This is a genomic window from Micromonospora parathelypteridis, assembly GCF_014201145.1.
Taxonomy (GTDB): Bacteria; Actinomycetota; Actinomycetes; order Mycobacteriales; family Micromonosporaceae; genus Micromonospora; species Micromonospora parathelypteridis.
Genome location: NZ_JACHDP010000001.1, coordinates 5,089,257 through 5,204,599, shown reverse-complemented (window position 1 = coordinate 5,204,599; position 115,343 = coordinate 5,089,257). Strand labels below are relative to the sequence as shown.

Below are 115,343 nucleotides of genomic sequence, written 5' to 3'. Positions count from 1 at the left end.
TCGATACGTCCAGCTCAACATCGACGGCCAGACGTCGTCGGGACACTGCGTCTCTGCGGTGTCGGTGCTCCCCGACGGCCGGCTCCGGCTGCACGAGACCTGGTCGTGGGAGTCCCGGTCGGGCAGCGGCAGCAGCGTGCTGGAGGAGCTCCCGGCTCCCTGACGGTTTGCCTGGCTACGCGGGCTCGGCGGTCCCGACCTGGCCCGCCACGCCCACGTTCAGCGGGTCGGCCAGGAGCTTGTCGAAGGCCAACTCGGCGGCGCCGATCAGCACGGCGTCGCGGCCGAGTGCCGCAGCGCGCAGCCGCAGGTGCTCACGGGAGGCTGGCAGTGGCATGGTGTCCAACCGCCTCCGGACGACGTCCGCTCCGGCGGTGAAGATGTCGCGAAGCGACCCACCGAACACCACGGCATCCGGGTTGACCACGTTGACCAGGTTGGCCACGCCGAAGCCGAGCCAGTCGGCGACCCGCTCGACCGCCGCCCGGGCGATCGGGTCGCCGTCCGCCGCCGCGCGCAGCACCTCGGCCACCGCAGGGCGGTCGCCGGGATCCCGGCCCGCGTGGCGCAGCAGCGCGGCTTCGCCGATCTCGGTCTCCCAGCAGCCACGCGAGCCGCAGCCGCAGGGCAGGCCATTCGGGTTGACGACCATGTGACCGACCTTGCCGCTGTGGCCCCGGTGGCCGATCATCAATCGGCCACCCACGATGATGCCGGCGCTGATGCCGAGATCGCCGTGCAGGTAGATGACGTCGTCGATGCCCACCGCCACGCCTCGGACGTGCTCGGCCAGGCCCGCGATGTCAGCCAGGTCACCGGCTACGAAGCCGGGGCCGGCGCTGAACTCCGCCTCGAGCGCGGTGCCGAGCGTCTCGTCGACGCTGGCGATCCGGATCCTGCCGTCCGGGTCACGGGTGGTGTCGGTGACCGCGACGGCGCCACCGACCAGCAGCGCGTCGGCGGCCACGGACCGTTCCAGTTCACGGACCAGGTCAGCGAGCGGCCCGACGGCGTCGCTCGCCGACATGCCAGTGGGGCGGGCGACCTCTCGCCGGTCGAGGATGCGCCCACCGAGGCCGACCCGGGCGGCACGAAGCCGGTCCGCGTCGATGCTCAGGGCCTGTGCGTAGACCCGGTCGGAGCGGGGACTGACAACCAGCGACGGGCGGCCGGCGCGGCGCGCGGTGGTCGGCGCCTCCTCGGTGACCAGGCCGCTGGCGACCAGTTCGGCCGCGAGAGCGCCGATGGTGCTGCGATTGAGGCCGAGTCGGCTGGTCAGCTCGGCCCTTGACGTCGGCCCGTTCAGATGGACGTAGCGCAGTACAGCGCCGAGGTTCTGCCGCCGGATCTCCTCCTGGCTGGCGCCGGGGACCGACGGCAACGGGGATTCGTTGTTGCGGCCGACGCCGGCTGGCCTGGACTGGACGGGTATCGCCACGGTCAGACCTCCTTCCGGGTCGCTGCCGGGTGGTGCGGGGTTGCCAGGACGACGATGGGTCCCGGTAGAGGAGACCCGGGACCCATCGGCGTTACTGCCTACCGTGCGGTGATTACTTGGTGAGCGGCGCGAGCTTCGGGTCGTTGGCGTATGCCTCCACCACGTTCGCCTTGGTAACGGCGACCGGCGGGAGCAGGAACGTGTCGACGACCTTGCTGCCGTTGTTGTAGGACTTGGTGTCGTTCACCTGCGGGGTGTTACCGGCCTGGAGAGCCTTGACCATGTTGATGGTCTCCTTCACCAGGTTGCGGGTGTCCTTGTTGATCGTCATGTACTGCTCGCCAGCGACGATCGACTTGACCGACTCAACCTCGGAGTCCTGACCGGTGACGACCGGGGTCGGCTTGCCAGCGCCCTTGACCGAGGTCAGGATCGCGCGGGCCAGCGTGTCGTTCGGGGAGAGGACGCCGTCCAGCTCCTTGCTGCCGTAGGTCGAGGTCAGCAGCTGGTCCATGCGGGCCTGCGCACCCTCGGCCTTCCAGCCCTGGATGGCGGTCTGCTTGACGTCCTTCTGACCCGAGGCGACGACCACGGTGCCCTTGTCGATCTCCGGCTTGAGCACGCTCATCGCGCCGTCGAAGAAGACACCGGCGTTGTTGTCGTCCGGCGAGCCGGAGAACAGCTCGATGTTGTACGGGCCGTTCGGCTTCTTGGCCTTCATGCCGTCCAGCAGGGCCTGGCCCTGGAGCTGGCCGACCTTGAAGTTGTCGAACGCGACGTAGTAGTCGAGGTCCGGGGTGTTGGTGATCAGCCGGTCGTAGGCGATGACCTTCACGCCGGCCGAGTGGGCAGCGGCGACCTGGGTCGACAGCTGCGCGGCGTCGGTCGCGCCGATGACGATGACCTTGGCACCCTTGGTGACCATGGCGGTGATCTGGGCCTGCTGGTCGGCGACCGTGGTCGACGCGCCGGCGTACTGCACGTCACCCTGGAAACCGGCCTCCTTGAGACCGTTGGTGAAGAGCTCACCGGCGAGGACCCAGTTTTCCGAAGTCTTGGCCGGCAGGGCGACACCGATCAGGGAGTTCGCCGCGAAGCCCTTGGCGGCCTCGCCGTTGGAGCCGGAGTCGCCGTCACGGCCGGAGCCGCAGCCGGCGAGGGCCAGCATGGCGGCGGCGCTGACGGCGACCACCGACGTGCCGAAGAATTTACGCATGGTGAGGACTTGCCTTTCTGGATGTGAGACGGGTGGAGGGGTCGGTGGCCGTCAGCCGGACACCGCTGCCTTGGCGGGCTCGCGCTCCGCGTCCGGCGGTGAGGCGGGTGCGGCGGAGTCGTCGCGCCGGAACGGCCGCATCAGACTTCCGATGATGGAGAACCGCCCCTGGCTCTTGTTGTAGACGTCGATCGCGACGGCCAGCAGCAGGACGAGGCCCTTGATGATCTGGACCTTGTCGGTGCCCACGCCCTGGAGCTGGAGGCCGTTGTTGAGCACGGCCATGACGAGACCACCGACGATCGAGCCGCTGATGGTGCCGATACCACCGGCGACGGCAGCGCCACCGATGAAGACCGCGGCGATGGCGTCCAGCTCCCAGCCGTTGCCGTCCTGCGGGCCGGAGGCCGCCGAACGGGCCACGAAGATCATGCCGGCCAGCGCGGCCAGGATGGACATGTTCATCATGACGAAGAAGTTGACCCGCTTGAGCTTCACGCCGGACAGCTCAGCCGCCCGGGAGTTGCCGCCCACCGCGTAGATGTGCCGACCACCGGCCGTGTTGCGGGTGTAGAACGAGTACGCGATGACCAGAACCAGCAGGATGATGCCGGAGATCGGGAAGCTGGTGCCGACGCGACCGCTGGCGAAGCGCAGCGAGGCGAAGGCGATGACCCCGACCATGATGCCCATCCGCAGGATCGAGACCCACATGGGCGCCGGGTCGGCGTCCATCGCCCGACGGGTGTTGCGGGCCCGGATCTCGCGCCACACCACCGCCACCGCAGCGGCCAGACCGAGCAGCAGCGTCGCGTTGTTGTAGCCGGTGTCCGGACCGAACTCGGGCAGGAAGCCGGAGCCGATCTCCCGGAAGCCCTCCGGCACCGGAACGCTCTGCGCGTTGCCGATGAACTGGTTGCCGCCGCGGAACAGCAGCATGCCGGCCAGGGTGACGATGAACGCCGGCACCCCGATATAGGCCACCCAGAAGCCCTGCCAGGCGCCGATGATGGCACCGATGGCGAGGCCGAACAGGATGGCGACGGGCCAGGGCAGATCCCACTCGGTCATCGACTTGGCGACCAGAATGCCCGCGAAGGCGGCGACCGAGCCGACCGAGAGGTCGATGTGCCCGGCGACGATCACCATGAGCATGCCGATGGCCAGGATCAGGATGTACGAGTTCTGCTGGAACAGCGCGATCAGGTTGTCCGATCGCAGGGTCAGCCCATCGGTCCAGATCTGGAAGATCAGGACGATCGCCACCAGGGTGAAGATCATCCCGAACTGGCGAGCGTTGGAGGTGGTGCCTCCGAACAGGTTCTTCTGAAGGTCCTTCAATCGGCTCATCGTGTCAGCATCTTCTTCGTCGAGGTCATCTGCTTCATGAGGTTTTCCGGGGTGGCGTCGGCCCGGGCGATCTCGCCCGTGATGGCGCCTTCGAACACGGTGTAGATGCGGTCGCAGAGCCCGATCAGCTCCGGCAACTCCGAGGAGATGACGACGACGCCCTTCCCCTGGTCAGCGAGCCGCTGGATGATGCCGTAGATCTCGTACTTAGCACCCACGTCGATGCCGCGCGTCGGCTCGTCGAGGATCAGCAGGTCCGGGTCGGTGAACATCCACTTCGCCAGGACGACCTTCTGCTGGTTGCCGCCGGAGAGCTTGGAGACGCTCTCGTCGACCGTCGGGGCCTTGGTCCGCAACTCCTTGCGGTACGCCTCAGCCGCCTGGTACTCCTCGACCTCGTTCAGGACGCCGTGGTGCGAGATCTTGGACAGCTTGGCGGCCACCGTCGACGTCTTGATGTCGTCGAGCAGGTTGAGTCCGATCGCCTTGCGGTCCTCGCTGACGTACGCGAGCCCGTTGTCGATCGCGTCGGCGACCGACTTCAGGACGATCTCCTTGCCGTCCTTGATGATCGTGCCCGACTCGAACACCCCGTAGGAGCGGCCGAAGACACTCATCGCCAACTCCGTGCGGCCCGCGCCCATCAGACCGGCGAAGCCGACGATCTCGCCGCGGCGAACCACGAAGCTCTCGTTCTTGCAGACCTGCCGGTCGGCGGAGATCGGGTGCCGCACGTTCCAGTTGCGAACCTCGAAGAAGACGTCACCGATCTTCGGGGTGTGGTCCGGGAACCGGCTGCTCAGCTCACGGCCGACCATGCCGCGCACGATCCGGTCCTCGTCGACCCCGTCCGCCTTGACGTCGAGGGTCTCCACGGTCCGGCCGTCACGCAGGATGGTGATCTGGTCGGCGATCGCCTCGATCTCGTTCAGCTTGTGCGAGATCATGATCGAGGTGATGCCGCGCGAACGGAAACCACGCAGCAGGTCCAGCAGGTGCCGGGAGTCGGCCTCGTTGAGCGCTGCGGTCGGCTCGTCCAGGATGAGCAGCTTCACGTCCTTGGCGAACGCCTTCGCGATCTCCACGAGCTGCTGCTTGCCGACGCCGATGTCCTTGATCAGGGTGTCCGGGTCCTCTTCCAGACCGACCCGGGCCATCAGGTCCAGCGCCATCCGGTTCGCGGCCTTCCAGTCGATCGCGCCCCGCTTGCGCGGTTCGTTGCCGAGGAAGATGTTCTCGGCGATCGACATGCCAGGAATGAGTGCGAGCTCCTGGTGGATGATCACGATTCCGGCGTTCTCGCTCGCCCGGATGTCGGAGAACTTGCTCTCCGACCCCTGGTAGACGATCTGGCCGTCGTAGGTGCCGTGTGGGTAGACCCCGCTGAGCACCTTCATCAGGGTGGACTTGCCCGCACCGTTCTCGCCACAGATGGCATGGATCTCGCCGGCGCGAACCACCAGGTTGACGTCGGAGAGGGCCTTGACTCCGGGAAACTCCTTGGTGATGGAGCGCATCTCAAGGAGGATGGGCACGTCGCTCATCGCTCGTACCACCTCGCCAACGTCATCGGTTGCCTCCGGAAGGTTGAACCTTCACTTGGTTTTGTTGTTGACGGCAACGTATTGCGGCCGGAGGCCCATCCGCAAGGCGAGGGACTGTTGAAAATGTAACAATCCGGCAATATAGACGTTGCACAGTGTTCGCCTGTCACAGCCGCCCCCGCAGTCGCTCCCGGCACCTTAGCCCGCACCTGACAACGTTGTCGACTGGCGGCAAGACGTCGATCAACTCCGGGTCACCGCCGACAGGCCCGCCACCAGGCCTGATCCGCGACGGGCCAGGCGAACGCTCGTGCGCCGCGGGCTCGTCACCATCGAAAGATCTTGATCGGAAACCGGCTCCCGCGCCGAGCCCAGGACGCCACCTCGGGCCTCGACGGGCGGTGTGACCCACGCCTCTGCCGGAGGGGCGGATCGACCATGGTCATCTCTTGGCAGGAGACGTCAGGAGACGGATCAGTGCCTCGGCGTCCCATAAGTGCAGATCATGGACTGAGCCTCGCGACGCGGACCCGCCGCCGACCGGTCAGCTCGGGTGCAGCACCGCCTTGATCAACCCGTTCTCCCGGCGGTCGAAGCTGCGGTACAGCTCCGGTGCGTCGGCGAGGGCGCCGTGGTGGGTCACGACAACGCTGGGACGGGCACGTCCGGCGACGACCAGGTCGCGCAGCAGCACGGTGTAGCGGCGGTCGTGGGTGCGGCCGAACCGAACCGCGACACCCTTGCTGAACAACGTCCCCCACGGTGCGACCAGATTTTCGTGACCGTCCGCGCCGGGGCCGGGGTGCGGGTCCCGGTCCGGGTAGACACCGGCGACCGCGATCGCGCCGGTGGGGTTGACCAGCCGGGCTGCGTCGGAGATGACCTGGTCCGGCCGCTCCTGGTCGGGGCGCTCCCGGTCCCGGGCCTGGAACCCGACCGCGTCGATGACCTTGTCGACTCCGCCCAGCTTCTCCTCGCCGAGCGGCAGCCCGGCCCGAGCCCGGTCGGCGCGGATCTGCTCGACCGGGTCGCCACGGCGGAAGTCGATCGGCACAGCGCCGATCTCGCCGGCCTTGTCGAGCCGGGCGTCGACGTCGTCCACGCAGTACACCACCCCGGCGCCTCGCAGCAGCGCCGAGTAGGCGCCGAGCAGGCCGATGGTGCCGGCGCCGAACACGGCCACCGTGTCACCGGGCTCGACTCCGGCAAGGGTGGCGGCGGCATGCCACCCCGTGACGAACGCGTCGGCGAGCAGCACGAAGTCGTCCTCGTACGCGTCGCCCGGCTCACCGGGCACGGGTACGCAGTTCGCGTCGGCCCACGGCACGCGCAGCAGGCCTGCCTGAGCACCCCGATAGGGACCCATCCCGGCATAGCCGTACGCCGCGCCCGGACCCTCGGCCCGAGCCCGGAGACAGGCCGCCGAGCGCCCTCGCGCGCACATCACACACGTCCCGCAGAACAGGTGCGTGGGGATCACCACCCGGGTGCCCGGACGGACGGTCTGCACGGCGCTGCCGACCTCCTGCACCACACCCAACGGCTCGTGGCCGAGCACGAGCCCGGGTTCGGCGCTGGTCCGTCCGTCGTACATGTGCAGGTCGGTGCCGCACAGAGCGGTGGAGGTGACCCGTACGAGGGCGTCGGTCTCCGCCTCCAGCGTCGCGTCGGGCACCTCGCGCACCTCGACGGTCCGGACGTCCGCGTAGACGACGGCTCGCATCCCGGTTCTCCTGTTCGGCGACGGAAGAGTCGGTCTTCCCCCGGCTGGGCCGTTCATGCCCCGGCAGACCCGGCCCGGGGGCGGTGCTATCTTAGGATCCCTAAGTTAATTCCTAGCGGAGCAAAGGTTGGGTATGCCTCGGCAGGGTCTGACAAGCGCGCGCGTCTCGGCCGCCGCAGCCGAGCTGGCCGACTCGGTCGGCCTGTCCCGGTTGACCGTTGCCGCCGTCGCACGGCACTTCGGGGTCTCGGACGCCGCCCTGTACGTGCACGTCCGCAGTCGCGACGCGCTGATCCAGCACGTCGCGGTCCGGGCGGCGGCCACGTTCGCCGACGACCTGGCGATCGCCGTGGCTGGTCGAGCGGGCCACCGGGCTCTCGTCGGGTTCGCCGACGCCTGGCGCGCGTTCGCCGTCGAGCACCCCGGGCAGTACGCCGCGATACAGCTCCCGCTACCGCCCGAGGTCGGCACGAACTCGGCGGGACACCTACGCATGATCGAGCTGAGCTACGCGATGCTGCGCGGGTACGGGCTCGACGAGCCGGCTCTGACCGACGCGATCCGATTCGTCCGCAGCACCTTTCACGGCTTCGCGAGCCTTGAGAACGCCGACGGCTTCGACCATCCCCGCGCTGTCGACGCGTCGTGGCACTCGATCATCGACGCGATGCACACCACGCTGAGCAACTGGCCAACCGGAACACGGGAGCAGAAGTGAGCAGCCACGATCAGTACGTCAAGTCCGCCGACGGGACCCGCCTGGTGGTGCGGCGCCTGGGTGCCGGCGACCCCGTCGTCCTCGTGCACGGCTCGGGTGGTGGGCTGCACTCCTGGGCCGCCGTCGCGGAGCTTCTCGCCAACGACCACGAGGTGTGGATGCCGGCCCGGCGCGGTTACGGCCCCAGCGATGTTCCGCCCGGCCACAAGTCCTTCAAGGACGAGACCGACGACCTCATCGCCGTCATCGAGGCGGCACGCCAGCCCTCGGGCAGGACGGTCCATCTCGTCGGCGCGTCCTACGGAGCGACCCTGGCGTTGCACACCACCGTGACCGATCCTCGCGACATACGCTCGCTGGCCGTCTTCGAGCCCCCGCTCTTCGCGGCCGGGGCGGAGATCGCACCCCTGCTCGACCGGTACCGTGCCGCCTTCGAGCGCGACGACGCCGCGACGATGGCAGCGGTCTTGAACGACGTGACACGGGTTCCGGCGGAGATCGTCGCCGCCTTCGCCGCCGCGGCGGGCGACCGGACGCCCGACCCGATCGAGGCGCGGCGTTCGGCGATCGGCTGGCTGCACGATCTCGAGGCTCTTGCCGAGGACAGCACGGACATCACCCGGTGGTCCTCGATCACCGTGCCGACCCTTCTGCTGGCCGGCGCCGACACCTGGGAGCCGATGCCCACGACGATGAACATCCTCGCGACGACGATTCGGGCCGCGCGCCACGTCGTCTGGCCGGGCCAGTCGCACTTCGTGACCATGACGGCGCCCACCCTGGTCGCCGACGCTCTGCGGCAGTTCTTCGCCGAGGTCTCGGGGTAGCCGCTGGCGGCCGGTGTTCCACCCGGCGCGGGAGGCGGTTGCCGCACTGCACAACCGATCCCGCACCAGGTGTCACCGGCCGCCGATCTGGGTCTACTCGGGCGCCGGAGCGCCCTGCTGCTGGCGGAACTGTTCGACCGGGAGGCCGCCGCGACCCCAGTTCTCGGTCTCGACCTCGTCGATCACCACGAAGGTCGACGTCAACGGCTTGTGGAGAACGTCGCGCAGCAACTCGCTCACGCCCTTGATGAGGGCGGCCTTCTCCTCGGAGGTCGCCGCGGACGCGCCAGGCGTGCTGCCCTCGCGGGTGATCTGGATGGTGACGATCGGCATCGTCTGCTCCTCTCTCGGGTGCGATCAGTGACCGGCGTTCTGGCCGCCGTCGACGTGCAGGATCTCGCCGGTGACGAACGGCGCGGACTCGAGGTAGACGACGGCGTCGACCACGTCGCTGGTCTCGCCCATCCGACCTACCGGGTGCAGGCCCGCGAGCGTCTGGTGCGTCTCGACCGGGTGCATCGGGGTCTTGATGATGCCGGGCGCGACGGCGTTGACCCGGACTCCGCGACCCGCGTACTCGATGGCCAGGGACTTGGTGGCGGAGCTGAGGCCGCCCTTGGTCAACGAGGCGAGCACCGACGGTACGTTCGAGTTGGGCTGGTCGACGAAGCTGGTCGTGATGGTGACGATGTGCCCCGCTCCGACGGCCAGCAGGTGCGGCAGAACGCGCCGGGTGAGCTGGAAGAACCCGGCGAGGTTGACGCCGGTGACCAGGTCGAACTCCTCGTCGGTGTAGTCGGTGAACGGCTTGGCCACGAAGACGCCCGCGTTGTTGACGAGGCTGTCGATACGCCCGAAGCGGTCCAGGGCGGCGCTCACCACCCGCTCGGCGGTGTCGGCGTCGGAGATGTCGCCCCGAACCGTGACGATCTCCGGATCGTCGGACGCGCCGATCGAGCGCGAGGTCGCCACCACGCCGTACCCGAGTTTGCGGTAGGCCTCCACGAGGCCGGCGCCGATGCCCTGGGACGCACCGGTGATCACAACGACCTTCTGTCCCTGACTGGTGCTCATGAAAACCACTCCCTGACTGGTGCGGCCGGAGCCTGGTGGCCCGGCCGGACGACTACTAGACGACTGGTCTACTAAAAGCTAGCCGACCGGTCGTGTATCGTCAAAGCATGGGACGGACCAGTGACGCGCGGAACAAAATCCTCGACGCGGCCGCCACGCTGATCGAGCAGCGCGGCTACTCGGCGCTGGGCGTGGCCGAGATCTGCGCGGTGGCGGGCGTGCCGAAGGGCAGCTTCTACTACTTCTTCGAGTCCAAGCAGGCACTCGCCCGCACCGTCATCGACGAGCACTGGGCCACCCAACGCCGCCAGTGGGAGCAACTGCTGGGCAGCCGGAGCGACCCGCTGCGGCGACTACGGGACCTGTTCGAGGCCACCGAGGAGATCCAGCGCGCCGGCCAACAGAAGGCCGGCGTGGTCGCCGGCTGCCTGTTCGGCAACCTCGCCCTCGAGCTCAGCAACCAGGCCGAGGAGATCCGCAACCGGCTTCAGGAGATCTTCGAGGAACAGATCAACCTCATCGAGCAGGTGGTCATCGAGGCGAAGGAGGGTGGCCTGGCTGGCCCGTCCGTCGACACCCGGGACGCCGCCCGGTCCATCGTCGCCCAGATCGAGGGGCGGGTCCTGCTCGCGAAGCTGCTCAACGACCCGACGCAGCTGGAGACGCTCTGGCGCAACTGCCTGGATCTCCTCCAGGTGCCGGCGGAGGCACGGACCACGACCGACTGAGGGCGCGGGACCGCCACGGTCCGCGCCGGCGCGTCCGTCAGGACCTGGAATGGGCCAGGATGTTGAGGACGTGGCCGCTCGGATCTCGGACGAAGAACCGTCGTACACCCCATGGCTCGTCGGTCAGGTCGTGGATGATCTCGGCCCCGGCGGCGCGCGCCGCTCGGTAGCTCGCGTCCACGTCGGTCACCTCGACGGAGACGACCGGGACGACGGGCGCGGTGGCGTCCTCCGTCATGAGGCTCAGTTGCACCTCGGGCCGCTCGGGGTCGGCCAGCGTGACGATCCAGCCGAGGTCCATGACGATTCGCAGGCCGAGGACGGTGGTGTAGAAGGCGGTCGCCTCTGCCATCGAGGCGCTGCGCAGATCGGCGACTATCCGCTGAACGGCCACAGCCACTCCTGCCGACTCCGCCGGCTAACTGACCTGGGCCACCGGCGCCGGGCGGTGCTTGATCTCCTCCATGAACGGGAATCGGGCGGTCAGCTCGGCGAACGTCAGGCCGGATCGCCAGGCCGAGGCCACCTGGGCGACCTGCAGCAGGTCCATGACGTCGCCCCGGGCGAGGACCTCTCCCGAGACCCGAATGTCAATCATGAAGTATCGGGCCTGCGATCCCAGCCCCACGCAGATCACGCCCTGGTCGGAGTGCAGCTCAGCGCAGGTGAACCGGGCCCGCCCCTGCTCGGGGGCGGTGACCTGACCGAGGTCGAGCCCGTGGCGGGCGCCGGTCTCGATGAGCGCGGGGGCCAGACCACCCCGCTCGACCAGATCCGGGTAGAGGCGCACACCCAGCGCCGTCGACGCGTCGCTCATGACTGACTCCCACTTCCTTGTGACAGAGACCAGCAGCGCGCAAGTTACGGGAAGGTTTCCTGCACGCCTCGTCATCCTGTCCCGCGTGGACGTCCCACGGCAATAGGAAGGGTCGATTCGACCGCGATCGAGTAAACCGCGGCCCGCGAGGGCGAAGGACCGGCCGCGTCCGACGGGTTGGCGCCGTCCATCTCGGAGGCATGGATCGCAGGCATGGACCGGCGTCATGCCGTGGTTGAGCCCCGACGGCCCGCCGCTCACCGACCAACATCAGGCGGTAACGGACGGTCGTCGCATTGGAAACACTCTTGACAGAAAGACATGATATCGACATGCTTCACTGTAGAGAGCGCTCTCTACGTCCGGTACGCAGCCTCCGCCACCCCCCTCGCTGAGGAGCCTCCCGTGTTCACAGCCCGCCCCAGCCTCCGCTTTCGCCCCCTCGTACTCATGGCGGTCGCCCTCGTCGCGACCACCGCGGCGCTCGTCGTCCCGGCGCAGTCCGACCCCGCCAAGGCCGCCATCGGCCCGACCACCTGGCAGGACGAGTTCAACTCGCCGGCCGGAACGCCCGTCGACCAGAACAAATGGCGGTTCGACATCGGCGGCAGTGGCTGGGGCAACAACGAGCGGCAGTACTACACGAACAGCACCAGCAACGCCGTCCACGACGGCCAGGGCAACCTCGTCATCACCGCCCGCCGGGACAACCCCGCCAACTACCAGTGCCACTACGGGCGCTGCGAGTACACGTCGGCGCGGCTGCTGACGGCAGCCACCTTCACCCAGACGTACGGCCGGTTCGAGGCCAACATCAAGATTCCGCGCGGTCAGGGCATCTGGCCGGCGTTCTGGATGCTCGGCACCGGCGGCGGATGGCCCGACGCCGGCGAGATCGACGTCATGGAGAACATCGGCCGGGAGCCCAACACCGTGTACGGCACCGTGCACGGGCCCGGCTACTCCGGTGGCGGCGGCATCACCGGCAGCCGCACTCTCGGCGGGCCACTGGCGGACGGCTTCCACACCTACCGGGTGGACTGGGAGCCGAACGCGATCACCTGGTACCTCGACGGGGTGCAGTACCACCGGGTCGATCCCGCGCGCCTCGGCGGCAACCGCTGGGTGTTCGACCACCCCTTCTTCATGATCCTCAACGTGGCGGTCGGCGGCAACTGGCCCGGCTACCCGGACGGCTCCACGCAGTTCCCCCAGCAGATGCTCGTCAACTACGTCCGGGTGTCCAGCTACACCTCCGGTGGCGGCGACCCGGCTCCCGGCACCAGCCGGATCAGGGGTACGCAGAGCGGTCGCTGCATCGACATCCCCAGCGCCAACCCGGTGGAGGGCGCCAAGCTGCAGATCTGGGACTGCAACACCACCGCCGCCCAGGCCTGGACGTTCGCCTCCGACGGCACGGTCCGCGCGATGGGCAAGTGCATGGACCCCGCCTGGGCCGGCACCGCGAACGGCACCGAGGTCAACCTGGTCAGCTGCAACGGCAACACGGCGCAGCGCTTCACCCTCAACGGCTCCGGCGATCTGGTCAACCTCAACGCCAACAAGTGCGTCGACGTGCGGGAGGCCAACCCCAACAACGGCGGCAAGCTGCACCTGTGGGACTGCGTGGGCGCCGCCAACCAGAAGTGGTCCCGCATCTGACGATGCCGGCACGAGCGAGTGGGCCGCCCGACGGCAGCATCGGGCGGCCCACCGCCATGTGCGGCCCGGTCGCGAGCCGGGATTCCGCCGATGGCGCGGGGAGCAGCCTCATGACCGCTATGTTCTGATTTATCCACGTCAGGCATCTCCGGGAGTGAGCTCATGTCGCACCACCTCGACACCCCCCTGGCCGCCCAGGGCGGCCAGCTCTACATCGACGATCTGTACGTCTTCAACGGCGACCGCGCCACGGTGTTCGTCATGGACGTCAACAGCTCGGTGACGAAGGCCGACATCAAGCGTGGCTTCCACGCCGAGGCGCGCTACGAGATCAAGATTCATTTCAACGGCGCGGAGATGGAGGGGTTGACCTACCGATTCGCCTTCGGCGAGCCGAACGGCGACGGCAAACAGGCCCTCCAGCTGTACGAGCTCACCGGAGCGGATGCCCGGGACGACGCCGCGATGGGCACTCCCATCGCCGAGGGGCGCACCGGCGAGGTGTCGACCGGCGGCAACGTCCGGGTCTGGGCCGGACGGATCACCGACCCGTTCTTCGTCGACCTCGACGAACTCGCCACCATCAACGGCGCGGTCAAGAACGGTTCGACGGTGGACCGCTCGGCGTGGCGGGTCGACCAGGCCAAGAACAGCTTCGCCGGCACGACCGTCGAGTCGATCGTCCTCGAGGTCTCCCACGACGAGCCGCTGCTGCGCGACGGCACCGAGATCGGCGTCTGGTGCCGCACGATGCTGGCCACCGACGCCGGCGGATGGCGCCAGATCAACCGCGCCGGGCACCCCATGATGTGGCCGATCTTCTGGCCCCACGACACCGACTTCTCCGACCCCGCCAACTTCCGGCACCCCAGCAAGGACCTCACCGAGGACGGCGAGGAGATCGCCACCGCCGTCGCAGGCGTCGTCGCCGCCAACGGCACCGCCCCCGACCCGCAGGCGTACGGCTGGAGCGTCGCTCGGCAGCTCTACCCCGACCTGCTGTCCTACCGGGTCGGCACGGCCGCGAACTACGGCTTCGCGATCCGCAACGGACGCACCATGGCCGACAACGCGCCCGAGGTGATGTTCTCCCTGGTCCTCAACACGGGCACCACCTCCGGCCTCACCTCGGATGTCACCAAGGCCGCCCGCTCCGCGAGCTTCCCGTACGTGGTGCCGGCCTGACGGGCGACCTACGCGGCGCGACGGAGCAGGCTCCAGTAGCCCACGCTCGGCAGCATGCCGAAGGCCCGGTTGGCCCGCAGGATCGGCTCGTTGCCGTCGTCGTTGTGGGTGGTCACGGCCGTCGCGCCTGAGCGGTACGCCTGTTCGAGGGCGGCGGCCTTCAGCGCCGTCGCCACGCCCCGGCCGCGCCGGTCCACGGCCACACCGGTGTAGACGGTGTACCAGTCGCCGCTGCCCGCCTGCGGGGTGACCACGGTCAACCCGCACGGCGGCAGGCCGGGGGCATCGAGCGACTCGGCCACCAGCACGGTCGCCTCGTCCGGAATGACCCGGCGGGCGTGAGCGAGGTCGACCTCCTGGTCCTCGGCGCCCGGCAGGGGAAGTCCGGGCAGCGTACGCCCGATGCATTCGACGATCGCGGCTTCCTCGGCCTGGAGGTCGGCGACGCGGATCCGCACGCCGGCGGCATTCGCGGTACGGGTCGCACGCTCGGCGAGTTCGTCGCTGCGCCCGAGGAGGTCGAACCGCCAGCCGACGCTGTGGCGTGTGACCACCAGGCCGTACCGCTGCGCGAAGCGCCGACCAGCGTCGAGGTCATCGCGGAGCGTGCTGGTCACCACGTGCTCCGGGCCGAGGTGACGCTCCGCCCAGCCGGCCAGCTCGGCGGCCAGGGCGGTGCCGATGCCCCGCCCACGCTCGTCCTCCGCGACGGCCACCAGCGCGGAGACCGTGCCCGGGAACGCTGGCTCGGCGGTGAGCTTGCCGGCACCGACGATCTTCCCTGACCGCTCGGCGACGAGGGCGTGGTGGATCTCGCCGGGCAGCACGGTGGCCAACTGGTCGAGCAGCCGGTGTCGTTTGTCCTCGCCTGCGGCGAGCACCAGCAGATCGGCGGCGGAGAGAATGTCGGCCGGACGCAGGGCACGGATCGTGGCGTCTACCGGGGCCGGGTGTGCGGTCACGTGGTCGGAAGGTACCCGGAGCAGGCACTTCACCAGGAATGACCTTCGCCACGGTCGAGCTCGCGACCTTCCTCGCAAGGCGGAAAACGCCCGGTTTATCCGGTATCGACCTTTAAGCCCGCATAGTCTCCGAATGCATCCCATGGGGGATTCCAGGATGAAGGAGACTTGATGCGTAGGAAACTTCTCGCCGCCGGCCTGGCCGGTATCGCCGCAGCCGTCGCCCTCGCCGGGCCAGCCGCTGCGGACACGACTGGCGACACGATCGTGACCCTCACCGTCAACGCCGCCGGTGGTCTCTCGATCACGGTGCCCGCGACGGCGAACATCGGAAACGGCGTGGAGGGCACGACCGTCTCCGGCCAACTGGGCCCGGTCACCGTGCTGGACCAGCGCGGATCGCTCACCCCGAACTGGACCACCACCGCCGTCTCCACCGACTTCGTCACCGGCGGCGGCAGCTCCGGAGAGACGATCCCGGCGAGCAACGTCCTGTACTGGTCGGGTCCCGCGACCGGGACGGCCGGCACCGGCACCTTCACGCCGGGGCAGCCGACAGCGGCTCAGGCGGTGGTCATCGATACCCCGAAGGTCGCCTTCAGCAAGACGGGTGGCACCGGCAACAACTTCGCGAGCTGGAACCCCACGCTGCTGGTGAACATTCCGGATGGAACCGTCGAGGGCGTCTACACCGGGACGGTGACACATTCGGTGGTCTGAGCCGCTCGGCCGGCTGGTGCTGCTGGCCTCGGTCGCTCTCGTAGCGTTCGGGGCGTCGGCGGCACCAGCCGTTGCCGCGCGGGAGCAGAGGTACGAGCCGGGGGACGATCCTGCCGCGATCAACCTCCAGCTGTTGGACATCCCCGCCAAACGGGCCGAGGATCCGCGCGCCCGGGTCTACATCATCGACCACCTCAAGCCGGGCGCGATGATCAGCCGGCGGGTGGAGGTGCGCAACGACTCCCCCGAGTCGCAGAAGATCGAGCTCTACGCCGGGGCCGCGTCGGTCGAGAACAGCGCCTTCACCATTCCCGAGGACCGCACCGGCAACGAGCTCAGCGGCTGGATCAAGCTGAAGACGCCCGCTGTCGAACTCGCCCCGGGCGAGCGGGAGCCGGTCGCGGTGGACATCACCGTTCCCAGGAACGCGTCCAAGGGCGAGCGGTACGCCGCCATCTGGGCGCAGGTGACCAGCGGGACGAAGCAGGGCGGCAATGTCGTGCAGGTGCACCGGGTGGGTATCCGCGTCTACCTCGACATCGGTCCAGGCGGCGAGCCGCCGACGGACTTCCGCATCGGCGACCTGGGCGCCGAGCGCGGAATCGGCGAGTTCCCGGTGGTCACCGCGGAGGTCACCAACACCGGCGAACGGGCGCTGGACATGACCGGACGTCTGACGTTGAGCAAGGGAGCGGTCGAGGCCGGTCCGTTCAAGGTCACCAACGGCGTGACGATCCTGCCGGGCCAGAGCGGCAAGGTCCGCATCGAGGTCAACCAGTCCCTGCCCGCGGGCGTCTGGGACGTACAGGTGCTCCTTGCCAGCGGACTGGTGGAACGGAAAGCGGAGGGGCGGATAACCCTGCCCGTTGCGGCGCCGATGACGGTCGAGAAGTCCCCGAGAGCGGTCTGGCTCGCCTACGCGACCGGCATCGTGGCACTGCTCGTGCTGGTCGTGCTAGTCGGCTGGCATCTCGCCCGTCGACAACGGACACGTCTCACGTCCGGTCGCCGTCTGGGCTGACGCGGACTGACCTCGTCGGCGCTGCCGAGGAGGTCAGTCCGCGGGAAGCTGTCAGCCCTCGATGTCGCGGGGGTCGCGGCTGCGCGGGTAGGTGTTCTTCTCCCCGATCGTGCCGTCCTGCTTCTTGACCACGTGTTCGACGCCACGGTCGGCCGCCATCTCGCGGCCCTGGGCCTGCGCGTCGGCCTTCACGTCATGCGTGCTGCTGGCCCGCTCGTTGCCCTCCGCCTTGTTCTTCCACTGCCCGTCCTCGTGGTACGTGTCGACGTCACCCTTGACCATGGCTGGCTCCTCCCTGCGTCTGAACTGTCTCCCAGATCAGTGCCCCGAGCCGCGCCGGGCAAACCGCGCTCCTCAGGAGACAGCCGGGCAGTTGTTGCTCACCCGCCGGAGAATCTGTTCGCGTTCGTCGGTGGTGATGCCCGACGCCGCACCGTCGAAGTGGGTCTCGACCTTGTCCCAACCTCTGCGCTGCTCGTAGTGCAGATGCGGCGCGCCGGAGTTGCCGGTGCTGCCGAGCCGCCCGATCTGGTCACCCTGGGCGACCTTCTGACCGACCGTGACCAGCGGCGGTTCGAGCATGTGCAGGTACTGCGTCTCCCACTTGCCGCCGTGATCGATCTTCACCCAGTAACCGCCGCCGCGCCCCCGGGCACCCTCCGGGTTCTCCGGGGTGCGGTCACCCAGCGATCCGTTGATCCCCGCCACGGTGACCGTGCCGGCGTACGACGCGAGCACCGGCCGCCCCCACGTCTCGCCCTCGGTCGGAAAAAAATCGACGTCGTAGTCGTCGTGACCCGGGTAGGTGCTGAGCTGCCACGTCTCGCCGCAGGCGACCGGCATCTGGAAGAGCGGGCGCGGCCCGGCCGGTCGCAGCATCGGCACCGCGACCACCGCGATGCCCAGCACGGCTGCCGCCGCGACGAGCGCGAGGAGGACCCGGATGGCGCGGCTTCGCGGGCGGCGGTGGGAACGGGCTCTGGTCGGGCGGCCGGTCGTCACCGGCCCGAGCATGGCAGATGCCGGCAACGCCTCGTCTCCGGGTAGCGCACCACCCAGGTGACATTGCAGTCGCATCGTAAAGGCGCTACGGTAGGATGCAATACAGGCGTATTGCAACCGGAGGCAGGCCCCGATGCACGTGATCGCGTTGTCCGAGGCGACCGCCGACATGGTCGACCTGGTCGGCGGCAAGGCCGCCGGGCTGGGCGAGTTGATCCGGCGAGGCGAACGGGTCCCCGAGGGCTTCTGCGTCACCACCGAGGCGCACCGACTCGGTGTCATCCCGACGGCCGAGGTCGTCGCCGCGTACGAGCGGCTCGGAGCGGGCCTGGTGGCGGTGCGTTCCAGCGCCACCGCGGAGGACCTGCCGGAGGCGAGCTTCGCCGGGCAGCAGGACACCATCCTCAACGTCACAGGCACCGAAGAGCTGATCGCCGCGATCGGCAAATGCTGGGCTTCGCTGCACACCGACCGTGCCACCGCCTACCGCGACGCCCACCAGATCGATCATCGCGTGGTGCGGATGGCCGTCGTCGTGCAGCGCATGATCACGCCCACGGTGGCGGGGGTGCTGTTCACCGCGAACCCGCTGACCGGCCGCCGCGACGAGATGGCGGTCGACGCCGCTGCCGGTCTCGGCGCGATCGTGGTGGACGGCGCGGCGACCGTGGACCACTACGTCCTCGACGACGTCACGCGGGACGACACGGGATGCCTGACATCCGCGCACCTGGCCGACCTGCGCGAGACGGGTGCGCGGTTGCAGGCCCACTTCGGCTGCCCACAGGACGTGGAGTGGGCGATCGACGCGGACGGCGTCCGGTGGCTCCTGCAGTCGCGGCCGATCACCAGCCTGTTCCCCCTCCCACCGGACACCGGGAAGCCCCTCCCCCGGGTCTACCTGGAGTTCGGTCACGTTCAGGGCATGCTGCAACCGGTCACCCCGATGGGCATGTCGACCCTGCGGACGCAGATCGCCGCGATGCTGGCCGCGCTCGGCGTCCGGGTCGAGATCGTCGACATCGGCGGTCGCCTCTACGGCGACCTGACCGACCTGGCGCGAGACCCCTCAGCCCGCAAGCGACTGGTCAAGCTCCTGGCGGTCGACTTCGGTCCGCGCGCCCAGGCGGTGATGCAGCACGTGCTGGCGGATCCCCGGTTCGCCCCGACCCGCGGCGGCACCGGGCGCGGCGGGGGGCACGGGGCCGCGTCGCTGCGGACCGCCGGCCGCGCGGTGGTGGGGGTCGTGCGGGCTCTGGCCCGTCCCGACACCGCACGGATCCGGATGTTCGAGGCGATCGAGCAGATGCGAGTACGGTCGGCCGCCCCCGCCGACCTGCGGTCCGCCGCCGATCGGCTGCGCTTCGTGCAGGCGCGGGACACCGACGACAGCGCCGACGCGATCATGTGGCCGATCGTCGCGGGGATGCTCGCCGCCGCACTGCCGACCTCGTTGCTCAAGGGGGTCGCCACCCCCGACGAGATCCATACCGTGCTGGGCGGGATGCCACACAACGTGACCATCGACATGGACCTGGCGCTCTGGCGACTCGCCCAGGGCGCGCAGGACCACCGCCAGCTCCTGCTCGACACTCCGCCGGCCGAGTTGGCCGCGCGCTATCTGCGCGGAACGCTGCCCGACATCGGCATGGCCGCCTTCCTGGACGTCTACGGTCATCGCGGCGCCGCCGAGGTCGACCTCGGCGTGCCGCGCTGGGAGGAAGATCCCGCACCGGTCTTCGCCGCGGTCGCCAACTACCTGCGGGTCACCGATCCGCAGCAGGGCCCCGACCAGCGCTTCCAGCGGGCCGCCACCGCTGCGGAGGCCGCGCTGGCGGAGCTGGTCGCGCGAGCCCGCCGTCGGCGGCCGGTGCGGGGCAGGGTCGCCGGGTTCCTGCTGCGCCGGGCGCGGTCGTTGGCCGGCCTGCGCGAGGCCGGCAAGTTCGCCGGGTTGTATCCGCTGCGCGAGACGCGCCGGCAACTGCTGCTCATCGGCGCCGACCTGCACGGCACGGGTCTGCTGGACCAGCCCGACGACATCATGTTCCTGACCCTCGACGAGGTGCACGCCGCCGTACACCAGGAGGTTGATCCTCGTGGGACGGTCGCCTCCCGGCGGGAGGTGCACCGGCGGGAGCTGCGCCGGCGCACGGTGCCGGTGGCGCTGCTCTCCGATGGCACGGATGTCGAAACGGTCCTGCCGGCGGTGTCCACGGGCGACGGGACGCTCACCGGTGTGGGTGCGTCGGCGGGCCGGGTGACCGGCCCCGCCCGGGTCGTTCACGACCCGGCCACCGCCCGCGTCGAGCCCGGTGACGTCCTGGTCACCGCGACCACCGACCCCGGTTGGACCCCGCTGTTCCTCACCGCCGCGGCGCTGGTGACCGAGACCGGCGCGATCATGGCGCACGGCCCGACGGTGGCCCGCGAGTACGGCATCCCCGCCGTCATCTGCGTGCCGGACGCCACCCGGACGATCTCCACGGGGCAGCTCATCACCGTGGACGGCGGCGCCGGCACCATCACCATCCACTGACTCTCCGCCCTCCTACCCGACGAGGACGACCATGACCGACACGAAGACATCGACCAGGGTGCAGGTGGGCCCGCTGTTGCGCCGCGCGGCCGAGGTCGAGGCCGCGATGTGGCGGAGCCTCTTCCTCTGGGCGCTGCGCAGACCGCTGCCGCTGGCTCCGGGCGACGAGCCGTTCGGCTACCTCGGTGTGGTCAAGCCGATCCTCGGCATCTTCATCGGCCTGTCGGTCGTGGAGATCCCGATCTTCGATGTCGTCGTCACCCACGTGGTGCCGTGGCGACCGGCCCGCTGGATCGTGCTCGGACTCGGCATCTGGGGTCTGCTCTGGATGATCGGGCTCTTCGCCAGCATGACGATCCATCCACACGTCGTGGGTGATCGCGGGCTGCGCGTACGCCTCAGCTCGGGCATCGACATCTGGATCCCGTGGACCGACGTCGAAGCGCTGCGCAAGCGTTACCGCTCGCTGCCGTCGAGCAAGTCGGTGCAGGTCGAGCAGGAGGGCGATCGTCGGGTGGTATCCGTCTCGGTCGGCAGCCAGACCAGCATCGACGTCCTGCTGCGCCGACCGCTGACGTTCGACCTCACCAACTGTCGAACCGAGCCGGTGAATGAGCTGCGACTGTACGCCGACGACCCGGACGGCCTCCTTAGCAGCGCTCGCGGCACCCCCGTGAGCAGCACCGTCAGCCGGTAGCCACCGCCGCTGGCGACGTGTCCGGGCCACCCACTGTGAAACGATCGAGGCCATGCCCAAGAAGGTCGATCACCAGGAGCGACGCACCCTCATCGCGGACGCGTTGATGCGGGTCGCCGCGGATCAGGGCCTGGAGGCCGTCAGCCTCCGTCACGTGGCCGCCGAGGCCGGGGTGTCCGCCGGGATGGTCCAGCACTACTTCCGCACCAAGGACGAGATGATGGCGTTCGCGTTGAGCGTGGTGCGTGAGCGCAGCCAGATCAGGGTCACCGAGGCGGTCGCACAACTGGGCGTGGACCCGTCGCCCCGGCTGCTGCTGCGTACGATGATCGGGGCGCTGCTGCCCCTCGATGAGGGGACCCGCGACGACGGGCGCGTGGCGCTCGCGTTCCTCGCCTACATGGCGGTACGTCCGGATGCCGCGCCCAGTCTCCGCGAGGGCACCCGACAGCTCACCGGGTTCATCGCCGGGATCCTGCCCGACGGCCACGGTGAGGCTGCCGCAGCCGGCCTGCTGGCGCTGATGGAAGGGCTCGGCGTCTACCTGCTGGGTGGGCAGTACACCACCGAGCAGGCCCTGGGCGCGCTGGACGCCCACCTCGACCTCCTCTTCGGCTCTGCGCATTGGCACCCGGACACGGTGGTGCACAGACCAGGATGAGCGGATGAGCCGCGTCCCCCGGTCCCGGCCGGTGCTGGTCGAGGAGGCGCACCGGGCCACGACCTTCGAGATCTTCTTCGATCTGGTCCTGGTCTTCGCGCTGACGCGGCTCATCGGTTTCATGGCCGAGTCGATGGAGCCGCTCACCCTGTATCAAGGGCTGCTGCTCCTGCTCTGGTTCTGGTACGCGTGGAGCTGCTACACCTGGCTGGGCAATCAGGTCCGCGCGGACGGCGGCGTCGTGCTGGCCGGGATGACCGTGGCGATGGCCGCCATCTTCGTGGCCGCGCTCGTGATCCCAGCGGCGTGGCAGCGCCACGGCGGCGCGCTGAGCCCGCCACTCACCCTGGCCATCGCCTACATCGTGGTTCGAGGGCTGCACCTCGCCCTGATGTTCTACTCCTCGGCCGGCAACACGCAGTACCGCCGGCAGACACTGCGCTTCGCGGTGTCCACGACCCTCGCCTGGGCTCCTCTGCTCGTGGGCGCCGTACTCGGCGGGACCGCCCAGACCGTGCTGTGGACCGTGGCGTTCCTCGTCGACTACGGCGGTGGCCGGGTCGCCACCGCCGCCAGCTTCGGGGAGGTCCGCAGTGGGGCGCACTTCGCCGAACGCCACGGTCTGGTGCTGATCATCGTGCTCGGCGAGTCCCTGCTGTCGGCCGGGGCCGGCACGGGTCCGGGCGTCATCGACTGGCCGACGCTGCTGGCCGCGGTGTTCGGCTTCGCCGCGACCGTGTGCCTGTGGTGGCTCTACTTCGTCGGCGTCGCGCCGGCCGCCGCGAAGGCGCTGAGCGACGCGTCACCGCGCTCCCGACGCCGCCAGCAGTTGGCGTCGGACGCGTACACGCTGGCGCACCTCCCGATGATCGCCGGGATCGTCTACTTCGCCCTGGGCATCCACCTGATCCTCGCGAACGTGACGGTCGAGGCACGACCCCACCAGGCCAGCGGGGAGCCGATGGGCTGGTCGGCGACACTCGTGCTGTACGGCGGGGTTGCGCTCTACCTCGTCGGTCGTCTGCTGTTCGCGCGGCTGACCGTACGCGGCTCGCCGGGTCAGCTCGTCGCGATCGCCGTCGTACTCCTGCTGGTGCCCGTCGCCCGGGTCCTGCCCGCGCTGGCCTCCCTCGGGCTGCTCGCGGCCTTCCTCACCGCCCTGGTCCTGCTCGAACGGCGGCGGATACGGGCCGCCTGACCACGTCGCACCGCCAGCGGATCGACGGGGATTGTGCGGCTCCAACTCGCCGTGGCAGTCTGCGGATCGTCGGTGCGCAGAAGAGGCGGTGGCACATGTTGAGTGTCCAGGGGGTGTCTGTCGGCTACGGCGATGCGCCGGCCGTCCTCAGGGAGATCTCGGTCATGGTCCGCCCGGGTCGGTTGCTGGCGTTGACCGGGTCGTCGGGCGCGGGCAAGACCACTCTTCTCAACGCGATGGCGGGGTTGTTGCGGCCGCTGGAGGGCACCGTGACCGTTGACGGGCAGCCGCTCCGCGATCGTGATCACGCGGTGGAGCAGCGGATCGTCCTCATCCCGCAGGACAATGGCCTGGCCCCGATCCTCACCGCCGCCGAGAACCTGCAGGTGGCACTCGTGGCCGACGGCGTGACACCACCGGAAGCCCGCCGGCAGACCGCCGTGACCCTGGACCTGCTGGGCCTCTCCGGCCAGGCCGACCAGCTCGTCGAGGAGCTGTCCGGCGGCCAACAGCAGCGTACGGCCGTCGCTCGCGGCCTGGCCCTGCGCGGGGGTGTGCTGCTGGCCGACGAGGTGACCAGCGAGTTGGACGCGGGTAATCGGCAGCGGGTGCTGGATCTGCTGCACGACGAGGCCCGGCGGGGCGCGGCGGTCGTGTTCGCCACCCACGACCCGGAGGTGGCGGCCGCCTGCGAAGCGGAGTTGCACCTGGTCGAGGGGCGGGCGGAGGTTGTGCGCGGCTGACCGTTAGGCCGTAACGGGCAGGTTTCAGTTCGCCCGCACGGGACGGTGGGCCACGTGCCGCATCGATAGCATCCGGTCAATGCTGGCCGTGATCTGGGGAGCACTTACCGCACGCCGGGCACAGGCCCTGGCGGTGCTCCTGCTCGCGGTCCTCGCCAGTGCCGCCGCCGCGGCCGCGCCGAGCTATGTCGCCGCCGCCGGGCAGGCCCTGGCCAGCTACGAACTGTCCCGGGCATCGCCGAACGAGCTTCGGGTGCGGCTCGCCGACCCCGTCGAATTTCCGGGGATGCCCGGAGACCCGACACGGACCCTGTTCGCCGGCAAGGTCAAGCGACTGACGCCGGCCGGGTTCGACGTCGTCCTGGGCGCCCAGAGCGGTGGCGTCGCCGCCGGTCGGGCCGGGACGGTCACCTCGAACCTGACCTTCCGAGCGGGGGTCTGCGAGCGGGTCACCGTGGCCGGTGCCTGCCCCCGGGCCACTTCGAAGGGTCAACTCCCCGAGGTCATGGTCAGCACGCACACCGCCGCGCGTCTCGGTGTCGTAGTCGGGGACCAGTTCACGTTCGGCGCCGTGCCGGTGCGGGTGGCCGGCGTCTACCGACCGCTGGACGTGACGGATCCGTTCTGGCTGGGTGGGGAGTACATTCGGCCACCCGCCGCGGGCTCGGCCACCACGTCGACCGCGGGCAGCGCCGAGGACGCGATCTTCACCGCCGAGACCGCGCCCCTCGCCGACGAGCAGGCCATCGTGTACCGATCGACGGCCGACCTCTACGTCACCGAGCGACTGTTGGACAGCCGATCCGTGCAGGAGCTGCGGGCCGCGGTCACCCTGTTGGAGCGCGACGGGGGCCGCGAGGGTCTCGGGGCCGGCACCACCCTGCCCGGCCTGCTTGACCGCGTCACCGTGCAACGAGGGCAACTGGCCGACGGCGTGACGCTGGGTGCCGGGCTGCTCGTGCTGCTCTGTTGGCTGGTGCTCTTCGTCGCGATCAGTTCGGCGGCCGATCAACGGCGACCGGAGCAGGGCCTGCTCCTGCTCCGCGGGGTGCAGCGCCGACGACTGTGGGCGCTGGCAATCGGCGAGCACGCCGTCCCCGCGCTGATCGCGATCCCCCTCGGCTGCCTGGGCGGCGTCGCCGCTGCCACACTGCTCGCCGCGCACACCCTCCCGGCCCCCGCCGACGTCACGGTGGACGCGACCGCGATCGGCTTCGCCGCCATCGGCGCCGCCGGCGCGCTCGCCGCCGTGCTGCTGGCCCAGGCTCGGATGTTGTCCGCACCGGTCGTCGACCTGCTACGTCGGGTGCCGGCACGGGTCAGGGGATGGCGGGCGACCATCGGCGACGTCGTCGCGGTGTCCGTCGCCGTGGCCGCCGTGGTGCAGCTGCGCTCCGGCGGATCGCCCAGCGGGCTGGCTCTCTTGGCACCGGTCGCCGGGGCGCTCGCCGCGGCGGTGCTGCTGGCGCGGATCGCGATGATCACCGGCGCGGCGGTGGGTGCGGCACTGCTGGCGCGCGGCCGGACAGCGGCCGGTCTCGCCCTGGTGCAGGTGGCCCGACAACCACGTTTCCGGCCCCTGATCGCGCTGCTCACCGTGGTTGTCGCGATGCTCGCCTTCACCGCCGCGACGAGCGAGGTCGCGTCGGCCGCCTACCGCGATCGGGCGACAGTCGAGGTCGGCGCGCCTCGCGTGGTCGAGGTCGATGCGACGTCACGTTCGCACCTGTTGTCCGCCGTGCGGGCGGCCGATCCCGACGGCCGGTTCGCGATGGCCGCGGTGGTGTCGGGTTCGGCCTTCGCGGCCGGCACACCGTTGCTGGCCGTGGACTCCGACCGGCTGGCGGCGGTGGCCGCGCCGCATTCGTCCTACGGAGTGTCCCTGGCGGACGTCACGCGAAAGATCCGCCCGGCCGCACCCGGGGAACCGGTGCACCTACGCGGGCGACTGCTCACCGTGGTCAGCTCCGCCGACTTCGACGCCGAGGTCTTCGGCGGCAATCGGGTCCGCCTCGCGCTCACGGTGTCCAGCGCCAACGGCACCCGGGTGGTCGTCGCCCGCGACGACATCAAGCCCGGTCGCAAGGATTACGTCCTACAGGTGCCCGAGTGCGCGCAGGGATGCCGGCTGGTCAAGATCGAGATTGTCGCTCCAGTGGTCTCCAGCCAGTTGGAGATCCACTTCGAGGAGTTGCGCACCGGCGATGAGGACGGCGGCCGCGAGACGGTGGTGCTGACCGGCGCACAGTTCGCCGATCCGAAACGGTGGCGGCTGTCCGACCCGAACGAGACGTTCCTCAGCGCCATGAACGGGCCGGACGCGGCGCTGGTGATGGAGGTGATGGAGAACCGGCGCGCGACGCCGGCCGGCATCAGTGTCAACGATGCGCCTTTCCCGCTACCCGGTTACCTGACCCGGTCGACGGGGACGCCGCTCGGCGCGGCTCATCCGTACGACGGCGTCGACGGGACGCCGACCACGGCATTGGTCGGTGGCGTGGCCGACCGGCTGCCGCGGCTCGGTGGAGCCGGCCTGGTCGTCGACCTGGAGTACGCGGACCGGCTCGCGGTCGCCAGCCAGAACGGCAACGAGGAGGTCTGGTTGGCGGGGGCGGCCCCCGTCGACGTCCTCGACCGGCTTCGTGCCCAGGGTCTGGTCGTGAAGAGCGACCGGACGATCACCCACGTACGACAGGACTTCGACCGACAGGGTGCGGCGTTGGCCTTGCGCTTCAACGTGTTCGCCGCGCTGGCCGGGGTGCTGATCGGGGCGGCCGGCCTGATCGCGATGGCGGCGGCCGAGCAGCGCACCCGGGTGGCCATGTTGGTGGCGCTTCGTCGGCAGGGACTGTCGCCACGCGCCGTCCGTGGCGGTTACGGGTGGCCGGTCGCCGTCGCCGCCGTGTCGGGCGGTCTCGTCACCCTGGTGATCTGGCTTCTCACGCGGAGCGGGCAGCGCGTGTTCAGCGACGGTCGCTCACCGGTCCCGTTGCCCGAGTGGCCGGACGTCGGCCGTCTGCTGTTGTTCACGGTGCCCACGGTCACGCTGTTCGCCCTCACCGCGGTCGTGCTCGGTCGGATCGTCGCCGCCGCGGTACGCCGCCGGAGCGGCCAATGACCGCCCCGCCGCCGGACGAGCCGATGACCGCCCCGCCGCCGGAGCGGCCGATGACCGCCCCGCCGCCGGACGAGCCGATGACCGCGCCGCCGGCTGCGGGTGTGGCCGTCGGCTGCCACCGACTGATCCACATCTACCCCACCAGCACCGGTGACGTGGTCGCTCTCTCCGGCGTGGACCTGCAGATCTCCCCCGGCGAGATGCTGGCGCTGGTCGGTCCGTCCGGCTCCGGCAAGTCCACGCTGGTGGCGATCCTCGGCGGGCTCATGCAGCCCTCCGCCGGCCGTGTGTACGTGGGCGACCACGAGCTGTCCCGGCTCTCCGCCAAAGGCCTGGCCGCCCTCCGCGGGGCCACGGTCGGCACGGTGTTGCAGGGCGCCGAGCGCAACCTGCTGCCGTACGTGTCGCTGTCGCGCAACGTCTGGTTGGCCCAGCGACCGGCGGCACGCCTCGCCGGGCGTCGGCTCGATCCGCCGGAGGCGATCCTGGACCTCGTCGGTCTCGCCGGTGCCGGTGCGCGGCGGGTGGGCGATCTGACCCCGGGGCAGCGTCAGCGGGCCGCGCTGGCGCAGGGGCTCGCCGCCGGGCCGGGGCTGCTCCTGGTCGACGAGCCGACCAGTCAGCTCGACGCGTCCGGTCGGGACGAGGTGCTCGCGGCGCTGGCCACCGTCAACGCGGAGCGGGGCACCACCGTGGTCGTGGTGACCCATGACAGTGAGGTGGGTGCCCGGCTCGGCCGCGCCGTCACCATCCGGGACGGCCGGGTCGGGGCCGAAGGGCGGAATGGCCGGGACTTCGCCGTGGTGGCCGGGGACGGCACGATCCAGTTGCCGCCCGAGACGTTGGCGACCTTCCCGGCCGGGACGATGTTCGAGGTCGACCACACCGACCAGTCGATCACCTTGCGCGCCGTGGCGAGCCCGTCGTCGGGCGAGGAGGCGGCGGCGAGGGAGAACGGCCGCGCCGGCTGAGCCCCCGGGTCCCGGGCCACGTCCCGTTGTCGGAACGCGGCCCGCGACCCGGGAGACGCGATCCGCTCAGCGCGCCGCCGTGTTGCCCCGCGCCTTCAGCCGGCGCAGTTCGTCAGCGGACATCAGCCAGGTGGAGTTCGTCGCCCCGAGGCCGAGAAGCACCTGGTCGAAGCCGTTCCCGTCGTTGTCGTCGGTGTAGCAGAGGCTCACCTCGCCCCAGGGAGAAGCGGCGATGGCCAGATGCTCCTGACGACCCGTCGTGGTCTGGCTCAGCGCCTGGGCCGCCAGGCGACCGGTCGACGTGCCGTCCGGGTTGAGGCCGCGCGCCCAGACGTCCGGGTTGGTGCCCGACACCGTCCAGCCCACCACGATGTTGTCCTGGTCGTCGATGCCGACGCCGGGGGCGATGGCCCCGGCGCCGGTGGAGACCTGGACCTCGTCGTGTCGGGCGACGCCGGCCGGGGTGAACGAACGCGCCCAGACGCCCCGGGTGCCGGTGTGGTCGGATTCCCACCCGACGGTGAAGTCCCCGGCGAAGTTCGCCGCGACCGAGGCCCGCTGCTGCTGCCCGCCGCTCTGCGCGTTGGCCGTCCGCCGCGACAGCACCACCGCGCCGTTGGACCGGGCCAGCCGGGTCAAGCCGATGTTGTACGAGCCGTTCGCGTCGGCGTCCTCGTCCCAGACCACCAGCGCCTCGCCGGCGGCGGCCACCGCCACGTCGGGGCGGTGGTGCGTCCCCGTCGTCTGCGAGGCCGTCACCTCGTACGCCTTGGTGGTCGGGGCGGTGAAGCCGGCGGCCTTGACGGTGGCGGGCGCGGTCCCCTGCACGTCCTCCCAGACCACGCTGAAGCCGACCGCGCCGGTGGTCGGCGCGCCGTCCGGGTCGACCGCCACCTTCGGCCAGATCTGCTGCCCGGCATCGCTGGCGTTGGCCTGCCCCGAGCCGAGCACCGTGCCGCTCGGCGAGACCACCCGGTACTGGATGTTGTAGACGCCGTTGCCGTCGCCGTCGGCGGCCCAGACCACCACGGCGTTGCCCCGGTCGTCGAGCCCCACATCGGGGCTGATGTGTCGCCAGGCGGCCCCGCTGGTGCCCCCGCCGGAGAGCTTGAGCTCGTACGCGGGCGTGCCGTCGCGGAACAGCCGCAGGTAGATCTCGCTGTGGGTGTCGGACTCGGGGGCGGTGCTGTCCCGGTCGTCCTCCCACACCACCGCGACCTGACCGTTGCGGTTCATGGCGATGGAGGGCAGGTCCTGGTCGCCGGTGGCGACGCTGTTCGCGGTGGTCCAGGTGATCGCCTCGGCGGTGACGGCGATCGGGGCCGGTACGACGTTCGGCACCAGGAGGGACGCGGCGAGCAGTGACGTGAGTGCGGTCATGGTGGTTCTCCTTCTACCCGGCCTGCAGGCCGGGCTGGCCGTCGAGGATGACGAACGAGCGCGCCGTGGACGCCGCGGCCCCGTGCTCGGTCACCGTGTTCACCGTGCGGAAGTCCGCGCGGACCTGGCTGCGACTGATCGTGGTACGGACGTAGCCGCGCCGGTCCGAGTAGAACTTCAGGTGCGGGTTGGTCGCCGCGTTCGGGATGGTGGTGCTGCCGCTGCCGTTACCGGTCGAGCTGATCGAGGTGCAGACGAGTTCGGTGCCGATGGTGGCGGAGGACGGGTTGGCGTAGTCGGCCTTGAGCTCGTTGGCCCAGGACCTGTGCACGTCGCCGGTGAGCACCAGGGGGTTACGCACCCCGCGCTGCTGCCAGCCGGTCTGGATGCGGCTGCGGGAGGCACGGTAGCCGTCCCAGGCGTCCATGCTCGCCGCCCCGCTCGCGTCGAACTGGCGGGCGAAGAAGACCTGCTGGCCGAGGATGTCCCAGGTGCCGTAGCGCTGGGCCAGTCCGTCGAGCAGCCACGCCTCCTGGGTCGCGCCGGTCAGGGACCGGGAGGCCAGGTCCGCGTCCGCGCAGACCTTCCAGCCGTCACCGCAGGCCTGGTCGTCGCGGAACTGCCGGGTGTCGAGCATGTGGAAGGTGGCGAGTTGTCCCCAGCGGACGCGGCGGTACAGCGGGATGCTGTTGCCGCTCGGGGCGGAGGCCGGCCGCAGCGGCATGTTCTCGTAGTAGGCCCGGTACGCGGCGGTCCGCCGGGCGGTCCACTGGGCGGCGGTCAGCGTCGGGCTGCTGTCGTTGCGGACCATGTTGGCGTAGTTGTTCTCCACCTCGTGGTCGTCCGGCACGACCAGCCAGGGTGCGGCCGCGTGTGCCGCCTGCAGGTCCGGGTCGGACTTGTAGAGCGCGTACCGGCGGCGGTAGTCGGCAAGCGACACGATCTCGGCGCCCACGTGCTGTCGCACCACGGAGCTGCCGACGCCACCCTCGTAGATGTAGTCCCCGAGGTGCAGGATCAGCCCGGGGTTCTCCTCGGCCATCCGGCGGTAGGCGGTGTAGTAGCCGGCCTCGTAGTGGGCGCAGGAGGCGAAGGCCATCACCAGGTCACGGCCGAAGGTGCCGGGCGCCGGGGCGGTCCGCGTCCGACCAACCGGCGAGATGTGACCCTGGGCCCGGAAGCGGTAGTAGTAGTCGGAGTCGGCGGCGAGCCCACCCGCGATCGCGTGCACCGAGTGCGCGTCGGTGTAGCGGGCGACCACCGAGCCCGAGGCGACCAGCGAGGTGAACCGGTCGGTGGTGGACACCTGCCACTCCACTGTCACGTCGGCGTTGGCCATGCCGCCCTGCCCGTCGGCGTTGAGCGGCGACGGTGCCAGCCGGGTCCAGAGGACGACGCTGTCAGGTGCCGGATCACCGGAGGCGATACCGAGCTTGAAGGGGAACGGTGCCGCGGCCTGGGCACTCTGTTGGGGTGTCATCGCAGCACCAGCGGCAGCGAGTCCACCGAGGACGAAGATGCGACGGCTCAGCCTTGTCATGCGCCATACCTTCGGGATCTTCGATGAACGGCGATGGGTGTGGCGCGGAATCGGACATGACGGATTGCTGTCCGCACCAAGGCAGTCAGGTGTCCTGACCGCCGGGATCGGTGCCGGCGGTCAGGTGAGCGGTGACGGTGACTCCGCGCCGGGGATCGTCAGCTTCGGCGTACCGGAGCCGTCGGCCGGGACCGTCCAGACGTCGGGCTGGCCGTCGTCCTGGCGCAGCGTGTAGGCGAGAGTCCCGCCGTCCAGCCAGGCGGCCTGGTCGTCCACGCTGCTGGTCTCGGCCGTCGCGGTGACCCGCATGGTCGCCAGGTCGAGCACCGACAGTCGCCAACCCTTCGCCGGGTCGGCGTCGATCGCCTCCTTGAAGGCGACCCGGGTGCCGTCCGGTGACAGCGACGGGCACTCGACGTTCTCCTTCAGCGTCTCGACCGAGCGGGCGGCGACGTCGCCCCGGACGAGGTATCTCTTGCCCCCGGTCGACATGGTCGCGTAGAAGCGGTTGTCGTCGGCGGTGAAGGTGACGCCCCAGAAGTTGACGTCGGGGCTGCGGTAGCTCCGACCGTCCCGGGTGATCGCGAACTCCTCGAGCGAACTCACCGTTACGCCGGTGGTGGTGTCGAGGATCCCGGTGCGGGTGGAGAAGCCACTGGAGGTGTAGGAGTCGCCGCCGACGAACGTCGTCCAGGAGACCATCCGGCCGGAGGCCGAGACCCGGGCCCGGTTCGGCAGGCCCGGCACGCTGACCGCCCGCTGCTGGCGCAGCGCGGAGTCGAGCACGACGACCTGGTACGACCAGGCGGTCTCTGGTTTCAGGCAGACACCGGTGCCGGCCGCCGCGTACACCCGCAGGCATTCCAGGCCGGAGACGGTACGGGGCCCGGCGGGGTCGGCCGTGGCGACCGTGGAGACGTGCCGGTCCGTGATCGCCAGCAGGCGAGCGCCGGGATCCAGGGTGACCGCCTGGTCCCCGCTGGTTGGTGGCGGCGTTCGGGCCGGTTCTGCGGCCGTGGCGGCGTAGCCGGCCGCCACGCTGCCCAGCAGGACCGCCGAGGCGGCAACCACACCGAGCTTGGCTCGGGTCGACAACGCGGTCATCGGGGCACCTTCCGGGTGACGAGACGGGAGGGGGTGGCCAGGAGGAGCAGGGTGACGACGAGGACGCCGGCGACGGCAACGGCCGCCACCCGGATGGCGTTCCCCGGCCCCCACGCCTGCCAGGCAAGACCGAACAGGACCGAGGAGACGAGGTACGCCAGTGCCTGCCCGGTCTGCACCAGCGCGATTCCGGTGGTTCGCAGCCGCGCGGGCAGCACCGGCCCGGCGAGCGCGATGAGCACGCCGTCGGTGGCCGCGTAGAACGCGCCGTACAGCGCCAGGGTCAGCGCGATCAGCGGCCAACCGTCGACCGGTCCGGCCAGCAGCAGGTAGGCCGCACCGAGGGCCGAGTAGCCGCCGATCACCACCGGCAGCCGGCCGATCCGGTCGGCGAGCACACCGAGCGGGGCGGCGAGCAGCAGGTAGGCCAGGCTGGTCCCCACCGCGAGCAGCGGGAACCAGTGCAGGTCGAGCTCCGCTCGGCGCTGCAGCAGCAGGTAGACGAAGCCGTCGCCGATGGTGGCCAGCCCGAGCAGGGCCGCGGCCAGCACGATCCGGCGGGTCGGCCGGCTGCGCAGCAGGCCGAACGCCTCGCGCACGGAGACCTTCGGGTCGTCCGGGCCGTCCGTCGGCGCACCGGCCGGGCGCTCGCGAACGAAGAGCACGAGCACGACGACGGCCAGGGCGGCGACGCAGAAGCTGGTGACGAAGACCGCGTCGTACGACTCTCCGACGACCAGCAGGACCGCGAACGCGGCGAGCGGCCCGAGGAACGCGCCGACGCTGTCCATCGCCCGGTGCACCCCGAACGCCCGGCCCAGGGCCTCAGGTGGTGTGGAGAGCGTGATCAGTGCATCCCGCGGCGCACTGCGTACGCCCTTGCCGAGCCGGTCGACGGCGATGACGGCGCCGATCGCCGGTACCGACCGGCCGGCGAGCAGCAGGCCGAGCTTCGCGACCGCCGAGAGCGTGTAACCGATGCCGGCGATCAGCTTGCGTCGCCGGAACCGGTCCGCGGCGTAACCGCCGACGACCCGCAGCAGCGCGGTCGCGCCAGTGTGGACTCCGTCGAGCACACCGAAGGCCACCGGGCTGAGCTGCAGGCCCAGCACCAGATAGAGCGGCAGTACGGCGGCCACCATCTCCGCGGAGATGTCGGTGATCAAGCTGACCGTGCCGAGTGCCACGACGTTGCCACTGACCATCGCCATCCGTCGGCGGCGTGGCCCGACCTCGGGCGGGTCGGTGACCGGTCGGGAGACGGTCGACAGGTACACGAGCATCTCCTCGGATCGACGGCTGCCGGTCAGCCATCGTCCGTACTTATCGGAGAGCGCACAACGGACCGTGCGTGGCAGCCAGGCATGGCACGGGTGAACTCACCTCGAACATCGAGATGTTTGCCGGCCCGGACGCACTGTTCATCCGTCCGTCGCCCGCCGTCCCATCGACCTTCCTACATTCCTTGCGCTCTACACCCACTGCAGAGGAGTCCTGGATGCACATTCGATTCCCGCGTCCATCGGTGACGATGGGGACGGTCGTGGTGCTCGTCGCCGCCACCGCCGCGGTCGTCGTCAGCGGCGCTGGCGCGGCGTCGGCGGCGAGCGTGACGTTCACGCCGGTCGCCGACACCTACGTCCAGAGCGACACCGCGTCCACCAACTACGGCACGTCCACCCAGGTCGTGGTCGACAACTCGCCCGTGCGGCGTTCGTTCCTGCGCTTCACGGTGAGCGGTGTCAGCGGCACGGTGACCAGTGCCAAGCTGAGACTGCGCACGATCAGCGGCAACAGCGGCAGCGACGCCGGCGGCACGTTCCGGCGGATGTCCAACACGACGTGGTCGGAGACCGGCACCACCTGGAACAACCAGCCGGCCATCGACGGGGCAACTCTCGGCACGATCGGCGCGGTCAGCGGCAACAGCTGGTACGAGGTCGACGTCACGGCGGCCGTCACCGGCAACGGCACGTACAGCTTCGGTGGGACCTCCGCCAGCGGCGACGGCGCCTACTACGACACGCGCGAGAGCGGTGCCGACGCCCCGCAGCTGGTGGTCTCCACCGGGACCACGACACCGCCGCCCTCCGGGGACCCGGTCTTCGTCGGCGCTGGCGACATCGCCGACTCGGGCGCCGGCGACAGCGCCACCGCCACGCTGCTCGACAGCATCCCGGGGACGGTCTTCACCACCGGCGACAACGTCTACGACAGCGGCACCGCGTCGCAGTTCAACAGCTACTACGAGCCCACCTGGGGTCGGCACAAGACGCGCACCCGCCCGTCGCCGGGCAACCACGACTACAACACGTCGGGTGCGACCGGCTACTACAACTACTTCGGTACGTCCGCCGGCCCGAGCGGTCGCGGCTACTACTCGTTCGACCTCGGCAACTGGCACATCGTTTCGCTGAACTCGAACATCAGCATGTCGGCCGGCTCGACGCAGGAGCAGTGGCTGCGTGCGGACCTGGCCGCCAGCAGCAAGCCGTGCACGCTGGCGTACTGGCACCACCCGCTGTTCACGTCCAGCTCCAACCACGCGCCGTCGACGTCGACACGTCCGCTGTACCAGGCGCTCTACGACTACAACGCCGACGTCGTCGTGTGGGGGCACAACCACGTGTACGAGCGGTTCGCTCCGATGAACCCGGCCGGTGGCGCCGACGCCAGCCGAGGCATGCGCAGCTTCGTCGCCGGGATGGGCGGTGCGGGTCACTACGGCTTCGGCACCATCCAGCCCAACAGCGAGGCGCGCAACAGCTCCGCGTGGGGTGTCCTGAAGTTCACCCTGCACTCCGGCAGCTACGACTGGCGGTTCGTGCCGGTGGCCGGGCAGACCTACAACGACAGCGGCACCGGCAACTGCCACTGACCGCGTGATCCCGCTGCGCCGTGCGCGGCGCAGCGGGATCGTCCGCGTCGCTCCCTGGCGCTGCCAGGGTGTGTCCGGTTCCCTGTAGAGCTGCCCCAGTTGTGGGGCGGCCCCGACCGGATCACCGCGAGCGCCGCAGGCACAGCAAGCACCGCAAACACCGCAAGCTCCGCAGGCACCGCAAGCACCGCAAGCCGCAGCCACCTCCGCAGGGCGCGGTCCATATCTGGGGCAGCTCTACAGGGGTGCCGTCAGGTGGGTCGACCCCGCGGGGCGGCTCAGGCATCGCCGTAGGGACTCCTCGGTCGGCGAAGTGCCGAAGGCCGACGCAGGGCGCGGAGACGGGCGCACTGCGGCCTACCGACGCGTGGCCCCGCCCGCAGAGGCGGGCAGGGGCCACGGTCGTGTTGTTACGACGTCAGCGGGCCGTGCCGGCGCGGCGCTTGTTGTAGACGTCGAAGGCGACCGCGACGAGCAGGACGAGGCCCTTCACCACCGACTGGGTCGACTGGTCGACACCCATCAGCTGCATGCCGTTGCTCATCACCGCCATGATCAGACCGCCGACCATCGCGCCCACCACGGTGCCCACGCCACCGGTGACCGCCGCGCCGCCGATGAAGGCAGCGGCGATCGCGTCCAGCTCGAACATGTTGCCGGCGGCAGGCTGGGCGCCGTTCGACCGCGAGGAGTAGATGACGCCGGCCACCGCCGCCAGGAAGCCCATGTTGACGAACATCCAGAAGTTGACGGTGCGGACCTTCACCCCGGACAGCGCCGCCGCCGACAGGTTGCCGCCGATCGCGTAGACCTGCCGACCGAACACCGTACGCCGGGTGAGCAGGCCGTAGACCAGCACGAGGACGGCAAGGATGATCAGCACGATCGGCAACCCACGGGCGTGCGCCAACTGCCACGCGAAGTACATGATGACCGCGCCGACCAGCACGACCCGGGCGACGAACAGCGGGAACGACTCGACCGGCTGCTGGTAGCGGATGCGCGCCACGCGGGTGCGGAAGCCACTCACCGCGTACCCGGCCACGGCGACGGCGCCGATCAGCAACGTGAAGGCGTCGTAGCCCTCCCCACCGAGCAGCCCGTTGAGGAAGCCCGCCGCGACCTGCTGGTATTCGGACGGGAACGGCGACAGCGAGATGTTGTCGAGCACCCGCAGGGTGAGGCCCCGGAACAGCAGCATTCCGGCCAGGGTCACGATGAAGGCCGGAATGCCGGCGTACGCCACCCAGAATCCGTGCCACGCGCCCACCACGATGCCGACGGCCAGCGCGGCCAGCACGCCAACCCACCAGGGATGGCCCTGCTGGATCACCAGGACGGCGGACACCGCTCCGGTCAACGCGACGACCGATCCGACCGACAGGTCGATGTGGCCGCCGATGATCAGGATGACCATCCCGATCGCGAGCACCAGGATGTACGAGTACTGGAGGACGATGTTGGTGATGTTGCCGGGGCTCAGCAACACCCCGTCGGTCATGATCGCGAAGAGCGCGACGATGACGACCAGGGCGACGTAGATCCCGCTCTGCCGCAGGTTGTTCAACACCAGCGCCCGCAGGTCGTTCGTCCCGCTGTGCAGGGCGGCGGCGGGTGTGCTGTCCGGGGGCGTCGGGCGCTCCGTCGAGGGGGTCTTGATGCTGGTCACGCGACGAGCTCCTTGTCCTTGGTCATCAGCTCCATGAGGCTCTCCTGAGTCGCCTCGGCCACCGGCATCTCACCGGTGATCCGGCCGGCGGCGAGGGTGTAGATGCGGTCGCACATGCCGAGCAGCTCCGGCAACTCGGAGGAGATGACAATCACCGCCTTGCCGGCGGCCACCAACCGATTGATGATCGTATAAATCTCGTACTTGGCACCGACGTCGATTCCCCGGGTGGGTTCGTCCAGGATCAGCACATCCGGGTCGGTGAACAGCCACTTCGACAGCACGACCTTCTGCTGGTTGCCGCCGGAGAGCTTGCCGACCACCGCCATGACGCTGGGCGTCCTGATGTTCATCTCCCGCCGGCTCGCCTCGGCGACCTTGATCTCCTCGTTGCCGTTCACCCAACCGAGGCGGGCGAGCCGGTCCAACGCGGCGGCGGAGACGTTGCGGCGGACGTCGTCGATGAGGTTGAGGCCGTACCTCTTGCGGTCCTCGGTGACGTAGGCGATGCCGTTGTCGATCGCCTCCGCGACGGAACGCGCCTGCACCTCCCGCCCGCGAACGAAGATCCGGCCCCGGATGTCGCGCCCGTAGGACCGACCAAACACGCTCATCGCCAGTTCGGTGCGACCCGCACCCATCAGACCCGCGATGCCGACGACCTCACCGGCGCGGACGGACACGGCGACGTCCTCGACGACCATCCGGTCCTGGACCGGGTGCCGCACCGTCCAGTTCTCGATCCGGAGGACCTCCTCGCCGGGGGACGACTCACGGTCGGGGTAGAAGCTGTCCAGGTCCCGCCCGACCATGCCGCGAATGATCCGCTGCTGGGTCACCTCGTCGGCTTTCATGTCGAGGGTCTCCACCGTGCGCCCGTCGCGGATGACGGTCGTCGAGTCGGCGATGGCGGTGATCTCGTTGAGCTTGTGCGAGATCATGATGCAGGTGATGCCCTGCTCCTTGAGCGCCCGCAACAGGTCCAGCAGGTGCGCCGAGTCGACGTCGTTGAGGGCGGCGGTCGGCTCGTCCAGGATGAGCAGACGCACCTTCTTCGACAGCGCCTTGGCGATCTCGACCAACTGCTGCTTGCCGACGCCGAGTTGGATGACCGGGGTGACCGGGTTCTCGTGCAACCCGACGGACGCCAGCAGCTTGGCCGCTTCGGCGTTGGCCAGGTTCCAGTCGATGAGCCCGAGGCGGCCGCGGCGCTCGGTCCCGAGGAAGATGTTCTCCGCGATCGACAGGTACGGCACCAGGGCCAACTCCTGGTGGATGATGACGATGCCGTTCGCCTCGCTGTCCCGGATGCCACGGAACTGCATCGGCTTTCCGTCGAAGAGGATCTCGCCGTCGTACGAGCCGGACGGGTGGACGCCGGACAGCACCTTCATCAGGGTGGACTTGCCGGCGCCGTTCTCCCCGCAGATGGCGTGGATCTCACCTCGGCGGACCGCGAGGGTGACGTCCTCCAGCGCGGTCACGCCGGGGAACGTCTTGGTGATGTGACGCATCTCGAGGATGGTGTCGTCCATGGTCTGTCCTCCGTCAGGTCTGGACGCGGTACGCCAACGCGTCGGGCCCGGCGGTGACCGCCGGGCCCGACGAATGACTTACTTCTTGGCCTGGCCGGCGGCGACCTCTTCCGCCGTCCAGTAGCCGGAGTCGATCAGCGTCGCCTTGATGTCGTCCTTGTAGACGGTCGCGAACGGCAGCAGGTACGCCGGGACGACCTTGACACCATTGTTGTACGTCTTCGTGTCGTTGGCCTGCGGCTGCTTCTTCTGCAGGAACGCCTCGGCGGCGTTCACGGCCTGGTCGGCCAGCAGGCGGGTGTCCTTGAAGATCGTGGAGCCCTGCACGCCGTCATTGATCAGCTTGATCGAGGCGATCTCCGCGTCCTGGCCGGTGACGACCGGGAGCTTCTTCGCGCCGCTGCCGTAGCCGGCGTTCTGCAGGGCGGTGATGATGCCCCGGGAGATGCCGTCGTACGGCGACAGCACCCCGTCGACCTTCGAGCCGTCGTTGTAGCTGGAGGTGAGCAGGTTCTCCATCCGCTTCTGCGCGGTCTCCTGCTGCCACCGCAGGATGGCTACCTGCTCGGGGGTGGTCTGCTTGGACTTGACGATCAGCGTGCCGTCGTCGATGAACGGCTTCAACGTGTCCATCGCGCCGCCGTAGAAGTACTGGGTGTTGTTGTCGTCCAGCGACCCGGCGAAGAGCTCGACGTTCAGCGGCCCCTTGGCCGTGCCCTTCGAGCCGTCCTTGTTCAGCAGGCCGAGACCGACGAGCAGCGCGGTGCCCTGGGCGACGCCAACCTTGTAGTTGTCGAAGCTGACGTAGAAGTCGACGTCCTTGCTACCGCGGATCAGCCGGTCGTAGGAGATCACCGGGATCTTCGCAGCCGCGGCGGCCTGCAGCTGGCTGTTGAGCGCCGTGCCGTCGATCGCCGCGATGACCAGGACATCCGCGCCCTGGGTGATCATCTGGTCGACCTGCTGCGACTGGGTGGGGATGTCGTCGCCGGCGTACTGGAGGTCGACCTTGTAGCCCTTCGCCTCCAGCTTCGACTTCACCGCGTTGCCGTCGGCGATCCACCGCTCCGAGGTCTGGGTCGGCATCGAGACGCCGATGGTCAGGTCCGAGGGCTTGTCGCCACTCTTGTCACCACCGCTGCCAGCACCCCCGCCACTGCACGCCGCCATACTCAGCGTCAGCATCGCGCCGCCGAGAGCAACCAGGAATTTCCTGCCCACGGGCTTCTCCTCTCCGGACTCCCCCGCCGACTGCCGGGGCCAACTGTCATCTTTCGGGTAGTGTTAGCGCTCACATAGGGCACGTCAACACTTGATCCGAAATACCGGTGTCACGGTCTCGTAACGGAGGCGTCCCGAGGGGTTCGACCGACGGCAAGACCGGACCCTACCTGGGATCGTGACGGCGGCCACCATGGGTGTAGGCGGCCGGCGCGACAGGTGCCCGCAGACGACGGGCGTCGTCCGCGGGCACCAACAACGCGGCTGGATCAGGTGGGCTGCCGCGACCCGGTCGCTCGACGGACCCGGTCGACTACCGCTGCGACCACCGCTGGTTCGCCGCGGCAGTGCAGGTCCAGAGGAGCACCGTGGTGCCGTTGGCCGTGCCGTTGTTGTTGACGTCCAGGCAGAGCCCGGACTGCACTCCGCTGATCGTGCCGTTGGAGTTGATCGTCCACCGCTGGTTGGTCCCACCGTTGCAGTCCCAGATCTGCACCCGGGAGCCGGCCGTGGCGTTGAGGGGCGCGTCCAGGCACTTGCCGAGCGACTGCAGGGTCTGACCACTGATGCTCCAGCGCTGGTTGGCGGCGCCGTTGCAGTCCCAGATCACCGGCTGGGTGCCGTTGGTGGTGTTGCTCGCCGGAACGTCGAGGCAGCGGCCGGAGGCGGCACTGGCGAACGCGCTCGACGTCGTCGGAGGCGGCGTCGTCGTGCCGCCACCGCTGACCCGGAACACCACCGTGCCGTGGGCCGGAACGCTGGCACTGATGGCCCCGCCGCTGGAGCTGGTAGCACCGGACCACGCGTCCACCAGCGTGAACGAGGTCCCGGACTTGCCCACGGCGGCGGCCGTGGTCGAGATCGTCGTCGTCGACCCGCCCTGGTTGAACAGGGCGACCGCCACGTCACCGTTGGCGAGCCGCTTGGCGAGCACCCGACGCGTACCGTCGAACGACACCTGCGTTCCCTGCAACCCGAGCGAATCCTGGTTGATCGCGATGAGGTTGCTGTTCTTCAGGATGGTCTGCGTGGCGGAGTCCATGCTCCGCACGTCGTTGCCGGCGATCAGCGGCGATGCCATGATCGCCCACATCGCGAAGTGACTGCGCATCTCCGTGTCGTTCATGCCGCCCCGGCCGATCTCCATCATGTCCGGGTCGTTGAAGCCGCCCGGCCTCGCGTACGAGGCCAGCGGAACGGTCACGTTGATGATGTTCTGGATGCCCATCGGGTAACCGTTGGTCTGGCCGGTGTTCCAGGCGTTGGTGATGTCCTCGGTGGTGCGCCACATGTTGGCCACGTCGCCCCAGTTGCGCTGGGGGCCGGTCTTGGCGTGGATGCTGTTCGAGTTGATGCTGTAGACGATCGGTCGACCGGTGGCGGCCAGCGCGTCACGCATCCGGGCGAAGGTGGCGACCTGTTCGTCGATGCTGCCCTCCGGCGAGCACCAGTCGTACTTGAGGAAGTCGACACCCCAGGCGGCGAACTGACGGGCGTCCTGCGCCTCGTGTCCTCGGCTGCCGGTCGCGCCCGGGTAGGCGCCGAAGTACTGTGCGCAGGTCTTGTCGACCGGCACCTGATAGAGGCCGAACTTCAGGCCTCGGGCGTGCAGGTAGTCGCCGAGCGCCTTCATCCCGCTCGGGAACCGACCCGGGTCTCCCTGGAGGTTGCCGGAGCCGTCCCGGTTCGGGTTGAACCAGCAGTCGTCGACCACGACGTACTGGTAACCGAGGTCCCTCATCCCGCTGCTGACGATCGCGTCCGCGGACTGCCGGATCAGCGCTTCGTTGATGTTGCAGCCGAACGAGTTCCACGAATTCCAACCCATGGGAGGAGTGCGCGCCACACCGTTCTCCAGTGCCTGCGCCGCCGGGGCGCGGAGGCCGACCAGAGCGCCGGCGAGCAGCAGTCCGGCCGCCAGCACGCTCCCCCAGCGACGACCTCGGGTCATGCGGTTCATCGAGCCTCCTTGTCGGTGGCGCCCGCCCGTGACTACGATCTGCTTGATGGGCTGATTTTTGGACGCCAATTCCTGTTAGCGTTAACAGAGACGTCCATCATGTTACGGCGACATTTCATGAGGTTCAATACCTTGTGGTCGCCGCATCGCAAACCATCGATCGACATCGGCTTCGATCGATTGAGAAGGTGTCTTATCGAACCCGCGAAGAAGCAGGGCGTTTCGGCAGCGTGCCGCCGTCAGTGACGCGGTGGGGCGACGCTCTCGCGGGCGACCAGAGCCGGGGCGATGGTCTGCCGCAACGCCCCACCGGTGCCCGACTCGATCTGGGCCAGCAGCATCTGCAGGCTCGCCCGCGCCACCGCGTCGAAGTCCGGACGAACGGTGGTCAGCGGCGGAATGAAGTAGGCCGCCTCCGGAACATCGTCGAAGCCGACCACGCTGATCTCGTCCGGCACTCGTCGGCCGAACTCGTGCAACGCCCGCAGCACGCCCAGCGCGAGATGGTCGTTGGCGGTGAAGACCGCGGTGACCTCCGGCATCCGCGCCAACATCTGCCCACTCCGGTAACCCGAGGCTGCGGACCAGTCCCCCGGCATCAGCGGCGGCGGTTCAACCCCGGCTGCCAGCAGTGCCTGCCGCCAACCGTCGATCCGGCCGACGCTGTCGAACCAGTCGGACGGCCCCGACACGTGCCAGACGGTGCGATGCCCGGCGTCAAGTAGATGCTGGGTCGCCGCCCGGGCGCCCGCCACCTGGTCGACCGTCACCAACGGCACCGGCCGGCTCGGGTCACCGTCGACCGTGACCAGCGGGACATCCTTGGGCAGGTGTTCCAGTGCCTCGCCCGCCGACTCCACCGGCGCGATGACCACGATGCCGGCGACCCGGTGCGACAGGTGCCGCTCCACGGCGGCCGAGATGGAACCGTGGTCCAGATTACGCACGCTGCCGACACTGACCGCGAAACCCTCTTCGGCGGCGGTCTGCTCCAAGGCGGCCAACAGCGACGCCGGACCGTAGAGCGTCGTGTTCTGCGCGACGACGCCGATGACCTGAGATCGGCCGGTCACCAGGGCGCGAGCCGCGCCGTTCGGGCGATAGCCGAGCTCGGCGATCGCCGCCCGGACCCGCAGCCGGGTCTGCTCACGGACGTTGGGGTGCCCGTTGAGCACCCGCGACACCGTCTGATGGGAGACACCGGCCAGACGAGCGACGTCCGTCATCGCGGGACCGTGGACGGCCATTGCACTCCCCCCGCTACACCGCCGGCCCGCGACCCGCCGACGTCGACTGGAGCGGCCCGGCCCGATCACCTCTCGCTCAGCCACCACGCCGGTGCTGAATCCCAGGTGACCAGCGCTGGATCGCCGTCAGTCTACGCCAGTTACCGCCCCGGTCTCGGCACGGCTGTGGGCGGACTGTGGAGGTGCCGCAGCCGTACAACGCAATCCTCGCACCGAGTACGCGGCCAACGACGTGTGGCGCTTGCCGCGGTGCGGCAAGCGCCACCGGTCAGACCGATCGCCGTGTGACTGGCGTCATGGTGTCGTCAGATCGAACCGACGCACGGTGACCGCACCGCCGAGCGCCTGGGTCGCGTGGTTGAAGACGGCGAACCGATAGCCCATGAAGAACTGCCAGTTGTTCTCCAGGGTCAGGGCGTTGCCGAACGAGGTGAAGTTGACCCCGTCCGTGCTGTACGAGAAGCGAGCCTGCCGGCCGGACCCGGGTCTGATGTCGGCGTTGGCGCGCAACCAGATCCGGCCGCCGGAGACGGCGGTGCTCGCCACCTCGCTGCCGGTGCTGGTGGTGTTCCAGTTGCCGTCCATCGTCAGGCCGTTCTGCATGACCAGACGTGTGGACCCGTTGTCCCGTCGGACCCCGATCCAGGCCGACGAGTTGCGCAGCACCGCCAGACCGGTGCGATCACCGTCGCGCATCGTGGAGTACTCCAACTCGATGGTGGCGGTCGAAGTGGGGCCCTGGATCCGGTGGGTCAACGTGTTACGCGCGGCGTACAGGTCGCCGGTGACGGTGGCGGTCTGCAGGCTCAGTGCGTTGTTGACCGACCACCTGCTGTTGTCGGGGTTGTGGTTCCACTCCCACTGCGGGCCGAGAGTGGTGCCGGCGAACGTGTCGGTGCCGGTGAGCGGCTTGACCGTTCGGGGCGGCGCGGGCAGGTTCGGCTTCGGGTACGAGTTGCCCCACGCGCCGTTGACCGTCTGCAGCACGGGCCAGCCGTCGCCGGTCCAGGTGATCGGGGCCATGGCCGGCATCCGACCACCGGGGTACGCGTCGACGAAGGCCAGGTAGTACCAGTCGCCGTTCTGGGTCTGCACCAGCCCACCCTGGTGCGGCACACCGCCGCCGGAGATCGGGCCGGGCAGGTTGAGCAGCACCTGACGCTGCTCGTACGGGCCGAACGGACCGTTTGTCGACTTCAGCACGTACTGGCCGTTGGCCGGGCGGGTGAGCCAGATGTAGTAGGCGCCGTTGCGCTTGTAGAAGCGCGCGCCCTCCAGCGTCCCGATGCTCGACGGCGTGGTGTAGACCTGCTGGGCGCGCACCTGGGACTTCCCGTCGGCGGACAGTTGCGCGACGCTGATGGTGCCGTTGCCGTACGCCACGTACATGGTGTCGTTGTCGTCGATCAGCATCCCGGCGTCGTAGTAACAGTTGGGAATGGTGGTGTGCTTGCTCCAGGCGCCGTCGACGGCGGACGCGGTGTAGATGTGGGTCTGCGCGAAGTCGATGCACCCGGCCCAGTAGTACGTCCGGTTGCTCGGCCGGTAGTTCAACGTGGAGGCCCAGATTCCGTCGACGTACGCGTGACCGCCGCTCAGGTCGTATTTCGACCCGAAGTCGAGCCGGGGCACGGAGTGACCGGCGAACTCCCAGTTCACCAGGTCGTACGAGCGCAGGACCGGCGCGCCCGGCGAGTAGTGCATGGTGGACGCCGACAGGTAGTAGGCGTTGTCCACCCGGATGATGTCGACGTCGGCGAAGTCCTGCCAGACCGTCGGGTTCGAGTACGACGTGCCGGGGTTGCCGGGGTTGCTGCCGCCGACGGCGACGAGTTGCCACTGCTGGTTGTTGCCACCCCAGTCGTCGTACTGCACGACGTTGCCACCGTCGGCGGTCGACGCGTTCTGGATCTCCACTGCCTTGTTGCTGTTCCGGTTGATCAGCCGGACGTAACCACCGGACGAGTCCGCCAAGCGGAACTGCTGGTTGGCCCCGTTGCCGTCCGCCCACTGCACGATCGACGCGCCGTTCACGGTCGAGAGGTTGTAGACGTCGAGCACCTTGCCCGAGTGTCGCGACTTCAACCGGTAGTAGCCACCACCGGAGTCCACGAACTGCCACTGCTGCCACGCACCGTCGTTACGCGCCCACTGGGTGATGCGCGCACCGTCGTTCGTCGCCTGGTTGTAGACGTCCAGCGCCTTGCCGCTGTTGCGGTTCACCAACACGTACCACGCATTGGTGTCCACCGTCGCGGCCGACGCCGGCGTCGGCGCGACCGCCGCCAGCGCGCCGCCCACCACCACCGCGACCGCGGCGGCGGCGACTCGCGACAGCCACCCACGTCTCCGCGCTGATGGCGCTGTCCCGGAAACCCGACCGATGGCAACCATGATCCTCCTCCGACGATGCGAACCGAACGGTCTGGGTCGTCATCTGCGGCACCGGGCGGTGTGCAGAGCTGGCCGAGTCGCCACATGTGATCGCTAACATCACTCACCGTGGTTCGTGGCGATGATCTGCCGCACACGGGGAGGAACGTGATCGCGGCCGGGCCAGCCACAGACATCGACTGTCTTAGCTATACACTGTGAGCGATAACACGTCCTGAGTCAAGACGTAACCCAGTCGGCTCGTGGTGGTGCCAGGCGCACACAAGACGGGTGGCCCACCCCTGCCTCGGAAACGCAGGCAGGGACGGACCACCCGTCATGGACGCGGCCGGGCCGCGCGGGTCAGAAGCCGCGGGCCAACCGGTAGTAGGCCTGGTTCCAGCGGATCTCGTCTGCGAAGCGGCGGGGCTCCGTGTCGGCGTCGATGACGACGAGTTCGGTGCGGCTCATCTCGGCGAGGTCGTGCAACTCCTCCACCCCCACCGCCTGCGACAGCACGGTGTGGTGCGGCGCTCCAGCGGTGATCCACGCCTCGGCCGACACCGGCAGGTCGGGTCGCGGACGCCAGACGGCTCGGGCGACCGGCAGCCGGCGCAGCGGCTGCGGCGGAGACACCACGTCGATCTCGTTGGCCACGAGACGGAAGCGCTCCCCCATGTCGGCCAGTCCGAGCACCACCGCCGGCCCGGGCGCCGCGTCGAACACGAGACGGACCGGGTCCTCCCGCCCGCCGATGCTCAGCGGGTGGATCTCCACGTTGGGCACGTCGGACGCGATGGTCGGACAGACCTCGAGCATGTGGGCGCCGAGCACCAACTCCTGACCCGGAGTGAGGTCGTAGGTGTAGTCCTCCATGAACGACGTGCCGCCGTCCACGCCCACCGACATCGCCTTGAGGGTGCGGACCAGGACGGAGGTCTTCCAGTCGCCCTCGCCACCGAAGCCGTAGCCGTCCGCCATCAGCCGCTGCACGGCGATGCCCGGCAGCTGGCGAAGACCTCCGAGGTCCTCGAAGTTCGTGGTGAACGCCCGGAAACCGCCAGCGTCCAGGAACGTGCGCATGCCGAGTTCCAGGCGTGCCGCGTACCGCAACGAGTCGTGCCGCTCACCGCCGGGCAGCAGTTCACCGCCGATGCGGTAGGTGTCCTCGTACTCCTTGACCAGGTCGTCCACCTGCGCGTCGGTGACCTCGCCGACCACCTTGACCAGGTCGTTGACGCCGTAGGTGTTGACCGAGACCCCGAACCGCAGCTCCGCCTCGACCTTGTCGCCCTCGGTCACCGCGACGTCGCGCATGTTGTCGCCGAAACGGGCCAGACGCAGCGACCGCATCGCCGACCAGCCGAGCGCCGCGCGCGCCCACGCCCCGACCCGCGTGGTCACTCGCGGGTCACTGACGTGCCCGGCCACCGTCTTGCGGGCCACACCGAGACGAGTCTGGATGTACCCGAACTCGCGGTCGCCGTGCGCCGCCTGGTTCAGGTTCATGAAGTCCATGTCGATGTCGTTCCACGGCAGCAGGACGTTGGCCTGCGTGTGCAGGTGCAGCAGCGGCGTCTGCAGCGCGTCCAGACCAGAGATCCACATCTTCGCCGGAGAGAAGGTGTGCATCCACGCGATCACCCCGATGGCGCCCTGGGCGGCAGCGTCCCGGCAGACCTGCAGGATCTCACCACTGTTGGTCAGGACGGGCTTCCAGACCACTCGGGCGGGAATCTGCGGTGAGTCGTCGAGCGCGGCCGCGATCTGACGGGACTGCTCGGCGACCTGCCGGAGCGTCTCCTCGCCGTACATGCCTTGGCTGCCGGTGAGGAACCAGATCTCGGGTTCGGTGTGTGGTGCCATGGGATTGCCTTCCGCGAGAGGGGCGGTCACTTGTAACGGATTCCGATGAGACGCTGGAGGAGGATGAACGCGAACAGCAGGCTGCCGATCACGATCTTGGTCCACCAGGAGTTGAGGCTCCCATCGAAGGTGATGAGGGTCTGGATCACGCCCAGGACGAGTACGCCGAGCACCGTGCCGAAGATGTAACCGGCGCCGCCGGTGAGCACCGTGCCACCGATGACGACGGCGGCGATGACGTCCAATTCCATGCCCACGGCGATCAGCGGGGCACCGGACAGGGTGTAGAAGGACAGCAGGATGCCGCCGATGGCCGAGCACAGGCCACTGATCGTGTAGACGGCGATCCGGGTCCGCCCCACCGGCAGGCCCATCAGCAGGGCCGACTGGGGGTTGCCGCCGATCGCGTACACGTTGCGGCCCAGGCGGGTGTAGGCCAACGCGTACGCCGCGATGGCGACCACGACGAAGGCGACGAGCACGCTGATCGACACGAAGTTGCCCCGCGGATCACCGATCCGCTCCTGCGACATCCTGGTCCAGAACCCGTCCGTGATCGGGATGGACGCTCCGGAGATGAACGTGCACATCCCCCGGGCGAAGAACATTCCGGCGAGCGTGACGATGAACGGCTGGATCTCGAAGAAGTGGATTGCGCATCCCATCAGCAGACCGAGCGTCGGGCCGATGAGCAGGGCGATGACGAGCACCAGCGCCGCCGGCAGGCCCTCCTGGAGCAGCCAGGCCGACACCATCGCCGTCATGGCGACGACCGATCCGACCGACAGGTCGATGCCACCGGTGAGGATCACGAAGGTCATGCCCACCGCGACGACGAGCAGGAAGCCGTTGTCGATGAAGACGTTGAAGATGACCTGCACGTTGGAGAACGCCTGGTATTGGGACACCCCGATGCCGTACATCACCAGGAGCAGGACGAGCGTCGCGAGGACCGGTATCTGCCGCCTCGGCAGCCGGAACCTGGCACGGCCAGCGGTAAGCGATCCAGTGGTCATGCCGGCACCTGCTCCTTCGGCTTGTCGGCGATGGCGCCCGGCGACGGCGCGTTGCGCCTGCGGCGGGCGAACCGGGCCCGGAAGGCCGGTGCCTGGATGAGGCAGACCGCGATGACGACGACCGCTTTGAACAGCAGCGAGGTCTGCGGGGAGATGTCCATGGCGTACACCGTGGTGGTCAGGGTTTGAATGATCAGCGCACCGATGATCGTGCCGCTGAGGAAGAACCGGCCGCCCGCGAGGGACGTGCCGCCGATGACGACCGCGAGAATGGCGTCCAACTCCACCCAGAGGCCGGCCGCGTTACCGTCGGCGCTGGAGACGTTGGCCGTCATCATGAAACCGGCGATCGCGGCGCAGCCGGCACTGAGCACGTACACGAGGAACACGATCCGGCCGGAGCGGATGCCCGCCAGGCGGCTGGCCTCGGCGTTACCGCCGACCGACTCGATGATCATGCCGAGCGCACTGCGGCGGGTGAACGCGGCGACGAGCAGGGCAGCGGCGAGGGCGATGAAGATGGCCAGCGGCAGGGTCAGCATGTGGCCCAGGCCGATCGCGCGGTACGGCTCGGAGTTGATGGTGATGATCTGCCCCTCGGTGATCAGCTGGGCGAGGCCCCGGCCAGCCACCATCAGGATCAGGGTGGCGATGATCGGTTGAATGCCGATCACGGCCACCAGCACGCCGTTCCAGGCGCCGAGCACGAGCGAGACCCCCAACGCCATCGCGAGGGCGGTCAGCACCACGCCGAGGCTGTTCTGGTCGGGCTGCTTGCTGATGTACATGCAGGCGATCGCGCCACTGATCGCGCAGAGCGAGCCGACCGACAGGTCGATGCCGCCGGTCGAGATGACCATGGTCATGCCCAGGGCGACGAGGATCAGCGGTGCGCTCAGCCGCAGGATGTCGATCGGCGTGCCGTACAGGTGCCCGTCCTTGAGCTCGATGGACAGGAACCCGGGCCGGTAGATCGTGTTAGCGGCGAGCATGACGACCAGCACGGCGGCGGGCCAGAACAGCCGGTGACCGATCACCGTCCGGTAGCGGCCCATGGTGTCGTTCATCGGTCTGCCTCCTCCCGGTGAGATCCACTGGCGATGGTCTGCATGATGCGGTCGGCGTCGAGGGTGTCGTCGTTGGCGAGCTGCGCGACCATCTGCCGGTCCCGCATCACGGCCACCTTGTGGCTGAGACGCAGCACCTCCTCCAACTCGGCGGAGATGAACAGCACCGCCATGCCGCCGTCGGACAACTGCGTCACGAGCTTCTGGATCTCGGTCTTCGCACCGATGTCGATGCCCCGGGTCGGCTCGTCGAGGATCAACAGTCGTGGCTCGGTGATCAGCCACCGGGCCAGCAGCACCTTCTGCTGGTTGCCACCGGAGAGGTTGCGTACCGGCACCTCCGGATCCGCGGGCCGGATGTTGAGTGCCTTGATGTACTTGTCGACCAGCTCGTCCTGGCGACGACGCGGAATGGGCCGCAGCCAGCCACGGGCGGCCTGCATGGCGAGGATCATGTTCTCGCGGACCGACAGGTCGGCGACGATGCCCTCCGCGCGGCGGTTCTCCGAACAGAAGCCGACGCCGTGGTCGATGGCCTGCGCGGGGGTGCGCAGGCTGCTGGCCGCGCCGTCGACCGCGACCTGGCCGCCGTCGGTCCGGTCGGCCCCGAACAACAACCGCGCGACCTCGGTACGCCCGGAGCCCAGCAGGCCGGCCAGGCCCACCACCTCGCCGGCGTGGATGGTGAGGCTGAACGGTTCGACCGCGCCCGCCCGCCGGAAGTTCGACACCGCCACCAGGGGGGTGCCCTCCTCCAGCGCGGCCAGGTTCCGGCGGGAGTGCTCCTCGATGCCCTCGAGGACGTCGAGTTCCTTGCCGATCATCTTCTCGATCAGGGAGAGCTGGGGCAGCTCGGTGGTCAGGTACTCGCCGACGAGCCCGCCGTTGCGCAGCACGGTGATGCGGTCGGCGATCTCGTAGACCTGGTCGAGGAAGTGGGTCACGAAGAGGATCGCGATGCCCTCGTCACGCAGCTGCCGCATGATGCGGAACAGCTGCGCCACCTCGCTGGCGTCGAGGCTGGACGTCGGCTCGTCCAGGATCAGCACCCGAGCCTGGATGTCGATCGCGCGAGCGATGGCGACCATCTGTTGGATCGCCAGCGAGTACGAACCGAGCGGCGCGCTCACATCGAGGTCGAGCTCGAGGCGGGCCAGCAGGGCGCGGGCGCGGCGGCGAACCTCGCCCCAGCGGACGGCGCCGAGGAGCCGGGGCTCGCGACCGATGAAGATGTTCTCCGCCACCGAGAGGTTGGTGCAGAGATTGACCTCCTGGAAGACGGTGCTCACCCCGGCGGCGGTCGCCTGCATCGGCCCGCTGAACGACACCGGCTCGTCGGCGAGGGTGATCACACCATCGTCGGTGTCGTAGACGCCGGTCAGCACCTTGATGAGGGTCGACTTGCCGGCGCCGTTCTCGCCCATCAGGGCGTGCACCTCGCCGGGAAAGAGCTGGAAGTTGACGTCGTGGAGTGCGCGCACCCCGGGGAAGGACTTGCTGATCCCGGTCATCGTCAGGACCGGACGGCTATCCGTCATCCCATCAGACCTCTTCTGGGTTGTCGGCACGGAAGGGCCGCTACGCTCCCGGCGCCCCGGCCGGTCGTCCCTGCGGGGCCGCTCCGGCGGGCGTCGTACGGGTTGGTCGCGGGCCAGGCCCGGTCCGTTGTGGGCGATGGCGCGACGCAGCGGGGCCGCCACGCGAACGCGGCGACCCCCAGCGTCGATCAGTACTTGCGGTTCGGCAGTGCTTCCTTGGCCTGCTCGGTCGTGAAGGTGGTCTCCTCGGTCTCGATCCGAGCAGGCACCTCCTCGCCGGCGTCGACCTTCTTGGCCAGGTCCATCAGCTGTGGGCCGAGCAGCGGGCTGCACTCCGCGATGAAGTTGAACTTCCCGTCGGCGAGAGCCTGCATGCCGTCCTTGACAGCGTCGACCGTGATGATGGTGATGTCCTTGCCCGGTACCTTGCCAGCGGCGGTGATCGCCTCAAGCGCGCCAAGGCCCATGTCGTCGTTGTGCGCGAACAGCACGTCGATCTGCTTGTTGGCCTTGAGGAACTGCTCCATGACCTGCTTGCCGCCGGCCCGGGTGAAGTCGCCCGTCTGAGAGGCGATGATCTTCAGGTTCGGGTTGGCGCCGATCGCCTCGGCGAAGCCCTTCTTGCGGTCGTTGGCCGGCGCCGCGCCGGTGGTGCCCTGCAGCTCGACGATGTTCACCGGGCCCGAGGCGGTCTTCTTCTGCTCGACCAGCCACTCACCGGCGAGCTTGCCCTCCTTGACGAAGTCCGAGCCGAGGAAGGTCTTGTACAGGGTCTTGTCGGCCGAGTCGACCGAGCGGTCGGTCAGGATGACCGGGATGCCGGCGTCCTTGGCCTCCTTGAGCACGGTGTCCCACCCGGACTCCACCACCGGCGAGAAGGCGATCACGTCGACCTTCTGCTGGATGTAGTTGCGGATCGCCTTGATCTGGTTTTCCTGCTTCTGCTGAGCGTCGTCGAACTTCAGCTCGATCCCCGCCGCGGTGGCGGCGTCCTTGATCGAGGTGGTGTTCGCGGTACGCCAGCCGCTCTCCGCGCCGACCTGCGAGAAACCCATCGTGAGCTTGCCGTCGTCCTTGGAGCCGCCACCGGTGTCGCTGTTGCCGCAGGCTGCCATGCTGCCGACGAGCAGCACGCTGGCGAGGACCGTGGCAGCGCGCCACGGAGCGGAGTGCACTCGCATCTTTCCCATCATCGAATCTCCTTGGCTCGGTGTGGTGGGTAACCGCGCCAACCGCCGATGTGCAAGGAGCGGCGTACGCGGGTGGTGCGTGCTGCTACTTCGGTGGTGCAGACCGACGGGGTCGGGCATTGCCGGTGGAGGGTCAGGAACCCGTCGGCGGGACTGGTTGTTGGCCGTAGACGTTCTGGTAGCGGTGGTAGAGCGCGTCGATGTCGGCCTGCGCGATCGGCACCGGTTGCCCGAGTGCGCGGGCCAGGTGCGCCGTACGCGCGACGTCCTCACACATGACCGCGGCCTTGACCGCCGCGCGGGCGTCACGGCCGATGGTGAAGACGCCGTGGTTACGCATCAGCACCGCGGGTGAGCGGTGCCCGGCGAGCGTGCCGACGATGCCCTTGCCGATGTCGTCGCCGCCGATCAGGGCGAACGGACCCACCGGAATCTCCCCGCCGAACTCGTCGGCCTGGGCGGTGAGGTGGCAGGGAATCGCCTCCCCACGCGCGGCCCAGGCGGTGGCGTACGAGCTGTGCGTGTGCACGACCCCACCGACCTCGGGCATGGCCCGGTAGACGTAGGCGTGGGCGGCGGTGTCGCTGGACGGTGCGAGATCCCCCTCGACGAGGACGCCGTCGAGGTCACACACCACCATCGTGTCGGCCGAGAGATCGTCGTAGCCAACGCCGCTCGGCTTGATCACCATGAGGTTCTGGCCGGGAACCCGCGCCGAGACGTTGCCGGCCGTCCACGCGACCAGGCCGTACCGGGTGAGTTCGGTGTGCAGGCGGGCGACCGTTGCACGCAGCTCGCCGATCTGTCGGGTCACCTCGGTGCTCATGCGACCACCTCCAGCGCGGGCTCGGGCGTGACCGCGTCGGTCTCGACGGCCGCGTTCCGGATCGCCCGCAGGCGGAGCATGACGTCGTTGCCGCCGCGACCGAAGTGGTCGTGCAGCGTCCGGTACTCGGCGTACAGGGCGTCGTACGCGCGCGCCCGCTCGGGATCCGGTCGGTAGACGGCCTCGTGCACCCGACCCATCGCCTGCGAGGCTTCATGGATCGAGGGGAACTCACCGGCGGCGACGGCGGCATGGATCGCCGACCCCAGCGCCGGTCCCTGTGCGGAAGCGATGATGTTCAGCGGCCGCCGGGTCACGTCGGCGTAGATCTGCATCAGCAGTTTGTTGTTGGTGAGGCCACCGGCGATCACCAGGTCGTTCACGGCGACTCCGGCTTCGACGAACGCCTCGATGATCATCCGCGTGCCGAAGGCAGTCGACTCCAAAAGCGCCCGGTAGATGTCCTGCGGCCGGGTGGCCAGGGTCATCCCGACGATCATCCCGCTGAGATCGTGGTTGACCAGCAGCGAGCGGTTGCCGTTCCACCAGTCCAACGCGATCAGGCCGTGCGCCCCGACCGGTTGGCTCGCGGCCAACTCGGTGAGGTGTTCGTGCGAGGAGACGCCAGCCGGGGCGGCGTGGTTGACGAACCAGCCGAAGATGTCGCCGACGCCGCTCTGCCCAGCCTCGTAACCCCATGCGCCGGGGCTGATGCCGCCGTCCACGACACCGCACATGCCGGCCACCTCGGCGAGCTCCGCGCCGTTGACGACGTGGCAGGTCGAGGTACCCATGATCGCGACGAGCCGGCCGGGCTCCACGGCCTGCGCGGCCGCCGCGGTGACGTGTGCGTCGACGTTGCCGGCGGCAACCGCGATCCCCTCCGGGAGGCCGGTCCACGCGGCGGCTTGCGCGGTGAGCGTGCCAGCTTGGGCGCCGAGCGGCAGCAACGGGCCGTCCAGCTTCGTCACGAAGTCGCCGAAGCCGGGGTTGAGCGCGGTCAGGAAACCCGCACTGGGGTACTGACCGTCCTGCAGGATGCCCTTGTATCCGGCCGTGCACACGTTGCGGGTCTCGGTGCCGCTGAGCTGCCAGACGATCCAGTCGGCTGCCTCGATGAAGCGCTCGGCGCGGTGGTAGACCTCGGGGTCCTCCTCCAGCACCTGAAGTCCCTTGGCGAACTGCCACTCGGCGGAGATCTTGCCGCCGTACCGGCCGATCCACGGCTCTGCCCGCTCGTGGGCGAGCGCGTTGATCCGGTCGGCGTGCGGCTGCGCGGCGTGGTGCTTCCACAGCTTGACCCAGGCGTGCGGCCGGTCGCGCAGCTCGGGGACCTCGCAGAGCGGAGTGCCGTCGGCGTCCGTCGGCAGCACCGTGCAGGCGGTGAAGTCGATGCCGATGCCGACGACCGCGGCGGGATCCACCCCCGCGGCCGACACCGCGGCCGGGACGGCGTACCGCAGCACGTCGCGGTAGTCCTCCGGATTCTGCAGAGCCCAGTCCGGGGGCAGCGTCTGGCCTCCCGGAAGCGCCGAACTGATGACGCCGTCGCCGTACTCGTGCACCGCGGTCCCCAACTCGGCACCATCACCGATTCGGACCACCAGAGCTCGCCCGGACAGGGTGCCGAAATCGACACCGACGACATAGCGGTCGTCAGCTCCGTCCACACCGTTCATGTTCACCTCCACCGTTAACGGGGATAGTGTTAACGCTCACATCCAGCCTCGTCAAGACATCCAGGCGCAACAGCTCCGTAACGGAACGCGGAAGCCGGACCGACTCGGGCGCGTCGATAACGGACCGGCACAAAAGGCGTGATTCCGGTGCCAACCGCAGAACGCGGGGACGGAAGGACTCGGCGCCCGGCCCGACGGCCGACCGGGAACCCCTCCGCAGGCCGGGCGCCAGACACTGCATCTCGGACGACTTCGGGACGCTCGTCCGGTCACGACCGATCGGCAACCGGCGATGATGTCAGCGATAACATCAACGAGGTGGCTACGCCCTCATGATCAAGCCCCTGAATTGACCCGCGGCCACTACCGGGCTCATAGCTGAGCGCTTCGGAAGCCAGCGCGCGCCTGCCGCAGCCAACACATCGGGCCTTGTTATCGATAACATTCGACGTTCCAGTCCCACCCAGTCGACACAAGCCCGCACCGCGCGCCGCCCGCGTCAGTCGCGCTCCCGCGCGCCCCGCGCGTCATACGCCCACGCGTCATACGCCCACGCGTCGTGCGCCGCGCGTCCTACGCCGCAGGCGTCCAGTGACCCGCCCGTCGCGCGTCGTGGTTGTTCGTCGTGCGCCGCGCGCGTCCTACGCCCCACGCGTCCAGTGACCCCACCCGTCATGCGTCGTGCGTCGTGCGTCGTGCGTCGTGCGTCGTGCGCGTCCTACGCCCCACGCGTCCAGTGACCCCGCCCGTCATGCGTGGTGCGTCGTGCGTGGTGCTTGGTGCGTGCGGCGTCGTGCTTGTGCGTCGTGCCGCAGTGGATTGTGCGCCCGTGCCGCTTGCCGCGTGTCTCGCGCGGCCGCAGCGAATCAAATGGTCGTGATCGACTCCATATCGGCGACATTGCGGTATCGAGGCGGCCGGACACCGCAATATCGGCGACATGGAGTCGATCATGCGCCGGAACCCGTCGCACCGGACCGTACGCCGTGCCGCGTGCGTCCCGCGCCGTGCCGCGCCCGGCGAGCGGACGTGCCGCGCGAGCGGACGCGCCGCACGAGCGGACGCGCCGCACGAGCAGACGCGCCCCACGAGCAGACGCGCCCCACGAGCAGACGCGCCCCACGAGCAGACGCGCCCCACGAGCAGACGCGCCCCACGAGAACGGCTCGCGCGGGCGGACGTGCCGCGCGGGCGGGCGTGCCGAGTGCAGGCGCGCGTTGCGTCTGTCATGCGCCCAGCGTCCGCGCATCCTGCGGCCCGAGGGTAACCAGGCCGCCGTGATCGACTCCATATCGGCGACATTGCGGTATCCGGTCCGCCGGACACCGCAATATCGGCGATATGCAGTCGATCATGCGCCGGATTGCGCAGGGCCAGACCCGCCGGGCGGATCAGGCGGACCGATTGCGGTTGTACAGGGCTTTGGCCCAGAGGAAGCAGACCACGGTGATGACGACGCACCAGGCGACCGCGATGATCCCGTTGGCGCCGATCCCGCTGCCGAGCAGCAGACCGCGGAGGGTTTCCATGACGGGCGTGAAGGGCTGGTAGTCGGCGAACAAGCGTACCGGCGTCGGCATGGAGTCGGTGGGGACGAACCCGCTGCCGAGGAAGGGCAGGAGCACCAGCGGCATGGGCAGGTTGCTCGCCGTCTCGACACTGTCGCTCACCATGCCGAGGGCGACCGACAGCCAGATGAGCGCAAAGGTGATCATGGCGAGGACGCCGATCGCGGCGAGCCACTCGACCGGGTTGGCCGTGGGGCGGAACCCGACGAGCACTGCCACGCCGGTGACGACCGCGAGGCTGAACAGGGTCTGGATCAGGCTGCCCAGCACGTGGCCCGTGAGGACCGAGGGTCGGAAGATCGCCATGGTTCGGAACCTGGCGATGATGCCCTCGGTCATGTCCATCGCGACGGAGATGGCGGTGCCCTGCGCCGCGGTGGCGACCGTGATGAGCAGGATGCCGGGGGTGACGTAGTTGGCGTAGTCGGTGCGGTCGCCGGAGGGTCCGAGGCCGGCGCCGAGCGTGCCACCGAAGACGTAGACGAACAGCAGCAGGATGATGACCGGAATCCCGACGAGGAAGAAGGTCATCGACGGATAGCGCCGCAGGTGCAGGAGGTTGCGCCGCAGCATCGTGCTCGAGTCGCGGACGGCGAGGGAGAGGGTGCTCATCGCGCCGGGGCCCTTTCGTGGTCGGGTCGGCCGGCCCGGGTGTCGGGTTGGCCGGTGAGGGTGAGGAAGACGTCGTCGAGGTTGGGGGTGTGCACGGAGAGGCCGGCCACCTCGATCGAGGCGTGGTCGAGCTGGTCGAGCAGGGAGCGCAGCGACCCGACTCCGCCGTCGCTCGGCACCTGGAGGGTGAGCGCCGCGTCGTCGCGGGTGGAGGCCGCGAAGGTACGGGCCGCCGAGTCGAGCCCTTGCGGGTGGGCGAACTGCAGCACGATGTGCCCGCCCGGAATCAGGCGCTTGAGCTCGTTCGGAGTGCCTTCGGCGATCAGGCGACCATGGTCGAGGAACGCGACCCGGTCGGCGAGCTGGTCGGCCTCCTCCAGATACTGGGTGGTGAGCAGGATGGTGACGCCCTCAGCGGCGAGAGCGCGGATGATCTGCCACATGGCACGGCGGCTGCGCGGGTCGAGGCCGGTGGTGGGCTCGTCGAGGAAGATGACGCGGGGTTCGCCGACCAGGGTCATCGCGAGGTCGAGCCGGCGGCGCATACCACCGGAGTACGTCGACGCCGGCTTGCCCGCCGCCTCGGTCAGGTCGAACTGCTCAAGCAGGTTGGTGATCCGTCGCCGACCGGTGGCCTTGTCCAGGTGACACAGGTCGGCCATCAGGTTGAGGTTCTCCCGGCCGGTGAGCAGGTTGTCGACGGCGGAGAACTGGCCGGTGACGCCGATCAGTTCGCGTACCGCGTCGGGCTCTCGCCTCAGGTCGTGGCCGAAGACGCGGGCGGTGCCGCCATCGGCGTTGATCAGGGTGGAGAGGATCTGCACGGTCGTGGTCTTGCCGGCGCCGTTGGGGCCGAGCAGCGCGAAGATCGTTCCCTCGGTGATCATCAGGTCGATGCCGTCGAGCACGACCTTGTCGCCGTAGGACTTCCGCAGCTCGGTGGCGACGATCGCGGGCCTCATGGGGCTGGCCATGGTTTCCTCCTTTGTGGTCGGTGTGCTGCCGGATCAGGCGCGGCGGATGGTGACGTCGCCGTAGGAGGTGTGCGCCCGGACCTCGACCGTCTCGTCGGTCTGCGCCGGGCTGTCGGTCGTTTCGAGCGCGTTGTGCACTCGACCGTGCTTGGAGCTGACGTCGAGCCAGGCGGCGGTGCCCCGCCGGATGCCGATCTCGATCGCGCCGTAGGAGGTCTGCAGTTCGATCGACCCGCGTACGACCTCGCCCAGCCGGACGTTGCCGTACGCGGTGCGGGCGTTCACCGAGGCCGCCGGCGCGTCGACGGTGATGTCGCCGTAGGCGGTGTTGATCCGGACGTTTCCACCGCTCTGGCCGATCCAGCAGTCGCCGGAGGAGTTCTTGACCTCCGCGGTGCCGTCGACCGCACCGATGCGCACCTTGCCGGATGAGGACTTGATCCGAGCGGAACCGGCAACGCGGTCGACCGCGACCTCGCCGTGACTGGTGTCGATGTCCAGCGGTCCGGTCTCCTCGAGGCGGATCCCACCTCCGGTCTTGAGGCGGCACTCGCCGAGCCGACCCTCGCAGCGGAACGCCGCCCACGCCGCCTCGGCGTGCACCCGTGAACCGGTCGGCACCTCGATCAGCACGTCGACCGACGGGCCGTTGCCGAAGAATCCGTAGCGACGCCAATTCTTCGGCGCCCTGATCAGCAGTTTGCCGGCGGCGTACTCGACGGTGGTCTGTTCCGCGGCGCTCACGTCGGCTTTGCTCGACGAATCGCGGGGTCGCACCGTCACCACCGTGTCGGTGCGGTCACTCGCGGCGATCCAGGCGTCCCCGACGGGCAATTCGATCTGGACGGTTATCGGTTCTGGTGTGTCGAAAACAGGCATGGTGGTCTCCCGGAAGGTGGTCGGCGAATGTCGCCGCTGGTCAGCGGCGCGAGGGGAAAGAGGGGTACGGGGGGTTAGCGGGCCCAGCCGGTGAAGTGCTGGCCGGAGCGCGGCTCCACCCGGCGGGGCGGACGACGCTCCGTTTCGCCCGTCCCGATGGCGCCGGCGACAGCTCGCACCAGCCAGGCGTTGACCGAGAGCCCGGCACGGCCCGCGGCCTCCTCGACGCTGGCCTTGAGGTGGTCGGGAAGCCGGAGGTTGATCCGCGAGGTGCCACCGTCGTCACCCTCGGGCGGCGCGAGAAGTGGTGCCGATGGCGTCGATGGGCCGCTGGCCTCGCCCGCCTCGTCGGTTGGTGGGCTGGCCGGCGCCACCACGAAATCGGGCTCACGCCCGCGCAGTCGGACGTGCACCGAACCGGGTGCAAGCTCACGGGTGATCTCGTCTGCCGCGTCGGACAGGGCTTCGAGCAGGGTGAGACGGGTGGCCGCCTCCAACTGTGCGAAGAGCCGCTCGGCCAGCACCCGGGCCTCCGGATCGACGCCCTCCGCGGCCACGGCGAACTCGTTACGCAGGTTCTCGACGTATGACCTCAGCTCCATGGCACCATCATGGCACCACTTTGGCTCAGGTCGCAACAGTCATGGCTCATGGCGGCGCCACCGATTAGTCCCGCTGCGGGTCGGCGGGTGCTCGCAGGTCGCCGAACATGCCCCGGACCAGGTGATTCGCCTCCTCCTGGGTCAGTCCCGTGCCCACCAGAAGGTCGCTGACTGTCGTCCGGACCTGCGCCACCACCACCGCACCGGAGAAGCCGACACCCTCCCGATAGGCATTGCCGGCCGCCTGGACCGCCCGCAGCGCCTGCTCCCGCGCCCGGTTTGGCTCATCACCGGCGGCGAATTGCCGCTTCAGCAACCGGACGGCCTCGGCGAGATCGGCCACCGCTTGCGGCAGTGATTCCGGAACCGGTTCGCCGTCCTCGATCAACGTCACCGACCGACGGATCAAGGTTCCGCTGTTACGCATCGCCCGGTCGATCGGCTCGGCTGCCCGCGCGTACCGACCCACTGGCCCGTGCCGTTCGCGCCAGTGCAACGGCGACAGGGTGCTGGCTTCCCGGGCGCCCTGGGTCGCCTCGACGAACGCCTTCAGCTCGTCCTTGTTCTGCCGCAACCTGGTTCGGGCGGTCCGGGCACGGGCGGCGTCACGTTCGGCCAGCGCGCCGGCGGTGGCGTCGAGCTGGGTGATGAGGAGATCCAACGCCGGCCGTGCGGCCCGGTTGAGCACCCGCAGCGGGTTCAGCGGCAGCAACACGGCGGTGACCAGCAGCGCCGTCCCTCCCCCGACGAGCGCGTCCACGAACCGGGGGAACTCCAGATCACGAATGGAAGGGCTGAGCGTGCAGATGAGGACCGCCGTCGCCCCGGCCTGGATCACCACCGCCGCACTGCCCGCGAGGAACAACGCGACCACGATCGCCAACACGACGATCAGGGCGAGTTGCCACCACCCGGTGCCGATCACCACGAGCAGCAGGTCGCCGATCAGCACCCCGACGGTGACACCGATGATCAGCTCGACGGTACGGCGCAGCCGTTGGCCGACCGACGCGGCGAGAGTGGAGACGGCGGAGATCGGTGCGAAGACCGGCTGCGAGATGTTCAGCAGCTCGTGCGCCACAATCCAGGACAGGGCCGCGGCCAGGCCAGCCTGCACAGCGAGACCGCCGATGGCGCGTACCCGGAGAAGCCGGTCGCGCAGCGTGCCAGCCGCGCGTTCCCAGAGTCGGACGACGGCCGGAGCGCCCCCGCCCGCTCCGCGCCGACCGGCAGCGACCATGGCGGCACCTACCCCGCCCTGACCGGATCAATCCACCGCCAGCGGATCGACACGCCCGGCGACCGGCGGCGGCACAGACCGAGGTACGCCGACCGCGCGGCCGGGGAGGCGAGTGAGCGGTGGCGCGTCGAGGCCCGCCACGATTGAAGCCGTCCGGTTCGGGTAGACCCGCGGTCTGCCGCCGTCGGGGCGGCGCCCCGGCACGGTGCCGGCGGGGCTGGCCTCGGGTGGATCGTGTGACGAGGGCTGCCGAGACGCCTCGGGGGGACGTCGGATGGATCAGCGCGGTTGAGCGGCCCGGACATCTCCGGCGACATCGTGGAGCTGCGGGTGCACGGAGTCTCCGGCGCGAACCCCGAAGAGGTGCTGAACCTGCAGCAGACCGCGCAGGTGGCGGGTGACCGCAACGGAGGCTTCTACCGGACGCGCCCTCGGTACCCGGACACCACCAACCCGCATGGGGTGACGCTGGAGGCGTACCGCTGGGGTGACCTGCCCTCCGGGACCGTGACCCGCGCCCTGGGGCTGGTTTTCCTGCTGCCGTTCATGTTGGTCAACGTGGCGATCTGGATGCGCCCCGCGAACCCTGGCTCCGAGGCGCTGGTCAGGTCCCTGTGCCGGTTGCTGGCGCTCACCCTCACCGTGCTCTACGTGCTCGCCATCGCCGGCATCGCTCTGGACCTGGTCGGCTGGAAGTGTCTGGACTCGCCGCGGTGCCTCGCTGGGCGAAGCTGGTTGTCCTGGCTGAGCGGGCGATCGGTTGGGCTGCGACTGGCGGTGCTCGCGCTGGTCCCGGTCATTGCGATCAGCCTGATCTGGCGTGTCAGCAACCGACCGGGGCGGACGTTCGAGGCGTTTCGCGCACCCGAGCAGGTCTCCGGGCACCGGCTCGGCGCGGTCGGCCAGTGGGACGCCGAGCCGCTGGTCGGTCGGCTGCGCTCCCTCCACGTCGCCGCCGCGTTCGCAACGCTGAACCTCACCCTGCTCCTGGCCCGAGCCGCGACCGGCGCCACGGCCGCCACCGTCGCGCTGACCGTGGCCACCGCGGTGGTCCTGGCGGCCTGCGTGGGCTGCCTCTGCACGCCCCCGCTGATCGACCGGGCCGCCGCCGATCGGCGGTTCGACCGGGTCACCACCGCGCTTCGGACCGCCGCCATCGTCCTGACGGTCGTCGTCGTGGCGTACGTGCTGGCGAGTCCGCAGCCATGGGACGGGCGACGCGGACTTCCCGGTTACGACACGACCCTGGCCGGGCTGTTCGTCGCACAGACCACCCTGCTGGCCGCCCTGGGCGTGGTGCTGCTCCGGCGCCGGGACCGGCCGCGGGGTGCCACCCCTCTGTTCGGGCTGGGAGCGCTCGCGATCGCCGCCACCGGCATCAGCGTGGCGGTGGCGTACGCAGCCGAACTGGTCTATCGGGCGGCAGATTTCCTCGATCGCGACGTGCCGACCGGTACGGGCATCGCCGCCGGCCCACCCCGCGCGTACACCTGGGCGATCTACGGCTTCCTTCGCGGGGTCCTGGTCACGCTGATCGTCGCCGGTCTGCTGATCGTGATCTCCCGCCGCAGCAGGCGCCGCGCTGCGGCGGCAATCGTCGCCCACGACTACCCGGACCCGCCGCCGGAGGCGAGCTCCCGACTGCGGCAGGTCCGAGATGCGATAGCCCGGGCTCGGTTCACCGAGAAACTGGTACCGCTGGCCGTGCTCTACGGCTGCCTCGCCGGGCTCGCCACGGCCACCACCACCGTCGGCCTGTTGGGGCAGTTCCCGAGCGACGTCATCGAGCGAAACGTCGGGTTACCGGCGGACGCGGTCACCTTCGCCATCGCGTTCGGCAGTTGGCTGATCGCGGCGATCATCGTCGGCCTGATCCTCGGCAGCATCTTCGCCTACCGGACCCTCCCGTTCCGGCGGCACGTCGGCGTCCTCTGGGACCTCGGCACCTTCTGGCCCCGGGCCGCCCACCCCTTCGCACCCCCTTGCTACGCGGAACGCGCCGTACCGGAGCTGACCCGCCGAATCACGTACCTCGTCGAGAGCGGCCACGCGGTGCTGCTCAACGGGCACAGCCACGGCTCGGTCCTGCTCGCGGCGACCGTGCTCCAGTTGCCCCCGGAGATCGTCAGCCGGGTCGCCCTGCTCACCCACGGGTCACCGCTGCGCCGCCTCTACGCGCGGCTCTTTCCCGCCTACATCGACGAGGCGGCACTACAGGACATCGGCCGCCGGGTCGGCTGGCGCTGGGTGAACCTGTGGCGCGACACCGACCCCATCGGTGGCTGGGTCTTCTCCGCTCACCGGCCACCCCCGGCGGCCACGACCAGCGACCCTGCGCCCGCCGTGGATCGCCGACAGCGCGATCCCGGGGGCGTGGTGACGCCGGCCAGCGACAGCGTCCCCCCACCCATCCACGGGCACTGGCCGGACGAGACGGACGAGTCGTTCATCGAGGCGGTGCGGGAGTTGGCGCAGCGCCTCGGAGGGCGGGCGGATCCACCCGGGCAGGGGCGAGCCACGTAACGGGCTGGGTCACTTGCCGCGGGTCGCCCGCGTACGCCATTCGTCGAGGCGCGTACCGGCGATGCGTGCGCCGTCGCCGGGGACGAGCGAGTGTTCGCCCAGCGTGGTGCCGAAATACCGGGCGTCGGGGTCGGCCACCACCGACCGAGCGTCCTGCTGTGCCGCGAGGATGGTCCGTCCCAGCTCGTCGAGCCGGAACCGCTCCGGGCCACCGACCTCGACCAGGGCGTTCGTGGGCGCGTTGACGGCGACCTCGGCCACCTCGGCCGCGACGTCGTCCGCCGCCATCGGCTGGATGAGCACCGGCGCGAGGTGCACGGTGTCGCCGTCCGTGGCGGCGTCGATGATCCCCTGGACGAACTCGAAGAACTGCGTGGCGTGCACCAGCGAGTACGGGATCCCGGACGCGACGATGAGCTTCTCCTGAGCGACCTTCGCCCGCATGTAGCCGCTGTCCGGGAGCCGGTCGGAGCCCACGACGGAAAGCGCCACGTAGTGGCCCACCCCGGCGTCCGTCGCGGCGGCGAGGAGAGTCCGGGTCGAGGTCTCGAAGAAGTTGAGTACGGCGGCGTCCTCGAACGACGGCGAGTTCGACACGTCGACGACGACGTCGGCGCCGACGAGCGCTTCCGCCACTCCGTCGCCGGTCAGGGTGTTCACGCCGGTCTTCGGCGATGCCGGCACCGCCTCGTGACCCTGGGCGCCGAGGCTCTGCACGAGCTTGGAGCCGATGAGGCCGCTGCCACCGATGACGACGATCTTCATGGTCGAACCACGTCCTGTCTGCGCTGGGTTGAATCGCCTGCCAACCAGTAAGACGGAAACAGTGCGCCGATGCAGGACAATCGCGGGAGAACAGTTCTACGGAGATCACCCCCACCGCTGGAGGTCGACGTGGCCGCGGTATCCCACCCGGTGTTCGCCCGGGTCTACGAGCGGCTCAGCGTCGCCATGGACCGCGCCGGCACGGCCGAGTTCCGACGGGACGTGGCCGCCGGCCTTTCCGGTCGGGTGATCGAGATCGGCGCGGGCAACGGCCGAATGTTCTCCCACTATCCGCTGGGGGTGACCGAGGTCGTCGCGGTGGAGCCGGAACGGCGTCTGCGTGCCGCTGCCCAGCGGGCGGCCTCGATCACGCGGGTGCCGGTCACGGTCGTCGACGGTCTGGCCGAGGCACTGCCCGCAGGGGACGGCGAGTTCGACGCCGCGGTGGTCGCGTTGGTGTTGTGCACCGTTCCGGATCAGGCGAGCGCGCTCGCCGAGGTCAGTCGAGTGTTGCGCCCGGGCGGCCAGTTGCGCTTCTTCGAGCACGTCGCCGCCGAGAAGCACAGCCGGCTGCACCGGGCCCAACGACTGGTCGACGCGACACTGTGGCCGACGCTGTTCGCCGGCTGCCACACCAACCGCGACACCATCGCGGCCATCGAGGCCGCAGGATTCACGATCGAGGAGCTGCACCGGTTCCGTTTCCCGGCCACCAGCAACAGCCCGTCCTCACCCTGTGTCCACGGTCAGGCGATCAGGCCCTGAGCGGCGAACCAGCACCGAGGATGGTCGCTGGGCTGCGGATAGATACGACGGTCACTCTATGGTTGGCCCCTTTTCGCGCGATGCCGGCGCTGCGGACCAGACGCCAGTCAATCACTGTGCGTAATGGGGCGGACATGAATGTGAATGGATATTGAGCAGTAACGCGTTCCCATTATTCCGTTTTATGGGCATACGCGCCCGTGACGTGATGTGGTGGTCAGCGCACTTCGTCTGCCCATTCAGACCGTTTCGCGCAGGGGCGTGGCTCACCAGGCGCCCCCTGCGAAGTAGTACCCACGGAGGGTGTTCCTGTGACAGCAAAACCCGATCATCTACGTCTTCGACGAGGGCTACTGCCCGCACTCGCGGCGTCCGCAGCCGCCGTCATCGCGGCCAGCTTTCTGCTGCTTGACTCGACCCCGGCCAGTGCCGCGGATGCACCGGTAGGCCTGGGGACGGCCGGCGACTTCTCCGTCCTCGCCGGAGCCGAGCCGACCAACACCGGCCCGAGCTTCCTGGCTCAAAGCCTCGGACGATTCCCGGGGAACACCGCTATGGGCTTCGGAACGGCGACCATCGGTGGCGAGGTCCACCTCGGCGACGCCGACGCTCTCCAGGCGCAGAGTGACCTGACCATTGCCTACAACGACGCCGCCGGGCGGACGCCCTTCACCAACCTTCCCGCGGAACTCGGCGGCAACACGCTCAACCCCGGCGTCTACCGGATCGGGGCAGCGCAACTGACCGGGGCGTTGACGCTCAACGGTCAGGGCGACCCCGCCGCCGTCTACATCTTCCAGGTCGATTCATCGCTGACGACCGCGTCGAACAGCAGCGTCGTCCTGACCAACGGCGCTTCGGCCTGCAACGTCTTCTGGAAGATCGGCAGCTCGGCGACGATCGGCACGGGCACCACCTTCGTCGGCACCGTCATGGCCCAGGCGTCGATCACGATGGCCACGAGCGCGACCCTCCAGGGACGCGCGCTGGCGCGAACCGCCGCCGTCACCCTCGACAACAACGTCATCACCGCACCGGTTTGCGCCGGACCGACGGGCCCACCCGGACCGACTGGCCCGCCCGGACCGACCGGCCCACCCGGGCCCACCGGCCAGCCCGGCCCATCGGGTCCGCCCGGCAGCCCCGGCGCACCCGGCAGCCCTGGAGCACCTGGCAGCCCCGGCGCGCCCGGCAGCCCCGGAGCACCCGGCAGCCCCGGAGCACCCGGCAGCCCCGGAGCACCCGGCAGCCCCGGAGCACCTGGCAGCCCCGGAGCACCTGGCAGCCCCGGAGCACCCGGTAGCCCCGGAGCACCCGGTAGCCCCGGAGCACCCGGTAGCCCTGGAGCCCCCGGAGCACCCGGAGCACCTGGCGCACCCGGAGCACCTGGCGCACCCGGCAGCCCCGGAGCACCCGGAGCACCCGGCGCACCCGGCAGCCCCGGAGCACCCGGCAGCCCCGGAGCACCCGGCAGCCCCGGAGCACCCGGAGCACCCGGCAGCCCTGGAGCCCCCGGTGCACCCGGCAGCCCCGGAGCACCTGGCGCACCCGGCAGCCCGGGCGGCAAGGCCCCCATCCTGCCGGTGACCGGTGGCGGTGTGGTCCCGGCCATGACGGGCATCGGAAGCGTGATGGTCGTGCTGGGTGCGTTCGCGTTCTTCCTCGCGCGGCGTCGACGTCAGGAGTCCTGATCGACGGCCCGGCCGGTGATCTGCCGGCCGGGCCGCCCCGGCACCTCTGACCTGCCCTGTCGTCGGCCCACTCCCAGCTGGGAGTGGGCCGACGAGGCATTTGCCAGGTCGAACTGCCACGGACCCCGCGGGAGGACGTCAGTCGCTGAGCCCCAGCTTGCGCATGGCCTCGTCCTCCCGCTCATGCGAGAGGTAGAGCAGAATTTGTGGCCCTTCGTCGCCGACGCGCACGACGTAGGTCTGCGCGAACTGGGCGCTGCCGGCGGTGCCGTGGGGCGGCGCGAAGTCCAACGTCCACCTGGTGGGGACGAGCACGTACCCCGGCGCCAGGTCGAGCACGTCCAGGACGGTGACGTGGGCTCCGGTGAGACCGAACTGCTCGGTCATCGCCGTGTGGCGTTGGTCGAGTGCGGTTCGGTAGTCGGTGTCGTTGGTGATGGCGGCCGCCCCGCCCGGGTCACCCTCGATGTAGGTCTCGGCGTAGCTGGCGGCAACGGCGGCGCTGTCGCCGGCCGCGACGGCCCGCGCGTAGTCGTGCAGGAAGGCGGTGATCTCGTCGCGTACGGGCGTCTCCGCAGATTTCATCGACAGTCCTATCTGGTAACGGGGCGTCTTTCGGAACTGATCACTGAGTTCGCCGAGCGTTGCGTTCTGCTGCTGCGTGCCACCAGCCGGGCGGGGCGGGCCCGGTTACCGTCGCGGTGGGCTGGTCGGGATGCAGGCCGAGGCGGAGAAGTGCGGCGGCGGCGATCCGGATCTCGAGCCAGCCGTGCCAGTGGCCGTCAGGACCGACGCCGCAGGCCAGACCCCAGTGGACCTCGCCCGACTCGAACGGCATCCAGTCGATGCCTCGGTCACGCAGTCAAACGCGGACGGCTGCCAGCGGCTGCGGACAGCCCCGCGTGTTCTCGTAGGCCGCGATGGTGACCCAATCGGCGTTCATGGAGACCATGATGCCTGGCCGAACGTTCTGCGGCACGCGGCTGCGCCCGTCGCTCAGTACGTGAGGGAAAATCGCTTGTCGTGTCCGGCGTGCTCGGCGAGAGTTACGTCCATGACGTACTGACGGACACCTTCCCCTGCTCCGCGCCACCGGTGACGACTCCCGGCGGCCGTGACGCCGTCCGTTCCCACGTTCGCAGCGAGAAGTGAGCATCCTTGTCTGAGCACCACCTCCCTCGGGAGTCCCTGCCCTCGTCCGCCCCGGCCACCGTCACGGTCTTCGCCTCACCCGCGAGCTGGATCGAGTCCGATGCGCTCACGCAGTGCCAGCAGGTAGCCGCCCTCGACGGCATGATCCACGTTGCCGCGATGCCGGACCTGCACCCCGGCAAGGGCGCGCCCATCGGCGCGGCCATGGCGTCGACCGTGCTGTACCCGTTTCTGGTGGGCTCCGACATCGGCTGTGGCATCGCCGTGTTCCCCATCAAGCTCAAGCGTGCCGTGCCGGAGCGGCTCGCCTCCCGGTTTCCCGACCTCGACCGCGCGTTGGACCCGGAGCGGGACGCCGACGATCCGGCCTGGGTCGTCGTTGAGGGTGACGTCCCGGCCGGTCACCTGGAGGGTCTCGGGACAGTCGGACGGGGAAACCACTTCGTCGAGTTGGCGCGCGTCGACACGATCCTCGATGCGGGCCACGCGGCTCGCCTCGGGCTGAACGCCGGCGATCTCGTTCTCATCGTCCACAGCGGTTCGCGTGGTCTGGGTGAGCGGATCCTTCGGGCGCACACCGAGGTCCACGGCGCCGGCGCCGCCCCCGATCCTGCCGCCTACCTGGCGATGCACGACGAAGCCGTGCGGTGGGGTTCGCTCAACCGCCGGGTGCTGGCCGCCCGGGTCGCGTACGCGTTGGGGGCCGAGCCGTCCGAACCGATCGTCGATGAGTGCCACAACCTGGTCGAGGTCCGCGACGGGGTCTACCTGCACCGCAAGGGCGCGGCGTCGGGTGACGGCCGGGACGTTCTCGTCGCCGGTACGCGCGGCACGGCGTCCTACCTGGTGGCCGCCCACGCCGGGCCGGAGGCCAACCACTCGGTGGCGCATGGCGCCGGCCGGAAGATGTCGCGCGCCGACGCCCTCCGGCGGGGCCGCGCCAAGCACACGGTCGAGGAGCTACGCCGGACGCCGGTGGGCTCGCTGGTGGTGTGCGGTGAGCGCCAACTGCTCTTCGAGGAGGCGCCCACGGCGTACAAGCGCATCGAGCAGGTGATCGCCGACCTTGTCGAGCACCGGCTGGCCACGCCGGTGGTCAGCACGATTCCCCTGGTCACCTACAAGACACCCGATCTCGGGTCCACGTCACGCCCGGGCCCGCGAGGCCACCGCGGCGCGCGAGGCCGGTCGTGAGCGCGTTCCTGCTGCTGTCCGCCGGGCGTGGCCCGCAGGAGTGCGCCTGGGCGCTTGCCCGGTTGCTGCACCGCCTGACCGCGGACGGCACTGGTCGAGGCCTGACGATCCAGCAGGTTCAGGCCGTGCCCGGTGACCGGCACGGCACCTACCGATCGGTGCTCATCCAGATCTCCGGTGCCGGCGCCGAGACGTTCGCCGCCTCCTGGACCGGCACGCTGTGCTGGCAGGCTCCCAGCCCGTACCGGGCGAGCGCCGGCCGAAAGAACTGGTACGTCACCGCCCAGCCGCCGCACCGCGACGCCCAGCCGACGACGTTCGTGGAGGCGGACGTCGACATCGTCGCCTGCCGTACCGGTGGTCCGGGTGGTCAGCACCGCAACAAGGCCAGCACCGCGGTACGAGCGACGCACCGGCCGTCGGGCATCGTCGTCGTGGTGGATGAGGAGCGGCAGTTCAGCCTCAACCGCCGCATCGCCCTGCAACTGCTGCGGCAACGCATCGAGCACGGCGACGAGGCGGCACGGCGTGCCGTCACCACCGCTCGGTGGCGCATCCACGACGAGCTCGTACGCGGCGACCCCGTGCGGGTGGAACGTCCGGAGCCGCAGCGACCGGGCCGCCGAGGGTAGCGAGGCGGGTCAGACCTCCAGCACCGCGTCCGCGAATGCCTGGGGCGCCTCCTGGGGCAGGTTGTGCCCGACACCGCCGCCGATGGTCCGGTGCTCGTACTGCCCGGCGAACTGTTTGCCATAGACGCTGGGCTCGAGGTGCGGCGCGCCGTTGGCATCACCTTCCATGGAGATGCTGGGCACCGTGATCTTCGGCTTCGCGGCCAGGCGCTTCTCCACCTCGTCGTACTGCGACTCGCCGGAGGCGAGGGCCAGCCGCCACCGGTAGTTGTGGATCACGATGTCGACGTGGTCGGGGTTGTCGAACGCGGCGGCACTGCGGTCGAAGGTGGCGTCGTCGAACGACCACTTCGGGGACGCGGTCTGCCAGATCAGCCGGGCGAAGTCACGCCGGTTCTTGTCGTACCCGTCCCGGCCCCGTTCGGTGGCGAAGTAGTACTGGTACCACCACGCCAGCTCCGCCTTTGGCGGCAGCGGCACCTTGCCCGAAGCCTGGCCGTCGATCAGGTAGCCGCTAACCGAGACCAATCCACGGCAGCGCTCGGGCCACAGGGCGGCCACGACGTCGGCCGTGCGCGCACCCCAGTCGAACCCGGCCAGCTTCGCAGTATCGATCTTCAGGGCGTCCATGAACGCGATGAGGTCGAGGCCCATGGCCGCCGGTTCGCCGTTGCGCATGGTGTCGTCGGAGAGAAATCGGGTCGTGCCGTAGCCACGGAGGTACGGCACCACGACCCGGTAGCCGGCGGCGGTGAGCGGCGGCACGACGTCGACGAAGCTGTGAATGTCGTACGGCCAGCCGTGCAGGAGGATCGCGGCGGTGCCGTCGGCCGGCCCGGCATCGACGTACCCGATGTTCAGGACCCCGGCGTCGATTTGTTTCACCTCACCGAACGATGCCTTCGCCCCCGCCATTGACCTTCTCCTCGCGCCCCGACCTCTCGGATGTGCTGGCTACGCCCCAATCTAGGGAGCGTCGCGTGGTCGGTCGCGGTTTGCCCGTGATCGGCCCGACGCGATCCCGAGCTGGCTAGGATGCGAACCGTCGGCCACGGCCGCTACCCCGCCCTTCGCGACTCATGGTGTCAAACGACCGTAGGGTGATGGCATGGCTGAGCGACCTCTGACCTTGATGGCGGTGCACGCACACCCCGACGACGAGGCGACGAGCACCGGTGGCGTCCTTGCCCGCTATGCCGCGGAGGGGATCACGACGGTGCTCGTGACCTGCACCGACGGGCGGTGTGGCGACGGCCCCGGTGGAGTCAAGCCGGGCGACCCGGGGCACGACCCGGCCGCTGTGGTGGCCATGCGCCAGGCCGAGTTGGAGGCCAGCTGCGCGGTGTTGAAGGTCAGCCACCTGGAGACCCTTGGTTACGCGGACTCCGGGATGATGGGCTGGCCGACCAACGACCAGCCCGGCGCGTTCTGGACGACGCCGGTGGCGGAGGCGGCGGGCCGCCTCGCGGAGTTGATCCGGCAGTACCAGCCAGACGTGATCGTCACGTACGACGAGAACGGTTTCTACGGCCACCCGGACCATATCCAGGCTCATCGGATCACCATGGCCGCTGTCGAGCAGACGGACGTTCCGGCGAAGGTGTACTGGACCACGGTGCCGCGCACCGCGTTCGAGCAGTTCGGCCGGATCATGAAGGAGCTCGGCGTGGAGTGGGCCGAGCCGGACGCGACGGCGGAGCCGGAGCCGGAGCTCGGCCTCCCCGACGATGAAATCACCACCTGGGTCGACACGAACAGCTACGGCGGGCAGAAGTTCGACGCGCTGGCCACCCATGCGAGTCAGACCGAGAACATCTTCTTCCTGCAACTGGGCCGGGAGCGATTCACCGAGTTGATGGGTGTGGAGACCTTCGTTCGGGTTCGTGACCGTACCGGCGCGCCGACACCCGAGGACGACCTCTTCGCCGGCCTGCGCTGATCGATCCGGATCAGTCTCCGTAGTGGCGCCGAGTGCGGCGCACCCCATTACGTACAGGGCGGTCACGTAGCCGGGCTGCGCCCGATCGGCCGCCTCGAGGTAGCCCCACGTGCGCTGCTCGATCAGCCGATCCGCGGTATCGGGTCGGCCGGGAGGGCGGCAGCACATCAGCAGCCTTCGAAAGTTTCGTGGGCGGTGGGTGAGGGCTTCCGCAGCTCATGTGATGAATTTCCGGAAGTTTTCAGCATTGACTGGCCGACATCGACGGCCTTAACGTTTCGAGCAAGTTTCCGGTTTCCGGCCGGAACTACCGGCGCCGCAGACCAGCAGACCGCCTCGGGCGCCCGAGTCCGCTCCCACCTGTCAGCAGCCGGACCCGCACCTTCTTGATCGACTAGCGTCTATCGATGATGTGAAAGGAAGGCAGATGAAGCTGAGACAGTGGACGACCGTCGGGGTGGTCGCCGTCGCGACCGTCGCGGCGCTGAACACTGTGCCGGCCACCGCGAGCCGGCCGTACGACCCGACGGCGCAGAGCCTCGCCGCCCTCGGCCTGCGCCACGGCCTCCAGGTCGGCACCGCGGTGAGCGCTGATGCCCTCAACGACGCCAGCGACCCGCAGTACCGCACGCTGGCCTCCTCCGAGTTCTCCTCGGTCACCGCCGAGAACGCGATGAAGTGGGAGAGCCTGGAGCCCACCCGCGGCAGCTACAACTGGGCCCCGGCCGACCAACTGGTCGAGTTCGCCAAGCGCAACCGGCAGAGCGTGCGCGGCCACGTACTGGTCTGGCACAACCAACTGCCCGGCTGGCTGACCAGCGGCGTCGCCGACGGGTCCATCAGCAAGCAGGAGCTGCGCGAGCTGCTGCGCAAGCACATCACCACCGTCGTCAATCGCTACAAGGGCAAGATCTGGCAGTGGGACGTGGTCAACGAGGCGGTCAGTGACCCGTGGGACACCCCGTCGACCCTGCACTACAAGGGCTTCTGGGCGCAGAACCTCGGGCCCGGCTACATCGCCGACGCGTTCCGCTGGGCGCGGGCCGCCGACCCGAAGGCACTGCTGTTCTACAACGACTACAACATTGAGGCGTTCGGCTCGGGCAACCCGGCGGACGACAAGACCCAGTTCGTCTACGAGATGACCAAAGGCCTGCGCGCCCAGGGCGTCCCGATCGACGGCATCGGCTCCCAGGGCCACCTGGGCACCCAGTACGGCAACTACGACACCCTCCAGGTGACCGCCGCGCTGAAGAAGTTCAGTGGGCTCGGCGTCGCCACCGCGTTCACCGAGGTCGACGTCCGGAGCCAGATGACAGCGGCCGTCCAGGCCGGCAACTCGGAGGAGATCAACCCCCGGTTGCAGGCGTCGGCCGCCAACTTCAGCGTGCTGATGAAGGCATGCCTCGCCGTACGCAGCTGCCTGTCGTACACGGTCTGGGGATTCAGCGACAACCACTCCTGGGTGCCGGGCTGGTTCGACGACCCGCTCGAGGGCCTGGCCACGATCTACGACGAGAACTACCAGCCCAAGCGGGCGTACCACGAGCTGAAGTCTGACCTGATCTTCGCCGGACCGCCGTACGTCCTGCCGCGGGTCACCCCCAAACCCCGTCGCTGACCTGTGGGCTCGGCTGATCCGGCGGCGCGGATACAGCCGTGAGGCCGTGTGGGGCTTTCCGAAGCCCCACACGGCCTGTCCGCCACCACGGACGTCGAAGAATTGCTCACGTTCGGTCGTTCCGGCCAGCCATACGGACGCCATTGGAGTATTGGTGCCGGTTCTACCGGCTTATCGATGGTGTTGGTGTAACGATAGTGGGCGTGGGAACTGCGAAAACTGCCATGCCTGCGATCTCGCCGCTCACCGGCGATCCAATCAAGCGGGCCGATGCTGAGCGACTTGCGGGGGTGCTGAAGGCATTCGCCGACCCAGCTCGACTGCGACTACTCAGCCTGATCCAGTCCGCGCCGGAAGGTGAGGCGTCCGTAAGTGACCTCACCGGGGCGCTCAATCTCTCCCAGCCGACAGTGAGTCATCACCTTCGAATTCTCACCGAGGCGGGCCTACTCGAACGCGACAAGCGGGGGGTCTGGGCGTACTACCGCCTGGTGCCGGCCGCGATCGCGCAGATCGCTGATCTGTTGACGCCGCCCCGAAAGCGGGCGACGAAGAAGGCCCGCTGACCCTGCGCAGCAGCAGCCAACGCGCCGCGGCTCGTCCGGACGAATGGTGACGGCTCGACGCGCCGGTCGCGGGCGGGGCCTCGATCCCCGCGGGTCCGGTCGGCGTCCGGCGGCTGCGCGTGGTCGTTTGGGACAGCTCACCACAGGGAACCTCTCGAATATCGACGAGGGGTGATCATGAGCCAATACGCACCGCTACCGCCCGCCCGTATGCGAAACCTGCTTGCGCTGGTCCCGCTGGTGGGCGCCATCGCTGTCGCCACTGCCTGCACCGCTACTTCGGACCCGTCCGACTCGGCCTCGCCGACCGCGGCGCCGACGTCCGCGGCGGCAGCGGTGGACCCGACCGCACCACCATCGCCGAGCGCGAGCACCCAGGCGACGATCCCGACGTCGGCGTTCGTCGAGTTGCCGTCCGAGCTGCGGAAGTCTCCTCGACGGACGACGCCGGTCGAGGAGGCCCTGCCGAAGCTGTGTGCCAACGAGTTCGGCACGGGAGGCCGACAGGTGACCGCGAGCGCCGCGATGACCGTCACCTACAAGAAGGCCGGCGACTCCGACGGCAATACGCCGCAGGGGATGATCCACCAAACCATCTTCACCTTCGACGGCGACGGTGCCTCGGCGTACATGGGACGTCTCCGCACCGCGGTCCAAGCATGCCCCTCCTACGACCACTCGGGGAGCCCCGGCACCGTCAAGTCCCAGGCCCTGCCCGGTGTCGGCGACGAGGCGTTGCTGCTGACCCGGACGTGGCTCGAGACGAGCTTGAACGGGGAACGCACCGGCAACAACGCCACCAGTCAGATCGCGGTGGCACGCGTCGACAACGCGGTGACGGTCTTCGATGATCAGGGGTGGGAGGGCACCAGCGGCAATGCCGCCATCCTGGACCGGGTTGTCCGCGACGGGGTGAAGACCCTCGACGCCTGGCAGCGGTAGTCACAACCCCTGCCACCTTGTTCCGGTGCACGGAGGTCGGTCGAACGGCCCGGGCCTCGGTCAGATCAACGACAGCAGGACGCCGGCTGCGCTCAGCCCGGGAGACTGAGTTATCAGTCCGGGTAGGAGGCCAGCATGTCAGACGGTCATGGGGAGAAGACGCCGTGGCTACCACCGCGTTGGTTCATCCGTCTGGCCTGGTCCGTGCATCGAGGTCTGTACCGGGCCGGAGGCGGCCGGATCGGCCTGTGGCGACCGCGTACGAACGGCTGGGGGACGCTGCGGCTGACCACCACCGGCCGCCGCTCCGGTCAGCAGCGCAGCGTCATCCTGGGGTACCTCGAGGATGGTCCGAATCTGTTCTCGCTGGCAATGAACGGGTGGGGTGAGGCTGAGCCCGCGTGGTGGCTCAACCTGCAGGCGCATCCGGATGCTTCCGTCGAAATGGTCGGCGGTCCGCGGTTGGTACGCGGTCGCGCCGCCACCGACGAAGAGCGGGTGCGACTGTGGGCGCGCTGGCGCGAGGTCGACACGAACCTCGACGGCAACGCGGCGCGAAGGCCGTCCGAAACCGCGGTGGTGGTGCTGGAGCCCAGACCGGGCGGTGCCCCAACGGTGCAATGAGTGCCGCCTGGTGCGGCGGGCTCGGGGCACCGAGCGCGACGATCAGGCGTTCCTGGTGGCGAGAGCCGGTGGAGTCAGCGGCTGAACGCGACGTACAGGCCGAGGCCGAAGTTGACCACCAAAATGATCGCGCCGACGACCGCGAACCAGCGCTGCCACGCCGTCCATCGGACCGTCCGCTGGGACTCGGCGATACCCGCCTCCTCCACTCGAGCGGCCGCGATCCTGTCCCGCTCGACGTTGTCCCGTCGGTCCGAGGTCACATCGGCGCTGAACAGAGCAGCGTCGGACCGTAGCTCGTCGGTGAGGGACTGTAGCGCCCGCGTCATCGCGTCGATCGAACCGTTGATCTTCCGCAGATGCTCATCGTGCCCCTGCAGACGCTGCTCGATTCGGCCCGCGTCGAGACCGCGGTTGTAGGCGGCCGCCTTCTCCTCGGTGCTCTCCGGGCCCGTCACGACGGTCTCGCCGGCCGATCCGGGGATCTGGTGCTGGTGAGACGCACGGACCGTACCTCCTACTGACCACCGCACCTGCCGATGGGTCGATGTTCCAGTCGTACCACTCGCAGCCCGAGAAAGCCACTGCTCGGATCCGACAAAACCGCAGGTCAGAGCAGTTCGTCGCAGGCTCGTGCCATGATGCGCCACACCTCAAGGCAAGGAGTTCGGCGGCATGGCCATGGCGATCGTGCGGGACGAGACAGCGACCGGGAAAGCCATCGACCATTGGCCGTTGACCGGGTTGCCAGAGCGCATCTCGGCCCGGGAGTTGGTCCGTCTGCGGGTGCGCGAGGAGGTCGCCCGGTTCAACGCCCACCGACCCGAGCACTTCCGAGGGCTGGTGCAGCCGACCGACACGGAGGCCACGTTGAACGGCTACCGGGTCGCCCGGGGCAGGCGTCTCGACTGGGAGCAGCAGGCAGATTCCGCCTGCGCGGCCTTTGCTCGCAACGGTTTCCTGCTGCTGGTTGGCAACCGCCAGATCGAGGACCTCGACGAGGAGATCGACCTGCTCGCCGACCCGGATGTGGCCTTCGTGCGGCTCGTCCCGTTGGTCGGTGGCTGACATGGGCAATTGGAAGAAGCTCCTCCCCACCCTGAGCGATGAGGACCGACGACAGGTGGAGATCGGTCTCGCCGAGGCTGATGCTCGGATCAGGGCCGTTCTCCACAGCGCGAACACCTACCACTGGCGACACTCGATAACCAACGTGCCGGTCTGGGGCGCGGTCGAGTCGTGGCCGGTCGAAGAGCGCCGCAGCGCTGCGCTGGCCATGCACCTGGAGTCCTCGACAAGTTGGACTCCGACCGCGCTGAACGATGTGGTGCGGAGTCTGGCTGACGGAGACCTGCCCTGGACGCGGGCAGACCTCGTGTGGTGCTTGGAGGTTGCCGCGTGGGACGAGTCCTACGACAACGGCGCGTACCTGGAGCTGCCGGCCGCGATCGCCGCGCGCCTGGCTCCCGCTGAGCTGGCCGACCTGGTGCCGGTCCTCGACGCCCTCATCAACGAGCTGGTCAGCGACTACTTCGTCGAGGCGGAGCCGCGACGACGCGCTGTCAGGCTGATCGGCGACGCCCTCGATCGCGCCACCGGCCGTCGCGTGCCGTCGTGGCTGCTCCACGATGGAGACGGGTTCGGGCCGCTCGTCCGCGCCGAGATGAGTGCCGTCCTCGCCGCACCGGGCGTGCCGGAGGTGTTGGCGCACTGCGCGGCTCTGGAGAAGCCGGCAGCGCCGGCGAAATGGCAGCGGCGCCTCGACGAGTTGCTCGCCACCACGCCGGGCGGTGCCCAGGTCGTGCGGTCGGCCCTCGAAGCATTCGCCGCCTACGGGCGGCCCCTGCATGACGACTCGGACCGCCTCGTCCGAGGCCTGGTCTGGGCGCTGTCACGACAGCCTGACGAGCCGGCGACCGACTTGTTGGCGCGGGTCACCGCCGCCGCGGTGGCGGCACCACGGCAGTCGTCCGGCTCTCCCCATGCCCAGCGGACGGCTGTCGCGGCCGTGCAACTGCTCGCGAGTCGGGAAGGCGAGGTGCCGGTACGCACACTGGCGAGGTTGGCCGTGACGGTCAGGAACAAGGCGCTGCAGAACCGGATCCAGACCGCGCTGACCCGCATCGGCGCGTTGCGGGGGTGGTCGCTCAGCGAGGTGATGGAACTCGCCATCGACGACCACGGGCTCGGCCTCGACGGGCGACTGTGCAGACCGGTCGGGCCGTACGAGGCGACGGTCGACGTCCTGGGCGAGAAGGCACACCTGACCTTCGCTCGTGACGGTGTTCCGCTCAAGGGCATCCCGGCTCAGGTCAAACAGGCGTACGGCGAGGACCTGAAGCAGTTACGTGACCTCGTCAAACGTGTTGGCGTGACCCTGGCCGCCGAGCGCCAGCGGGTGGAAGGTCTGCTGTCCGAGGAGCGCACCTGGTCGTACCCGGAATGGTCGTCCCGATTGCTCGCACACCCGATCACCGGGGCCTACGGGCGGCGGCTGTTGTGGGAGACCAGCACCGACGGGCAGACGTGGACGGCGGGCCTGCCCCGACGGGACGGCGACGGGTGGATGATCGCCGGCCTGGACGGCCAGGTGATCTCCGGCGACCGGGTCCGGCTGTGGCATCCCGCCCGGTCGTCGACTAGCGAGGTGCTCGCCTGGCGTGAGCACGTGGTTGCCGCTGGTCTGGCGCAGCCGTTCAAGCAGGCCTTCCGCGAGGTCTACCTGGTTACGCCCGCCGAGGAGGGGACGCACGTCTACTCCAACCGGTTCGCCGCGCACATCCTGCGCTACCGGCAGGCGAACGCCCTCATGCGCGCCCGGGGCTGGCAGGCCGGATACCTCGGCACCTGGGACGGCGGTTACGACAGCGAAGCCACCAAGCTCTTCGGCGGCGGCGCGTGGCGCGCGTCGTTCCATCACCAACTGGTCGACAACCCGGATCCGCACAGCTACGACGTCGAATACTGCTCCACCGACCAGGTGCGTTTCGCCCGCCGCGACGGGGCGACCTGGCAAGAGGCTTCGGTCGTCGACGTGCCGCCACTGGTCTTCACCGAGGCCATGCGTGACGTGGACCTGTTCGTCGGCGTCACGTCGATCGCCACTGACCCGCAGTGGGCCGACCGCGGCGAGGACCGGCTGCATACCTACTGGCACAGCACCGTGACCGCCGCACTGACCCCGTCGGCGGAGGTACGTCGTGACGCGCTGGCTCGGCTGCTACCGCGTACGAACATCGCCGATCGGGTGGACCTCTTCGACCGGTACCTGCACGTCCGCGGGAACGTCCGCACCTATCGGATCCACCTCGGGTCCGGCAACGTCATGATGGAGCCCGACGATTCCTACCTGTGCATCGTCCCTGCGCGCGACCGCACCGGCCGGCTTCACCTGCCGTTCGACGACGACCCCATGCTGTCGACGATTCTGTCCAAGGCGATGATGCTCGCTGCCGACGACACGATCACCGACACCACGGTGCTCCGACAGCTCAGCCGATGACTGACGGGCGCCTGGAGATCATTTCTCGCGCAGGGCGTCGAGGTGCACTCTGAGCGCCGCTGCGATCTCGCCCGCCACGAGGACCTGATCCGGCGTCAGGGCGTCGACGAAGAGTTCGCGAATGGCGCGCAGGTGCGGAAACGTGGCTCCCCGGAACGCCTCGGCTCCGGCCGCTGTGAGCAGCACCTCCGCCCCCCGGGGCACAGTCGCGCACTCCTGCCGACGGATGAGGCCACGCCGCTCCATCCGCCCCAGGTGGTGGGAGAGCCGACTTCGCTCCCATCCGATGTGCGACGCGAGTGCGGAGGAACGCATCGCCTGACCCTCCGCCTCGCTCAGAGCGAGCAGGACGGCGTAGTCCCCCGTCGAGAGCGAGGAGTCGCTCTGTAGGCGGGACTCGAGCCGGGAGCCCAACGCCGCCGTCGTCTCGATGAAGTCCCGCCAGATCCGCAGCTCCTCCGCGGTCGGGAGTTGGCGTCCTCCCCGCCGGCCGGGTGTGGCGTCCGTCATCTCACTCTCCTGGAATTGACGTGTCAATCGCCAAGTTAGCATCATTGACACGTCAACCGGTAGGTCCGCTCCCGCGGGGTCACCGGCCGGAGCACCGAGGAGGACAGGATGACAGCCGCAGGTTTCGAACTGGGGCTCAACTCGTTCGGGGAGGTGGCCACCGACGGCGACCGGGTCCTGAGCGACGCCGAGACCGTACGGCTCCTCGTGGACGAGGCACGACTCGCCGAGTCGGTCGGGCTCGACGTGTTCAGCCTCGGTGAGCACTACCGAGAGGGCCACAACGACTCGGCCACACCCGTGTTGCTCGCGGCGGCGGCGACCGCGACCGAGCGGATCCGCCTCGGCACCTCGGTCACGGTGCTCAGCACGAACGATCCGGTACGCCTCTTCCACGAGTTCGCCACCCTCGACGCCGTGTCCAACGGTCGCGCCCAGATGGTTCTCGGACGCGCATCGGCGACCGAGTCGTTCCCGCTGTTCGGCTACGACCTGGCCGACTACGAGCGGTTGTTCGAGGAGAAGCTGGACCTCTTCCTGCGGCTTCAGCGGGACGAACCCGTCACCTGGTCCGGCACCGTACGAAGCCCCCTGATTGGGCAGCGCCTCCATCCGCGGATGCGGCCCGGCGGCATTCCGACGTGGATCGGCGTCGGAGGGAGCCCGAACTCGGTCATCCGCGCCGCCCGGCACGGACTTCCGCTGATGCTCGCGATCATCGGTGGGCGTCCCCAGCGCTTCGCCGGCCACGTCGACCTCTACACCAAGGCGCTCGAACAATTCGGGCATACCCTGCAGCCAATCGGGCAGCACTCACTCGGCCTTGTCGCAGACACCGACGAGGAGGCGGTGGAGACGTGGTGGCGATACTGGCAGCCGGTCGTGGCGGCGCTCGCCGAGGAACGCGGCTTCTACAAACCGGACCGCGCGCGCTACGAGGCTGAAATCGACCACGGCGCGCTCTTCGTCGGATCACCCGAGACGGTGGCGCAGAAGATCGCCACGGTCGCCCGTGACCTGCGGCTGAGCCGCTTCGACCTGAAGTACGACATCATGCACCTGCCCCGCGAGGCACGCGCACGCACCATCCAACTGCTCGGCAGTGAGGTCGCGCCGCGGGTCCGGGAGCTGCTGGCGAAGGAGCCCACCAATGTCTGACCTCTTGTTCGGCCTCGACACGTTCGGCGACGTACCGGAGGACGACGCCGGCAAGCTCGTGTCCCACGCTGCGGCGATCCGACAGGTCGTCGACGAGGCGGTGCTCGCCGACGAACTCGGCGTCGACGTCATCGCCCTAGGCGAGCACCATCGGCCGGAGTACTCGGTGTCGACACCGGAGACGGTGCTCGCGGGGATCGCCACCCGTACGAAGCGGATCCGGTTGGCGTCCGGGGTGACCGTGCTGAGTTCGGACGATCCGGTCCGGGTGTTCCAGCGGTTCGCCACGGTCGACGCGCTGTCGCACGGCCGGGCCGAGGTCATCCTCGGTCGCGGATCGTTCACCGAGTCCTTTCCCCTCTTCGGCTACGACCTGCGCGACTACGACACGCTGTTCGAAGAGAAGATCGAGCTGTTCGTCAAGCTCCTCGACGAGAAGCCGGTCACCTGGAGCGGCACCCTGCGCGCCCCGCTGGAGAACGCCGACGTCTTCCCGAAGACCGAGTCGGGCCACCTGAGCACCTGGGTCGGTGTGGGCGGCTCACCGCAGTCGGTCGTGCGCACCGCCCAGTACGGGCTTCCGCTCATGCTCGCCATCATCGGCGGCGCCCCCGAGCGCTTCGCGCCCTACATCGACCTGTACCGCCGGGCGGCCGATCAGCTCGGTACGACCGCACACCCGGTCGGTATGCACTCGCCAGGCTTCATCGCCGACACCGACGAGGAGGCGAAGGAGATCTACTGGCCGCACTACCGCGTCATGCGAAACCGGATCGGCGCGCTGCGGGGTTGGCCACCGATCCGCCGCCAGGAGTTCGACTCCGAGGTGGAGGGAGGATCCCTCTACATCGGCTCGCCGGAGACCGTGGCCCGCCGGATGGCGCGCGCGATCCGCAGCCTGGGCGTCGGGCGGTTCGACCTCATCTACTCGGCTGGCGCGCAGCCGGTGAGCGCCCGGATGCGGGCCGTGGAACTGTACGGCTCCAGGGTGATCCCCATGGTCCGCGACATCCTGGCCAGCTGACCGGCGCTCACGGACGCACGAAGTCTCACCGACGCACGACGTACCGAAAGGACGACATGAACGACAACGACCGGAGCCGGCCCCAGACCCTCGGTATCCTCGGGGCCGGCAAGGTGGGTACGGTGCTCGCCCGGCTCGCCGTCGCCGCCGGCTACCGGGTGCTGGTCGCCGGCTCCGGCGACCCGGCGAAGATCGCCCTCACCGTCGAGGTGCTCGCGCCCGGGGCGGCAGCCACCACGGCGGTTGACGCGGTGGCCGGTGCGGACATCGTCATCCTCGCCCTTCCGCTGGGCAAGTACCGCAGCGTTCCCGCTGACGCACTGCACGGCAAGCTTGTCGTCGATGCCATGAACTACTGGTGGGAGATCGACGGCATTCGCGACGACCTCACCAACCCGCGTACCTCGTCGAGCGAGACCGTCCAGGCGTTCCTGTCCGGGTCCCGTGTCGTCAAGGCGTTCAACCACATGGGCTACCACGATCTTGAGGACGAGGCCCGCCCAGCGGGAACACCTGGCCGCAAGGCCATCGCGATCGCCGCCGACAGCGCCACTGATCTCACCACGGTCGCGGGTCTCGTGGACGCACTGGGCTTCGATCCGGTCGTCGCCGGTCCCCTCGCCGAGGGCGTACGGCTCGAGCCGGGCAGCGAGTTGTTCGGCGCCGACGTGAGCGCCGACGAGGTGCGTGCCATGATCGACCGCTTCCCCGAGTCGGAGCGTGGACGGACCATCGCCGCTGCCCGAGCCTCGACGTCGAACGAGGCGGCTTAGGTCGGGAGACGCCGCCGTCCCGAGACGGACCGATCAGGAATCGAGAAGCCCGCGGGCGTCGTCCCGGCCTAGCCTTTTCCCAGGTCGCCGGCATCACGCCGCACCTGGACGACGAGAGGGAGCCCGAGAATGTCCGCGAAGACCACCACGACCACGTCCGACGGTTTCAGCCCGGAGGAGCGGGCCGCGATGAAGGAGCGCGCCTCCGAGCTGCGCGCCGAGGGCAAGAAGGGTGCCAAGAAGGCCGACGGACTGCAAGCGATCCTCGACCGGATCGCGCAGATGGAGCCGGAGGATCGTGCGCTCGCGGAGCGCGTCCACGTGGCGGTGACCGCCGCCGCCCCGGATCTCTCGCCGAAGACCTGGTACGGCATGCCCGCCTACGCGAACGCGGACGGCAAGATCGTCGTGTTCTTCCAGGACTCCGGCAAGTTCAACTACCGGTACTCGACGCTGGGCTTCCAGGACACGGCCAACCTCGACGACGGAGACCTCTGGCCGGTGGCGTACGCGCTGCAGAAGTGGAGCCCGGCGGTGGAGAAGAAGGTCATCGAGCTGGTGAAGGCCGCGGTGTCCTGACCTGACTGTCGCCAGCGGTTGGGCCCGAGCAGCACCGCAAGGTCCGCAGGCCGGCCGGCGGCGTCACATTTATCAATATGTGAAGATGCCGGGCCGATAGACGTAGCTGGGTGGATTCCCGTCGGAGGGGCCAGCCATGATCCCGTTCGGGTGACGACGTGTTGCCCAGACTGGGAGCGCTCATGCTGCACAGATCGTCTTTCGCACAGATCCGCGCCGCACTGCCGCGCCGGATCGCCGGCACGACCGCCGCGGTGACCCTGGTTGCCGCCGCCGCAGTCGGCGTGGCCGGGCCGGCCTCCGCCGCGGCCGGCGTGGCCGGGCCAGGCTCGGCCGCAGTCAGCCTGGCCGATCCGACGCTCTCCACGTCGGCCATCTCGCTGACCGCACCTGCCTCCGCGACCGCGCTCGACCCGATCAGCATCACCGGCCGGCTCACCCTGGCCGACGGCGCCGATCCAGGGGTGCAACAGCTACTGGTCAACCGCGTCGTCCCGGACGGGACCTGGACCACGCTCTCCACCACCACCACAGCCGACGGCACCTTCACCCTCACGGACACTCCCCCGCTGAGTGGCCACCTCCGCTACGACGCCTACTGGTATGGGACCGAGAACTATGAGGGCAGCACTGCCTCGGTGACCGTTCCGGTCGCGGGGCGCGCCGCGTCGCTCACCCTCGACGGCCCGACAAGCGGCAGGGACGGCAGGCAACTGTCGCTCGCCGGCACGCTGGGCCTCGACGATGAGGCGCCCGCGCAGTCAGAGACCCTGGCGGTGACCCGGACCATCTGGAACAACCGCCTCGACGGCGCCATCGAGCAGCTGGCAAACGTCACCACCGACAGCCGTGGCGCCTTCACCGTCCTCGACACCCCTGTTCAGGGCGGCCGGTACGTCTACACCGTCAGCTGGCACGGCAATGAGGTGTACGCGGCCCCGTCCGCCAGCCACGAGATCAGCGTGTCGTCCCCGGACTCGCACATCGCCGGGCAGGTGGCGGACCCGGCGTACATCGGAATGACGTTCCAGGTCACCGGCGCCGTGACCTACGACGTCGGCGCATGCCAGGGGCCGACCGTGGTCCAGGTGAGCCGGCGGATCAACGGCGGCGCGGCGAAGCGATTGCCGGACGTGACCACCGACGCCTCCTGTGGCTTCGGCTTCGACGACACCGTGAGCAGGACCGGGCAGGTCGCCTACACCGTGACCTGGGGAGGCAACTCCACCCACCGCAGAGCCACCGGCACGATCACCGGCACCGTGCAGAAGCAGCCGTCCGTCATCGACGCCACCTCGCCCGACCGCACCCTCCTCAACGGGCAGCAGGCGGTCGTCGAGGGCAAGGTCACGGATGTCAACGCCGAGTCGATCGGCGCGCGGCTGCGACTGACCGTGCAGCGGATCGGCCCGGACGGCTCCTCGGTCACCCTTCCTCAGGTGACCACCGCCACGGACGGCACCTTCTCCTACCGCGACTCGCCGCCGACGATGGATGCCAGCACCTACCCGCAATTCCAGTACGAGTTCTCCTGGGCCGGCAACGCCACGTACCAGGCGGGCACCACGAGCGTCTTCTTCTACATCGTGCCGCCCGACTGCGACTGCTGATGCGTTCGTGACCGCCGCCCGCCCGACCGAGCGGGCGGCGGTCACCGCGGTCCGGCCCGCGATACTTACCGCATGTCGATCACCGATCACGCGCTGGCCATCGAGGCGGCGGAAGCCGGAGCCACAGTCGTCCGTTCCCATTACGGATCGTCGCTGACACGCTTCATGAAGACCGCGGGCGACTTCGCCACCACCGCCGACGTCGAGGCGGAGAAGGCGATCCTCGCTGTCCTGCGCGCGGAGCGTCCGCACGACGTCGTGTTGGCGGAGGAGAGCGGACGCACCGGCACCGGCGGAAACGGACGTACGTGGTTAGTCGACCCGTTGTGCGGGACGTTGAACTATGCCGTGGGCAACATGCTGGCCTCGGTCAACGTCGCTCTGCGATCAGGGGCGGGAGTCACGGTGGCCGCCTCCGCTGACCCCTTCACCGACGAGGTGTTCTGGACCGACGGCATCGCCGCGTTCGTGCGCCGTGGTGGCCTCGACGAGCGGCTCACCCCGTCGGCCGAGTCGAGTCTGGTCGACGTCAATCTCGACCCGCCATTTCCCAACAAGCACGTCTTCCGGGCGGCCCGGATGCTCGCCGACGAAGGCTTCATCGAACAGTTCCGCCCGCGCGTCGTCTCCACCACCCTGGCCGTGGGTTGGGTCGCTGCCGGTCGCCGCGCCGCCTATGTCACGGACGGGCACCACCTGGGCGACAGCGTCCACTTCGCGGCCGGGATCGCCCTCTGTCAGGCGGCCGGTTGCGTGGTCACCGGGATCGACGGTCAGCCGGTTCACGCCGGCGGGAACGGTCTCCTCGTCGCCGCGGACGAGCGGACACATGCCGCCCTGTTGACTCTCATTCAGAATCAGCGCCCGGGGAGGGACTGAGGCCCGAGCGACCGCGCCGGCCGGCTGGTGGGCCCGGTGAGCAGGACCGGGATACTGGCCGCTGTGACGACGAAAGCCCTGATCCTCGACTTCGACGGTCTGCTGATGGACACGGAGACCACCCTGCTGGAGAGTTGGCGTTGGGAGTGGCGGCGGCATGGCCTGCGGCTCGACCCGAAGGGCTTCTTCGCCGACCATGGCGGGGACGCGAACGCGGCTCGGTACACGGCGCTCGAAGCGGCAGTCGGGTCGGGTTACGACCGCACGTCCAGCCACGCGCTGCGGATGGCGTACCGAGCAGAGCTGAATGCGGCGCTGAAGCCCGCGCCCGGCATCGTCGAATGGCTGGACCAGGCCGCAGAGCTGGGGCTGCGGCTCGCCGTGGCGAGCAGTTCCCCGCTCGCACACGTGGGTGCCCTGCTGGACCAGGCAGGGCTGCGGGCGCGGTTCGACGTGCTGGCGACCGGCGAGGAGGTGCACGCGCACAAGCCCGATCCGGCGGTCTACCTGCTGGCACTCGAACGGCTCGGGCTGCCTGCGGATCAGGCGGTCGCGTTCGAGGACACCGCGCATGGCGTGGCGGCGGCACTCGCCGCTGGGCTCCGCTGCGTTGCCGTGCCGAACCCACACGCGGACCACGCCCGCTTCACGGCTGCGGACCTGGTGTTGCCCAGCGCCGCAGACCTCTCCCTGGGCGCGCTCCTGGCCAGGCTGGCGCTGCGCGTGAGCGGTCCCGCGGTGAGGTGAGTCGGCGCCGCCGGCCAACGGCCCACTCTTGACATGAAGCGCGGTTCAGGTTCTAGCGTGCCGTTGTAGATCAAGTTACGGCTCGGGAGGCGGACGGACGGCGGAGCTGCCCGGCCGGAAGTTCGCCAACCATCACCGTTGTCGGAAGGATTCGGATGTACCTGCCACGCCTACTCCGCCCGCGCGTCGTCGTGAGCGCGCACTGCGATCTTCCCTGCGGCGTGTACGACCCGGCGCAGGCCCGCATCGAGGCTGAGTCGATCAAGGCGATCTCCGAGAAGTACCAGGCCAGCGACGATCCGGAGTTCCGGACTCGATCGCTGATCATCAAGGAGCAGCGCGCCGAGCTGGTCAAGCACCACCTCTGGGTCCTGTGGACCGACTACTTCAAGGCACCGCACTTCGAGAAGTACCCCCACCTGCACGGCCTCTTCAACGAGGCCACCAAGCTCGCTGGAGCCGGCGGTGCGAAGGGCGCGGCGGACCCGGCGGTCGCGGAGCAACTCCTTGCGAAGATCGAGGAGATCTCGAAGATCTTCTGGGAGACCAAGCAGAGCTGATCCGACCGAAACCGGGTGGCGCTGGCCACCCGGTCCGGCACCCCGCGTGAAGGAGGACTGCGATGGCGTCGCGTACCGACCTCATCGAAGAGTTGATGGGCCGCTTCCCTGAGGTGCCGCGAGAGGCGGTCATCAAGGAGGATCTGCTGCGCGGCGGACTCGCCTTCGACGACGCGGCCCTGACCGACAACGAGAACGGAAACGTCAAGCCGAAGTCGTACTTCATCTTCTCCTTCGATCACCGGACGCTGCCGGAGCTGGGGACGGCCGCGCTGCGGCGGCCACCGGAGGAGATCGTGCTCACCGGCGGGCCGTACGACCTGCGTCGTACCGTGGTCTCGGTCCGCACCAACCCCAGCTCGCCGTACCGCGTCGGATCCGACGGCGACGGTCGGCTGCGCCTGTTCCTGGACGGACGGCCGATCGCCGACGTCGGACTACCTCCCATGCCGGCCTACTACCGGCACACGCTCGCCAACGGCAAGTCGGTGATGGAGGTCGCTCCGACGATCCAGTGGGGCTACCTCATCTATCTCACGGCGTTCCGCGTCTGCCAGTACTTCGGCGCGAAGGAGGAGTGCCAGTACTGCGACATCAACCACAACTGGCGGCAGCACAAGCAGGCTGGCCGCCCCTACACCGGGGTCAAGCCCGTCGACGAGGTGCTGGAAGCGCTGGAGATCATCGACCGGCACGACACCGAGCGTGCCTCGCAGGCATACACGCTGACCGGTGGCAGCATCACCTCGCAGGTCAACGGGTTGGCCGAGGCGGATTTCTACGGTCGGTACGCTCAGGCCATCGAGGAGCGGTTTCCCGGGCGGTGGATCGGCAAGGTCGTCGCCCAGGCGCTGCCCCGAGCCGACGTGCAACGATTCCACGACTACGGGATCCGCATCTACCACCCCAACTACGAGGTGTGGGACAAGCGGCTGTTCGAGTTGTACTGCCCCGGCAAGGAACGGTACGTGGGCCGGGAGGAATGGCACCGCCGCATCCTCGATTCCGCCGAGGTGTTCGGCCCACGCAACGTGATCCCGAACTTCGTGGCGGGCATCGAGATGGCGTCCCCGGATGGCTTCACGAGCGTGGGTGCGGCGATCGACTCCACCGCCGAGGGGCTCGAGTACTTCATGTCGCGAGGGATCATGCCGCGATTCACCACCTGGTGCCCGGAGCCCACCACGCCGCTCGGCCGGGCCAACCCGGAAGGAGCACCGCTCGAATACCACGTCCGTCTGCTCGAGGTCTATCGCGCGACGATGGAGGCTCACGGCCTGTCCAGCCCACCCGGGTACGGCCCGGCCGGGGCCGGCCGAGCCGTGTTCTCGGTCAGCTCCTTCATGGACACCCTGCCCGCCGCGCATTCGTGACGGGTGCTCACGCATCGCGGGCGGAAGCGACAGTGTCCGTCGCTTCCGCCCGCGCCGCCTGCTAGCTGGCGTACGTCTCGAACTCGCCGACCCGCGGCGCACCGCTCGAGCTGTTGATCTTGAAGGTGATCTTGCTGAGCGACGTCGCGGAGAAACTGATGGACCCGGCGCCGCTGCCGGAGGCCAGGACGGCCCCGGTGTCGTGGTTGATGAGCTGCCACGACCCGATGGAGCCCTGGGTTCCCGACGGCTCGCGAATGATCACCCGGGAGACCCCGGTGGCCGAGCCCCACTTGATCGAAATGGAGCCGGTTGATCCGGCCGGCGACCAGTAGGTGCTGATGTTGCCGTCCCGCACGTTGCCGTAGCTTGTCCCGCTGGCCTTGCTGGAGCCGTCGGCACCGGCACCGAGGCTGAGGTTCGTCCCACTGCTCGGCGGCGGCGTGGTGGGTGGCGGGGTGGTCGGCGGCGGCGTGGTGGGTGGCGGGGTGGTCGGCGCAGGCGTGGTCGGCGGCGGGGTCTGCGGCGAACAACTGCCGTCCGACACCCGCAGACCCGTGTTGGCACCCACCGTCTGACGAACGACGTCCGGCACGCAGCTCGCCCCGTCGAGGCGGTACGAGTACGGGATGCTGATGGTGGTGTTCGACGTCGGGTTGGGACCGGCGGGGTAGTTCTCGCTGCCGGCGCTGGACCAGGTCACGTTGTCGAAGACGTTGCCGCTCACCTGCCAGTAGCCGCGCTCGTCGGTGTAGAAGGTGCCCAGGACGTCCTTGGAGTCGCGGAAGTAGTTGTTCTCCACCTTGGCTCTGGCCCCGGCTCGGGAGTTGATGCCGGACTCGTGGAGGCTCACGTAGTGGTTGTTGTAAATGTGCGCGGTGCCGCCACGCAGCAACGGCGTCCGGGAGTCGATGTTCTCGTAGAGGTTGTGGTGGTACGTGATGAAGCCGTTCGAGAGGTCGCTCTCGCTGGACCCGACGAGGCCACCGCGACCGGAGTTGCGCAGGATGCTGTAGGACAGGGTGACGTACTGGGTGTTGTCCTTCATGTCGAAGAGGCCGTCGTACCCCTCCGACTCTCCGCCCGAGGCCTCCAGGGTGACGTGATCGACCCAGACGTTGCGGACCGTGCTCTCCATGCCGATGGCGTCCCCGCCGTTGGAGGTGGGTGAGCCCGACTTCTTGACGTTTCGGACGGTCACGTTCTGGATGATGATGTTGCTGGAGTCACGGATGTGGATGCCGAGCTGATCGAAGACGGCTCCACTGCCGACTCCGATGATGGTGACGTTGCTGATCTGCTTGAGCTCGATCACGCCCGCCGCGGTGTTGCAGCTCGAACCTGACACCTTGGTGGTGTTGCCGTGGTTGATCGTTCCGATGACCTCGATGGTGATCGGGGTGCTGCTGCTGGCCCGACCACACAGCGCCGCGTGGATCGCGGTCCCCGTGGTGGCCCGTACCGTCTGACCGCCCGCGCCGCCGGTGGTCCCGCCGTTCTGCGTGGCATAGCCGGTCGCGCTGCCGACCGCCGCCGACGCCTGGGGGGTCGGCAGGGTCACCCCGATCGCGATGCCGACGGCGGCCGTGGCCAGTGCTGCCTGAAGTCGCAATGCGACTGGTCGTCTCATCTCGCCTCACTTCGCATTCGTCTGGTCGTCGCCGAGGCGAGCGCGGCCGTCGCGATCGGCCGGCACCTCGCGATCTCTTAAGAATTGGCGTCTATCAATTGCCGGATTGACCTCGACATCCCTGCCGCCCAGGTGAACGCGGAGAGGCGTCGCGCCATCGCCGCCCACTGGTGGCACTGGGTGAAATGCGATCGCCCAGCTCAGGAATGAAACATCGATGTAACGCAATGGTAGGAAAGCGGTTTCCCTGTAGGCAAGGGTTCGCGCTTGCAGGTTTGTTGCAGTGCCCAGGACACAGGTCCGGGCTGAGGCGTGTCACCCCAGCCCGGACCTGTCTGTGTCCAACTCTCAGGTCAGCTCCGTACCTGCCACCGCTGGTTCGCGCCACCGTTCTGCACGCCCGCGCCGTCGCTCACCGTCTGCGCACGTCGGTCCCGGAACGGGCGGGGATGAGCGGCGGCGGTCACCCGAGGATCTGCCGGAGATAGCGCAGGCCGTCCGTGGCGAGACGGTCCTGAGAGGGTGCCAACGGACGCCAGATCGCCGCGGCGGTGGCGATGGTCTCGTTCTCCGCCGTGAACGACTCGATGCAGATCGCACCCTGATAGCCGGTGTCCCGCAGGGAGGTGAAGAAGCGGGGCCAGTCGAAGTGGTCCGCACCGGGCGCGCCCCGGTTGGTGCCGCTGACCTGGACGTGCTTGATGTGCTGGCCAGCGACGGAGAGGGCCGCGTAGGGATCGGCCTCCTCGATGTTCATGTGATAGGTGTCGATCATGATGCCCACGTTCGGAGGCAGACCGTCGATCAGCTCGACCGTCTGCTCGATCGTGTTGACGACGCTCGTCTCGTAGCGGTTCAAGGCCTCGACGCCGATGCTCACGCCGCACTCGCCCGCCTGGTCGGCCACCGGCGCCAGGGCTCGCCGAAACTCCGCGTAGCAGGCCGCGCGAGCCATCGGCGACATCCGCCAGGTGCGACCGACCGAGGCGTACACGGGACCGCCGACGCACGGCGCGCCGACGGCCGCCGCGACCGCCACGCACCCCCTGAGGTACGCGACGGTCGACTCCACGACGGCCGGTGCGGCGTTCACCAGGTCCCGCCCGGGCGGGGTGACCGCACAGACACCGGCAGCGACGAGGCCATGTTCGGCCAGCAGGTCCCGGGTACGGACCGGGTCCCAGTCACCGGGCTGCTCGATCGGCAGTTCGACCGCGTCGAAGCCGAACGAGGCGATCCGCGGGACCAACTCGGCCAGGGCCTTGTCGTCGACTGGCGAGGCCCACACCCAGGGATTGACGCCGATGGCGTACACCGCGACCTACTTCCAGCGCTGCGGATAACCGGGCAGGTCGGTGCAGCCGCACATCGCGTAGTGCAGCGGCGGCATGCTCGGATCGAGGTACCGGTCCAGGTTGTCCTGGGTGACGGTCGGCTGTGGCAGCTTCCACGGGCTGGACACCTGCTCGCCGTCGAGGATCCGCAGCGCCGCGATGATCGGCGTACGCCACTGGTAGGTCGGGTAGGTCGGCGCGATCGCGGTGAGGTTCTTGTCCTTCCAGATCTTGAGGAAGTCGAGTTGGTCCTCGCCATTCATTGGCGGAACGGGCTTGCCCGCGTCCTGAAAGGCCTCGACCGCCGCGACGGCCACCGCTCCGGCGTCCATCCAGATTCCGTCGATCGTGCCGTACCGCTGGATGTAGTCGTCGACGATCTTCTTGGTCTTGGCCGGATCGCCGTCGGTGAACTCGACGCCCACGACGTCGACCTTCGCCTTGTCGAACGCCACCTTCGCCGCCGACCAGCGGGTTTCCAGCACGTCGACGCCGGGCAGGATGCGCAGGGCGAGGACCTTCCCGCCGGGCTTCATCTTCTGGCTGACGAACTCTGCGCCGACGTGACCGAACCCGTAACCGCCGATGGGGTTGATGAACGTCACCGGGCACTTGGTGTTGACGCCGCGGTCGAAGACGATGACCGGCAGCCCGGCCTGGCAGGCCGCCTCGACGGCCGGCGTGAGCGTGGCGGTGGTGTTCGGCGAGACGATGAGCGCGTCACAGCTCTTGCCGAGCAGGTCGTTGATGTCCGCGATCTGCTTCTGGTCCTTGCCTTCGGCGTCGACGTGCACGAACTCCTTGATGCGACTCTTCTGCGCCTCCACCTCGGCCTGCATGGTCTTGAACCCGACCTGCCGCCAGGGGTTGTTCAACGCGGCGTTCGAGAAGCAGATCTTGTACGGGCCCTTCTTCTTGAACTTGGCGGTGTCGACCATCTTCGGGTTGAGCACCTGCTCCCACGGCTTGTCGGCGGGCCCGGTCGGGGTCGCGGTGAGCAGTGAGAGCTCGGCGTCATAGTCGGCCTGCACAAAGAACTTCGACTGGTCCCCGGTGCCGGACCCGGCGGCGGGCGCACTGCCCGAAGGGCTCGCGGACGGCTCGTCGGTGGCACAGGCCGTGAGGGAGAGCAGGGTGACTGCGGCCAGCGCCGCCATGGAACGTCGCACTAGGGTTCCCCTTTATCTCGACGAAGAACGGGTTGCCGAGACCGCCACGGCGAGCAGGATGATCGCGCCTTGGACGGTCGACCTGAGGGCGCCGGAGACGCCGTAGAAATTCATGAGAGCGAAGAGCAGTTCGAGGGTCAGCGCCCCGAGCATCGCGCCGACGACCGAGCCGCGACCGCCGCCCAGCGCGACGCCACCGAGGACGACCGCGGTGATCGCGCCGAATTCCAGGCCGGCGCCGGCCTGGAACGACACTCCGCTGTAGCCGCCCAGGAGGATCGCCGCGGCCGCCGCCGCGAGCCCGCTGAGGATGAAGGCGATCGTCCGGGTACGCCAGACGCGTACCCCGCTCAACTCGGCGGTGCGCGGATTGTCGCCGACGGCGACCAGCGTCCGGCCGAAGTCGGACCGCATCAGCAGCACGGCCACCGCCGCCAGAACCAGAAGGACCAACAGCGCGTACGGCACGCGACCGAGCAGCGGCACGTCCTCGAAGGCCCGCCGGCCGAACCGCCGGAACTCCTCGCTGAGCCCACCCTTCGGGGCACCGTCGGACCACAGGTAGACCGCGCCGACGAGGATCAGGAACATGCCGAGGGTGGTGATGAACGACGGCACCCGCAGGCGTGTCGTGATCAGGCCGTTGACCAGCCCGACGAGTGCTCCGAAGACGAGCAGGAGCAGCACCACCGGCCAGGTACGCGTCGGGTCGCTGTCGATCAGCCGGGCCGCGACGACCACCTGCGCGGTGACCAGGGACCCGACCGAGAGGTCGAACTCGCCGGAGACGATCACGAAGTACTGGCCGGCGGCGAGCAGGATGATCGGCGCCGAACGACCGAGGAACGACATCAGCGACGGCGGGGCGAGGAAGTCGGGCTGCCGGATGCCGACGAGCACCAACAGCACCGCGAGAATGGCGAGGATCGGCAGGACACCACCGGGGCGCACCCGCGGGAGACGCAGCGGCAGCGTACGACGCTGAACGGTCTGCATGGCTAGGCAGCCGCCTTTCGCATGGCCCTACGGGCGTACACGGCGACCGCGGCGATGATGATCGCGCCTCGGATCACCTGCTTGAAGAAGGCGTCGACCTCAAGCTGGTTGAAGATCGCATCGATGCTGGCGAGCAGCAGCACTCCCCCGACCGTGCCGATGACGCCGCCGCGCCCACCGGCGAGGGCGGTCCCACCGATGACCACCGCCGCGATCGACTCCAGGTCGTAGAGGCCCTCGGTGCCCACCCGGGGCGCGCCCGAGCCGAGCCGACTGGCGAGGTAGATACCGGCGAGCCCGGCACACATCGAGCACAGCACGTGGGCGGTGACGAGGATCCGGTCGTTACGGACGCCGGAGAGCCGGGCCACCTCCGGATCCCCGCCGACGGCGACCAGGTGATGGCCGAAGCGGGTCTTCGAGAGCGCGAACCAGGCCGCCGCGGTCACGGCGACCAGCAGCAGGAACGACAGCGGCACCGGGCCGATCCGCTGGTAGCCGAGAGACTGCACGAGCGTGGGTGCGGTGGTGCCGGCCGGGCCGTCGTAGCCGTTGTCGAGGTACCCCTTGAGCAACAACCCGACGCCGAGGGTCGCGATGAACGCGTTGACCCGGAGCTTGGTGACGAGGAGCCCGTTGAGCAACCCGACGCCGGCGCTGACCGCGAGCGCCAGGCCGATCGCCGGCAGCAGCGCGCCGTCGCTGCCGTTCATCGTCTCGGCCGCGACGAGAGTGCTCAGGCTGATCACGTACGCCACGGAGAGGTCGAGCGAGCCGCCCAGGATGACCAGGGTCTGGCCGACGGCGACGAGCCCGAGGCCCGCCGCGACGTGCAGGAGGCTCACCGTCGTGGATTGGTTGAAGAGCTGGCCGCCGTCCAGGAGGACAACCAGCCAGCCGATCGCCAGAGTGAGGGTCAGGGCCACGAACACACCCGGTACGGGTCGACGGGCCGGCAGCAGCGACAGGGCGCTCACTGAGCCATCTCCATTCGCGATTGCGGGGCTCGCAAAATCGGCTCACTCCTCACGCTCACTGAGCCATCTCCGTTCGCGATTGCGGGGCTCGCAAAATCGGCTCACTCCTCACGCTCACTGAACCGCCTCCCGCACGGTCCCGACCGCCAGCGCGACGACGTCCTCCTCGGTCGCGCCGGCGGGCAACTCGCCCGCGATGCGGCCCTCGCGCAGGACGATGATCCGGTCGCTCATCCCCAACAGCTCCGGTAGGTCAGACGAGATCATCAACACGGCCGCGCCGTCACGGGCGAGGCGGCGGACGAGGTCGTGGATGGCTGACTTCGCGCCCACGTCGATGCCTCGGGTCGGCTCGTCGAAGAGCAGGATCCGCGGGTTGAGTGCGAGCCATCGGGCCAGTACGACCTTCTGCTGGTTTCCGCCCGACAGAAAGCGGATCTCCTGGTCGTCCCCTGCGGCGCGGACTTCCACGGCGGCGAGCACCTCGCGTACCCGAGCGGTGCGGTCGGCACGGCCGGACCGTGCCGCGAAGACGGCCCGGCTGGCGAGCAGCGCGTTGTCGAGGACCGACTGCCGACCGACGATCCCCTCACCCTTGCGGTCCTCCGTGACGTAGGCGATGCCGGCCCGCATCGCGGTGCGGGGCGAGCGCAGGCGGACCGGCTTGCCGTCGAGCGTGACGTCGCCGGTGGTGAACGGAGACACCCCGAAGAGCGCGCGGGCCAGCGCCGAGCGCCCGGAGCCCTGCAGGCCGCCGACGCCGAGCACCTCGCCGGCGCGCAACTGGAGGCCCACGCCACGCAGCTTCCGGTTTCCCGCGTCGCGGACGGTGAGCCGCACCGGGCCGAGGTCGTCGGGGCGGGCCCGGTCCGGGTAGTAGCTGGACAGCGCCCGGCCGACCATGTGCCGCACCAGCTCGTCGCCGGCGGTGTCCGCGGTGTCGACGGTGGTGACCCGGCGGCCGTCCTTGAGGACCGTGATCCGGCTCGACAGGTCGAAGACCTCCGTGAGCCGATGTGAGACGTACAGCAGGCCGATGCCCCGCTCCTGGAGTCGGCGCACCAACCCGTAGAGCAGCTCGACCTCGTGGTCGGCCAACGCGGCGGTCGGCTCGTCCATGATGAGCAGCCGCGCGTCCAGGGCGAGAGCCTTGGCGATCTCGACGACCTGCTGCTGAGCGACGCCGAGCTGCCCCACCCGGGCGTCGGCCGGCAACGTGGTCTCCCCGATCGAGTCGAGCAGTCGCCGCGTGCGATCGAGCATTCCCCGACGGTCGACCAGACCGCGACGGACCGGCTCGTGTCCCAGGTAGACGTTCTCCGCGACGGTGCGCTCCGGGAGCAGGTTGAACTCCTGGTGGATGATGCCGACGCCGGCCCGCTGCGCGTCGCGTGGGCCCCGGAACACGCGCGGCTCACCGGCGAACTCGACGGTGCCCTCGTCCGGGGCGTACCCGCCCGAGACGATCTTCATGAGAGTCGACTTCCCGGCGCCGTTCTCACCGACAACCGCGTGGACCTCACCCGGCGCGACATCGAGATCGACACCGTCGAGAACGCGTACCCCGAGGAAGGACTTACCGATGCCCCGAAGGGTGAGTAGCGGCACCGGCCGCGAGTCTGACATCCCGAAAGCCCTCACAGACAGTAATTATCGACAAGATTCAATGCCACACTACGGTGACTTCGCGGCGCTGGACATCAAACTTTCGTAGGAACGGCGGCGACTTACGTTCGCGCGTCGAAAACATCCTCTTGACATCGGCGAAACATCACACGTATGAAGATAGATGTTTGGATTCGGGTCCGCAATCCTCGATCCAGGCCAACTGCCAGGCCGATCCTTGATCGACGGTGACGCCGCACCGAGGGAACCGATCACGGCCGCCGCTCGCCGGGCAGAACATCGGACGTTACCGACTTTGATTGACAGATATCTATCCCTAGCTCATCCTGGCCTCGTGGGCCACCGGACGAGAACCACGGCCACCATCACGCTGTGTGACGTCCTGCCGGTCTGACTGCCGTTTCGGCGAACGGCACGAGGGCTGCCCAGCGCGCGCTCGTGCCCACCCACGCGTCCAGGCACAACCTGACGCACCGTAGGCCCGTGATCGCGATCCCCACGCCCGCCCAACCGAGGAGACGGCATGCGTCGCAACACATTGCTCATCTCAGTGATCGCCGGCCTGTTGCTGGCGCTCGGACTCGCCCCACCCGCGTCAGCGGCGCCGGCCTTCCGCGCCCTGTTGTTCACCAAGACCGCGGGCTACCGGCACGACTCGATCCCCGCCGGGATCTCGATGTTCCAGCAGCAGGCGGCGGCCAACAACTTCGAGCTGGTGCAGACCGAGGACGCGAACGTCTTCACCGCCAGCAACCTGGCGACCTTCGACGTCATCATCATGTTCCAGACCTCGGGCATGGTCTGGACCTCGGCGGCGCAGCGCCAGGCGGTGGAGGGTTACCTCGCCAGCGGCAAGGGCATCGTCGGCGTCCACAACGCCACCGACATGGGCATCGAGTCCGAATACCCGTGGTGGGACCAGACCATCAACGGCGGCGCCCACATGCCCGAACACTCCCCCGGCGTGCTGCCCGGCACCGCCATCGTGGCCGACAAACAGCACCCGTCAACGGCCGGTCTGCCGGATCGATGGAACCGCAGCGAGGAGTGGTACAACTTCGACGCCAACCCGCGCGGCAACGTGCACGTCCTGGTGACCGCGGACGAGCGCACGTACAACCCGGGGTCCCGGGCGATGGGCCCGGACCACCCGATCTCCTGGTGTCGCAACGCCGGCGGCGGGCGGGTGTGGGCCACCGCGATGGGCCACGCGATCGATTCCTACAGCGAGACCAACTTCCGTAACCACGTCCTCGGCGGCGTCCGGTGGGCGGCCGGCAACGTTCCCGGTGACTGCGGCGGCACCGTCTGGGGCAACTTCGAGAAGCGCACCCTCGACGACAACACCGTCGACCCGATGGCGATGGCGGTGGCCCCGGACGGACGGGTGCTCTACGTCCAGCGCGGCGGCCAGGTCAAGATCTTCAAGCCCTCCACCAACAGCACCGTCACCGCCGGCACGCTGAGCGTCTACACCGGCGGCGAGGACGGGCTAACCGGCATGGCGCTGGATCCCAACTTCGCCACCAACGGGTACGTGTACCTGTACCACTCGCCGGCGAGCAGCTCGACCGACGTCAACCGCGTCTCCCGCTACACCCTCAGCGGCGACACGCTGAACACGTCCAGCGGTGTGACGATCATCGACATCCCGGCGTACCGGGACCGGACGTTCCCGGAGCCTGGTCACACCGGCGGTTACCTCGAGTTCGGTCCGGACGGCAACCTCTACATCGGCACCGGCGACGACACGCCCCCGAACCTCGACCCCAACTGGCAGGGCTACGCCCCGCTGGACTGGCGCTCGGGCAAGTCCAACCTCGATGCCGCCCGGACCGCCGGCAACACCAACGACCTGCGCGGCAAGCTGCTGCGTATCCGTCCCGGAGCCAGCGGCAGCTACACCATCCCGTCCGGCAACCTCTACCCCCAGGGCACGGCGCAGACCAAGCCGGAAATCTACGCGATGGGCTTCCGCAACCCGTTCCGTTTCTCGATCGACCCGGCCACCGGCTGGGTCTACCTGGCCGACTACGGACCGGACCGCAACCCGCCGACCACCAACCGGGGCCCCGAGGGCCTGGTCGAGCTCAACGTGATCAAGACGCCCGGCAACTACGGCTGGCCGTTCTGCCACGGTGACAACCAGCCCTACGCGCCGTTCAACCCGGACACCGGCGTCGTCGGCTCGAAGTTCAACTGCTCGGCACCGGTCAACAACTCGCCCAACAACACCGGCCTGACCAGCTTGAAGCCGGTCGTCGCCCCCAACATGTGGTACGGCTACGGGAACTCGCCGAACTTCCCGGAGCTCGGCTCCGGCGGCTCGGCGCCGATGGGCGGACCGGTCTACCGGTACGACGCGGCGAACACGTCCGCGACGAAGTTCCCGCCCTACTACGACGGCGTCCACTTCTTCTACGAGTGGTCGCGCAGCTACATCAAGGAGGTGCACTTCGACTCGTCCACGGCGGTGACCCGCACCAACCCGTTCCTGCCGTCGGGTGGGTTCAACAAGCCGATGGACATGGAGTTCGGCAAGGACGGCTCGCTCTACCTGCTGGAGTGGGGCACCAACTTCGGCGGTGGCAACAGCGACTCCGGCCTCTACCGGATCGACTACATCCAGGGCGGCCGGTCGCCGATCGCCAAGGCTGTCGGCACCCCCACCAGCGGTACCGCGCCGCTCACCGTCCAGTTCAGCAGTGCCGGCACCGCCGACCCGGACCCCGGCAACACACTCAGCTACCAGTGGACGTTCGGCGACGGCACGAGCTCCACGGCGGCCAACCCGTCGCATGTCTACACCAGCAACGGCAACTACACGGCGCAGTTGAAGGTCACCGACAACACCGGTAAGACGGGCTTCGCCAACGTCCAGATCACCGTCGGCAACAGCGCGCCGGTGGTCACCATCACCACCCCGCCCAATGGGGGCATGCTCACCTTCGGCGACCGGGTGTCGTACTCGATCAGCGTCTCCGACCCCGACGGCGGAACGATCGACTGCAGCAAGGTGGTCCTCAACCCGGCGCTGGGTCACGACGACCACGCGCACGAGACCACGGAGTACCCGGGCTGCTCGGGCACCATCTCCACCGACCTGCTCGGTGGGCACCCCGACGGCGCCAACCTGTTCTACGTGCTGAACGCGCGGTACACGGACAACGGCGGCGCGGGTGGCGCGGCCCCGCTCACCGGTACCGCGCAGGTGATTTTGCAACCGAAGCACAAGCAGGCCGAGTACTACAGGAGCCAGTCGGGCACCCGGATCATCGAGCAGTCTGGCGCGGAGAGCGGCAAGCGCATCGGTGACATCGCCAACAACGACTGGATCGCGTTCAGCCCGATGAGCCTGTCGGGCATCACGACAGTCAGCTACCGGCTGTCGTCGCCGTCCGGTGGCGGTTCGATCGAGCTGCGAGCCGACTCACCGACCGGAACGCTGCTGGCCACGACCTCGGTGCCCAGCACGGGCGGTTGGGACAACTACCAGTCCACGACGCCGGTGAGCGTCTCGGCCCTGTCCGGGACCCACACGCTCTACATGGTGTTCAAGGGCAGTGCGACCAACTGGTTCGATCTCGACTCGCACACCTTCGGTGGCGCCGGCGTCGGCGTTCCCAGCACCGGCGGTGGCCTGGCGGGCAAGACCTGGACGGTCACCGCGCAGCACAGCGGAAAACTGATGGACGTCAGCGGTGTCTCCACCGCCGACGGCGCCCAGATCACCCAGTGGGCCGCCACGGGTGGCAACAACCAGAAGTGGCAGGCCGTCGACGCCGGTAGCGGTGCGGTCTACCTCAAGGCGGTGCACAGCGGCAAGTGCGTCGAGGTGATCGGCAGCTCCACCGCGGCGGGCGCCTTCCTGCAGCAGGCCACCTGCAACAACGGCAACCAGCAGAAGTTCACCGCCACCGCGACGGGAACCTCCGGCGTGTACACGGTGCGGAATGTGCTGAGTGGGCTCTGCGTGGACGTCAACGGCGCCGCCACCAACGACGGCGCCCGACTGCTGCAGTGGACCTGCCACAGTGGGGCCAATCAGCAGTGGCGCTTCACCGCGGTCTGACCTGCGGCTGTCGCGGCAGCAGATGACGTCCCGATCGGGACCGGTGTCCGGGAAGCGGAGCCGGTCCCGGCCGGGACGTCGTCGTCACTCCGGGCGGGCGGAGGAGTCCCGACCGGGCGGCGCGGCGAGCAGCCCGGCCGCCGCCAGGGCGTCCCACAGTTCCTCCGGCACGGCGATCTCGGACCGTCGCACCGCCTCGACCGTCTGCGCCTCGTTGCGTACGCCGACCACCGTCGACACCACGGCCGGATGCCTGCGGACGAAGGCGAGTGCCGCCTGTGGCAGGGTCACCCCGTAGGTCTCGCAGACCTCGGCGATCCGCCGCGTCCGCTCGATCAACTCTGCCGGAGCCTGCTGGTAGTTGTAGACGGCATCCGCCGGCGGCCGGTCCTGCGACAGCAGCCCCGAGTTGTAGACGCCCGCGACGACCACCCCCACCCCGCTGGTCTCGGCGGCGGGTAGCAGGTCGTCGGCCGCACCCTGCTCCAGCAGGGTGTACCGCCCGGCGCACATCATCACGTCGACGTCGGCCTCCCGCACGAACCGAGCGAGCATCGCCGACTGGTTCATGCCGGCGCCGATGGCGCCCACCACCCCCTGATCACGCAGGTCGACCAGGGCGGGCACGGCCTCGCGTACCGCCTGCTCCCAGTGGTCGTCGGGATCGTGCAGGTAGACGATGTCGATCCGGTCGAGTCCGGTGCGGTCGAGGCTGGCCTCGATCGAGCGGCGGATGCCGTCGCTGCTGAAGTCCCACACCCGCCGGTGGCTCGCGGGAACGTCGAACCCGGCGGAGTCTCGCAGGTGCGCGTCCTCCGGTGACGGCACCAGGAGTCGCCCGACCTTCGTCGACACGACGTACTCGTCGCGCGGCCGGTGCCGCAGCGCTGCGCCGAGGCGGCGCTCGGAGAGCCCGAGCCCGTAGTGCGGCGCGGTGTCGTAGTAACGGACGCCCGCCGACCACGCCGCGTCGACCGCCGAGGCGAACTCCTCGTCTGTCGTCACCCGGTAGAGGTTGCCACCCTGGGCCGCGCCGAAGCCCAGGTCGGTGAGACGTACCTCCGGGCGACCTGGCAGTGCGCGCGCCTTCATCACGCCTCCAGCCCGTGGACGCGGCGCGCGGGCTCACCCTGGTGGTCGAGCACGAAGCGCACCTCGGGCGGCTGCTGGCCCGTCATCGTACGGCCGATCTCCCTACTCAGGATGGACTGGTTGTTGATATTCACGTCGATGACATCGTCGCACAGTTCATGGCGTGGCAGACGTGGGAGTTTCCGCGCAAGCAGGCCGCGCACTGTCCGCCCGGCCGGGGGCCGCGCCAGTACCGCCAGGACGTAATTCGTATAACGTGTGGCGTCAAATGCTCGGCCGTACACTGACCCGGACGTCGTGCCACGGCGAGCCATTCGGAGGGGACATGACGCCACCGCAGGAGACAGCCCTGGACAGTCCGGCAACCCCGGCCTGGGTGCGTCGACCGACCAATCTCGCCAGGGCGGTCACCGCCGAGCTGGTGGAGCGCATCGTCCGTGGGGTACACCCGCCCGGGACGTCGCTGCCCCCGGAGCCGATCCTCTGCGAGACCTTCGGCGTGAGCCGGACCGTCGTCCGAGAAGCGGTGAAGATCCTTCAGGAGAAGGAGCTGGTGCAGGTCCGCCAGGGCGCCGGCACCATGGTCACCCCACCGTCACACTGGGACATGCTCGACGAGCTCGTCCTCGCGGCCACCATCGCCGTGGACGACAGCCTCGCCATCCTCGACGACCTCGTCGTCACCCGCCGGGTGCTGGAGTCCGACATGGCGAACGTCGCTGCCCGCCTCGCCGACGCGGAGACCACCGAACGGCTGCGCGCCATGGTGGACCGGATGGACGAGCTCGTCGACGACCACCTCACGTACCACGAGCATGACCGGGCCTTCCACGACACGATCATGCAGGCATCGGGCAACCGCATCGCTCGGGGTGTCGTACGGGCGCTGGAGAGCCAGGTCATCAACACCGCCCGCTACATGGGCCGGCCCGAACGCGCCTTGTGCGTGGCGTCCAACCAGGGCCACCGACGCATCTACGAGCGCATCGCCGCCCACGACTCCAACGGCGCCGCCGGGGCGATGTTCACCCACATCACCGAGGCCTGGCTGGTCCGCCGCAGCGGTTCGGGCAAGCCCGTTCGTCTTCAGCGCTGACCGGGTCGGCCGAGGCAACGGAATTTCACGATGAACGACGTCCTCCAAGATCGGAAACCGTGATCGGCGCCGACCGGCGACGGATCTCCGTGGCCGCCGGCGCGACCCTGCTGTGCAACCTCGTGATCGGTGTCCTGGCCGTCGTTCCGCTGGGCATGGTCGTCTCCCTGCTGACCCACTGGCTCGAGGGCCCGTACGCACTGGGCACGAATCACACCTACGCGAAGATCGCCGGGCGCTATCCCCCGTTCGAGGTCGACACCGATGAGGCCGCACCCGTGGGGATGCTCGTCGTCGTCGCCCTGGTCATCCTCGGTACGGCCTTCCTGGGCGTGAACGCCCTCCTCGTACGCCGCACGCGGAAGGCGGTTCCGGCCTACGTTGCGTGGCTCGCGGCCGCGGTGGTCGCGTGGTTGCCGGGGCTCTACTTCATCGCCAACTGGTGGTTCGACAGCGCGCCGTAGGCCGAGTCAGGGCCGCAGCCACCGCAGCGCGGCGTCCGCGGTGTCCTCGGGGCTGCTGTTGAAGGCGATGGCCGCGGCGGGAGCATGCTGCCGGACGAGGTTGACCACCTTCTCGAAGAGTTCGAGCAACGGCTCGTGCTTGCGGATACCGCCGCCGACGACCACACAGGCGTAGTTCCGGCGGGTCAGCGCCTCGACGATCACCCCCTCGGCGTCCTCGTCGGGCGCCACCAGGCACAGGTCGGCCTCTATGCCGTGATCGTCGAAGCGGGCCTGACCGCGTGCTATCGCCGCGACAACCGGCGCGGGATCCCAGCCAGGAATTCGGACCGGATCGACGCCGATCACCAGCACCCGTCCCAGTGTCATGCGTGCTCCCATCTCCACGGAACATTCTGCTCCCAACCACGCGGCCAACTCCTACTCCTTCACCCCGATGTTGTCGATCGGAGGGGCGCTGAGCAGCCGCCGGACGGGCCACACCGTGGTTGCCAGCGCCAGCAGTGTCGTGCCGCCGAGCACCGCCACCCAACCGAGCGGCGGGACGTACGGGATCGGACTACCGGTCAGCGCGTTGACGATCGCGCCCAGGGTCAGCGCCGCGATCGTCGCGCCGATCAGCAGCGCGGTGCCGAGCAGCCCGGCCTGTTCGGCGTGGACCATCCCTCGGATCTGCCGGCGGGTGACCCCGACCAGTTGCAGCAGCGCCAGCTCACGGCGACGAGCCAACGCGGCCAACACCATCGTGGTGGCCGCCGCCAGCGCGGCATAACCCACCATCACGCCGATCAGCAGCCGGTTCAGCCAGGCGCCGAGCGCCAGATCCGTGCCGACCAGCCGGGTGCGGGTGGCCGCGTCGAGCACCTGACTACCCGGATGCCCTGCCGACCAGGCGGCCAACGCGGCGTCGGCGTCCGGGCTGGCGCTGATCAGGACCTCGTCGTCGGTGGCCCCGGCCGTGTGCGCGGCGACCGTCTCCGCGGCCAGCGTGACGTCGCCGAAGCCGAGTCCGCGGCCGTAGATCGCGACGACCTCCAGCTTGACCGGGGTGCCGTCGCCCAACCAGAGCTCCGCCTGGTCGCCGACGTCCCAGCCGGACGCGGACGCCTGGGTCGCGGACAGCGCAACAGCGCCCGCCCGCAGATCGGCCAGGTCGCCCTCGCGCACGCCCAGGTCGATGGTGGACGTGATGCCGGCCGGGTCGACCGCCTGCGCGCCGACCGGCTCGATCCCGTCGAAGGACCGCACCACCACCTGCGTACGCCGGACACCGGTGGCCGCTCGCACCCCGGCCAACTCGCGGACCTCCCGCGCCGTATCGGTTGGCAGCCCGCCCGACGCGACGAGCACCCGCTCGGCGAGCGTCCCCGCAGCGCTCTGCGCGATGGTCTGCCGCTCCAGGTTGGTCTGCAGGAACCACACCGATCCGCCGAACCCGACCGACAGCACGAGGGCGGTCAGCACGGTCGCCATCCCCTGTGCGTTGGCGCGCAGGTTGGCTGCGGCCAAGTAGCCGCTGGCCTGCCAGATTCGCGGCAGCACCGGGGTGAGCAGGCGCGCCGCGTGCGCGTTGATCCTCGGCGCGAGCAGCGCCACCGCGATGACGAAGAGGTAGAGCATGCCCACCGCGCCGGCCAACGCGGCCGTCGGCCCGGTGCCGCCGAGCGTGAACGCCCCGGAGGTGCCGGCCGCCGCCAGCGTCAGCACACCGGCGACGAGTCGCACCCGTCCGCTGCGCCGAGGTTCGACGGCGATCTCACCGAGCGCCTCGACCGGCTTGATCCCCGTGACCCGGCGACCGGCGATCAACGCGGCGAGCATCGCCACGAGGACCGCCGTACCGACCGCGACCGGCACCGCGAACAGGCCGCCGGTCATCGGGAAGCTGGCCGGGACGAACCCGCGGCCAACCAGTTGGCCGTGCACCCAGTGGGCGGCCAGCAGGCCCGCCGGAGCGCCAACCGCGGAGGCTGCCAGGGCGAGCAGCGCGGCCTCGGCGATCAACATGCGGCGCAACTGGCCCGGTGTGGCCGCGACCGCGCGCAGCAACGCGAGGTCCCGGCGGCGGTGCCGGACGGACAGCCCGATGGTGCCGGCCACCACGAAGACGATCAGCAGGAGGACGTACCCCCCGAAAGCCGATCCCGCCTCGACCAGCAACGTCTGGGCGGACAGGTTCTCGGACTGCTCGACCTTGGCCCGGTCCGTCCCGGCGTACGTCGTGGCGCCGGCCGCCGAAGCGATCCCGCGTACCGCGTCACCGACCGCGCCCCGATCGGCGCCGGGCACCACCCGCACGCCGATCGCGTCCACCCGGCCCGGATGTGCGGACAGTCGGGCAGCCTGCGCGTCGGTGAAGAACACCGCCGCCGAACCGGTCTCCGCGGTCCCGCTCACCCGGTACGACCGGCTGATCCCGCCGACGACGAGGTCCATGCGGTCACCCGGGACCGAGCCGAGCCGGACGTCGGCCAGCACCTCGTCGTCGGCCTGCGGCGCGGCGCCCGCGCTGATGGGGCGACCGGTGAAGCCATACGTGCCCCAGCCGTGCCCGACGACACCGGACGAGCCGACCAGCACCCGATCGTCGCCGGTCACGTCCGCGACGCCGGGCACCTGGCGGATCCGGTCCACCAGGGCTGCGTCCACCGTGCCGCCCTCGGGCAGCCGGACGGTGCTCGTGGTCGTCCCGCCGTCGAACTCCTTGATCGTGTGGCTGACCGTGCGGTGGGCGACGACCAGGTCCGCCGTCGCCCAGAGCCGGGGTTCCGGGCGGAAGCGCAGTCCGGACTCGACAAGCGTGCCCATGGCAACCAGGATCATCACTCCGGCGAGCAGGGCGAGCAGCGTCGCAGCCGCCGGGCCGACACGGTGCCGCAGCAGCCGGGCGGCGAGCCCCGTCATCGGACGGCCCGCCGATCCAACGACGCCAGGTGCTCAGCGATGCGAGCAGCACCGAGCTGCGGGAGGTCAGCGACGATCCGGCCGTCGGCCAACACGAGCACGCGGTCCGCGTACGACGCGGCGACCGGATCGTGAGTCACCATCACCACGGTCAACCCGTGCTCGTCGACGACCGCGCGCAGCAGCGTCAGCACCTCCGCCGCGCTGCGCGAGTCGAGAGCGCCGGTGGGCTCATCGCAGAAGATCACCTCGGGGCGCGTGGCCAGCGCCCGGGCGATCGCCACCCGCTGCTGCTGACCTCCGGAGAGCGCGGCCGGTCGATAGCGCAGCCGGTCGGTGAGCCCGACCCGCTCGACCACCCGGGTCAGCCAGGCGCGGTCCGGACGGACGTCGGCCAGCCGCATCGGCAGCACGATGTTCTCCTCGACGGTGAGCGCGCCGATCAGGTTGAACGCCTGGAAGACAAAGCCGATCCGGGTACGACGCAGCTCGGTCAGGCGAGTCTCGGACAGCCGCGACAGGTCGGTCTCGCCGATAACGACGCGGCCAGTGGTGGGCCGGTCGAGCCCGGCGGCGGTCTGCAGCAGGGTGCTCTTGCCGGAGCCGGATGGCCCCATCACCGCGGTGAACGTGCCGCGGTCGAAGCCGACATCGATGCCGGCCAGCGCGGTCACCTGGGTACGGCCGGCCTCGTAGACCCGGGTGAGTTGTTCGACGCGTACCGCTGGGTCGGTCTGACCCGGATAGTCGGGCATTCTGGTGGCCCTCTCGCTCTCAACAACATGGATTGCGCGCACCAGAAACGCTATTGAGGTGGGAGAACGGAGACCATCCAGCGGGCTACCAGGTCCGGGTACAGCAGGCGCTACTGGCGATCACCGTTCAGGAAGCGCAGCACCGCGGTGACCCGACGGTCGGCCCGGTCGTCCGGTGGGAGCTGCAGCTTCGCGAAGATGCTCCGAATGTGTTTGTGCACCGCGCCGTCCGTGACGACCAGCCGCTCCGCGATCGCGGTGTTGCCGAGCCCTTCGGCCATCAGCCCCAGCACCTCGCGCTCGCGCGGCGACAGCTCGCTCAGCGCGGTGTCCGGCCTGCGGTTGCGAGCGAGCAACTGCCCTACCACCTCCGGATCGATCACGCTGCCGCCGTCCGCGACGCGGCGCAGCGCGGCGAGGAACTCCTCGACCCGGCCCACCCGCTCCTTCAGCAGATATCCCAGCCCGGCGGCGCCGACCGAGAACAGGTCGGTCGCGAACGCCTGCTCGACGTACGCCGACAGCACCAACACCGCGAGGCCCGGCCGGCGGCGTCGCGCCTCCACCGCGGCCACGATCCCCTCGTCGGTGTGGGTCGGCGGCATCCGCACGTCCACGATCGCCACGTCCGGGGCATGCTCGTCGACCGCGACCAGGAACTCGCCCGGGGTACCCGCCGTGGCGACCACGTCCAGGTCCTCCGCCCGCAGCAGCAGCGCCAGCCCTTCACGCAGCAGCGGGTCATCCTCGGCGATCACGATCCGCATGGCAGCTCCACGTCCATCCTCGTCGGCCCTCCCGGTGGGCTCGTCAGCGTCATTCGCCCGTCGTACGCCTCGACCCGCCGGCGGATGCCGGTGAGCCCCGAGCCGCGTGCCTCGTCGGCGTCGCCGTGCCCGTCGTCCTCGACGCTGACCAGCAGCCGGCCGTGCTCGCGGCGCACTGCCACGTCCACGTGGCTCGCACCGCTGTGCCGGACGACGTTGGTCAGCGCCTCGGCCACCACGAAGTACGCGGTGGCCTCGACCGAGGCCGCGCAGCGCACGGCCACCTCCACCTGGAGCCGGCAGGGCACCACGCAACTGCCGGCCAGACCCGCCAGCGCCCCGGCAAGGCCCCGGTCGTCGAGCACGGGTGGCAGGATTCCGCGCACCACCGTACGCAGTTCGCTCAGCGCCTGTTCGGCAGCGTCCTGCGCCTGCCCGAGAATCTCGTCGGCCCGGTCCGGGTTGCGCCTGACCGCCCGCCGCGCCGCGCCCAGCAACACGTTGACCGCGACCAACCGATTCTGCGTGCCGTCGTGCAGCGACCGCTCGATCCGACGCAGTTCGACCGCGTGCGCGTCCAGCGCAGCCGCCCGGGTCGCGGTCAGCTCGGCGACCCGCAGCGACAGGTCGACCCCCGGCGGCGGGGACAGCAGCCACCGGCCCGGCCAGGCCTGAAGGCGGGCCAGCCCCGGGCTGAATCCGACCGCGGCGGCCAGCCAGCCCACCCCGAGCAGCCCGACCGTGAGAGCCTCGGACAGCCCGTCGATGCGCCACCAGCCGATGCCCGGCGCGCCGGCCTCGGGTGGAACCAGCCGGTACCACAGCGGGAACGTGATGTCCTGCACGGCATACAGCGGCAGCAGGAGGCCGGCCAGGCCGGTCAGCATCCCAATGATCGAGTGCAGCGCGATCCAGCCCAGCTCCCGGCGTACGAATGGATCGCGCACTGCGGTCCGCAGTCCGGCCGGCACCGGACCCGGGGTAGGGATCGGGTCGCCCTGGCGGGACAGCCGAGCGCGCTCGCGGTCGGCCACCGAGCGCACCGCCCGCAGCGCGCCGGGCGCCAGCAGCAGCCCCACCCCACCCAGGCAGGCCACCGCCACGGTCGCCGCCCAGATCAGCGCGGCCAGCGCCAGCAGCGCGGTGCCCAGCCCACCGACGAGGCGTTCCAGGGCGTCGACCGAGGAGCGGACCCACCCCCGCACGTTCGCCATCCACCCCACCTCCCCTGCCAACCTAGGCCACCACGGGCCGCGGCCGGCAGCGCCCGCAGCGGAGGTACAGCCTGCTGTACTCCGATCGTCGAGCTGGTGGGATCGCCCCCGCCAAGCCGCCCGCCTAGCGTTGACGGCGTCGATGAACGTTCACCGAGGGAGGCAGCCATGACCGATCCGTACCGCATCACCGATGCGCCCGCCACCGCTGCGGAGAGGCCGGGAGGTTGGCTGCGCCCGCTGCTGTGGCTGGTGCTCTTCGTCAGCGCGGCGGCCAACGTCGTGCTGTCGACCGCAGCGGACAACCCGTGGATCAGCTCGGCATTCGGCCTGGTGGCGCTGCTCTGCGCGGTCGCGCTGATCGTTCACCACCGCCGCAACCGCGTCCGCAAGTCCTAGGCACACCAACCGTGCTCTGGGTTCTCCGCTATCCCTGGGTGACGGGTTTGATCACTCTCGCCATCTCGCTCAGGTCATCGTTGAGCTGGTGATCGCGCCCGGGTAGCCGGTGCACCTGCGCCTGCGGAATGACACCGGCGTACAGGTCAGCATGCGACGGCGGAGCAGTCTCATCCTGGAGCCCGTGGAACAGATGCACCGGCACGCCGTGCGGCAGCCGCGCGCCGAGATCGTACGGCCGCTCGAACTCGTCGCCCGGCCAGCCGCCCGGACCGACGAACGGGGCGGCGATCAGCACGATTGCCCTGAGCGCCCGCTCCGGCGGCCGCTCAGCGAGCGCGTTGACGAGGATCGTCGCGCCCACCGAATGGCCCGCGACGACCGCCTCGTCACCCAAGGCCGCGATCTCCCGCCGGATGGCCGCGCTCCATCTGGCGTAGCTCGGGTCGTCCTCGTCGGGCATCCGCGGGTAGCGGACCTCGTACCCGTCACCGAGCTCCCGCCGCAAGCTGTCGACAAGCTTGTTGTCCCACTCGTCGTGCGTGCCCGCGCCGCCGCCCTGAATGAACAAGATCTGCACGGTAGCTGGACCTGCCTTCAGGCATCCTGGTTTCTGGGCACCGCCGCGTGCCGGGTAGCCATCGTGGCTATCGCGGCCACCCCCAGCAGCAGGGCCGGGAGGACGAACCAGAGGCCGATGCCGAGACCGAGGAGGAGCCCCCACAGCAGCATCACCAGCGCCGAGACCGTTGTGGTGACGCCGACAGCGCGGTGGGTCAGGTCTGCGATGAGGGGACATACCGCCGCGACCACAGGTACACCCAGCAGATAGCTGGCCGCACCACCGCTGTCGTCAATGGTGAACGGCAACAGCGCGACGACAATCCAGGCTGTGGCGGCAATCGCGAGCAGTCTCAACATCAAACCAACCGAACCAGCTGCCGCACCGCGCCTGCGTAGGCTCACGAACGCCGCGGCAACAATGAAGAGCGCGACAAGGCCGCCAACAATGGTAGCCACGTTCATTTCGATTCCTCCGTCCTGATGACGTCAGCGAGCCTCGCTTCGTACACGTGGACCGGCCACTTCTTCCGCAACGAGTCGGCGAGCTGGCGCAGGTGTTCATCCTGACGGTACGCGGTCATTGCCGATTTCACACGGTAGGCCAACGCATCGTCCCAAGCCACTGGCTTGAACGCGATGCGCTCGACACGGACCACCCACCATCGATTGTTCTTCGGGTCCGCGGACAGCCCAACGCCCCCGGCGGCGGCGACTGCATAGGCTGCGCGCGCGATCATCGGGTCGACGCCCTCACCGTGATCGTCCATTGTCGCGGCGCCGCTTTTTGTCGCCTTGTCCTCGCTTACCAGCCGTTGGAACGTCGGCTGATCCGCACCGGCGACCCGGTCCATGACCTTCTTGGCCTGCCCGCTGTCAGCGAACTCCGCCCAGGCCACCTCGGCCTGCGCCACGTTGCCGAACAGGTTGCGGTGCTCCTGGTACCACGCACGTGCCTCGTCCTCTGTGATGCCTTCGATGGCGAGGCCGGCAGTGTCGCGCTGCTCCTGCGTGATGAGTGTGGCGATCTGTTGCGCCCTGGTCGACCCGTCGATGCCACGACGCGCGGCTTCACGCCCCAGCAGCTCGTCGCGGATCGCCAGGTTCAGCGCCTCTCCCCACGGACCGGAGTAGCCGCCGGCGACCAACACGGCGGGCAGAGGATCGTCGGGCATCAACGTTCGGACGCGTTCGACCGTGATTGGTTCGCCTGCCACCGTAGCCAGAGCGTTCGGCGGCGGGTCCACAGACTTGTCAGTGGACCCGCAGCCGGACGCCGACAACGCAAGCATGACGAGCGCCACGGTGACGAGGAGTGGCTTCATCGTGCGAGAGTCTCGGACTCTAGCCACACTGGTTGCTCGACCAGAGGAAGTCGTCATCAGCTTCGAAGTACTCGTCGCCGCACTCGCTGTCCCACGGGTTCGTCGACCCACCGTGCTGACGACCGCAGCGATCGTGGTCAGCACAGTCGTAGGTGTAGCCGGTGATGATGAAACATCCGCCGCCGCACTTGCCCATGCAGTCGTATGAGGCCGGACCAACATAGATGCTCTCACCCAGGAAACAGTGACTGTCGGCATCGTGGACGACCCACGCGTTCTGGTTGCACCCGGTGTAGAGGATTCCGTCTTCGTTGCTCTCCTGGCACGCGGCGATCACCGCGGACCGCGACGCGCTGTTCGGCGCCGTAGCGGACGCGCCCTCCTTGAGGCACGACTCCACACCCGCAGCCTTCTCCGGAAGTTGCTTCGCACCGAATCGCTCCACCGGGCGGGGCACTTCCTGGCTGCCGATCCTGGTGCCGACCGGTGCCTCAGCAACCAGCATGGCAAGTCGGATGGTCAAGTCCCGATGCAACGGGACCGGCGTTTTCGTGGCATTGGCCGGCTTGATCCACGTCGATTCGAGAGACTTGGCGAAAGCGTCGAGCGCCGTGCGGTCATCTGGCTGCAGCGAAGCCTCACCACCGGACCATTTGGCGACACCCTTGGCGATGTCCTTGCTGGCCGTGAATTTCTTGCCGGCAACGGAGAGAGACACTTCCGCCGTGACGGCGCTCTGGGCCGCCGCCTCGAACTCGATCACCGTAGCCGAGCGGGCGAATGTGCCGACATCATGGGTGGCCGATGACGTAGCGACCCGGAAATCGTTGGTGGACAACGGTTGTACCGTAGCCGCGGCGGCTGGCGCATACCCTGGCGTGGCCAGGGCGACCGCGAAGCCGACAGCGAGGACCTTGACAACAAGCAGAGGTGCAGCGAACGTACGTCTCATGCCACTCCCTTGACCGATCCGGATGGGGGTGTGCATCAAAAGTAGTCACGCTTCTGAATGGCAACGGCATTACCGGCCGATCGCGACAACACCCCCGCTAAATGTCATCGTCGTCCATCCTCTGCGATAGATGGACGAGCGTCAATACTGACCCTTGATGATCCTTTTATTGACAGCAGCACGGTGCTGCGCAAGGCTGGCGGGCCGCAGCGGCCCTCAGTGCGCGTACCGGGCCGAGCGCGCCATGCGCGACTACACACTGTGCCGGCGGGAGCGCCTGGTATCCACATTGCCGGTCAGGGTCTTGAGGATCCCGGGTAGCTCGGCCGCCGTTTCTGCGGGCAGACCGGTCACCGTCTCCTCCGCCAGAGCGCACCACAACTGTTTGACCTGCTCAACAAGAGCTTCACCGCTCTCGGTGAGTTCGACGATGCTGGCGCGCTTGTCAGAGGGAGCGGATTTGCGGCGGATGTGGCCGGAGGCCTCAAGCTTGCGGGTCATGAGCGTGACGCTCGGCGGCTCGCAACCGAGCGCCTCGCTGAGCTGAGCCTGGATCATCGGCCCGGTCCGGGAAAGCTCGAGCAGGAGCGCCTCCTGGCCGGGGTGCAGGCCGAGCGGTGCCAGCAGCGCTGCGGCCCTGGCCCGGTGACGCAGGCTCAGCAGCCGAATGGCTTGGTTGACGGCGTCGGCGTACTCGAAGTCCACGAACCCTCCTTGACAGGTTAGTTACGCGCATAACATTATGCGCGTAACTAATTCTACGACATCGAGGAGCCCTCGTGACCGTGAAGGTCGCCGTCATCTACTACAGCGCGACAGGCACTGTGCACACACTTGCGCAGGCCGTCGCCGAAGGTGCAGCCGCGGCCGGAGCTGAGGTGCGGCTGCGGCGGGTCGCCGAACTGGCGCCAGACACCACGATCGACGAGAACCCGCTATGGCGACAGCACGCCGACGCCACCACGTCGATCGCCCAGGCCTCGGTGGAGGACCTGGCATGGGCCGACGCATTCGCGTTCGGCACCCCGAGTCGGTTCGGCACGCCGGCCGCGCAGCTCAAGCAGTTCATCGACCAGACCGGCGGGCTGTGGCGCGAAGGTGGCCTGGCCGACAAGCCGGTGACGGCCTTCACCTCGGCGTTCAATCGGCACGGCGGCAGCGAGGCCACGATCCTGTCGCTGGCTAACGTGTTCTACCACTGGGGGGCGCTGCTGGTCCCGCCCGGATACACCGATCCGGTCGTGTACACCGCCGGCGGCAACCCGTACGGCACCTCGTCCGTGACGGGCCCGACCGGAGACGGCCCGGACGGCCCGGCTCTCGAAGCGGCGAGGTACCAGGGACGGCGGCTGGCCCAGATCACGATCCGACTGTCGGGCGGCGTCGGCGCCACCGCGGGCGACCAGAATGCCCGCGCAGCAAGGACCGCAACCACCTCCCCGGCCGCCTGAGCTGCGGTTCGGCAAAGGAGCAGTGATGACAAGCACCGTCTCCGCAACTCAGCGGGTCAAGCCGATCATCGGCCCCGCCTGGTTGGTCCTGTCGCTGGTGTGCGCCTGCCAATTCATGGTGATCCTGGACGCGTCCATCGTCAACGTCGCTCTGCCGTCGATCCGCCGGGACCTCGGGTTCACACCCACGGGCCTGGCCTGGGTGGTGAACGGCTACCTGCTTACCTTCGCTGGCTTCATGCTGTTGGGTGGCCGCGCGGCCGACCTGTTCGGCCAGCGCCGGATGCTGACCGCAGGGCTGTTCCTGTTCTCCGCCTCAAGTCTGGCCGGCGGCCTGGCAACCGAGCCTGAGGTCCTGGTGGCGGCCCGCCTGGCGCAGGGCATCGGGGCCGCCATGCTGGCCCCAGCCACGCTCGCCGTAATCAACACCAGCTTCGACGAGGGGCACGCGCGTGCCCGGGCGTTCGGCGCGTGGTCAGCCGCAGGCGGCGTGGGCGGCTTGGCCGGCGCAGTTGCGGGCGGTGCCATCACAACTGGCCTGTCGTGGCGCTGGATCTTTCTGATCAACGTACCGATCGGCGCGGTGCTGATCGCGGTGGCCATGGTGTCGCTGGCGCGCACGGGAACCGGAGGGCGGAAATCGCTCGACCTCACCGGCGCGGTCACGGGGACGGCAGGGCTGGCCGCATTGATCTACGGGGTCATGCAGAGCGCCGACCACGGCTGGACCTCCGCGATGGTCGTCGGGCCAGCCATCGCGGGTCTGCTCCTGCTCGTCGTCTTCACTGTGGTGGAGGCACGTTTCGCCACCCAGCCGATGGTGCCCCTACGGCTGTTCAGAATCCGAGGGGTGGCCGTCGGCAACGGCATGCTGCTGCTGTTCGGCGCGATCGCCATCGCGATGTGGTACTTCACTTCGCTGTTCCTGCAGAACGTCCTCGGCTACAGCGCGTTTCAAACCGGGCTCGGGCAGACACCCGCAGCCGTGACGTTCATGGTGATCGCGCGAAGGGCCGCCGCTCTGCTGCCGCGAACCGGCGTGCGCCCACTGGTGCTGGCCGGCTCGGCCTGTTTCCTGGCCGGATTCGGCTGGCTCGCCCAGGCCCACCCCGACAGCGGCTACGCCACCAGCGTGCTGGGACCTACGCTGCTCATCGCGGTCGGCATCGGGCTGACCTTCCCCACCCTCATGGTGGTGGCGACCGCCGACGTCCCCGAGGGTGACGCGGGGACCATCGGTGGTCTGGCCAACACGGCAAGCCAGGTGGGCGGTTCGATAGGCCTGGCGGTGTTCGCGACAGCTGCCAGCGCAAGAGCCGCAACGGCGGCTGGCGAGAGTTCTCCGGCCGCCGCCCTCGCAGCCGGTTACGATTTGATCTTCCTCATGGCGGCCGGGCTCGGCCTGGCCATCGCGGTACTCAGCGTGCTGCTGTCGCGGCGGTACAACCTGCGCCGCTTCTGGTAACGCCGCGTCCGAATGCCGCCAGACACCACGGTGCCGGGCCGGCAGTCTCGAGGTCATGACGAGCACGAATCCAGCGATGACCAGTGGTCCCGTCGCATTTGAGCACTGGTACGACTTCACCGAGGGCGGTCCGGTGCACCGCGCGCTACTGCCGTTTCCGTCGACAGCGCCCGCCCCGTTCGAGGTTGCGCGCTGTTCGGTGGCCGCGAACACGTCCAACGATCTCGATGTCCACCGGTCCCGTGAGGTGTGGATCATCTTGTCCGGGACCGGAACGTTGACGTTTGCCGACCAGACGGGCGTTCTGCGGGCCGGGGACATTGCGGCGTTCGAAAGCAGGATGCCGCACCAGATTCGGAACGACGGACCGGAGGACCTTCACGCCATTTCCGTCTACTGGCTGCAAGAAGGCGACTGATGCCCGCGCGGGATGGCGGCCTCGTACCGGACGGCTGACCCCCAGCAGAGGGAGCGCAATCCCCGCTGCCAGGGAGGACGGCTCGTCCCATCGCCACAGATCATTTGTTTCATGACTGCCGGTATGTGGTTGCCATCGAGCACACGTTGTGGCACGCACCGATCCGTAGCGGCCGACCGGGCCAGACAATGGGCGTTGGCGTGTGTCGTATTCGTCGCCGGGGAGGTGGCTCTGCGTCTGTTCTGGATCGCCGGTGGCCGGTGGGGGTACACCGCCTGCGACCGAACCGATCTGGTCGATCCGGCGGGTGGATGCGGCGCCGACCGCGTCGAGACGCTGCCGTTCTGGGCGGGATGGGGAGCGGTGGGAATCGGCGTGGCCCTCACGGTGGTCGTCGCGTGCGCGGTCCGGTACTCCGGCCGCTCGGCGGCGACGGCCACCTGGTTGGCGGCCGCGCTGCTCCTGCTCGTCGCGTTCCCGCTGCACCTGCTCTTCGAGGTCCCTGCGGCGTTGGCCGGGCGTCCCTCGGACTGGCGTGACCTCGGCGCCCGGCTCGCGCTGGTGATTGGGGGTGTCCTGTTCGCCGGGCTCGCGAACGTAACCGGTCCCCGGCGCGGACCGGTGACTCCTGGCTTCCAGCCGGTGCCGCGGTGGACGCGCCTCTGGGCGTACGTGGCCGTCGCGCTGCCGGTTGTCGGCTGGGCCGTACCGCACGGGCTCTGGGTGCTCGGCGTGCCGCTCGGCATCTCCGAGTCGAAACTGGACGACATCCACCGGAGCCTCTCGACGCAGACGGGCGTGGCGATCACACTCGTCCCACCGCTCGCCGGTCTGCTCGTTCTCGGCCTGGTACAGCGATGGGGGCAGCAGTTCCCGCGCTGGGTGCCGGGACTGCGCGGTCGACAGGTCCCCCGGCTCATGGCGGTGATCCCGGCCGGGGTGGTGGCACTCGCGCTGGTCACCTACGGTGTGCTGAGCGTCGCGGTGTTCGTCAGCCAACTGGGCGCCGGTGAGCTGAGTTGGTCAGACGTCTGGGACGGGTGGGCGGTAACCGCCACGCTGCTGGTGTTCCTCGGCTGGGGAGTGTCGCTGGGCGTCACGACCACCGGTTACGCCCTCGCCACCCGGCCACGCCAGGAGCAGACGGCAGCCGATGATGCGCCCCGCCGGGTGGTTGCGCCTGCTCGGGATGTCGGACCTGAGCGCTAGCATCGCTGCTTCCGCTGAAGGGGATGGGAGTGCGCCATGGCCCAGGACAACATCACCACGTTCGTCGACAAGGACTTGCGGGGTGCACGGTTCAACAGGTCGACACTGGCCGGCGCGGTGATGCGGGGCGTCGATGTGAACGGGCTGGACATCGACGCGCCGTGGCTGGCGGAAGGTGCTCTCCTGGTGAACGGTGTCGACGTCGTGCCGATCGTCGAAGCTGAGCTCAACCGGCGGTTCCCAGGGCGCGATCTGAGGCAGGCCAAGGACCCGGAGGGGTTGCGCACGGCGTGGGCCGCTCTCGAACGGGCCTGGGCGGCCGCGATCGACCGGGTCCTGTCCATGCCCGAGGGCAGCGCCGACGTTTCGATTGACGGTGAGTGGTCGTTCGCGCAGACGCTGCGCCACCTCGCGTTCGCCACCGACACATGGCTCGGCAAGGCGATCCTGCGCCTGCCACAGC

104 protein-coding genes and 1 pseudogene (2 of these 105 cut by a window edge) are annotated in these 115,343 nt (G+C 69.3%); 46 read left to right on the top strand and 59 right to left on the bottom strand.

Annotated features, from left to right (window positions below; genetic code table 11):
* Positions 1-163 carry the 3' portion of an avidin-fold protein gene (locus tag HNR20_RS23585; RefSeq protein WP_184183692.1) on the top strand. The gene continues 182 nt to the left of window position 1, outside the view, so the window shows 163 of its 345 coding nt (coding positions 183-345); its start codon lies off the left edge, out of view; it ends in the stop codon at positions 161-163.
* A gap of 12 nt (positions 164-175) precedes the next feature.
* Here the strand turns inward: HNR20_RS23585 and HNR20_RS23580 are convergent, their stop codons facing one another.
* The 5 genes from HNR20_RS23580 to HNR20_RS23560 form a co-directional block, all read right to left on the bottom strand.
* A complete protein-coding gene (locus tag HNR20_RS23580) occupies positions 176-1,438 on the bottom strand; it encodes an ROK family transcriptional regulator (protein WP_184183689.1) in 1,263 nt (420 codons plus the stop codon).
* 112 nt (positions 1,439-1,550) lie between these two features.
* Positions 1,551-2,654: a substrate-binding domain-containing protein gene (locus HNR20_RS23575; protein ID WP_184183686.1), complete on the bottom strand. Its 1,104-nt coding sequence runs from the start codon at positions 2,652-2,654 to the stop codon at positions 1,551-1,553.
* A gap of 51 nt (positions 2,655-2,705) precedes the next feature.
* The gene (mmsB, locus tag HNR20_RS23570; RefSeq protein WP_184183683.1) at positions 2,706-4,004 is read right to left on the bottom strand and encodes a multiple monosaccharide ABC transporter permease; all 1,299 of its coding nucleotides are present in this window, start codon (positions 4,002-4,004) and stop codon (positions 2,706-2,708) included.
* Positions 4,001-5,548, bottom strand: coding sequence for a multiple monosaccharide ABC transporter ATP-binding protein (gene mmsA / locus HNR20_RS23565; protein ID WP_184183680.1), 1,548 nt, complete (start codon positions 5,546-5,548; stop codon positions 4,001-4,003). Before mmsA (HNR20_RS23565) ends, mmsB (HNR20_RS23570) begins: the two co-directional genes overlap by 4 nt.
* A gap of 544 nt (positions 5,549-6,092) precedes the next feature.
* A complete protein-coding gene (locus tag HNR20_RS23560; RefSeq protein ID WP_184183676.1) occupies positions 6,093-7,271 on the bottom strand; it encodes a glutathione-independent formaldehyde dehydrogenase in 1,179 nt (392 codons plus the stop codon).
* 133 nt (positions 7,272-7,404) lie between these two features.
* Between HNR20_RS23560 and HNR20_RS23555 the strand changes: the two genes are divergently transcribed.
* Together HNR20_RS23555 and HNR20_RS23550 are read left to right on the top strand one after the other, a co-directional pair.
* Positions 7,405-7,989, top strand: a complete 585-nt coding sequence (locus tag HNR20_RS23555; RefSeq protein WP_184183673.1) for a TetR/AcrR family transcriptional regulator — start codon at positions 7,405-7,407, stop codon at positions 7,987-7,989.
* The gene (locus HNR20_RS23550) at positions 7,986-8,816 is read left to right on the top strand and encodes an alpha/beta fold hydrolase (RefSeq protein ID WP_184183670.1); all 831 of its coding nucleotides are present in this window, start codon (positions 7,986-7,988) and stop codon (positions 8,814-8,816) included. The genes HNR20_RS23555 and HNR20_RS23550 overlap by 4 nt, the downstream gene beginning before the upstream one ends.
* Before the next feature lie 93 nt (positions 8,817-8,909).
* On the opposite strand, the gene HNR20_RS23545 is transcribed toward HNR20_RS23550, so the two are convergent.
* Positions 8,910-9,149, bottom strand: a complete 240-nt coding sequence (locus HNR20_RS23545) for a tautomerase family protein (protein ID WP_184183667.1) — start codon at positions 9,147-9,149, stop codon at positions 8,910-8,912.
* A 24-nt stretch (positions 9,150-9,173) separates the two neighbouring features.
* The gene (locus HNR20_RS23540) at positions 9,174-9,890 is read right to left on the bottom strand and encodes an SDR family NAD(P)-dependent oxidoreductase (RefSeq protein ID WP_184183663.1); all 717 of its coding nucleotides are present in this window, start codon (positions 9,888-9,890) and stop codon (positions 9,174-9,176) included.
* A gap of 107 nt (positions 9,891-9,997) precedes the next feature.
* Here HNR20_RS23540 and HNR20_RS23535 point away from each other — a divergent pair, with 107 nt between their 5' ends.
* Positions 9,998-10,618: a TetR family transcriptional regulator C-terminal domain-containing protein gene (locus tag HNR20_RS23535; RefSeq protein ID WP_184183660.1), complete on the top strand. Its 621-nt coding sequence runs from the start codon at positions 9,998-10,000 to the stop codon at positions 10,616-10,618.
* 37 nt (positions 10,619-10,655) lie between these two features.
* Here the strand turns inward: HNR20_RS23535 and HNR20_RS23530 are convergent, their stop codons facing one another.
* Both HNR20_RS23530 and HNR20_RS23525 read right to left on the bottom strand, forming a co-directional pair.
* Positions 10,656-11,012 carry a VOC family protein gene (locus HNR20_RS23530; protein WP_184183657.1) on the bottom strand — a complete coding sequence of 119 codons (357 nt, stop codon included), beginning with the start codon at positions 11,010-11,012 and terminating at the stop codon, positions 10,656-10,658.
* Between the two features lie 24 nt (positions 11,013-11,036).
* A complete protein-coding gene (locus HNR20_RS23525; RefSeq protein ID WP_184183654.1) occupies positions 11,037-11,435 on the bottom strand; it encodes a hypothetical protein in 399 nt (132 codons plus the stop codon).
* 405 nt (positions 11,436-11,840) lie between these two features.
* Here HNR20_RS23525 and HNR20_RS23520 point away from each other — a divergent pair, with 405 nt between their 5' ends.
* The gene (locus HNR20_RS23520; RefSeq protein WP_229687363.1) at positions 11,841-13,097 is read left to right on the top strand and encodes a glycoside hydrolase family 16 protein; all 1,257 of its coding nucleotides are present in this window, start codon (positions 11,841-11,843) and stop codon (positions 13,095-13,097) included.
* Positions 13,098-13,259: 162 nt separating this feature from the next.
* A complete protein-coding gene (locus HNR20_RS23515) occupies positions 13,260-14,282 on the top strand; it encodes a DUF4331 family protein (protein WP_184183652.1) in 1,023 nt (340 codons plus the stop codon).
* 8 nt (positions 14,283-14,290) lie between these two features.
* Here HNR20_RS23515 and HNR20_RS23510 read toward each other — a convergent pair whose 3' ends face one another.
* The gene (locus tag HNR20_RS23510; protein WP_184183649.1) at positions 14,291-15,244 is read right to left on the bottom strand and encodes a GNAT family N-acetyltransferase; all 954 of its coding nucleotides are present in this window, start codon (positions 15,242-15,244) and stop codon (positions 14,291-14,293) included.
* 171 nt (positions 15,245-15,415) lie between these two features.
* Between HNR20_RS23510 and HNR20_RS23505 the strand changes: the two genes are divergently transcribed.
* Both HNR20_RS23505 and HNR20_RS23500 read left to right on the top strand, forming a co-directional pair.
* Positions 15,416-15,964, top strand: coding sequence for a hypothetical protein (locus HNR20_RS23505; RefSeq protein ID WP_184183647.1), 549 nt, complete (start codon positions 15,416-15,418; stop codon positions 15,962-15,964).
* A gap of 16 nt (positions 15,965-15,980) precedes the next feature.
* The gene (locus tag HNR20_RS23500; protein WP_184183644.1) at positions 15,981-16,985 is read left to right on the top strand and encodes a COG1361 family protein; all 1,005 of its coding nucleotides are present in this window, start codon (positions 15,981-15,983) and stop codon (positions 16,983-16,985) included.
* 51 nt (positions 16,986-17,036) lie between these two features.
* Here the strand turns inward: HNR20_RS23500 and HNR20_RS23495 are convergent, their stop codons facing one another.
* Positions 17,037-17,267 (bottom strand): DUF2188 domain-containing protein, encoded by a 231-nt coding sequence (locus tag HNR20_RS23495; protein ID WP_184183641.1) that lies wholly within the window; start codon positions 17,265-17,267, stop codon positions 17,037-17,039.
* Positions 17,268-17,339: 72 nt separating this feature from the next.
* Positions 17,340-17,999: a M23 family metallopeptidase gene (locus tag HNR20_RS23490; RefSeq protein WP_184188856.1), complete on the bottom strand. Its 660-nt coding sequence runs from the start codon at positions 17,997-17,999 to the stop codon at positions 17,340-17,342.
* A gap of 121 nt (positions 18,000-18,120) precedes the next feature.
* Between HNR20_RS23490 and HNR20_RS23485 the strand changes: the two genes are divergently transcribed.
* The 7 genes from HNR20_RS23485 to HNR20_RS23455 all read left to right on the top strand — a co-directional run bounded on the left by HNR20_RS23485 (position 18,121) and on the right by HNR20_RS23455 (position 27,911).
* Entirely contained in the window at positions 18,121-20,523 is a 2,403-nt protein-coding gene (locus HNR20_RS23485) for a PEP/pyruvate-binding domain-containing protein (protein ID WP_184183638.1), read from the top strand.
* Between the two features lie 31 nt (positions 20,524-20,554).
* Complete coding sequence (locus HNR20_RS23480) at positions 20,555-21,220, top strand: hypothetical protein (RefSeq protein WP_184183635.1); 666 nt, start codon at positions 20,555-20,557, stop codon at positions 21,218-21,220.
* A 52-nt stretch (positions 21,221-21,272) separates the two neighbouring features.
* Complete coding sequence (locus HNR20_RS23475) at positions 21,273-21,881, top strand: TetR/AcrR family transcriptional regulator (RefSeq protein WP_184183632.1); 609 nt, start codon at positions 21,273-21,275, stop codon at positions 21,879-21,881.
* Positions 21,882-21,885: 4 nt separating this feature from the next.
* Entirely contained in the window at positions 21,886-23,079 is a 1,194-nt protein-coding gene (locus tag HNR20_RS23470; RefSeq protein ID WP_184183629.1) for a low temperature requirement protein A, read from the top strand.
* 95 nt (positions 23,080-23,174) lie between these two features.
* Positions 23,175-23,822: an ABC transporter ATP-binding protein gene (locus HNR20_RS23465; RefSeq protein WP_184183626.1), complete on the top strand. Its 648-nt coding sequence runs from the start codon at positions 23,175-23,177 to the stop codon at positions 23,820-23,822.
* Positions 23,823-23,901: 79 nt separating this feature from the next.
* Positions 23,902-26,940 (top strand): ABC transporter permease, encoded by a 3,039-nt coding sequence (locus HNR20_RS23460; protein WP_184183624.1) that lies wholly within the window; start codon positions 23,902-23,904, stop codon positions 26,938-26,940.
* A 77-nt stretch (positions 26,941-27,017) separates the two neighbouring features.
* Positions 27,018-27,911: an ABC transporter ATP-binding protein gene (locus HNR20_RS23455; RefSeq protein ID WP_184188853.1), complete on the top strand. Its 894-nt coding sequence runs from the start codon at positions 27,018-27,020 to the stop codon at positions 27,909-27,911.
* Between the two features lie 66 nt (positions 27,912-27,977).
* On the opposite strand, the gene HNR20_RS23450 is transcribed toward HNR20_RS23455, so the two are convergent.
* From HNR20_RS23450 to HNR20_RS23435, 4 genes are all read right to left on the bottom strand, one after another.
* Positions 27,978-29,291: a hypothetical protein gene (locus HNR20_RS23450; protein ID WP_184183621.1), complete on the bottom strand. Its 1,314-nt coding sequence runs from the start codon at positions 29,289-29,291 to the stop codon at positions 27,978-27,980.
* A gap of 13 nt (positions 29,292-29,304) precedes the next feature.
* Positions 29,305-30,831, bottom strand: coding sequence for an alkaline phosphatase D family protein (locus HNR20_RS23445; protein ID WP_184183618.1), 1,527 nt, complete (start codon positions 30,829-30,831; stop codon positions 29,305-29,307).
* A gap of 120 nt (positions 30,832-30,951) precedes the next feature.
* Positions 30,952-31,935, bottom strand: coding sequence for a TolB-like translocation protein (locus tag HNR20_RS23440; RefSeq protein ID WP_184183615.1), 984 nt, complete (start codon positions 31,933-31,935; stop codon positions 30,952-30,954).
* A complete protein-coding gene (locus HNR20_RS23435; protein WP_229687364.1) occupies positions 31,932-33,212 on the bottom strand; it encodes an MFS transporter in 1,281 nt (426 codons plus the stop codon). Before HNR20_RS23435 ends, HNR20_RS23440 begins: the two co-directional genes overlap by 4 nt.
* A gap of 221 nt (positions 33,213-33,433) precedes the next feature.
* Here HNR20_RS23435 and HNR20_RS23430 point away from each other — a divergent pair, with 221 nt between their 5' ends.
* Complete coding sequence (locus HNR20_RS23430) at positions 33,434-34,813, top strand: CBM96 family carbohydrate-binding protein (RefSeq protein ID WP_184183609.1); 1,380 nt, start codon at positions 33,434-33,436, stop codon at positions 34,811-34,813.
* 418 nt (positions 34,814-35,231) lie between these two features.
* On the opposite strand, the gene mmsB (HNR20_RS23425) is transcribed toward HNR20_RS23430, so the two are convergent.
* The 18 genes from mmsB (HNR20_RS23425) to HNR20_RS23340 form a co-directional block, all read right to left on the bottom strand.
* On the bottom strand, positions 35,232-36,482 hold the full coding sequence (gene mmsB, locus HNR20_RS23425; RefSeq protein WP_184183606.1) for a multiple monosaccharide ABC transporter permease: 1,251 nt from the start codon (positions 36,480-36,482) through the stop codon (positions 35,232-35,234).
* Positions 36,479-38,017, bottom strand: coding sequence for a multiple monosaccharide ABC transporter ATP-binding protein (mmsA, locus tag HNR20_RS23420; RefSeq protein ID WP_184183603.1), 1,539 nt, complete (start codon positions 38,015-38,017; stop codon positions 36,479-36,481). Before mmsA (HNR20_RS23420) ends, mmsB (HNR20_RS23425) begins: the two co-directional genes overlap by 4 nt.
* Before the next feature lie 78 nt (positions 38,018-38,095).
* On the bottom strand, positions 38,096-39,238 hold the full coding sequence (gene chvE, locus HNR20_RS23415) for a multiple monosaccharide ABC transporter substrate-binding protein (protein ID WP_184183600.1): 1,143 nt from the start codon (positions 39,236-39,238) through the stop codon (positions 38,096-38,098).
* A 313-nt stretch (positions 39,239-39,551) separates the two neighbouring features.
* Positions 39,552-41,198: a glycoside hydrolase family 27 protein gene (locus HNR20_RS23410; protein WP_184183597.1), complete on the bottom strand. Its 1,647-nt coding sequence runs from the start codon at positions 41,196-41,198 to the stop codon at positions 39,552-39,554.
* A gap of 239 nt (positions 41,199-41,437) precedes the next feature.
* Positions 41,438-42,424 (bottom strand): LacI family DNA-binding transcriptional regulator, encoded by a 987-nt coding sequence (locus tag HNR20_RS23405; RefSeq protein ID WP_184183594.1) that lies wholly within the window; start codon positions 42,422-42,424, stop codon positions 41,438-41,440.
* Between the two features lie 315 nt (positions 42,425-42,739).
* Positions 42,740-44,839, bottom strand: coding sequence for a family 43 glycosylhydrolase (locus HNR20_RS23400; protein WP_184183591.1), 2,100 nt, complete (start codon positions 44,837-44,839; stop codon positions 42,740-42,742).
* Between the two features lie 342 nt (positions 44,840-45,181).
* The gene (araA, locus tag HNR20_RS23395) at positions 45,182-46,684 is read right to left on the bottom strand and encodes an L-arabinose isomerase (protein ID WP_184183588.1); all 1,503 of its coding nucleotides are present in this window, start codon (positions 46,682-46,684) and stop codon (positions 45,182-45,184) included.
* A gap of 26 nt (positions 46,685-46,710) precedes the next feature.
* Positions 46,711-47,700 carry a galactofuranose ABC transporter, permease protein YjfF gene (gene yjfF, locus HNR20_RS23390; RefSeq protein ID WP_184183586.1) on the bottom strand — a complete coding sequence of 330 codons (990 nt, stop codon included), beginning with the start codon at positions 47,698-47,700 and terminating at the stop codon, positions 46,711-46,713.
* Positions 47,697-48,767: an ABC transporter permease gene (locus HNR20_RS23385; RefSeq protein ID WP_184183583.1), complete on the bottom strand. Its 1,071-nt coding sequence runs from the start codon at positions 48,765-48,767 to the stop codon at positions 47,697-47,699. The genes yjfF and HNR20_RS23385 overlap by 4 nt, the downstream gene beginning before the upstream one ends.
* Entirely contained in the window at positions 48,764-50,305 is a 1,542-nt protein-coding gene (locus tag HNR20_RS23380) for a sugar ABC transporter ATP-binding protein (RefSeq protein ID WP_184183580.1), read from the bottom strand. The genes HNR20_RS23385 and HNR20_RS23380 overlap by 4 nt, the downstream gene beginning before the upstream one ends.
* Before the next feature lie 188 nt (positions 50,306-50,493).
* Positions 50,494-51,495: an ABC transporter substrate-binding protein gene (locus HNR20_RS23375; RefSeq protein ID WP_184188850.1), complete on the bottom strand. Its 1,002-nt coding sequence runs from the start codon at positions 51,493-51,495 to the stop codon at positions 50,494-50,496.
* A 133-nt stretch (positions 51,496-51,628) separates the two neighbouring features.
* Positions 51,629-52,321, bottom strand: coding sequence for an L-ribulose-5-phosphate 4-epimerase (locus tag HNR20_RS23370; RefSeq protein ID WP_184183577.1), 693 nt, complete (start codon positions 52,319-52,321; stop codon positions 51,629-51,631).
* Positions 52,318-54,000, bottom strand: a complete 1,683-nt coding sequence (araB, locus tag HNR20_RS23365) for a ribulokinase (protein ID WP_184183574.1) — start codon at positions 53,998-54,000, stop codon at positions 52,318-52,320. Before araB ends, HNR20_RS23370 begins: the two co-directional genes overlap by 4 nt.
* Positions 54,001-55,391: 1,391 nt before the next feature.
* Positions 55,392-56,180: an ABC transporter permease gene (locus tag HNR20_RS23360; protein ID WP_184183571.1), complete on the bottom strand. Its 789-nt coding sequence runs from the start codon at positions 56,178-56,180 to the stop codon at positions 55,392-55,394.
* Positions 56,177-57,154, bottom strand: coding sequence for an ATP-binding cassette domain-containing protein (locus HNR20_RS23355; protein ID WP_184183568.1), 978 nt, complete (start codon positions 57,152-57,154; stop codon positions 56,177-56,179). Before HNR20_RS23355 ends, HNR20_RS23360 begins: the two co-directional genes overlap by 4 nt.
* Positions 57,155-57,187: 33 nt before the next feature.
* A complete protein-coding gene (locus HNR20_RS23350) occupies positions 57,188-58,033 on the bottom strand; it encodes a DUF4097 family beta strand repeat-containing protein (RefSeq protein WP_184183565.1) in 846 nt (281 codons plus the stop codon).
* 74 nt (positions 58,034-58,107) lie between these two features.
* Entirely contained in the window at positions 58,108-58,635 is a 528-nt protein-coding gene (locus HNR20_RS23345; RefSeq protein WP_184183562.1) for a hypothetical protein, read from the bottom strand.
* Positions 58,636-58,699: 64 nt separating this feature from the next.
* Positions 58,700-59,875 carry an FUSC family protein gene (locus HNR20_RS23340; RefSeq protein ID WP_184183559.1) on the bottom strand — a complete coding sequence of 392 codons (1,176 nt, stop codon included), beginning with the start codon at positions 59,873-59,875 and terminating at the stop codon, positions 58,700-58,702.
* A gap of 288 nt (positions 59,876-60,163) precedes the next feature.
* On the opposite strand from HNR20_RS23340, the gene HNR20_RS23335 reads away from it, so the two are divergent.
* Entirely contained in the window at positions 60,164-62,398 is a 2,235-nt protein-coding gene (locus tag HNR20_RS23335; RefSeq protein ID WP_184183557.1) for a hypothetical protein, read from the top strand.
* Positions 62,399-62,407: 9 nt separating this feature from the next.
* On the opposite strand, the gene HNR20_RS23330 is transcribed toward HNR20_RS23335, so the two are convergent.
* On the bottom strand, positions 62,408-63,163 hold the full coding sequence (locus HNR20_RS23330) for an SDR family oxidoreductase (protein ID WP_184183554.1): 756 nt from the start codon (positions 63,161-63,163) through the stop codon (positions 62,408-62,410).
* 129 nt (positions 63,164-63,292) lie between these two features.
* On the opposite strand from HNR20_RS23330, the gene HNR20_RS23325 reads away from it, so the two are divergent.
* Entirely contained in the window at positions 63,293-63,928 is a 636-nt protein-coding gene (locus HNR20_RS23325; RefSeq protein ID WP_229687365.1) for a class I SAM-dependent methyltransferase, read from the top strand.
* A gap of 311 nt (positions 63,929-64,239) precedes the next feature.
* Positions 64,240-64,899: pseudogene (locus tag HNR20_RS32765) on the top strand (ice-binding family protein); the annotation flags it as partial.
* Between the two features lie 55 nt (positions 64,900-64,954).
* Here the strand turns inward: HNR20_RS32765 and HNR20_RS32760 are convergent.
* The 3 genes from HNR20_RS32760 to HNR20_RS23305 form a co-directional block, all read right to left on the bottom strand.
* The gene (locus HNR20_RS32760) at positions 64,955-65,476 is read right to left on the bottom strand and encodes a hypothetical protein (protein WP_229687390.1); all 522 of its coding nucleotides are present in this window, start codon (positions 65,474-65,476) and stop codon (positions 64,955-64,957) included.
* Between the two features lie 281 nt (positions 65,477-65,757).
* Entirely contained in the window at positions 65,758-66,204 is a 447-nt protein-coding gene (locus HNR20_RS23310) for a hypothetical protein (protein WP_184183548.1), read from the bottom strand.
* A 40-nt stretch (positions 66,205-66,244) separates the two neighbouring features.
* Complete coding sequence (locus HNR20_RS23305) at positions 66,245-66,457, bottom strand: hypothetical protein (RefSeq protein WP_184183545.1); 213 nt, start codon at positions 66,455-66,457, stop codon at positions 66,245-66,247.
* A gap of 320 nt (positions 66,458-66,777) precedes the next feature.
* Between HNR20_RS23305 and HNR20_RS23300 the strand changes: the two genes are divergently transcribed.
* Positions 66,778-67,965: an RNA ligase RtcB family protein gene (locus HNR20_RS23300; protein WP_184183542.1), complete on the top strand. Its 1,188-nt coding sequence runs from the start codon at positions 66,778-66,780 to the stop codon at positions 67,963-67,965.
* A complete protein-coding gene (gene prfH, locus HNR20_RS23295) occupies positions 67,962-68,597 on the top strand; it encodes a peptide chain release factor H (RefSeq protein WP_184183539.1) in 636 nt (211 codons plus the stop codon). The genes HNR20_RS23300 and prfH overlap by 4 nt, the downstream gene beginning before the upstream one ends.
* Before the next feature lie 9 nt (positions 68,598-68,606).
* Here the strand turns inward: prfH and HNR20_RS23290 are convergent, their stop codons facing one another.
* Entirely contained in the window at positions 68,607-69,482 is an 876-nt protein-coding gene (locus tag HNR20_RS23290; protein ID WP_229687366.1) for an alpha/beta fold hydrolase, read from the bottom strand.
* 223 nt (positions 69,483-69,705) lie between these two features.
* Between HNR20_RS23290 and HNR20_RS23285 the strand changes: the two genes are divergently transcribed.
* From HNR20_RS23285 to HNR20_RS23265, 5 genes are all read left to right on the top strand, one after another.
* Complete coding sequence (locus tag HNR20_RS23285) at positions 69,706-70,536, top strand: PIG-L family deacetylase (protein ID WP_184183533.1); 831 nt, start codon at positions 69,706-69,708, stop codon at positions 70,534-70,536.
* 427 nt (positions 70,537-70,963) lie between these two features.
* Positions 70,964-72,157 carry an endo-1,4-beta-xylanase gene (locus HNR20_RS23280; RefSeq protein ID WP_184183530.1) on the top strand — a complete coding sequence of 398 codons (1,194 nt, stop codon included), beginning with the start codon at positions 70,964-70,966 and terminating at the stop codon, positions 72,155-72,157.
* A 224-nt stretch (positions 72,158-72,381) separates the two neighbouring features.
* Complete coding sequence (locus HNR20_RS23275) at positions 72,382-72,723, top strand: ArsR/SmtB family transcription factor (protein ID WP_184183527.1); 342 nt, start codon at positions 72,382-72,384, stop codon at positions 72,721-72,723.
* Positions 72,724-72,900: 177 nt separating this feature from the next.
* Positions 72,901-73,665, top strand: coding sequence for a hypothetical protein (locus HNR20_RS23270; protein ID WP_184183524.1), 765 nt, complete (start codon positions 72,901-72,903; stop codon positions 73,663-73,665).
* Positions 73,666-73,800: 135 nt separating this feature from the next.
* Positions 73,801-74,289 carry a nitroreductase/quinone reductase family protein gene (locus tag HNR20_RS23265; RefSeq protein WP_184183521.1) on the top strand — a complete coding sequence of 163 codons (489 nt, stop codon included), beginning with the start codon at positions 73,801-73,803 and terminating at the stop codon, positions 74,287-74,289.
* A gap of 74 nt (positions 74,290-74,363) precedes the next feature.
* Here HNR20_RS23265 and HNR20_RS23260 read toward each other — a convergent pair whose 3' ends face one another.
* Entirely contained in the window at positions 74,364-74,747 is a 384-nt protein-coding gene (locus HNR20_RS23260; RefSeq protein WP_184183508.1) for a hypothetical protein, read from the bottom strand.
* A gap of 217 nt (positions 74,748-74,964) precedes the next feature.
* Between HNR20_RS23260 and HNR20_RS23255 the strand changes: the two genes are divergently transcribed.
* Both HNR20_RS23255 and HNR20_RS23250 read left to right on the top strand, forming a co-directional pair.
* On the top strand, positions 74,965-75,357 hold the full coding sequence (locus tag HNR20_RS23255) for a hypothetical protein (RefSeq protein ID WP_184183505.1): 393 nt from the start codon (positions 74,965-74,967) through the stop codon (positions 75,355-75,357).
* Between the two features lies 1 nt (position 75,358).
* Positions 75,359-77,791, top strand: a complete 2,433-nt coding sequence (locus HNR20_RS23250; protein ID WP_184183502.1) for a DUF4132 domain-containing protein — start codon at positions 75,359-75,361, stop codon at positions 77,789-77,791.
* Positions 77,792-77,809: 18 nt separating this feature from the next.
* On the opposite strand, the gene HNR20_RS23245 is transcribed toward HNR20_RS23250, so the two are convergent.
* On the bottom strand, positions 77,810-78,301 hold the full coding sequence (locus HNR20_RS23245) for a MarR family winged helix-turn-helix transcriptional regulator (RefSeq protein WP_184183499.1): 492 nt from the start codon (positions 78,299-78,301) through the stop codon (positions 77,810-77,812).
* 108 nt (positions 78,302-78,409) lie between these two features.
* Here HNR20_RS23245 and HNR20_RS23240 point away from each other — a divergent pair, with 108 nt between their 5' ends.
* From HNR20_RS23240 to HNR20_RS23200, 9 genes are all read left to right on the top strand, one after another.
* Complete coding sequence (locus tag HNR20_RS23240; RefSeq protein WP_184183496.1) at positions 78,410-79,459, top strand: LLM class flavin-dependent oxidoreductase; 1,050 nt, start codon at positions 78,410-78,412, stop codon at positions 79,457-79,459.
* Positions 79,452-80,483, top strand: coding sequence for an LLM class flavin-dependent oxidoreductase (locus HNR20_RS23235; protein WP_184183493.1), 1,032 nt, complete (start codon positions 79,452-79,454; stop codon positions 80,481-80,483). Before HNR20_RS23240 ends, HNR20_RS23235 begins: the two co-directional genes overlap by 8 nt.
* The gene (locus HNR20_RS23230) at positions 80,480-81,256 is read left to right on the top strand and encodes an NADPH-dependent F420 reductase (protein ID WP_260322351.1); all 777 of its coding nucleotides are present in this window, start codon (positions 80,480-80,482) and stop codon (positions 81,254-81,256) included. Before HNR20_RS23235 ends, HNR20_RS23230 begins: the two co-directional genes overlap by 4 nt.
* A 129-nt stretch (positions 81,257-81,385) precedes the next feature.
* Positions 81,386-81,835, top strand: coding sequence for an iron chaperone (locus HNR20_RS23225; protein ID WP_184183487.1), 450 nt, complete (start codon positions 81,386-81,388; stop codon positions 81,833-81,835).
* Positions 81,836-82,017: 182 nt separating this feature from the next.
* Positions 82,018-83,445 carry a hypothetical protein gene (locus HNR20_RS23220; protein ID WP_184183484.1) on the top strand — a complete coding sequence of 476 codons (1,428 nt, stop codon included), beginning with the start codon at positions 82,018-82,020 and terminating at the stop codon, positions 83,443-83,445.
* A 72-nt stretch (positions 83,446-83,517) separates the two neighbouring features.
* Positions 83,518-84,324, top strand: coding sequence for an inositol monophosphatase family protein (locus tag HNR20_RS23215; RefSeq protein WP_184183481.1), 807 nt, complete (start codon positions 83,518-83,520; stop codon positions 84,322-84,324).
* Between the two features lie 63 nt (positions 84,325-84,387).
* Positions 84,388-85,071: an HAD family hydrolase gene (locus HNR20_RS23210; RefSeq protein ID WP_184183478.1), complete on the top strand. Its 684-nt coding sequence runs from the start codon at positions 84,388-84,390 to the stop codon at positions 85,069-85,071.
* Positions 85,072-85,226: 155 nt separating this feature from the next.
* Positions 85,227-85,631, top strand: coding sequence for a superoxide dismutase, Ni (gene sodN / locus HNR20_RS23205; RefSeq protein ID WP_184183475.1), 405 nt, complete (start codon positions 85,227-85,229; stop codon positions 85,629-85,631).
* A 62-nt stretch (positions 85,632-85,693) separates the two neighbouring features.
* The gene (locus HNR20_RS23200; protein WP_184183472.1) at positions 85,694-87,004 is read left to right on the top strand and encodes a radical SAM protein; all 1,311 of its coding nucleotides are present in this window, start codon (positions 85,694-85,696) and stop codon (positions 87,002-87,004) included.
* A gap of 61 nt (positions 87,005-87,065) precedes the next feature.
* Here HNR20_RS23200 and HNR20_RS23195 read toward each other — a convergent pair whose 3' ends face one another.
* The 6 genes from HNR20_RS23195 to HNR20_RS23170 all read right to left on the bottom strand — a co-directional run bounded on the left by HNR20_RS23195 (position 87,066) and on the right by HNR20_RS23170 (position 94,718).
* Positions 87,066-88,634 (bottom strand): pectate lyase family protein, encoded by a 1,569-nt coding sequence (locus HNR20_RS23195; protein ID WP_184183470.1) that lies wholly within the window; start codon positions 88,632-88,634, stop codon positions 87,066-87,068.
* Between the two features lie 463 nt (positions 88,635-89,097).
* Complete coding sequence (locus tag HNR20_RS23190; protein ID WP_184183467.1) at positions 89,098-89,949, bottom strand: sugar phosphate isomerase/epimerase family protein; 852 nt, start codon at positions 89,947-89,949, stop codon at positions 89,098-89,100.
* A gap of 6 nt (positions 89,950-89,955) precedes the next feature.
* Positions 89,956-91,137 (bottom strand): substrate-binding domain-containing protein, encoded by a 1,182-nt coding sequence (locus HNR20_RS23185; RefSeq protein ID WP_229687367.1) that lies wholly within the window; start codon positions 91,135-91,137, stop codon positions 89,956-89,958.
* 12 nt (positions 91,138-91,149) lie between these two features.
* Positions 91,150-92,133, bottom strand: a complete 984-nt coding sequence (locus HNR20_RS23180) for an ABC transporter permease (protein ID WP_184183464.1) — start codon at positions 92,131-92,133, stop codon at positions 91,150-91,152.
* Positions 92,134-92,135: 2 nt separating this feature from the next.
* Positions 92,136-93,110, bottom strand: coding sequence for an ABC transporter permease (locus tag HNR20_RS23175; RefSeq protein WP_184183461.1), 975 nt, complete (start codon positions 93,108-93,110; stop codon positions 92,136-92,138).
* 114 nt (positions 93,111-93,224) lie between these two features.
* Positions 93,225-94,718 carry a sugar ABC transporter ATP-binding protein gene (locus HNR20_RS23170; RefSeq protein ID WP_311736880.1) on the bottom strand — a complete coding sequence of 498 codons (1,494 nt, stop codon included), beginning with the start codon at positions 94,716-94,718 and terminating at the stop codon, positions 93,225-93,227.
* Positions 94,719-95,259: 541 nt separating this feature from the next.
* Between HNR20_RS23170 and HNR20_RS23165 the strand changes: the two genes are divergently transcribed.
* The gene (locus HNR20_RS23165; protein WP_184183455.1) at positions 95,260-98,808 is read left to right on the top strand and encodes a ThuA domain-containing protein; all 3,549 of its coding nucleotides are present in this window, start codon (positions 95,260-95,262) and stop codon (positions 98,806-98,808) included.
* 84 nt (positions 98,809-98,892) lie between these two features.
* Here HNR20_RS23165 and HNR20_RS23160 read toward each other — a convergent pair whose 3' ends face one another.
* Complete coding sequence (locus HNR20_RS23160; RefSeq protein WP_184183452.1) at positions 98,893-99,900, bottom strand: aldo/keto reductase; 1,008 nt, start codon at positions 99,898-99,900, stop codon at positions 98,893-98,895.
* Entirely contained in the window at positions 99,900-100,103 is a 204-nt protein-coding gene (locus HNR20_RS23155) for a hypothetical protein (RefSeq protein WP_184183449.1), read from the bottom strand. Before HNR20_RS23155 ends, HNR20_RS23160 begins: the two co-directional genes overlap by 1 nt.
* A gap of 122 nt (positions 100,104-100,225) precedes the next feature.
* On the opposite strand from HNR20_RS23155, the gene HNR20_RS23150 reads away from it, so the two are divergent.
* Positions 100,226-100,996 (top strand): FadR/GntR family transcriptional regulator, encoded by a 771-nt coding sequence (locus HNR20_RS23150; RefSeq protein ID WP_184183446.1) that lies wholly within the window; start codon positions 100,226-100,228, stop codon positions 100,994-100,996.
* A gap of 59 nt (positions 100,997-101,055) precedes the next feature.
* Positions 101,056-101,460, top strand: coding sequence for a hypothetical protein (locus HNR20_RS23145; protein ID WP_184183443.1), 405 nt, complete (start codon positions 101,056-101,058; stop codon positions 101,458-101,460).
* Positions 101,461-101,466: 6 nt separating this feature from the next.
* On the opposite strand, the gene HNR20_RS23140 is transcribed toward HNR20_RS23145, so the two are convergent.
* The 5 genes from HNR20_RS23140 to HNR20_RS23120 form a co-directional block, all read right to left on the bottom strand.
* On the bottom strand, positions 101,467-101,829 hold the full coding sequence (locus HNR20_RS23140; protein WP_184183440.1) for a hypothetical protein: 363 nt from the start codon (positions 101,827-101,829) through the stop codon (positions 101,467-101,469).
* Between the two features lie 51 nt (positions 101,830-101,880).
* Positions 101,881-104,364 carry an ABC transporter permease gene (locus HNR20_RS23135; RefSeq protein ID WP_184183437.1) on the bottom strand — a complete coding sequence of 828 codons (2,484 nt, stop codon included), beginning with the start codon at positions 104,362-104,364 and terminating at the stop codon, positions 101,881-101,883.
* On the bottom strand, positions 104,361-105,119 hold the full coding sequence (locus HNR20_RS23130) for an ABC transporter ATP-binding protein (RefSeq protein ID WP_184183434.1): 759 nt from the start codon (positions 105,117-105,119) through the stop codon (positions 104,361-104,363). The genes HNR20_RS23135 and HNR20_RS23130 overlap by 4 nt, the downstream gene beginning before the upstream one ends.
* Before the next feature lie 110 nt (positions 105,120-105,229).
* Positions 105,230-105,886, bottom strand: coding sequence for a response regulator transcription factor (locus HNR20_RS23125; RefSeq protein ID WP_184183431.1), 657 nt, complete (start codon positions 105,884-105,886; stop codon positions 105,230-105,232).
* Positions 105,874-107,100, bottom strand: a complete 1,227-nt coding sequence (locus HNR20_RS23120; RefSeq protein ID WP_184183428.1) for a sensor histidine kinase — start codon at positions 107,098-107,100, stop codon at positions 105,874-105,876. The genes HNR20_RS23125 and HNR20_RS23120 overlap by 13 nt, the downstream gene beginning before the upstream one ends.
* Positions 107,101-107,268: 168 nt before the next feature.
* Between HNR20_RS23120 and HNR20_RS23115 the strand changes: the two genes are divergently transcribed.
* Positions 107,269-107,499: a hypothetical protein gene (locus HNR20_RS23115; protein ID WP_184183425.1), complete on the top strand. Its 231-nt coding sequence runs from the start codon at positions 107,269-107,271 to the stop codon at positions 107,497-107,499.
* A 28-nt stretch (positions 107,500-107,527) separates the two neighbouring features.
* Here the strand turns inward: HNR20_RS23115 and HNR20_RS23110 are convergent, their stop codons facing one another.
* The 5 genes from HNR20_RS23110 to HNR20_RS23090 form a co-directional block, all read right to left on the bottom strand.
* A complete protein-coding gene (locus HNR20_RS23110) occupies positions 107,528-108,079 on the bottom strand; it encodes an alpha/beta fold hydrolase (RefSeq protein WP_229687368.1) in 552 nt (183 codons plus the stop codon).
* A 17-nt stretch (positions 108,080-108,096) separates the two neighbouring features.
* Positions 108,097-108,525, bottom strand: coding sequence for a hypothetical protein (locus HNR20_RS23105; protein ID WP_184183423.1), 429 nt, complete (start codon positions 108,523-108,525; stop codon positions 108,097-108,099).
* Positions 108,522-109,385, bottom strand: a complete 864-nt coding sequence (locus HNR20_RS23100) for a peptidyl-prolyl cis-trans isomerase (RefSeq protein WP_184183421.1) — start codon at positions 109,383-109,385, stop codon at positions 108,522-108,524. Before HNR20_RS23100 ends, HNR20_RS23105 begins: the two co-directional genes overlap by 4 nt.
* A 19-nt stretch (positions 109,386-109,404) precedes the next feature.
* Positions 109,405-110,337, bottom strand: coding sequence for a hypothetical protein (locus HNR20_RS23095; protein WP_184183419.1), 933 nt, complete (start codon positions 110,335-110,337; stop codon positions 109,405-109,407).
* Positions 110,338-110,589: 252 nt separating this feature from the next.
* Positions 110,590-111,042, bottom strand: coding sequence for a MarR family winged helix-turn-helix transcriptional regulator (locus HNR20_RS23090; RefSeq protein ID WP_184183417.1), 453 nt, complete (start codon positions 111,040-111,042; stop codon positions 110,590-110,592).
* A 74-nt stretch (positions 111,043-111,116) separates the two neighbouring features.
* Here HNR20_RS23090 and wrbA point away from each other — a divergent pair, with 74 nt between their 5' ends.
* The 5 genes from wrbA to HNR20_RS23065 all read left to right on the top strand — a co-directional run.
* The gene (wrbA, locus tag HNR20_RS23085; RefSeq protein WP_184183415.1) at positions 111,117-111,788 is read left to right on the top strand and encodes an NAD(P)H:quinone oxidoreductase; all 672 of its coding nucleotides are present in this window, start codon (positions 111,117-111,119) and stop codon (positions 111,786-111,788) included.
* Between the two features lie 25 nt (positions 111,789-111,813).
* The gene (locus HNR20_RS23080) at positions 111,814-113,253 is read left to right on the top strand and encodes an MFS transporter (RefSeq protein ID WP_184183412.1); all 1,440 of its coding nucleotides are present in this window, start codon (positions 111,814-111,816) and stop codon (positions 113,251-113,253) included.
* Between the two features lie 55 nt (positions 113,254-113,308).
* On the top strand, positions 113,309-113,671 hold the full coding sequence (locus HNR20_RS23075; RefSeq protein WP_184183409.1) for a cupin domain-containing protein: 363 nt from the start codon (positions 113,309-113,311) through the stop codon (positions 113,669-113,671).
* Between the two features lie 111 nt (positions 113,672-113,782).
* Positions 113,783-114,880, top strand: a complete 1,098-nt coding sequence (locus HNR20_RS23070) for a hypothetical protein (protein WP_189062317.1) — start codon at positions 113,783-113,785, stop codon at positions 114,878-114,880.
* 36 nt (positions 114,881-114,916) lie between these two features.
* On the top strand, positions 114,917-115,343 hold the 5' portion of the coding sequence (locus tag HNR20_RS23065) for a DinB family protein (RefSeq protein ID WP_184183402.1). 293 nt of this gene lie beyond the right edge of the window; 427 of the gene's 720 nt are visible here — the first part of the coding sequence; its start codon is at positions 114,917-114,919; its stop codon lies off the right edge, out of view.

Excerpts from the sequence above, each read along its gene's own strand:
- HNR20_RS23200 (WP_184183472.1), top strand. The coding sequence starts at position 85,694 with ATGGCGTCGCGTACCGACCTCATCGAAGAGTTGATGGGCCGCTTCCCT.
- HNR20_RS23460 (WP_184183624.1), top strand. The coding sequence starts at position 23,902 with ATGCTGGCCGTGATCTGGGGAGCACTTACCGCACGCCGGGCACAGGCC.
- HNR20_RS23465 (WP_184183626.1), top strand. The coding sequence starts at position 23,175 with ATGTTGAGTGTCCAGGGGGTGTCTGTCGGCTACGGCGATGCGCCGGCC.
- mmsA (WP_184183603.1), bottom strand. The coding sequence starts at position 38,017 with ATGGACGACACCATCCTCGAGATGCGTCACATCACCAAGACGTTCCCC.
- HNR20_RS23450 (WP_184183621.1), bottom strand. The coding sequence starts at position 29,291 with ATGACCGCACTCACGTCACTGCTCGCCGCGTCCCTCCTGGTGCCGAAC.
- HNR20_RS23070 (WP_189062317.1), top strand. The coding sequence starts at position 113,783 with ATGACTGCCGGTATGTGGTTGCCATCGAGCACACGTTGTGGCACGCAC.
- HNR20_RS23515 (WP_184183652.1), top strand. The coding sequence starts at position 13,260 with ATGTCGCACCACCTCGACACCCCCCTGGCCGCCCAGGGCGGCCAGCTC.
- HNR20_RS23475 (WP_184183632.1), top strand. The coding sequence starts at position 21,273 with ATGCCCAAGAAGGTCGATCACCAGGAGCGACGCACCCTCATCGCGGAC.
- HNR20_RS23135 (WP_184183437.1), bottom strand. The coding sequence starts at position 104,364 with ATGACGGGGCTCGCCGCCCGGCTGCTGCGGCACCGTGTCGGCCCGGCG.
- HNR20_RS23120 (WP_184183428.1), bottom strand. The coding sequence starts at position 107,100 with ATGGCGAACGTGCGGGGGTGGGTCCGCTCCTCGGTCGACGCCCTGGAA.
- HNR20_RS23195 (WP_184183470.1), bottom strand. The coding sequence starts at position 88,634 with ATGAGACGACCAGTCGCATTGCGACTTCAGGCAGCACTGGCCACGGCC.
- HNR20_RS23280 (WP_184183530.1), top strand. The coding sequence starts at position 70,964 with ATGAAGCTGAGACAGTGGACGACCGTCGGGGTGGTCGCCGTCGCGACC.
- HNR20_RS23350 (WP_184183565.1), bottom strand. The coding sequence starts at position 58,033 with ATGCCTGTTTTCGACACACCAGAACCGATAACCGTCCAGATCGAATTG.
- HNR20_RS23575 (WP_184183686.1), bottom strand. The coding sequence starts at position 2,654 with ATGCGTAAATTCTTCGGCACGTCGGTGGTCGCCGTCAGCGCCGCCGCC.
- HNR20_RS23470 (WP_184183629.1), top strand. The coding sequence starts at position 21,886 with ATGAGCCGCGTCCCCCGGTCCCGGCCGGTGCTGGTCGAGGAGGCGCAC.
- sodN (WP_184183475.1), top strand. The coding sequence starts at position 85,227 with ATGTACCTGCCACGCCTACTCCGCCCGCGCGTCGTCGTGAGCGCGCAC.
- mmsB (WP_184183683.1), bottom strand. The coding sequence starts at position 4,004 with ATGAGCCGATTGAAGGACCTTCAGAAGAACCTGTTCGGAGGCACCACC.
- HNR20_RS23100 (WP_184183421.1), bottom strand. The coding sequence starts at position 109,385 with ATGAAGCCACTCCTCGTCACCGTGGCGCTCGTCATGCTTGCGTTGTCG.
- HNR20_RS23235 (WP_184183493.1), top strand. The coding sequence starts at position 79,452 with ATGTCTGACCTCTTGTTCGGCCTCGACACGTTCGGCGACGTACCGGAG.
- HNR20_RS23250 (WP_184183502.1), top strand. The coding sequence starts at position 75,359 with ATGGGCAATTGGAAGAAGCTCCTCCCCACCCTGAGCGATGAGGACCGA.
- HNR20_RS23240 (WP_184183496.1), top strand. The coding sequence starts at position 78,410 with ATGACAGCCGCAGGTTTCGAACTGGGGCTCAACTCGTTCGGGGAGGTG.
- HNR20_RS23430 (WP_184183609.1), top strand. The coding sequence starts at position 33,434 with ATGCACATTCGATTCCCGCGTCCATCGGTGACGATGGGGACGGTCGTG.
- HNR20_RS23080 (WP_184183412.1), top strand. The coding sequence starts at position 111,814 with ATGACAAGCACCGTCTCCGCAACTCAGCGGGTCAAGCCGATCATCGGC.
- HNR20_RS23130 (WP_184183434.1), bottom strand. The coding sequence starts at position 105,119 with ATGCCCGACTATCCGGGTCAGACCGACCCAGCGGTACGCGTCGAACAA.
- HNR20_RS23245 (WP_184183499.1), bottom strand. The coding sequence starts at position 78,301 with ATGACGGACGCCACACCCGGCCGGCGGGGAGGACGCCAACTCCCGACC.
- HNR20_RS23115 (WP_184183425.1), top strand. The coding sequence starts at position 107,269 with ATGACCGATCCGTACCGCATCACCGATGCGCCCGCCACCGCTGCGGAG.
- HNR20_RS23495 (WP_184183641.1), bottom strand. The coding sequence starts at position 17,267 with ATGGTCAAGGGTGACGTCGACACGTACCACGAGGACGGGCAGTGGAAG.
- HNR20_RS23525 (WP_184183654.1), bottom strand. The coding sequence starts at position 11,435 with ATGAGCGACGCGTCGACGGCGCTGGGTGTGCGCCTCTACCCGGATCTG.
- HNR20_RS23545 (WP_184183667.1), bottom strand. The coding sequence starts at position 9,149 with ATGCCGATCGTCACCATCCAGATCACCCGCGAGGGCAGCACGCCTGGC.
- HNR20_RS23560 (WP_184183676.1), bottom strand. The coding sequence starts at position 7,271 with ATGCGAGCCGTCGTCTACGCGGACGTCCGGACCGTCGAGGTGCGCGAG.
- araB (WP_184183574.1), bottom strand. The coding sequence starts at position 54,000 with ATGAACGGTGTGGACGGAGCTGACGACCGCTATGTCGTCGGTGTCGAT.
- HNR20_RS23455 (WP_184188853.1), top strand. The coding sequence starts at position 27,018 with ATGACCGCGCCGCCGGCTGCGGGTGTGGCCGTCGGCTGCCACCGACTG.
- HNR20_RS23095 (WP_184183419.1), bottom strand. The coding sequence starts at position 110,337 with ATGAGACGTACGTTCGCTGCACCTCTGCTTGTTGTCAAGGTCCTCGCT.
- HNR20_RS23150 (WP_184183446.1), top strand. The coding sequence starts at position 100,226 with ATGACGCCACCGCAGGAGACAGCCCTGGACAGTCCGGCAACCCCGGCC.
- HNR20_RS23105 (WP_184183423.1), bottom strand. The coding sequence starts at position 108,525 with ATGAACGTGGCTACCATTGTTGGCGGCCTTGTCGCGCTCTTCATTGTT.
- HNR20_RS23340 (WP_184183559.1), bottom strand. The coding sequence starts at position 59,875 with ATGGTCGCTGCCGGTCGGCGCGGAGCGGGCGGGGGCGCTCCGGCCGTC.
- mmsA (WP_184183680.1), bottom strand. The coding sequence starts at position 5,548 with ATGAGCGACGTGCCCATCCTCCTTGAGATGCGCTCCATCACCAAGGAG.
- HNR20_RS23410 (WP_184183597.1), bottom strand. The coding sequence starts at position 41,198 with ATGAACCGCATGACCCGAGGTCGTCGCTGGGGGAGCGTGCTGGCGGCC.
- HNR20_RS23270 (WP_184183524.1), top strand. The coding sequence starts at position 72,901 with ATGAGCCAATACGCACCGCTACCGCCCGCCCGTATGCGAAACCTGCTT.
- HNR20_RS23400 (WP_184183591.1), bottom strand. The coding sequence starts at position 44,839 with ATGGTTGCCATCGGTCGGGTTTCCGGGACAGCGCCATCAGCGCGGAGA.
- HNR20_RS23440 (WP_184183615.1), bottom strand. The coding sequence starts at position 31,935 with ATGACCGCGTTGTCGACCCGAGCCAAGCTCGGTGTGGTTGCCGCCTCG.
- HNR20_RS23385 (WP_184183583.1), bottom strand. The coding sequence starts at position 48,767 with ATGAACGACACCATGGGCCGCTACCGGACGGTGATCGGTCACCGGCTG.
- HNR20_RS23345 (WP_184183562.1), bottom strand. The coding sequence starts at position 58,635 with ATGGAGCTGAGGTCATACGTCGAGAACCTGCGTAACGAGTTCGCCGTG.
- HNR20_RS23140 (WP_184183440.1), bottom strand. The coding sequence starts at position 101,829 with ATGACACTGGGACGGGTGCTGGTGATCGGCGTCGATCCGGTCCGAATT.
- HNR20_RS23370 (WP_184183577.1), bottom strand. The coding sequence starts at position 52,321 with ATGAGCACCGAGGTGACCCGACAGATCGGCGAGCTGCGTGCAACGGTC.
- HNR20_RS23160 (WP_184183452.1), bottom strand. The coding sequence starts at position 99,900 with ATGAAGGCGCGCGCACTGCCAGGTCGCCCGGAGGTACGTCTCACCGAC.
- HNR20_RS23480 (WP_184183635.1), top strand. The coding sequence starts at position 20,555 with ATGACCGACACGAAGACATCGACCAGGGTGCAGGTGGGCCCGCTGTTG.
- HNR20_RS23490 (WP_184188856.1), bottom strand. The coding sequence starts at position 17,999 with ATGCTCGGGCCGGTGACGACCGGCCGCCCGACCAGAGCCCGTTCCCAC.
- HNR20_RS23540 (WP_184183663.1), bottom strand. The coding sequence starts at position 9,890 with ATGAGCACCAGTCAGGGACAGAAGGTCGTTGTGATCACCGGTGCGTCC.
- HNR20_RS23360 (WP_184183571.1), bottom strand. The coding sequence starts at position 56,180 with ATGAGCACCCTCTCCCTCGCCGTCCGCGACTCGAGCACGATGCTGCGG.
- HNR20_RS23445 (WP_184183618.1), bottom strand. The coding sequence starts at position 30,831 with ATGACAAGGCTGAGCCGTCGCATCTTCGTCCTCGGTGGACTCGCTGCC.
- HNR20_RS23380 (WP_184183580.1), bottom strand. The coding sequence starts at position 50,305 with ATGACGGATAGCCGTCCGGTCCTGACGATGACCGGGATCAGCAAGTCC.
- HNR20_RS23225 (WP_184183487.1), top strand. The coding sequence starts at position 81,386 with ATGTCCGCGAAGACCACCACGACCACGTCCGACGGTTTCAGCCCGGAG.
- HNR20_RS23310 (WP_184183548.1), bottom strand. The coding sequence starts at position 66,204 with ATGAAATCTGCGGAGACGCCCGTACGCGACGAGATCACCGCCTTCCTG.
- HNR20_RS23275 (WP_184183527.1), top strand. The coding sequence starts at position 72,382 with ATGCCTGCGATCTCGCCGCTCACCGGCGATCCAATCAAGCGGGCCGAT.
- HNR20_RS23285 (WP_184183533.1), top strand. The coding sequence starts at position 69,706 with ATGGCTGAGCGACCTCTGACCTTGATGGCGGTGCACGCACACCCCGAC.
- HNR20_RS23535 (WP_184183660.1), top strand. The coding sequence starts at position 9,998 with ATGGGACGGACCAGTGACGCGCGGAACAAAATCCTCGACGCGGCCGCC.
- HNR20_RS23555 (WP_184183673.1), top strand. The coding sequence starts at position 7,405 with ATGCCTCGGCAGGGTCTGACAAGCGCGCGCGTCTCGGCCGCCGCAGCC.
- HNR20_RS23330 (WP_184183554.1), bottom strand. The coding sequence starts at position 63,163 with ATGAAGATCGTCGTCATCGGTGGCAGCGGCCTCATCGGCTCCAAGCTC.
- HNR20_RS23165 (WP_184183455.1), top strand. The coding sequence starts at position 95,260 with ATGCGTCGCAACACATTGCTCATCTCAGTGATCGCCGGCCTGTTGCTG.
- HNR20_RS23405 (WP_184183594.1), bottom strand. The coding sequence starts at position 42,424 with ATGACGGACGTCGCTCGTCTGGCCGGTGTCTCCCATCAGACGGTGTCG.
- HNR20_RS23215 (WP_184183481.1), top strand. The coding sequence starts at position 83,518 with ATGTCGATCACCGATCACGCGCTGGCCATCGAGGCGGCGGAAGCCGGA.
- HNR20_RS23505 (WP_184183647.1), top strand. The coding sequence starts at position 15,416 with ATGCGTAGGAAACTTCTCGCCGCCGGCCTGGCCGGTATCGCCGCAGCC.
- HNR20_RS23375 (WP_184188850.1), bottom strand. The coding sequence starts at position 51,495 with ATGGGAAAGATGCGAGTGCACTCCGCTCCGTGGCGCGCTGCCACGGTC.
- HNR20_RS23220 (WP_184183484.1), top strand. The coding sequence starts at position 82,018 with ATGCTGCACAGATCGTCTTTCGCACAGATCCGCGCCGCACTGCCGCGC.
- HNR20_RS23180 (WP_184183464.1), bottom strand. The coding sequence starts at position 92,133 with ATGCAGACCGTTCAGCGTCGTACGCTGCCGCTGCGTCTCCCGCGGGTG.
- araA (WP_184183588.1), bottom strand. The coding sequence starts at position 46,684 with ATGGCACCACACACCGAACCCGAGATCTGGTTCCTCACCGGCAGCCAA.
- HNR20_RS23265 (WP_184183521.1), top strand. The coding sequence starts at position 73,801 with ATGTCAGACGGTCATGGGGAGAAGACGCCGTGGCTACCACCGCGTTGG.
- HNR20_RS23125 (WP_184183431.1), bottom strand. The coding sequence starts at position 105,886 with ATGCGGATCGTGATCGCCGAGGATGACCCGCTGCTGCGTGAAGGGCTG.
- HNR20_RS23305 (WP_184183545.1), bottom strand. The coding sequence starts at position 66,457 with ATGCCGTTCGAGTCGGGCGAGGTCCACTGGGGTCTGGCCTGCGGCGTC.
- HNR20_RS23485 (WP_184183638.1), top strand. The coding sequence starts at position 18,121 with ATGCACGTGATCGCGTTGTCCGAGGCGACCGCCGACATGGTCGACCTG.
- HNR20_RS23355 (WP_184183568.1), bottom strand. The coding sequence starts at position 57,154 with ATGGCCAGCCCCATGAGGCCCGCGATCGTCGCCACCGAGCTGCGGAAG.
- yjfF (WP_184183586.1), bottom strand. The coding sequence starts at position 47,700 with ATGACCACTGGATCGCTTACCGCTGGCCGTGCCAGGTTCCGGCTGCCG.
- HNR20_RS23075 (WP_184183409.1), top strand. The coding sequence starts at position 113,309 with ATGACGAGCACGAATCCAGCGATGACCAGTGGTCCCGTCGCATTTGAG.
- HNR20_RS23255 (WP_184183505.1), top strand. The coding sequence starts at position 74,965 with ATGGCCATGGCGATCGTGCGGGACGAGACAGCGACCGGGAAAGCCATC.